This window comes from Paragemmobacter amnigenus (genome assembly GCF_009908265.2).
In the GTDB taxonomy this organism is placed as follows: Bacteria; Pseudomonadota; Alphaproteobacteria; order Rhodobacterales; family Rhodobacteraceae; genus Paragemmobacter; species Paragemmobacter amnigenus.
The window spans coordinates 166,314-281,656 of record NZ_JAAATX020000003.1; the positions used below are offsets into that span (position 1 = coordinate 166,314).

At 64.9% G+C, this 115,343-nt stretch carries 103 protein-coding genes and 1 tRNA gene (2 of these 104 cut by a window edge); 34 read left to right on the forward strand and 70 right to left on the reverse strand.

What is annotated here, in order from left to right; all coding sequences use genetic code 11:
• From smc to GU927_RS05175, 3 genes are all read left to right on the forward strand, one after another.
• Window positions 1–2,839, forward strand: partial view of a chromosome segregation protein SMC gene (gene smc, locus GU927_RS05165; RefSeq protein WP_161761281.1) — the 3' portion only. The gene continues 617 nt to the left of window position 1, outside the view; the window shows 2,839 of its 3,456 coding nt (coding positions 618–3,456); its start codon lies beyond the left edge, outside the window; it ends in the stop codon at window positions 2,837–2,839.
• A complete protein-coding gene (locus tag GU927_RS05170; RefSeq protein WP_161761282.1) occupies window positions 2,836–3,192 on the forward strand; it encodes a hypothetical protein in 357 nt (118 codons plus the stop codon). Before smc ends, GU927_RS05170 begins: the two co-directional genes overlap by 4 nt.
• Before the next feature lie 747 nt (window positions 3,193–3,939).
• Entirely contained in the window at window positions 3,940–4,524 is a 585-nt protein-coding gene (locus tag GU927_RS05175; RefSeq protein WP_161761283.1) for a dimethylsulfonioproprionate lyase family protein, read from the forward strand.
• Here GU927_RS05175 and GU927_RS05180 read toward each other — a convergent pair.
• The 3 genes from GU927_RS05180 to GU927_RS05190 form a co-directional block, all read right to left on the reverse strand.
• A complete protein-coding gene (locus GU927_RS05180; RefSeq protein WP_161761284.1) occupies window positions 4,521–5,684 on the reverse strand; it encodes a lytic murein transglycosylase in 1,164 nt (387 codons plus the stop codon). The two genes, GU927_RS05175 and GU927_RS05180, sit on opposite strands and share 4 nt — an antisense overlap.
• A 65-nt stretch (window positions 5,685–5,749) precedes the next feature.
• On the reverse strand, window positions 5,750–6,658 hold the full coding sequence (gene cbiB, locus GU927_RS05185) for an adenosylcobinamide-phosphate synthase CbiB (RefSeq protein ID WP_161761285.1): 909 nt from the start codon (window positions 6,656–6,658) through the stop codon (window positions 5,750–5,752).
• On the reverse strand, window positions 6,655–7,605 hold the full coding sequence (locus GU927_RS05190; protein WP_161761286.1) for a threonine-phosphate decarboxylase: 951 nt from the start codon (window positions 7,603–7,605) through the stop codon (window positions 6,655–6,657). The genes cbiB and GU927_RS05190 overlap by 4 nt, the downstream gene beginning before the upstream one ends.
• A gap of 190 nt (window positions 7,606–7,795) precedes the next feature.
• Between GU927_RS05190 and GU927_RS05195 the strand changes: the two genes are divergently transcribed.
• Complete coding sequence (locus GU927_RS05195) at window positions 7,796–8,146, forward strand: hypothetical protein (RefSeq protein ID WP_161761287.1); 351 nt, start codon at window positions 7,796–7,798, stop codon at window positions 8,144–8,146.
• On the opposite strand, the gene GU927_RS05200 is transcribed toward GU927_RS05195, so the two are convergent.
• The gene (locus tag GU927_RS05200) at window positions 8,128–9,183 is read right to left on the reverse strand and encodes an NAD(P)/FAD-dependent oxidoreductase (RefSeq protein WP_161761288.1); all 1,056 of its coding nucleotides are present in this window, start codon (window positions 9,181–9,183) and stop codon (window positions 8,128–8,130) included. The genes GU927_RS05195 and GU927_RS05200 overlap by 19 nt on opposite strands.
• Before the next feature lie 49 nt (window positions 9,184–9,232).
• On the opposite strand from GU927_RS05200, the gene mnmD reads away from it, so the two are divergent.
• Together mnmD and GU927_RS05210 are read left to right on the forward strand one after the other, a co-directional pair.
• On the forward strand, window positions 9,233–9,913 hold the full coding sequence (gene mnmD / locus GU927_RS05205; RefSeq protein ID WP_161761289.1) for a tRNA (5-methylaminomethyl-2-thiouridine)(34)-methyltransferase MnmD: 681 nt from the start codon (window positions 9,233–9,235) through the stop codon (window positions 9,911–9,913).
• Window positions 9,910–10,824 (forward strand): DMT family transporter, encoded by a 915-nt coding sequence (locus GU927_RS05210; RefSeq protein WP_161761290.1) that lies wholly within the window; start codon window positions 9,910–9,912, stop codon window positions 10,822–10,824. The genes mnmD and GU927_RS05210 overlap by 4 nt, the downstream gene beginning before the upstream one ends.
• On the opposite strand, the gene recO is transcribed toward GU927_RS05210, so the two are convergent.
• From recO to GU927_RS05245, 7 genes are all read right to left on the reverse strand, one after another.
• On the reverse strand, window positions 10,815–11,537 hold the full coding sequence (gene recO, locus GU927_RS05215) for a DNA repair protein RecO (protein WP_161761291.1): 723 nt from the start codon (window positions 11,535–11,537) through the stop codon (window positions 10,815–10,817). The genes GU927_RS05210 and recO overlap by 10 nt on opposite strands.
• Window positions 11,538–11,562: 25 nt before the next feature.
• Window positions 11,563–11,892, reverse strand: a complete 330-nt coding sequence (locus GU927_RS05220) for a DUF1491 family protein (protein ID WP_161761292.1) — start codon at window positions 11,890–11,892, stop codon at window positions 11,563–11,565.
• An 84-nt stretch (window positions 11,893–11,976) separates the two neighbouring features.
• Window positions 11,977–12,894 (reverse strand): GTPase Era, encoded by a 918-nt coding sequence (gene era, locus GU927_RS05225; RefSeq protein ID WP_161761293.1) that lies wholly within the window; start codon window positions 12,892–12,894, stop codon window positions 11,977–11,979.
• Window positions 12,887–13,579 (reverse strand): ribonuclease III, encoded by a 693-nt coding sequence (gene rnc, locus GU927_RS05230; RefSeq protein WP_161761456.1) that lies wholly within the window; start codon window positions 13,577–13,579, stop codon window positions 12,887–12,889. Before rnc ends, era begins: the two co-directional genes overlap by 8 nt.
• Before the next feature lie 11 nt (window positions 13,580–13,590).
• Window positions 13,591–14,382 carry a signal peptidase I gene (gene lepB / locus GU927_RS05235; protein WP_161761294.1) on the reverse strand — a complete coding sequence of 264 codons (792 nt, stop codon included), beginning with the start codon at window positions 14,380–14,382 and terminating at the stop codon, window positions 13,591–13,593.
• Between the two features lie 66 nt (window positions 14,383–14,448).
• Window positions 14,449–14,886, reverse strand: coding sequence for a holo-ACP synthase (gene acpS / locus GU927_RS05240; RefSeq protein WP_161761295.1), 438 nt, complete (start codon window positions 14,884–14,886; stop codon window positions 14,449–14,451).
• A gap of 226 nt (window positions 14,887–15,112) precedes the next feature.
• Entirely contained in the window at window positions 15,113–16,159 is a 1,047-nt protein-coding gene (locus GU927_RS05245) for an alginate lyase family protein (RefSeq protein ID WP_161761296.1), read from the reverse strand.
• Window positions 16,160–16,671: 512 nt separating this feature from the next.
• On the opposite strand from GU927_RS05245, the gene GU927_RS05250 reads away from it, so the two are divergent.
• The gene (locus GU927_RS05250; protein WP_161761297.1) at window positions 16,672–18,045 is read left to right on the forward strand and encodes a tyrosine-type recombinase/integrase; all 1,374 of its coding nucleotides are present in this window, start codon (window positions 16,672–16,674) and stop codon (window positions 18,043–18,045) included.
• Between the two features lie 17 nt (window positions 18,046–18,062).
• Here the strand turns inward: GU927_RS05250 and GU927_RS05255 are convergent, their stop codons facing one another.
• Entirely contained in the window at window positions 18,063–18,602 is a 540-nt protein-coding gene (locus GU927_RS05255; RefSeq protein WP_161761298.1) for a hypothetical protein, read from the reverse strand.
• Between the two features lie 282 nt (window positions 18,603–18,884).
• Between GU927_RS05255 and GU927_RS05260 the strand changes: the two genes are divergently transcribed.
• Window positions 18,885–20,210: an integrase arm-type DNA-binding domain-containing protein gene (locus GU927_RS05260; RefSeq protein WP_161761299.1), complete on the forward strand. Its 1,326-nt coding sequence runs from the start codon at window positions 18,885–18,887 to the stop codon at window positions 20,208–20,210.
• Between the two features lie 29 nt (window positions 20,211–20,239).
• Here GU927_RS05260 and GU927_RS05265 read toward each other — a convergent pair whose 3' ends face one another.
• On the reverse strand, window positions 20,240–20,944 hold the full coding sequence (locus GU927_RS05265; protein WP_161761300.1) for a hypothetical protein: 705 nt from the start codon (window positions 20,942–20,944) through the stop codon (window positions 20,240–20,242).
• 134 nt (window positions 20,945–21,078) lie between these two features.
• Between GU927_RS05265 and GU927_RS05270 the strand changes: the two genes are divergently transcribed.
• Window positions 21,079–22,035: a helix-turn-helix transcriptional regulator gene (locus GU927_RS05270; protein WP_217765530.1), complete on the forward strand. Its 957-nt coding sequence runs from the start codon at window positions 21,079–21,081 to the stop codon at window positions 22,033–22,035.
• Between the two features lie 4 nt (window positions 22,036–22,039).
• Here GU927_RS05270 and GU927_RS05275 read toward each other — a convergent pair whose 3' ends face one another.
• Window positions 22,040–24,085 (reverse strand): VIT and vWA domain-containing protein, encoded by a 2,046-nt coding sequence (locus GU927_RS05275; RefSeq protein ID WP_161761302.1) that lies wholly within the window; start codon window positions 24,083–24,085, stop codon window positions 22,040–22,042.
• Between the two features lie 3 nt (window positions 24,086–24,088).
• Complete coding sequence (locus tag GU927_RS05280; protein ID WP_161761303.1) at window positions 24,089–24,433, reverse strand: MerR family transcriptional regulator; 345 nt, start codon at window positions 24,431–24,433, stop codon at window positions 24,089–24,091.
• A 209-nt stretch (window positions 24,434–24,642) separates the two neighbouring features.
• Here GU927_RS05280 and GU927_RS05285 point away from each other — a divergent pair, with 209 nt between their 5' ends.
• Both GU927_RS05285 and GU927_RS05290 read left to right on the forward strand, forming a co-directional pair.
• Window positions 24,643–25,779, forward strand: coding sequence for a metallophosphoesterase family protein (locus tag GU927_RS05285; protein WP_161761304.1), 1,137 nt, complete (start codon window positions 24,643–24,645; stop codon window positions 25,777–25,779).
• On the forward strand, window positions 25,776–28,370 hold the full coding sequence (locus tag GU927_RS05290; RefSeq protein WP_161761305.1) for an AAA family ATPase: 2,595 nt from the start codon (window positions 25,776–25,778) through the stop codon (window positions 28,368–28,370). The genes GU927_RS05285 and GU927_RS05290 overlap by 4 nt, the downstream gene beginning before the upstream one ends.
• 303 nt (window positions 28,371–28,673) lie before the next feature.
• Here the strand turns inward: GU927_RS05290 and iolG are convergent, their stop codons facing one another.
• From iolG to GU927_RS05330, 8 genes are all read right to left on the reverse strand, one after another.
• Window positions 28,674–29,675: an inositol 2-dehydrogenase gene (gene iolG / locus GU927_RS05295; protein ID WP_161761306.1), complete on the reverse strand. Its 1,002-nt coding sequence runs from the start codon at window positions 29,673–29,675 to the stop codon at window positions 28,674–28,676.
• A 15-nt stretch (window positions 29,676–29,690) separates the two neighbouring features.
• On the reverse strand, window positions 29,691–30,500 hold the full coding sequence (locus GU927_RS05300; protein ID WP_161761307.1) for a 3-methyl-2-oxobutanoate hydroxymethyltransferase: 810 nt from the start codon (window positions 30,498–30,500) through the stop codon (window positions 29,691–29,693).
• A 2-nt stretch (window positions 30,501–30,502) separates the two neighbouring features.
• Window positions 30,503–31,276, reverse strand: coding sequence for a TIM barrel protein (locus GU927_RS05305; RefSeq protein WP_161761308.1), 774 nt, complete (start codon window positions 31,274–31,276; stop codon window positions 30,503–30,505).
• Between the two features lies 1 nt (window position 31,277).
• Window positions 31,278–31,589: a MocE family 2Fe-2S type ferredoxin gene (locus tag GU927_RS05310; RefSeq protein ID WP_023666974.1), complete on the reverse strand. Its 312-nt coding sequence runs from the start codon at window positions 31,587–31,589 to the stop codon at window positions 31,278–31,280.
• 109 nt (window positions 31,590–31,698) lie between these two features.
• A complete protein-coding gene (locus GU927_RS05315) occupies window positions 31,699–32,520 on the reverse strand; it encodes an ATP-binding cassette domain-containing protein (protein WP_161761309.1) in 822 nt (273 codons plus the stop codon).
• 1 nt (window position 32,521) lies between these two features.
• On the reverse strand, window positions 32,522–33,574 hold the full coding sequence (locus tag GU927_RS05320) for an ABC transporter permease (protein ID WP_217765531.1): 1,053 nt from the start codon (window positions 33,572–33,574) through the stop codon (window positions 32,522–32,524).
• 91 nt (window positions 33,575–33,665) lie between these two features.
• Window positions 33,666–34,637: a substrate-binding domain-containing protein gene (locus GU927_RS05325; protein ID WP_161761310.1), complete on the reverse strand. Its 972-nt coding sequence runs from the start codon at window positions 34,635–34,637 to the stop codon at window positions 33,666–33,668.
• Between the two features lie 102 nt (window positions 34,638–34,739).
• Entirely contained in the window at window positions 34,740–35,756 is a 1,017-nt protein-coding gene (locus GU927_RS05330; protein ID WP_023666970.1) for a sterol desaturase family protein, read from the reverse strand.
• A 279-nt stretch (window positions 35,757–36,035) separates the two neighbouring features.
• Between GU927_RS05330 and GU927_RS05335 the strand changes: the two genes are divergently transcribed.
• Window positions 36,036–37,058 (forward strand): LacI family DNA-binding transcriptional regulator, encoded by a 1,023-nt coding sequence (locus GU927_RS05335; RefSeq protein ID WP_023666969.1) that lies wholly within the window; start codon window positions 36,036–36,038, stop codon window positions 37,056–37,058.
• A 181-nt stretch (window positions 37,059–37,239) separates the two neighbouring features.
• Complete coding sequence (locus tag GU927_RS05340; RefSeq protein ID WP_161761311.1) at window positions 37,240–37,845, forward strand: hypothetical protein; 606 nt, start codon at window positions 37,240–37,242, stop codon at window positions 37,843–37,845.
• 140 nt (window positions 37,846–37,985) lie between these two features.
• Here the strand turns inward: GU927_RS05340 and GU927_RS05345 are convergent, their stop codons facing one another.
• From GU927_RS05345 to GU927_RS05395, 12 genes are all read right to left on the reverse strand, one after another.
• Window positions 37,986–38,702: a hypothetical protein gene (locus tag GU927_RS05345; protein WP_161761312.1), complete on the reverse strand. Its 717-nt coding sequence runs from the start codon at window positions 38,700–38,702 to the stop codon at window positions 37,986–37,988.
• 166 nt (window positions 38,703–38,868) lie between these two features.
• Window positions 38,869–39,384 carry a hypothetical protein gene (locus GU927_RS05350; RefSeq protein ID WP_161761313.1) on the reverse strand — a complete coding sequence of 172 codons (516 nt, stop codon included), beginning with the start codon at window positions 39,382–39,384 and terminating at the stop codon, window positions 38,869–38,871.
• Between the two features lie 86 nt (window positions 39,385–39,470).
• Window positions 39,471–39,887, reverse strand: coding sequence for a hypothetical protein (locus GU927_RS05355; RefSeq protein ID WP_161761314.1), 417 nt, complete (start codon window positions 39,885–39,887; stop codon window positions 39,471–39,473).
• A gap of 79 nt (window positions 39,888–39,966) precedes the next feature.
• Window positions 39,967–40,338: a hypothetical protein gene (locus GU927_RS05360; RefSeq protein WP_161761315.1), complete on the reverse strand. Its 372-nt coding sequence runs from the start codon at window positions 40,336–40,338 to the stop codon at window positions 39,967–39,969.
• Between the two features lie 195 nt (window positions 40,339–40,533).
• Window positions 40,534–41,919, reverse strand: a complete 1,386-nt coding sequence (locus GU927_RS05365) for a hypothetical protein (RefSeq protein ID WP_161761316.1) — start codon at window positions 41,917–41,919, stop codon at window positions 40,534–40,536.
• Window positions 41,916–43,757, reverse strand: a complete 1,842-nt coding sequence (locus GU927_RS05370; protein WP_161761317.1) for a site-specific integrase — start codon at window positions 43,755–43,757, stop codon at window positions 41,916–41,918. The genes GU927_RS05365 and GU927_RS05370 overlap by 4 nt, the downstream gene beginning before the upstream one ends.
• A gap of 143 nt (window positions 43,758–43,900) precedes the next feature.
• Entirely contained in the window at window positions 43,901–44,485 is a 585-nt protein-coding gene (locus tag GU927_RS05375; protein ID WP_217765532.1) for a hypothetical protein, read from the reverse strand.
• A gap of 57 nt (window positions 44,486–44,542) precedes the next feature.
• The gene (locus tag GU927_RS20445) at window positions 44,543–44,671 is read right to left on the reverse strand and encodes a hypothetical protein (protein ID WP_269770105.1); all 129 of its coding nucleotides are present in this window, start codon (window positions 44,669–44,671) and stop codon (window positions 44,543–44,545) included.
• Window positions 44,672–45,361: 690 nt separating this feature from the next.
• The gene (locus GU927_RS05380) at window positions 45,362–46,693 is read right to left on the reverse strand and encodes an McrC family protein (protein WP_161761319.1); all 1,332 of its coding nucleotides are present in this window, start codon (window positions 46,691–46,693) and stop codon (window positions 45,362–45,364) included.
• Window positions 46,693–49,893: an AAA family ATPase gene (locus tag GU927_RS05385; protein ID WP_161761320.1), complete on the reverse strand. Its 3,201-nt coding sequence runs from the start codon at window positions 49,891–49,893 to the stop codon at window positions 46,693–46,695. Before GU927_RS05385 ends, GU927_RS05380 begins: the two co-directional genes overlap by 1 nt.
• The gene (locus GU927_RS05390; protein ID WP_161761321.1) at window positions 49,894–53,169 is read right to left on the reverse strand and encodes a TM0106 family RecB-like putative nuclease; all 3,276 of its coding nucleotides are present in this window, start codon (window positions 53,167–53,169) and stop codon (window positions 49,894–49,896) included.
• A gap of 85 nt (window positions 53,170–53,254) precedes the next feature.
• Window positions 53,255–53,527 carry a hypothetical protein gene (locus tag GU927_RS05395; RefSeq protein WP_161761322.1) on the reverse strand — a complete coding sequence of 91 codons (273 nt, stop codon included), beginning with the start codon at window positions 53,525–53,527 and terminating at the stop codon, window positions 53,255–53,257.
• A 104-nt stretch (window positions 53,528–53,631) separates the two neighbouring features.
• Here GU927_RS05395 and GU927_RS05400 point away from each other — a divergent pair, with 104 nt between their 5' ends.
• The 7 genes from GU927_RS05400 (at window position 53,632) to GU927_RS05430 (ending at window position 64,364) form a co-directional block, all read left to right on the forward strand.
• The gene (locus GU927_RS05400; RefSeq protein ID WP_161761323.1) at window positions 53,632–54,615 is read left to right on the forward strand and encodes a helix-turn-helix transcriptional regulator; all 984 of its coding nucleotides are present in this window, start codon (window positions 53,632–53,634) and stop codon (window positions 54,613–54,615) included.
• Window positions 54,616–54,638: 23 nt separating this feature from the next.
• Window positions 54,639–55,304 (forward strand): HEPN domain-containing protein, encoded by a 666-nt coding sequence (locus tag GU927_RS05405; RefSeq protein WP_217765533.1) that lies wholly within the window; start codon window positions 54,639–54,641, stop codon window positions 55,302–55,304.
• A gap of 170 nt (window positions 55,305–55,474) precedes the next feature.
• The gene (locus GU927_RS05410; RefSeq protein WP_161761324.1) at window positions 55,475–57,028 is read left to right on the forward strand and encodes a DNA cytosine methyltransferase; all 1,554 of its coding nucleotides are present in this window, start codon (window positions 55,475–55,477) and stop codon (window positions 57,026–57,028) included.
• Window positions 57,029–57,102: 74 nt separating this feature from the next.
• Window positions 57,103–58,596: an ATP-binding protein gene (locus GU927_RS05415; protein ID WP_161761325.1), complete on the forward strand. Its 1,494-nt coding sequence runs from the start codon at window positions 57,103–57,105 to the stop codon at window positions 58,594–58,596.
• Complete coding sequence (locus GU927_RS20595) at window positions 58,593–61,337, forward strand: Z1 domain-containing protein (RefSeq protein WP_217765534.1); 2,745 nt, start codon at window positions 58,593–58,595, stop codon at window positions 61,335–61,337. The genes GU927_RS05415 and GU927_RS20595 overlap by 4 nt, the downstream gene beginning before the upstream one ends.
• A complete protein-coding gene (locus tag GU927_RS05425) occupies window positions 61,324–62,298 on the forward strand; it encodes a PD-(D/E)XK motif protein (protein WP_161761326.1) in 975 nt (324 codons plus the stop codon). Before GU927_RS20595 ends, GU927_RS05425 begins: the two co-directional genes overlap by 14 nt.
• On the forward strand, window positions 62,295–64,364 hold the full coding sequence (locus GU927_RS05430) for an AIPR family protein (protein WP_161761327.1): 2,070 nt from the start codon (window positions 62,295–62,297) through the stop codon (window positions 64,362–64,364). The genes GU927_RS05425 and GU927_RS05430 overlap by 4 nt, the downstream gene beginning before the upstream one ends.
• A gap of 80 nt (window positions 64,365–64,444) precedes the next feature.
• Here GU927_RS05430 and GU927_RS05435 read toward each other — a convergent pair whose 3' ends face one another.
• The 15 genes from GU927_RS05435 to hisD all read right to left on the reverse strand — a co-directional run bounded on the left by GU927_RS05435 (window position 64,445) and on the right by hisD (window position 80,039).
• Complete coding sequence (locus GU927_RS05435; RefSeq protein WP_161761328.1) at window positions 64,445–66,796, reverse strand: hypothetical protein; 2,352 nt, start codon at window positions 66,794–66,796, stop codon at window positions 64,445–64,447.
• Between the two features lie 177 nt (window positions 66,797–66,973).
• Window positions 66,974–71,659 carry a DUF3320 domain-containing protein gene (locus GU927_RS05440; RefSeq protein WP_161761329.1) on the reverse strand — a complete coding sequence of 1,562 codons (4,686 nt, stop codon included), beginning with the start codon at window positions 71,657–71,659 and terminating at the stop codon, window positions 66,974–66,976.
• Between the two features lie 424 nt (window positions 71,660–72,083).
• Window positions 72,084–72,159: transfer RNA gene (locus GU927_RS05445), tRNA-Phe, on the reverse strand.
• Between the two features lie 261 nt (window positions 72,160–72,420).
• Complete coding sequence (locus GU927_RS05450; protein ID WP_161761330.1) at window positions 72,421–72,606, reverse strand: DNA gyrase inhibitor YacG; 186 nt, start codon at window positions 72,604–72,606, stop codon at window positions 72,421–72,423.
• Window positions 72,603–73,646 (reverse strand): ribonuclease E/G, encoded by a 1,044-nt coding sequence (locus tag GU927_RS05455; protein WP_161761331.1) that lies wholly within the window; start codon window positions 73,644–73,646, stop codon window positions 72,603–72,605. Before GU927_RS05455 ends, GU927_RS05450 begins: the two co-directional genes overlap by 4 nt.
• Window positions 73,643–74,218: a Maf family protein gene (locus GU927_RS05460; RefSeq protein ID WP_161761332.1), complete on the reverse strand. Its 576-nt coding sequence runs from the start codon at window positions 74,216–74,218 to the stop codon at window positions 73,643–73,645. The genes GU927_RS05455 and GU927_RS05460 overlap by 4 nt, the downstream gene beginning before the upstream one ends.
• The gene (gene infA / locus GU927_RS05465) at window positions 74,215–74,433 is read right to left on the reverse strand and encodes a translation initiation factor IF-1 (RefSeq protein WP_023664579.1); all 219 of its coding nucleotides are present in this window, start codon (window positions 74,431–74,433) and stop codon (window positions 74,215–74,217) included. The genes GU927_RS05460 and infA overlap by 4 nt, the downstream gene beginning before the upstream one ends.
• 131 nt (window positions 74,434–74,564) lie before the next feature.
• Window positions 74,565–75,434, reverse strand: a complete 870-nt coding sequence (locus tag GU927_RS05470; protein ID WP_161761333.1) for a carbon-nitrogen hydrolase family protein — start codon at window positions 75,432–75,434, stop codon at window positions 74,565–74,567.
• 84 nt (window positions 75,435–75,518) lie between these two features.
• On the reverse strand, window positions 75,519–76,109 hold the full coding sequence (locus GU927_RS05475; RefSeq protein WP_161761334.1) for a hypothetical protein: 591 nt from the start codon (window positions 76,107–76,109) through the stop codon (window positions 75,519–75,521).
• Complete coding sequence (locus GU927_RS05480; protein ID WP_161761335.1) at window positions 76,093–76,293, reverse strand: hypothetical protein; 201 nt, start codon at window positions 76,291–76,293, stop codon at window positions 76,093–76,095. Before GU927_RS05480 ends, GU927_RS05475 begins: the two co-directional genes overlap by 17 nt.
• Before the next feature lie 153 nt (window positions 76,294–76,446).
• Window positions 76,447–77,082, reverse strand: coding sequence for a GNAT family N-acetyltransferase (locus GU927_RS05485; RefSeq protein WP_161761336.1), 636 nt, complete (start codon window positions 77,080–77,082; stop codon window positions 76,447–76,449).
• Window positions 77,079–77,489: a ketosteroid isomerase-related protein gene (locus tag GU927_RS05490; RefSeq protein WP_161761337.1), complete on the reverse strand. Its 411-nt coding sequence runs from the start codon at window positions 77,487–77,489 to the stop codon at window positions 77,079–77,081. Before GU927_RS05490 ends, GU927_RS05485 begins: the two co-directional genes overlap by 4 nt.
• Window positions 77,486–77,890: an arsenate-mycothiol transferase ArsC gene (locus tag GU927_RS05495; RefSeq protein ID WP_394357660.1), complete on the reverse strand. Its 405-nt coding sequence runs from the start codon at window positions 77,888–77,890 to the stop codon at window positions 77,486–77,488. The genes GU927_RS05490 and GU927_RS05495 overlap by 4 nt, the downstream gene beginning before the upstream one ends.
• A gap of 65 nt (window positions 77,891–77,955) precedes the next feature.
• Window positions 77,956–78,432: a UPF0262 family protein gene (locus tag GU927_RS05500; RefSeq protein ID WP_161761338.1), complete on the reverse strand. Its 477-nt coding sequence runs from the start codon at window positions 78,430–78,432 to the stop codon at window positions 77,956–77,958.
• A 305-nt stretch (window positions 78,433–78,737) separates the two neighbouring features.
• Entirely contained in the window at window positions 78,738–80,039 is a 1,302-nt protein-coding gene (hisD, locus tag GU927_RS05505; RefSeq protein ID WP_161761339.1) for a histidinol dehydrogenase, read from the reverse strand.
• Window positions 80,040–80,251: 212 nt separating this feature from the next.
• On the opposite strand from hisD, the gene GU927_RS05510 reads away from it, so the two are divergent.
• Window positions 80,252–80,791, forward strand: coding sequence for an NADPH-dependent FMN reductase (locus tag GU927_RS05510; protein ID WP_161761340.1), 540 nt, complete (start codon window positions 80,252–80,254; stop codon window positions 80,789–80,791).
• Here GU927_RS05510 and GU927_RS05515 read toward each other — a convergent pair whose 3' ends face one another.
• Window positions 80,792–83,314, reverse strand: a complete 2,523-nt coding sequence (locus GU927_RS05515; protein ID WP_161761341.1) for a hybrid sensor histidine kinase/response regulator — start codon at window positions 83,312–83,314, stop codon at window positions 80,792–80,794.
• A gap of 349 nt (window positions 83,315–83,663) precedes the next feature.
• On the opposite strand from GU927_RS05515, the gene GU927_RS05520 reads away from it, so the two are divergent.
• The 4 genes from GU927_RS05520 (at window position 83,664) to GU927_RS05535 (ending at window position 88,495) form a co-directional block, all read left to right on the forward strand.
• A complete protein-coding gene (locus GU927_RS05520) occupies window positions 83,664–85,286 on the forward strand; it encodes a glucan biosynthesis protein (RefSeq protein WP_161761342.1) in 1,623 nt (540 codons plus the stop codon).
• On the forward strand, window positions 85,283–85,462 hold the full coding sequence (locus tag GU927_RS05525) for a hypothetical protein (RefSeq protein ID WP_161761343.1): 180 nt from the start codon (window positions 85,283–85,285) through the stop codon (window positions 85,460–85,462). The genes GU927_RS05520 and GU927_RS05525 overlap by 4 nt, the downstream gene beginning before the upstream one ends.
• Before the next feature lie 33 nt (window positions 85,463–85,495).
• Entirely contained in the window at window positions 85,496–87,226 is a 1,731-nt protein-coding gene (gene mdoH, locus GU927_RS05530) for a glucans biosynthesis glucosyltransferase MdoH (RefSeq protein WP_232489129.1), read from the forward strand.
• A 102-nt stretch (window positions 87,227–87,328) separates the two neighbouring features.
• Window positions 87,329–88,495 carry an OpgC family protein gene (locus GU927_RS05535; protein WP_161761345.1) on the forward strand — a complete coding sequence of 389 codons (1,167 nt, stop codon included), beginning with the start codon at window positions 87,329–87,331 and terminating at the stop codon, window positions 88,493–88,495.
• On the opposite strand, the gene GU927_RS05540 is transcribed toward GU927_RS05535, so the two are convergent.
• Both GU927_RS05540 and GU927_RS05545 read right to left on the reverse strand, forming a co-directional pair.
• The gene (locus tag GU927_RS05540) at window positions 88,488–89,315 is read right to left on the reverse strand and encodes an aldo/keto reductase (RefSeq protein ID WP_161761346.1); all 828 of its coding nucleotides are present in this window, start codon (window positions 89,313–89,315) and stop codon (window positions 88,488–88,490) included. The two genes, GU927_RS05535 and GU927_RS05540, sit on opposite strands and share 8 nt — an antisense overlap.
• A gap of 67 nt (window positions 89,316–89,382) precedes the next feature.
• Window positions 89,383–89,643 (reverse strand): glutaredoxin family protein, encoded by a 261-nt coding sequence (locus tag GU927_RS05545; protein ID WP_161761347.1) that lies wholly within the window; start codon window positions 89,641–89,643, stop codon window positions 89,383–89,385.
• A 195-nt stretch (window positions 89,644–89,838) separates the two neighbouring features.
• Between GU927_RS05545 and GU927_RS05550 the strand changes: the two genes are divergently transcribed.
• Both GU927_RS05550 and GU927_RS05555 read left to right on the forward strand, forming a co-directional pair.
• The gene (locus tag GU927_RS05550; protein ID WP_161761348.1) at window positions 89,839–90,252 is read left to right on the forward strand and encodes a response regulator; all 414 of its coding nucleotides are present in this window, start codon (window positions 89,839–89,841) and stop codon (window positions 90,250–90,252) included.
• Between the two features lie 167 nt (window positions 90,253–90,419).
• Window positions 90,420–91,763 (forward strand): sensor histidine kinase, encoded by a 1,344-nt coding sequence (locus GU927_RS05555; protein WP_217765535.1) that lies wholly within the window; start codon window positions 90,420–90,422, stop codon window positions 91,761–91,763.
• On the opposite strand, the gene GU927_RS05560 is transcribed toward GU927_RS05555, so the two are convergent.
• From GU927_RS05560 to GU927_RS05585, 6 genes are all read right to left on the reverse strand, one after another.
• On the reverse strand, window positions 91,683–92,114 hold the full coding sequence (locus GU927_RS05560; protein WP_161761350.1) for a response regulator: 432 nt from the start codon (window positions 92,112–92,114) through the stop codon (window positions 91,683–91,685). The genes GU927_RS05555 and GU927_RS05560 overlap by 81 nt on opposite strands.
• Before the next feature lie 105 nt (window positions 92,115–92,219).
• A complete protein-coding gene (locus GU927_RS05565; RefSeq protein WP_161761351.1) occupies window positions 92,220–92,981 on the reverse strand; it encodes an ATP-binding cassette domain-containing protein in 762 nt (253 codons plus the stop codon).
• 11 nt (window positions 92,982–92,992) lie between these two features.
• Window positions 92,993–94,105 (reverse strand): ABC transporter permease, encoded by a 1,113-nt coding sequence (locus GU927_RS05570; protein ID WP_161761352.1) that lies wholly within the window; start codon window positions 94,103–94,105, stop codon window positions 92,993–92,995.
• A 119-nt stretch (window positions 94,106–94,224) separates the two neighbouring features.
• Window positions 94,225–95,166 (reverse strand): substrate-binding domain-containing protein, encoded by a 942-nt coding sequence (locus tag GU927_RS05575; RefSeq protein ID WP_161761353.1) that lies wholly within the window; start codon window positions 95,164–95,166, stop codon window positions 94,225–94,227.
• A gap of 80 nt (window positions 95,167–95,246) precedes the next feature.
• The gene (locus GU927_RS05580; RefSeq protein ID WP_232489130.1) at window positions 95,247–96,053 is read right to left on the reverse strand and encodes a TIM barrel protein; all 807 of its coding nucleotides are present in this window, start codon (window positions 96,051–96,053) and stop codon (window positions 95,247–95,249) included.
• 343 nt (window positions 96,054–96,396) lie between these two features.
• Complete coding sequence (locus GU927_RS05585; RefSeq protein WP_161761354.1) at window positions 96,397–97,428, reverse strand: substrate-binding domain-containing protein; 1,032 nt, start codon at window positions 97,426–97,428, stop codon at window positions 96,397–96,399.
• A gap of 138 nt (window positions 97,429–97,566) precedes the next feature.
• Here GU927_RS05585 and GU927_RS05590 point away from each other — a divergent pair, with 138 nt between their 5' ends.
• The 3 genes from GU927_RS05590 to GU927_RS05600 are packed head-to-tail and all read left to right on the forward strand — an operon-like array spanning window position 97,567 to window position 99,786.
• Window positions 97,567–98,661, forward strand: coding sequence for a fatty acid desaturase family protein (locus GU927_RS05590; protein WP_161761355.1), 1,095 nt, complete (start codon window positions 97,567–97,569; stop codon window positions 98,659–98,661).
• Window positions 98,662–98,671: 10 nt separating this feature from the next.
• Window positions 98,672–98,986, forward strand: a complete 315-nt coding sequence (locus tag GU927_RS05595) for a MocE family 2Fe-2S type ferredoxin (RefSeq protein WP_161761356.1) — start codon at window positions 98,672–98,674, stop codon at window positions 98,984–98,986.
• Window positions 98,986–99,786, forward strand: coding sequence for a 3-methyl-2-oxobutanoate hydroxymethyltransferase (locus GU927_RS05600; RefSeq protein ID WP_217765537.1), 801 nt, complete (start codon window positions 98,986–98,988; stop codon window positions 99,784–99,786). Before GU927_RS05595 ends, GU927_RS05600 begins: the two co-directional genes overlap by 1 nt.
• Before the next feature lie 86 nt (window positions 99,787–99,872).
• Here the strand turns inward: GU927_RS05600 and GU927_RS05605 are convergent, their stop codons facing one another.
• From GU927_RS05605 to GU927_RS05620, 4 genes are all read right to left on the reverse strand, one after another.
• Window positions 99,873–100,745 (reverse strand): PfkB family carbohydrate kinase, encoded by an 873-nt coding sequence (locus GU927_RS05605; RefSeq protein ID WP_161761358.1) that lies wholly within the window; start codon window positions 100,743–100,745, stop codon window positions 99,873–99,875.
• 102 nt (window positions 100,746–100,847) lie between these two features.
• The gene (locus GU927_RS05610) at window positions 100,848–101,321 is read right to left on the reverse strand and encodes a DUF411 domain-containing protein (RefSeq protein WP_232489131.1); all 474 of its coding nucleotides are present in this window, start codon (window positions 101,319–101,321) and stop codon (window positions 100,848–100,850) included.
• Window positions 101,322–101,393: 72 nt separating this feature from the next.
• Window positions 101,394–102,557, reverse strand: coding sequence for a M20 aminoacylase family protein (locus tag GU927_RS05615; protein WP_161761359.1), 1,164 nt, complete (start codon window positions 102,555–102,557; stop codon window positions 101,394–101,396).
• A gap of 71 nt (window positions 102,558–102,628) precedes the next feature.
• Window positions 102,629–103,921: an MFS transporter gene (locus GU927_RS05620; protein WP_161761360.1), complete on the reverse strand. Its 1,293-nt coding sequence runs from the start codon at window positions 103,919–103,921 to the stop codon at window positions 102,629–102,631.
• Window positions 103,922–104,072: 151 nt separating this feature from the next.
• Here GU927_RS05620 and GU927_RS05625 point away from each other — a divergent pair, with 151 nt between their 5' ends.
• Complete coding sequence (locus GU927_RS05625) at window positions 104,073–104,531, forward strand: MarR family winged helix-turn-helix transcriptional regulator (RefSeq protein WP_161761361.1); 459 nt, start codon at window positions 104,073–104,075, stop codon at window positions 104,529–104,531.
• A gap of 57 nt (window positions 104,532–104,588) precedes the next feature.
• Here the strand turns inward: GU927_RS05625 and GU927_RS05630 are convergent, their stop codons facing one another.
• The 7 genes from GU927_RS05630 to paaN all read right to left on the reverse strand — a co-directional run bounded on the left by GU927_RS05630 (window position 104,589) and on the right by paaN (window position 112,715).
• The gene (locus tag GU927_RS05630; RefSeq protein ID WP_161761362.1) at window positions 104,589–106,529 is read right to left on the reverse strand and encodes a 3-hydroxyacyl-CoA dehydrogenase NAD-binding domain-containing protein; all 1,941 of its coding nucleotides are present in this window, start codon (window positions 106,527–106,529) and stop codon (window positions 104,589–104,591) included.
• Between the two features lie 2 nt (window positions 106,530–106,531).
• Window positions 106,532–107,233, reverse strand: a complete 702-nt coding sequence (locus tag GU927_RS05635) for an ABC transporter ATP-binding protein (protein WP_161761363.1) — start codon at window positions 107,231–107,233, stop codon at window positions 106,532–106,534.
• Window positions 107,220–107,990, reverse strand: coding sequence for an ABC transporter ATP-binding protein (locus GU927_RS05640; protein ID WP_161761364.1), 771 nt, complete (start codon window positions 107,988–107,990; stop codon window positions 107,220–107,222). Before GU927_RS05640 ends, GU927_RS05635 begins: the two co-directional genes overlap by 14 nt.
• The gene (locus GU927_RS05645; protein WP_161761365.1) at window positions 107,987–108,943 is read right to left on the reverse strand and encodes a branched-chain amino acid ABC transporter permease; all 957 of its coding nucleotides are present in this window, start codon (window positions 108,941–108,943) and stop codon (window positions 107,987–107,989) included. The genes GU927_RS05640 and GU927_RS05645 overlap by 4 nt, the downstream gene beginning before the upstream one ends.
• A 2-nt stretch (window positions 108,944–108,945) precedes the next feature.
• A complete protein-coding gene (locus GU927_RS05650) occupies window positions 108,946–109,818 on the reverse strand; it encodes a branched-chain amino acid ABC transporter permease (protein WP_161761463.1) in 873 nt (290 codons plus the stop codon).
• Window positions 109,819–109,905: 87 nt separating this feature from the next.
• Window positions 109,906–111,042, reverse strand: a complete 1,137-nt coding sequence (locus tag GU927_RS05655) for an ABC transporter substrate-binding protein (protein WP_161761366.1) — start codon at window positions 111,040–111,042, stop codon at window positions 109,906–109,908.
• A 35-nt stretch (window positions 111,043–111,077) separates the two neighbouring features.
• Window positions 111,078–112,715: a phenylacetic acid degradation protein PaaN gene (gene paaN / locus GU927_RS05660; protein WP_161761367.1), complete on the reverse strand. Its 1,638-nt coding sequence runs from the start codon at window positions 112,713–112,715 to the stop codon at window positions 111,078–111,080.
• A 114-nt stretch (window positions 112,716–112,829) separates the two neighbouring features.
• Between paaN and paaG the strand changes: the two genes are divergently transcribed.
• The 3 genes in view from paaG to paaK are tightly spaced (at most 31 nt apart) and all read left to right on the forward strand, a layout consistent with a single transcriptional unit that may run on beyond the window.
• A complete protein-coding gene (paaG, locus tag GU927_RS05665; protein ID WP_161761368.1) occupies window positions 112,830–113,624 on the forward strand; it encodes a 2-(1,2-epoxy-1,2-dihydrophenyl)acetyl-CoA isomerase PaaG in 795 nt (264 codons plus the stop codon).
• Between the two features lie 14 nt (window positions 113,625–113,638).
• Window positions 113,639–114,070, forward strand: coding sequence for a hydroxyphenylacetyl-CoA thioesterase PaaI (gene paaI / locus GU927_RS05670; protein ID WP_217765545.1), 432 nt, complete (start codon window positions 113,639–113,641; stop codon window positions 114,068–114,070).
• A gap of 31 nt (window positions 114,071–114,101) precedes the next feature.
• Window positions 114,102–115,343, forward strand: the 5' portion of a protein-coding gene (gene paaK / locus GU927_RS05675) for a phenylacetate--CoA ligase PaaK (RefSeq protein WP_161761370.1). Its footprint extends 69 nt past the window's final position; the window shows 1,242 of its 1,311 coding nt (coding positions 1–1,242); it begins with the start codon at window positions 114,102–114,104; its stop codon lies beyond the right edge, outside the window.

The following is a 115,343-nucleotide window of genomic DNA, read 5'->3' on the forward strand; positions in this document are numbered from 1 at the left end:
CACGCTGAACCGGCAGGCCAAGCAGGCGGCGCGCTATCGCGAGATCGGCGAGGAGTTGCGGCGGTCCGAGGGGATGCTGCTCTATCGCCGCTGGCGCGAGGCCGAGATGGCGCGGCTGGAGGCCGAGGGCGTGCTGCGCGCGCGGCTGGTGGCGGCCAGCCAGGCGGAAGCCGCGGCGCGGGCGGCGGGCAAGGCGCGCGAGGGGCGCGAGGATGGGCTGCCCTCGCGGCGCGAGGAGGAGGCGATTGCGTCGGCCATCCTGCAAAGGCTGGTGGTGCAGCGCGACGGGCTGGCCGAACAGGAGGCGCGGGCGCGGGCGATGATCGAGACGCTGCGCGGGCGGATCGAGCAGCTGGTGCGCGACATGGAGCGCGAGGCGGGGCTGAACCGCGACGCGGGCGAGACGATTTCCCGGCTGGATTGGGAGATCGAGCAGTTGGCGCGTGCCCATGACGGGCATGAGGAGCGGCTGGCCGAGGCGGCAGAGGCCGCGCGCGAGGCGGGGGCCGTGCTGGGCGACCGCGAGGCGCTTTTGGCGCAGGCGACGGAGGATTCGGCGCGGCTGGCGGCGCGGCACCAGTCGGCGCAGCGGATGCTTTCCGATACGCGCGGGACGCTGGACAAGGCCGAGGCGCAGGCCTTGGCCGCGCGCGAGGCGGTGGAGGGCGCGGTCGAGGCGCTGGCTTTGGCGGCGGAGGCCTTCGAGGCGGCGGAAGAGGCGCAGGAGGTGGCGGTCGCGCAGGCCGAGGAAGCCGAGGCTCTGCTGGAGCAGGCGGAGGTGGCGCGGGCCGAGACGCAGGGGCGCGAGGCCGAGGCGCGGGCGGCGCGGTCTGCCGCCGAGGGCGAGGCCAATGCGCTGCGCGCCGAGGTGGCGGCGCTGGCGCGGCTGGTGGAGCGGGAGGCGTCGGCGGGGACGCAGCTCTTGGACCGGCTGGAGGTGGAGCCGGGGTATGAGAAGGCGCTGGGTGCCGCGCTGGCCGATGACCTGCGCGCGCCGGAGGTGGGGGCCGAGGGGCGGTCGGGCTGGGCCCTGCTGGCGGATTATGATGCGCCGCAGGGTTTGCCCGGCGGCGTGGCGCGGCTGTCGGCGCATGTGAAGGCGCCGGGGGTTCTGGCGCGGCGGTTGGGGCAGATCGGGCTGGTAGACCGCGCGCAGGGGGCGGCCTTGCAGGCGGCGCTGTTGCCCGGGCAGCGGCTGGTATCCCGCGAGGGCGATCTGTGGCGCTGGGACGGGTTCCGCGCGGGGGCGGAGGATGCGCCATCGGCCGCCGCGCTGCGGTTGCAGCAGTTGAACCGGCTGGTGCAGTTGAAGCGCGACCTGGAAGAGGTCGCGGCGCGGGCCGACGGGGCGCGGCAGGCGCATGAGGCCTTGCAGGCGCGGCTGGCGGATCTGGCGCGGGCGGACCAGTTGGCGCGCGATGCGCGGCGGGCGGCGGATCAGCGCGTGACCGAGGCGAACCGCGCGGCGGCGCGGGCCGAGGCGGACAAGTCCATCGCGGGCGGCAAGCTGGAGGCCGCGCGTCTTGCCGTGGCGCGGTTCGAGGACGAGGCGATGGGCGCGCGGGCGCGGCTGCGTGAGGCCGAGGCGGCGATGGGCGATCTGGGCGATCTGGAGGCCGCCCGCAATGCCGTGGAGGCGGCGAAGGTCGCGGTCGAGGCGGCGCGTCTGGCCATGCTGACCCGCCGGTCGGCGCATGACGAGTTGCGCCGCGAGGGCGAGGCGCGGGTCAGGCGGCGGCAGGAGGCGGTGAAGGAGCTGTCGGGCTGGCGTCACCGGCTGGAGACGGCGGAAAAGCGCATCGCCGAACTGGCGGAGCGGAAGGCCGAGACGGAGGAGGAACTGGCCGAGGCCAGCGCCGCGCCAGAAGAGATTGCCATCAAGCGCGAGGAATTGCTGGAGGCGATTTCCGCCGCCGAGGAACGGCGGCGCGTGGCGGCGGATGCGCTGGCCGAGGCGGAGGGCGCGCTGCGCGACGCGCAGATGGCCGAGCGTGAGGCCGAGCGGGCGGCGGGCGAGGCGCGCGAGGCGCGCGCAAGGGCCGAGGCGCGGATGGATGCCGCGCGCGAGACGGTCGCCTATGCCGCCGAGCGGATCATGGAGGAGACCGAGAGCACGCCGGATCAATTGCTGGATACGCTGAAGGCGGATCCGGAGAAGATGCCGGATGCCGAGGCGCTGGATGCCGATGTGAACCGCCTGAAGCGGCAGCGCGAGGCGCTAGGTGCGGTGAACCTGCGGGCGGAAGAGGATGCCAAGGCGGTGTCGGAGGAATACGACACGCTGGTCAAGGAAAAGGTCGATCTGGAAGAGGCGATCAAGAAGCTGCGCGCCGGCATTGCGGGGCTGAACCGCGAGGGGCGCGAGCGGCTGCTGACGGCCTTCGAGCAGGTGAATGCGAATTTCTCGACCCTCTTCACCCATCTGTTCGGCGGGGGCGAGGCGCGGCTGGTGCTGGTGGAATCGGACGATCCGCTGGAAGCGGGGCTGGAGATCATGTGCCAGCCGCCGGGCAAGAAGCTGGCCACGCTGTCGCTGCTGTCCGGGGGGGAGCAGACGCTGACGGCGCTGGCGCTGATCTTCGGGGTCTTCCTGGCGAACCCCGCGCCGATCTGCGTGCTGGACGAGGTGGACGCGCCGCTGGACGATGCCAACGTGACGCGCTTCTGCGATCTGCTGGACGAGATGACGCGGCGGACGGATACGCGGTTCCTGATCATCACGCACCATGCGGTGACGATGGCGCGGATGGACCGGCTGTTCGGCGTGACGATGCAGGAACAGGGGGTGAGCCAGCTTGTGTCGGTCGACCTGAAGAAGGCCGAGGCCTTGGTGGCGTGACGGTGGAAGAGGCATTGGTCGCCGCGGGCTTTGCGGGCGTGGAGCGCGAGGGGGCGGTGGTCTATGCCCGCGACGGGGCCGAGGCGCCGGAATTTACCGTGGAGGTCGCGGGGGGCTGGCGGTTCGCGCTGCGCTTTGCGGTGCGGGCGACCGAGGGGGAGCGGGCGGACTGGATGCGGGCCAATCCGGCGGGGCGGCTGGACATCGAGGCGGGCGAGACGCGGCTGGTGATGGTGCTGGCCGAAGGGGCCGATGTGGCGGCGGGGCTGGAGGTCTGGCGCGGGCTGGTGCGGGCGGCATCGCAGGCGGCGGTGGTCTGGCGGCGGCGGCAGAGGCCCGTGCACGGGATGTGATCCCCAAGATTTTATTCATTCGCCGTTCGTAGGGTTCCGGTGCCGCAAGCCCTTGCGGTGACTGGAGGTGATCGAACTGGACATGAGGGACTATAGAAGATGGATGGTCATCATCGCGGCGGGAACGCTGCTGGTTTCCATCCTGCGCCTTTGGATCGGGCAGTAACCCGTGAAAAAGGAAACCCGGCGCAGAGGCAACTGCGCCGGGTTCTTTTCAGGAGGTGACCCTGAACATTCGGACTATAGATGCCGAGAGGATGCCCTTTGATCGCGGCCATGTAAAGCGGGCGCAGGCGGTTTGGTTAACCGCGCCTTGCAGCGCTGGGGCGGGTTTACCTTGACCGGTTCTTAACGCTTCGACGGCTAGCGTGGCCCTGCCGCAAACCGTTGCGGTGGATGGAGGTGATCGGACTGGATTTGAGGAACTACAGGAAATGGATGGTCATCATCGCAGCGGGGACGCTGCTGGTTTCCATCCTTCGCCTTTGGATCGGGCAATAGGCCCGTGAAAAAGTAAGCCCGGCGCAGCAGCAACTGCGCCGGGCTGTTTTCAGGAGGTGATCCTGAAAGAAGAACTACAGTGCCAATACCATGCCCTGTGTCTTCTGGGCTGTAAAGCCTACCTGAATACCATGGTTAACCAGACGGAGCCGGGGCGGAGCGGGGTAGGCTAGCCCGTGTCGGAAACGGAATTGCGGGCGGGGCGTTGGCTGGCGCAAGGTTGGCGGGCGGACAAGGGGTGATGCAATGCGGGATGCGGGGCTTGGGCAGTTTCTGGAGGCGGCAGAGGCGGCGGTGACGGTGTCCGCGCCGGAGGGGTCGGTGGCGGGGATGGCGGCGGGACGGGTGTTCTCGCGCTGTCGCGAACGGGTTGGCGGGGCCAGCGGAACTGCTGCCGCGCGCTTGCCGGTCTGCGACTGGATCGCGCCCGCACTGGCGGGGGCCGCGCGGGGACCGCGGGCAAAGGTGGCGGATGCCTTCGGCGCGTTGGTGGACCGGTTGGAGTGGAAGCGGCGGCTTTCGGCGGATCCTGCGGATCGGGCGTTCTGGGACGGGCATGCCAATGCGATGATCTTCGGACCGGGCGGGCTGGAGGACCGGGCGGATCTGTGGATCGGCGCGACGGTGATGGCGCCACGGGTGACCTATGTCGACCATGACCACCCGCCGGAAGAGGTCTATCTGTCGCTTGCCCCCGGCGAATGGTGGAATGCAGCGATGGACTGGACCGATCCGGGGGAGGCGGGGCTGATCTACAACCCGCCCGGCATCCGCCATGCGATGCGGTCGGGGGATGGGCCCTTCCTCGCCCTGTGGTTCCTGCCGGTCTAGAGTTTGTCCAAGAGTTCGACCGTCGGCCATGCATCGGCGGGCAGGCCGAGGCGGGCCTGTTCCTTTTGCACGGCGATCCGCGTGGCCGCGCCGAGGATGCCGTCGATCGCCCCAACGTCATGGCCGAGGGCGGCTAGTTTTCCTTGGAGCGCCTTCATCTGGTCCACGGACAGGGCGGGGTCGGGATTGCCTGCCAGATAGGGCTCTGCCCCCGTCAGGCGGGTGGCGAAATAGGCGGCGGTGGTGACGTAGACGAAGCTCTTGTTCCACTCGAACAGCGTGCGGAAATTGGGGTAGATCAGGAAGGCGGGCCCCTTGCGCCCCTGCGGCAGCAGGATCGAGGCGGGGATGCCGTTCGACACGGTGCCCGCGCGGACCTGCACGCCCATGGCGGCCCATTGTTCAGCCGGCAACTCGGTTTCCAGCCCCGTCAGCGCCCAGTCGAAGGTGTCGGGCAGGATCACTTCCTGCATCCACGGCTGACCGGCCTGCCAGCCGTGGTGTTGCAGCATCTTCGCGCCCGACAGCAGCGCGTCGGGGACCGAGGTTTTCAGCGTGACCAGCCCGTCGCCGTCACCATCCACCCCGCGGGCAAGGATGTCGCCGGGCAGCATCTGGACCATGCCGATCTCGCCCGCCCATGCGCCGGTGGTGTCGAGGTCGAATTCGCCCAGACGGTGCATCTCGAGCGCGGCGAGCACCTGCGGGCGGAACAGGTCGGGGCGGCGGCAGTCATGGGCCAGCGTGACCAGCGCGCGGCGGGTTTCGAAATCGCCCTGCACCGCGCCGTAATCGGTTTCAAAGGCCCAGAAGGCCAGAAGAATGCCGCGCGGGACGCCGTATTCCGCCTCGGCACGGGCAAAGACGGCGTCCCACTGGTCGGCCAGCGCGCGGCCCCGCACCAGACGGTCGCGCGAGATCAGGCTTTGGGAAAAGTCCAGAAAGCTCTTGCGGAACACCCCTTGCGAACGGTCGGCCCTGAGCACGCGCGCATCGGGCGAGAGGCCCGCGAAGAAGGCATCGGCGGTGTCGGCGGGGATGCCATTGGCGGTGGCCTCGGCCTTGAGGGCGACAACCCATGCGCCGAAATCGCCGCCGCAGGGGGTGGCGGCCATGGCAGGGCCGGCGAGGACAAGGGCAAGCGGAAGGGCGAAACGCATGGGCTACTCCTGACTGTGGCGGCGGAGCCTAGGCGGGGCGGCGGCAGGCTGCAACCGCCGCGCGATCAGAAGACCGCGATCACGGCAGCAAGGGCGAACATCCCCGCCCATGCCCGCCAGAGCGCGGCACAGGCCGCATCCACCGTGTCGGGCGTGGGGGTGCGGTTGCCTTCGGGCCAGACCCATGGATAGGGGCGCATCTCGCCGTGATAGGCGCGCGGACCGGAGAGCGCGGTGTCGAGGATCACGGCCATGGCCGCCTCGGGCCAGCCTGCATTGGGCGAGCGGTGCAGCGGCGCGTCGCGCAGGATGGGGCGCGGATCGGCCCAGCCATGCGTCAGCGCGATCAGCAGCGCCGTCAGCCGCGCGGGGATCAGGTTCAGCAGATCGTCAAAGCGCGCCGCGGCCCAGCCGAATTCCTCGTGCCGCGGGGTGCGGTGGCCGATCATGCTGTCGGCGGTATTGGTGATCTTGTAGAGCATCAGCGCGGGCAGACCGCCGATCAGGAACCAGAAGGCGGGGGCGATGACGCCGTCCGACAGGTTCTCGGCCGCGCTTTCGATGGCGGCGCGGGCGACGGCGGGTTCGTCCAGATTTGCGGTGTCGCGGCCCACGATCATGGACACGGCACGGCGGCCGCCGGGCAGGGACAGGCGCAATTCGTCGGCCACGGCGCGGACATGCTGGACCAGCGATTTCTGCGCCAGAAGGATCGCGGCGGCGATGATTTCAAGCAGCCCGAAATCGGGAACGATGTGGATGAGCCAGCCGAGCGTCATGGCCGCCAGCCCGAGGGCCGCCATGGTGGCAGCCCCTCTGAGGCGCTTGTGGCCGCCGCGGTTGAAGCGCCGGTCGGCCCAGCCGATGGCGCGGCCCATCAGGACGGCGGGATGCGGATAGCGGTCCCAGAGCCATTTCGGCTCGCCCAGTGCGGCGTCCAGCAGCATGGCGGGAAGGAGAAGGGTCGCGCTCATGCCAGCGCCTCTTGCAGGCGGGTCCAGCCGTCGCCGTCGGGCAGGCCAAGACGGAGCCAGCGGCCGGAATAGGGAAAGATGCGCGACAGGATGCGGTGGCGGGCAAGGCGGTCCTGCCAGCGGGCGGCATCGTCGGTGTCATAAAGGCGGAAGAGCGTGGTACCGCCCAGCGAGGTGGTGCCGGCCGCCTGCATCATCGCGTCAAGCCGCGCGGCATCGGCGGCAAGGCGGCTGCGGGTGGCGTCGGCCCATGCATCGTCGGACAGGGCGGCGGTGGCGATGGCAAGGGTGGGGCCGGACACGGACCATGGCCCGATCATGGGGCGCAGGCGGTCGATCAGCACGGGATCGCCGATGGCAAAGCCCAGACGCGCACCGGCGAGGCCCCAGAACTTGCCGAAACTCTTGAGGATGACGGTCCCGCGGCGGGTGGCGCGGGCGATGTGGGACAGATCGGGCAGCACGTCGCAGAAGCTTTCGTCGATCACGGCAAGGGCCGTGTCCGGCGCGGGGTGCAGGCGGCCATCGGGGTTGTTGGGGTGGACGACCACGCGGGCTTCGGTCGCGTCATCGGCGACGGTCCAGCCGCAGGCGCGGAAGGCGCGGGCGTGTTCGTTATAGGTCGGGGCGGGGATCGCCACACGGGCGGGCGGCATCAGCGCCGGAATGCGCGCGATGAGCGCCGAGGCACCGGAGGCCGCGACGACGGCCGCCCCGTCGGGCACGGACCAGAAGCGGCGCGCGGCGGTTTCCAGCGCGGCAAAGGCGGCGCGGTCGGGCAGCGCGGTCCATGCGTCGGGCGGCAGCTCGGGCAGCGGATAGGGGCGCGGGTTGATGCCGGTGGACAGGTCCAGCCAGTCGGCCCGCGCACCGCCCCAGCGCAGGCAGGCGGCGTCGATGCCACCGCCATGGTCAGGGTCTGCGATTCGGGGTGTTCCTTGCGTCATGGGGGGCAGAAACCCCATCGCGGGCGCGCTGTCCACTGGCCAGAGGGCGGCAGGGCGCGCGCGGAACAAGCGGGACGCGGCGGAGTTGCGGCTTTTGCGCCACGGGGCGTTAACAAATCTGTCACAACTTTCCGTTTCCTTGAAAAGACCGGATGGCGGCGCACTCTTTAAGACAGGGACGGAGGGAAAGATGCTGGAATTCCTGCCGAAAGAGGTTCGCGAGGGGCTGGAAGCCGCCCGCAAGCGTGACCTGAAACGCAAGTCGCGCCTGCGGGTTCAGGTGGGCGAGGCGGTATTCCCCATCCTGCGCTTCTGGGACGAGGGCTTTGCGCTGGACGCCGCGATGGTGCCGCAGCTGCGCGGGCTGGTCGATGTCTATGACGGGGCGAACCACATCTTCCAATGCCTGATCGTCGCCTCGAGCACCGAAAATGGCGAGCTGGTCTGTGACTTCAAACGGTCCACGGCGGTACTGGATCGTCCGGCACTGGACTATTGGCGTGACGAGAATGCGCCGGTGGGCTACCTGCCGCGCGCCTGAAGGTTCGCCTCGACGCGGAAGGCCGCGGGGATGGTGTCGCGGCCGTCGAGGATGAGGTCGGCCATGGTCTGCGCGACCTTGGGTGCCATGCCGAAGCCGATCTTGAAACCGCCATTGGCGATGTAGTGACCGGCGCGGTCCGGCCATGCGCCCAGCATCGGCGCGCGGGTTCTGGCACGGGGGCGGATGCCGGCCCAGCGGTCGATCACGGGGGCCTCGCGCAGGACAGGCAGGGCGGCGCGGGCGCGGGTCAGGATGTCGTCAAGCTGCGCGTCGGTGGCGGCGGGGTCGGACCACGTGTTCTCGGAGGTGGAGCCGATCGCCGTGGTGCCGTCGGCATGGGGCACGATGTGCAGCGCATCGGCAAAGAGTTGCGGCAGGTCGCGGGCGTCGTGCTGCAGGAGCAGCGCCTGCCCCTTGACGCCGACGCCCACGGGTTGGCCGAAGCGGGCGTTGAGGTCCATCAGGCCCTGATGGCCCGTGGCCCAGAGGGTGGGTCCGTCGGGCGTGTGGTCGCCGATGTCGATGACGGCCCCCCTTGCGCGCAGGGCGGCGACCAGCGCCTCTGCCGCGCGGCGGGGGGACAGGCGGGCGGTGAGCGTGTCGTGGATCAGCCATCCGGTGGGGCTGTGCGGTTCCCATGCCGCGCCAGTGGCGGGGATGACGCGCCAGTCGGCGTGGTGCTGCCAGAGGGCGCGCGCCTCGTCCACGCGGGCGCGGGCATTGGCAAGGGCGCGGTCGTCGGGGACGGGTTGCAGGCGGCCTGACCGCAGGTAGCCCGCGTCGACGCCGCCGGTCGCGGCGATTTCGGCCCACCAGTCGGGTGCCATCAGCAGGCTCTCAAGCTGGAACTGCTTTTTCGCGTTCCAGTTTTCCGGCACATGCGGGGCCAGCGCGCCGACCAGCCCGCCGGAAGATCCCGCGCCGATGCCGTGGCGTTCGATCACGCGGATGCGCGCCCCGCGCCGAGTGGCTTCCCACGCGCAGGACAGGCCGAAGATGCCCCCGCCCATCACGGTCAGATCGACCCTTGCCATTCCTTGCGCCCTTGCCCATGGTCCGCCGCGATTTCTGGGTTTAGGGCATATGGCGGGCGACGAACAGGGTCCGGCGGGTTTGGACTGGCGCGACGGGATCGTGCCCGTCTCCACACGCTTTGACGATCCCTATTTCAGCCTTGCCGACGGTCTGGCCGAGACGCGGCATGTGTTTCTGGCGGGCAACGGCCTGCCGGACCGGCTCTGCGACGGGTTCCATGTGGCAGAACTGGGCTTTGGCACGGGGCTGAACCTGCTGGCGCTGTTGATCGCATGGCAGGGCACGGGGCGGGCGGGGGTGGTGCGCTTCACCTCGTTCGAGGCCTATCCCCTGACGGCAGAGGATATGGCCCGCGCGCTGGCGGCCTTTCCCGAGGCGCGCGCGGTGGCCGACCCGCTGCTGGAGCAATGGGCGGCAGGGGCGCGGCAGATCGACCTTGGCGGCATCAGGGCCGAGATCGTGACCGGCGATGCGCGCGACACCCTGCCCCGCTGGCAGGGGCGCGCGGATGCGTGGTTCCTTGACGGCTTCTCGCCCGCCAAGAACCCCGAACTCTGGTCCGACGCGCTCATGTCGGCGGTGGCGGCGCATACGGTTGCGGGGGGCAGCTTCGCCACCTATACGGCGGCAGGCCATGTGCGGCGCGCGCTGGCGGCGGCAGGGTTCGCCGTGGAACGGCGGGCGGGGCACGGGCGGAAACGGCATATGACGGCGGGGATACTGGCATGAGCGGGCGTTTGGGCGCGGACAGTCACGCCACGGTGCAGAACACGCGGCTGGGCATCTGGCTGATGATCGCGACCACGGTCGTCTTTGCCGTGCAGGACGGCATCTCGCGCCATCTGGCGTCGGAATACAATGTCTACATGGTGGTGATGATCCGCTTCTGGTTCTTTGCCGCCTTCGTCATGGCGCTGGCCGCACGGGCCGATGGCGGCATCCGCGCGGCGACGCGGACACGCTTTCCGCTGTTGCAGATCACCCGCGGCGTGCTGCTGGTGACCGAGGTCTGCGTCATGGTTCTGGCCTTCGTGAAACTGGGTCTGGTGGAAAGCCATGCGGTGTTCACCTGCTATCCGCTGCTGATCGCGGCCCTGTCCGGACCGATCCTTGGCGAAAAGGTCGGCTGGCGGCGCTGGGCGGCGATCCTGATCGGCTTTCTGGGCGTGCTGATCATCCTGCAACCGGGCTATGCGGTCTTTTCGCCATGGGCGCTTGTGCCGCTTCTGTCGGCGCTGCTCTTTGCCGTCTACGGCCTGCTCACGCGCTATGTCGCGCGGGGCGACAGCGCGTCGGTCTCTTTCTTCTGGACCGGCACGGCGGGCGCGGCGGCGATGACGCTGGTGGGGGTCTGGTTCTGGGAACCGATGTCGGGGCCGGACTGGGGCTGGATGGCCGCGCTCTGCTGCACGGCGATCGTGGGGCACTGGCTGCTGATCAAGGCCTTCGCGGTGGCCGAAGCCTCGGCCATCCAGCCCTTTGCCTATCTGCAACTGGTCTGGGCCTCGGGGATCGGGCTGTTCCTCTTTGGCGAGGAACTGCGGACCAACGTCGCCATCGGCGCGGGGCTGGTCGTGGCGGCGGGGATCTTCACCCTCTGGCGCCAGCGGGTGCGGGCGCAACAGGACGCTCACTCCTGACGCGACAAGAGCGCGACGAGCCGCGCCCGCGCCTCTGGCAGGGGGCGGCCGTTCAGCATCGGGCCAAGCTCGCGCGTGAGGAAATGTCCGGTGACGGCCAGCCCCTCGGCGATCTCGGCCGCCGTGCCGCCGCCCTGCCCCAGCAGGACCTGCGGCAAGGGCAAAAGGCGCGCGGCCCAGTCCCCCGCCCCCGCACGGCTGACCGCCCGACCGGTCCGCGGGCTGACAAAGGCCAGATCGTCGCGCGCGCCCGTCACGGCGCAGCGCGCAAGGTCCAGCCCGAAACCCATGTCCTCCAGCAGCAGCAATTCCCAGCGCAGGTAGTCGGGCACCCAGTCGGCCCCGCGGTCCAGCGCGTCGAGCAGCGGCATCGTCGCACGCCATAGCACCGGATGCGGGTCGCGCTCGGCCAGTGCCACCCGCAGCATGGCGCAGACCGAGGACAGCCCCGCCAGCGCCAGACGGTCCCCCAGCAACGCCGTGCGCGCCTTCAGCGGCTCGACGGTAAAGGCGCCGATATGCCCGTCCAGCCGTGCGCGCCACGCCACCTGCACCTGCGCGCCGGGTTGCAGGATGGGCGCGATACGGCGCGAGGTGCCGCCGCGCACCACGCCCGCGTGACGGCCATGCTCTGCCGTGAAAACCTCGATGATCGCGGCGCTTTCGCCATGCGGTCTGACCGACAGCAGCGCGCCTTCGTCCTGCCATTCCATGCGGGCGACTATCGGCGCGGGGGGATCAGTCGGCAAGCCCCGGCTGATCCAGAAGCGTGCGGCCCTGACGGTCCTCGACCTCGATCACCCACAGATCGGGATCGCGGTCGCGCTGGCGGCGGAGCGTGGCGTCGACCTCGGCCTCTGCCCCCTCGGCCAGCGTCACCCAGACGCGGGCACCCGTCATCAGGTCATAGCTGCGCTGCACCGCGCGGGCCTGCCCGTCGAGCGTGGCGCATTTGACGATGACCGCGCCCGCCGTCGCGTCGCCCTTGGCGGTGACATAGACGGGAATATCCGCCAGCCGCAGCCGCGTCAGATAGGCGGATACCCAGAGGTCGGTCGTCAGGCGCAAACCCTGCCTCCATTTTCCGTCCTGAAATATCCTCGGGAGGGTCCGGGAGGGCAGACAGCCCTCCCGGGGCCTGCCAAGGGCGGCTCAGTCGCCATCCTTGAAATCCAGCCCCATTTCCGAATAGCGCTCGGTCTCTTCCATCCAGTTGGGGCGGACCTTCACGGTCAGGAACAGATGCACGGGCCGGTCGAGGAAGGTCGCGATCTCGGCGCGGGCCTGCTGGCCGATGGCCTTGATCGTCTCGCCCTTGGCGCCAAGGACGATGCCCTTGTGGCCGTCGCGGGCGACATAGACCACCTGATCGATGCGGGTGGACCCGTCGGGGCGGTCCTCCCATTTCTCGGTTTCCACGGTGAGCTGGTAGGGCAGTTCCTCGTGCAGGCGCAGCGTCAGCTTCTCGCGCGTCATTTCGGCGGCGATCATCCGCATGGGCAGGTCGGCGATCTGGTCCTCGGGGTAGAACCACGGGCCTTGGGGCAGTTCGGCGGCCAGCCATTCGCGCAGGTCGTCCACGCCATAGCCACGCTCGGCGCTGATCATGAAGGTCTTGGCGAAGGGGAAGGCGGTGTTCAGCTTTTCGGTCAAGGCGAGGAGCGTCTCGGCCTTGACCTTGTCGATCTTGTTGATGGCAAGGGCCACGCGGGTGGTCTGGGGGATCTTGTCGCGCAGGTTGTCGATGATGGCCTGTGCCCCGTCGGTCAGGCCGCGATGCGCCTCGACCAGTAGGACGATGATGTCGGCATCGGCAGCACCCCCCCATGCGGCGGCGACCATCGCGCGGTCAAGGCGGCGGCGCGGGCGGAAGAGGCCGGGCGTGTCGACGAAGACGATCTGGGCGGCCCCTTCCATGCAGACGCCGCGGATGCGGGCGCGGGTGGTCTGGACCTTGTGCGTGACGATCGACACCTTGGCCCCGACCATGCGGTTCAGAAGGGTCGACTTGCCGGCATTGGGTTCGCCGATCAGGGCGACAAAGCCCGCGCGGGTGGATGTGTCAGTCATTCTTTTGCTCCATGCGCGCCAGCAGGGCGCGGGCGGCGGCCTGTTCGGCGGCGCGTTTGCCGGTGGCGGTGCCGCTGGCGGTCTCGCCCGTGGACAGGCGGGCCTCGACGGTGAAAAGGGGTTGGTGGTCGGGGCCCTCGCGGGCGGTTTCGACATAGGCAGGCGGCGGCAGGCCGCGGGCCTGTGCCCATTCCTGCAGGCTGGATTTCGCGTCGCGGGTTTCCGCCGTGGCGGCAGCGGCGATGCGCGGCCCCCAGTGGCGCAGCACCACATCGCGCGCCGCGTCGAAGCCCGCATCCAGATAGACGGCGGCAATCACCGCCTCCATCGCGTCGCCCAAGAGCGCCTCTTTCCGGCGCCCGCCCGACATCATCTCGGACCGGCCCAGCTTCAGCACCTCGCCCAGCCCCAGATCGCGCGCCACCTCGGCGCAGGTCTCCTGCCGCACCAGCGCGTTGAAGCGGGGGGCAAGCTGCCCTTCGGCCGCCCGCTCGTCCGCCCCGAAAAGCGCCGTCGCGATGGACAGGCCCAGCACGCGGTCGCCCAGGAATTCCAGCCGCTCGTTCGACGGGCGCGTGGCCGAGGAGATGGAGGAATGCGTAACGGCCCGTACCAGAAGGTCGGGCCGCCGGAAGTCGTGCCCGAGACGGGCCGAAAAGGCGACGAGGTCCGCCGCCAGCCTGATGCGCGTCCCGCTCACTCGATCCCCTTGAAGAAGCGGTCGGACCGCCACGTCCAGAAGAACAGCATCGAACGTCCGGCGGACGAGAACATGATCCTGTCCGCACGGCCGATCAGGAATTCGGCCGGAACGAAGCCCACGCCGCCCACGGCCTGTCCGAAACGGCTGTCCTGCGAATTGTCGCGGTTGTCGCCCATGAAGAAGTAATGCCCCGGCGGCACGGTGAAGACATCGGTGTTGTCGGCAAAGCCGTTGTCGTCGATGTTCAGGATCGCGTGCTGCCGCCCGCCCGGCAGGGTTTCGATGGAGCGCGACGAGGTGCAGATCCCGCCCTCGCCCACCGGACCGTTCTCGCAGCGGGGAAGCTGGCCCATCGGACCCTGTTTCTCGTAGATCTCCTCGAACACGCCCGCCGCTTCCTGCGGCACTTCCGCACCGTTGAGGAAAAGCACGCCATCGCGCATCTGCACCGTATCGCCGGGCAGGCCGATCAGGCGCTTGATGAAATCGGTGCCGTTGACCGGATGGCGGAACACGACCACATCGCCGCGTTCCGGCTCGCCCGCGAAGAGGCGGCCCGTGATGGGACAGGCCGAGAAGGGGCAGGAATAGCGCGAATAGCCATAGGCCATCTTGTTGACGAACAGGAAATCACCGATCAGCAGCGTGTCCTTCATCGACCCCGACGGGATCCAGAACGGCTGGAAGAACAGGGTGCGGAACACGCCCGCGATCACCAGTGCCCAGAGAACGGTCTTTATCGTCTCGACGATGCCGCCTTCTGACTTGGCCTTGCTGCGTGCCATCTTGTCCACTCTTTCTGACATCCCGTCCTGCGGGCGGAGGCTGTTTGCGCGCTGGGCGCGGGGGAGTCAAGTTCCGGTCGGGGCGACGGGGCCCAAGACGGGGCCCGTGGGACGGGCCTCGATCACGACGAAGGCCTGCGCCCATGGGTGGTCATCGGTCAAGGTCACATGGATCACGGCCTCGTGGCCCGCGGGCGTCATCTCGCGCAGGCGTTCGGCGGCCCAGCCGGTGACATGCATTACGGGCTGGCCCGAGCGCAGGTTGGACACCGCCATGTCCTTCCACGAAATCCCCATCCGCAAGCCGGTCCCCAATGCCTTGGAACAGGCCTCTTTCGCCGCCCAGCGTTTGGCATAGGTGGCAGCAACCGCGCGCGGCCGCCCCTCGGCCTTGCGCTGTTCGCGCTCGGTGAAGACGCGGTCCCGGAACCGGTCGCCGAACCGCGCGAGCGTCGCCTCGATCCGTTCGATATTGGCAAGGTCGCTGCCGATGCCCAGGATCATGCGCCCCCCCTGAAGGCACGGAATTCGCTCTGTCCGGCGGGCACGGAAGGCAGGCCCGGCACCGGTCCGGCGGATGCTGCGCGCCTGCGCGTCACCCTGCCGTGCTTAGCCCAACTCGACGCCCCGCGCCACAGGATTTCGGACCGGAACGGTCAGGCGCGAGCGTAGATCACCCCGTGGGCGCGCAAGCTTTGGCAGGCCGGATCCCCCCAAGGTGCCCGTACCCTCACCCCGCATAGCAGCGGGCATTGCCATAGGGGCCATCGGGCCGTCCGATCCTGCCCGACGCCAGAAAGGGGGACAGGGCGAAGAGACGCTCTGCAATCTCGTTTCTGCCGAAGGTCTTGAGATAGTAATGCCCCCAGCTTGCCATTTCGCCATCGGGCCAGGACCGGTCCTGATTGGTCGGCGATGTCCCCGGAAAGCTTGCATCCCGCGTCTCGGGGTCGTCCGCATAGCCTGCGATCAGCGCCGGAGTTTCCGTTGCATCGAGAAGGAAGGTGATGATGCTGTGGATCGACTTCTTACCCGACCGATACCCCCAGGCATCGACGCCGGCCGACTGCAGCACATCCGCCAGCGCGACCAGATTGCCCACCGCCTGATTGCTGTAGTGCAGGGCGCTCCCGCCGCGTCCGCTGTCGCGCGGCAATGACCCGTCCGCCCGCTGTCCCTTGATCGCCGTGGTATAGGTCTTGAAGGCCTTGTTCAGCATCTCCCTGTCACCGGACGCATGGCCATAGGCCGCCATCAGGACACCGAACAGGTACTGCTTGTTGTCCAGCTTGTACTTTCGCAGGGCGTAATCCTTCTGCAAGGACCGGATCACCTTGAGGAACCACGCCTCGACCACCGCGCGCTCTTCGGCGGAATAGCGGTCCCTGTCGCGGGCATAGGCCAGCGCCTGCGGCACGGTCACAAGCAGCACATGAAAGATGGGCGGCGTCTCGTCCGCGATGTTGTAGGTGATGGGTTCCCGACGCGCATTCGCGACGATCTCGGCCCGCAGTTTCTGCGCCGCGCCTTCAGACACCACCGCCTGCGATGACAGGGCGGTAAGATAGAGCGCATAGGAATGCATGTAATTGTCGAAATCGCTGAGGTAGTTTTCGCGGTAATTGCCCGAGATACCGATGCGATCAGGCAGCGGCCCCGGATAGGATGCCGACAGCGCCGCACAGAATTTGGGATTTCCCGAAGGCTCCAGGATCGACGCCTGTGCCATTGCCGCGCTTGCCAAGACGACGCAAAACGCCAGTGCCAGTCGCCTCATTCGATCCTCATGGGAAAAGCTGCCATCCTGTCGGGCCCAAAATGTCGACGACCGACACGGTAATCAAGAAGAATGAACCCACCCGACCCGCGCCCGTCCTGAGCTTGCAGCCGGTCACCCCGTCCTGCGGACAAGACGATCCTGCCGCCATGCCCTCCCGCCAAACCGGACAGCGAAACGCCCGACCACGGTGCAGTGATGGTCGGGCGGACCGGAGCGAGAACAGTGAAGACGTTCGGTGTGGTGAAGCGACACGCGGATTTTCAAGCGGGGCAGAAGACCTGACCCATCTAGGGAAAACCGTGCAAAACATTGGCATCAAGCCATTGTAAAAGCTGAGTAAAATTTAGCTCAGGGCAACTCGCCACAGTCGCCAGCCGGCTCCGAATCAACGGCCTGGTCTCCGCGATTTCAAGTCCTAAGCAAGTCCAGGCAGAGTGCTCTTCGTGCCCCTCAAGGCCACCCAACGAGGCCTGATCGCGTCTTCTCCTGCCCCAACCGAAGGGCAGAACATGAAGAAGGAACTGACCGAGAAACTCGTCGCCGGTACCACCTGCAAGGGGCCGCGCCTCATGATCCGCGACACGAAGGTGACGGACTTTGCGGTCCGCATCGGGAAGCGGACCAAGACATTCGTGGTGGCCTGTCGCGACCGCGAAGGAAAGATGCGGACGGTCGCCATCGGGCTTTACCCGGACATCTCCGTCAAGGAAGCGCGCGACGCTGCCGCCCGGATCCGATCCGAGCTCAGAGGGAGCGGCAAGATCCCTGCATCCGTCACGGTCGAAGAAGCACCAAAGATCGACCCCACCACGCTGCAAGAACTCCTGATCGAAGCCGAAGCCAAATTCAGCCGCACCCTGAAATCCTGGCGACTGATCAGCGAGACGAACCGGAGATCTTCTGCACGCCGGTCCATCGAGTCCGTCTTCAAACCCCTTCTCGACAAACCTGTCGAAAGCCTGACCGCCCACGACCTTGCCGAAGTCGTGGCAAACTACCGCCCTCAGGGACGCCAGACCGGGCAGACGGGATCGGGCCATGTGTCCGGCACGATGTCCTATCTTGCCACCGTCCTGAACTGGGCGGCCCACCGCAAACGGTTCCGCCCCATCGGCGCTGGCCGCCAGCCGAAACTCAACGCGCCTGACATCCGCGAGGTCTTCGACCCGAAGCTGGATGATCCGACCATCACCGGCCTTCGGACACGGGTGCTCACGATCCCCGAATTCACCGCGATCTACCCCCTGCTCACCTATCCGCGCCCCGCGTCACTCGAAAGGACACAGGTGCCGCCAGAGGTAGACTACGCCTACGTTGCCCTCCGCTTCGTCCTGTTGACAGCCGCGCGCCTGTCCGAGGTGACGACGATGAAGTGGGGCGATGTGGACTGGCTCAATGGTGTCTGGATGAAGCCGGATACGAAAGGGTTCGGCACGGCCCCACGGAAGCAGTCCCTCCCCCTGTCGGACAAAGCGCTGGAACTCCTGGGAAGCCTTCCGCGAGCAATGAAGGCTTTGCCGTCCGAACTTGTCTTCCCGAACGCAAACGGAGGGCTGCAAATGAACTGGGACCGCGCGGGCAAGGTCATCCAGGCCGCCACCGGAACCTCGGGATGGACGCGCCACGACCTGCGCCGGACCGCGGCGACCGTCATGCTCCAGGCGGGCATTCCGGTGCATATCATCGAGACGATCCTGAACCACGCCTCCCCGATCAAGTCGGCGGGCGGGGGCGGAGCGTCAGAGCATTACATGGTCGTGGCGCGGATGTGGACCAACGAAGTGGACCCTGTGAAGGATGCCCTCGACCGGCTCGCCGCGACCTATGACCGCCTCATCGCGATGATGGAGGCAAGGATGAAGGATCGGTTCCGCCATCAGTGATCGGAGACAGCCAGCGGTCAGCCTTTTGCCCAAGCGAAACATGCTTGGCGATGCTCCAGTATCATGGCGTCGGTATCGACGCCCTGATCAGCCAGGCCTTCCTCGACCATTCCGCGCTTGAATCCATATTCGAGCTCGCCCTCGCGGTCCGGTGCCACATATGGACCAGCCGCGACTTCCTCCTGACGCACAACAAGCGACGAAAACTGAGGAAGGTTGTTTGCCGCGCAATGAAGGATGATGGATTGCATCAGCCCCCCCTTGCCGCTCAGCTTCCGATAATAGGTCGACCAGTCGGCCTTCGGATCGTTGATGCAGGCCAAAGCCAAATCCTTGTAGCTGCAAAGGCGACCATCCTTGGCCACGGAGGTAAGAAACTTGATGGCGCGTGGCACATCAAAATAAGGAGCCACCTTCGCGGCACCTCGTTCAGCGAGGATGCGTTTCGCAGCGTCCAGGTTCTCTTGTTCCCGCGCGGTCAGTTTGCTTGCCGCCTCACTCCGCTTGATCAGGGTTTCCAGAGATTTGTCATCGCGGCGATTTAGGTAATCCGTCATTGATTTGCTGGCTCGGCTGAGTTTGGCGTCGGACCCAGTCTGAGGGATCTCTTGGGCGGAAGATAGACATGTAAGGCGGCCGCAAGGCTCACAGAACCACGATCTCTGCATCTTGTCCGGGAAACTGGCCTCCTGACGGGGTGCCACCCCATAAAGGCCTTCGGAAGACAATGCCGTAGCTCACAGACCCGCACCCTGTCTTTCGAGAAACCGGTATCAAACCCGCCTCTCACATTTTTTCGACGGACTCATGTCCCCGCCGCATCAACGACGGCGGCGAACATGTCCACACATATCTTCAGTGAATCCCAGACGGTCCGACTCACCAAGGCAATCGTCGAAAAGGCGACGACCGATGCCGGGAAACGTATCGAACTGCGCGACAGCGTGGTATCGGGCCTCGTCCTGCGCGTCTCGCCGACAGGGCTGCGCCGGTATGTCTGCAAGATCAGCACGGGCAAGAAGACCCCGACGATAGCGCTCGGCGCGCCCGATAAGGTCGACCTCGAAAAGGTCCGGATTCAGGCACGTGAGAAGATCCTGTCCGTCAAACGGCACACCCTCAAATACGGCCCCCGTTCCGCATGCCGCGTGACCCTGCGCCAACTGATCCTCGAAGCCACCCCCATTCTCGCCAAGCGCAATGTCGGAGGGAAGATCTGGTCGTCGCGGGAACACCGCAAGATCCCCGACGCCGTCGGAACGCTCGAAAACGTCTTCCATACTGTTTTGGACGAGCCGGTGCGCGAGCTTGACCTCGAAACGATCAATGACGTCGTGACCGGAGGGCACAACGTCGCGGCCCCCGGTTCGGCATCTCGCGGCCTTTCCTACCTCCGCACCCTTTACGACTGGGCGGCGAACCGCGGCAAATTCGCCAAGATTGGAAGCGGTCGGAAAGTGCCCATCGAACTCCCCGAAGTGCAGAACATCCACAAACCCGCTGAACCTCGCCGCCGCGAGCGCACCTTGAACACCAGAGAAGCCGGATTGGTCTGGCGGGAAGTGACCAAGCCTGATGCCGGGATCGGGCATTCTATTCACCGGTTCATCATGTGCACGGCCTCCCGTCGTGGGCCCGTCGCTACGATCCGTTGCGGCGATATCAACCCTGTCGACGGAACCTGGACCTTCGTCGCGAAGGGAGGCGCAACCAAGACCATCGGTTTGTCTCCGTCGATCATCGCCTGGGTGACCTCTCTGCCGAGCTACGACCGGAACAAGCTCGGCGCATATCTCTTCCCGAACAGCGAGGGCGGACCTTTCTGCGACTGGGATGCCGCGACGAAAGCTATCCAGGAGGCAACCGGCACCACGAACTGGACGCGCCACGACCTGCGCCGGACCGCAGCCTCTGCTCTGGAAAGCTACGTCGATGATGACTTCCCGCATCACGAACTGCTCTCCCATGCCAATCCGGGCGATGGGCACCTCAAAGCCAAAGCCGTGGTCGACCGCCTGATGACCAAGCCGCATCAGAGCGGCATTGGCTTGACCTATCGGCCCGAGACGGATCCGGGGATCGAAAAGAGCATGCGCAAGCGGACGCGCGCTGCGACGGCGCGGTTGGAGCGGTACTATGACGAATGCGCGATGATGGTTGAATAAACTGTCGGGGCCAGAAGTCGTGGCTTGCTCTACCGCTCCGATGCTTCCTGCTTCCACGAATACCAGACCGTGGGACGCATCTCATCCTCACTCAGAAAGGTTCGCGCAGAAAAAAGAGGAACTCCGGCAGCATCTTTGCAGACCAATCCCCAATCTTCGTCCAGGGCAGCTTGGTCCACGCCTCCTGCCCAGACCCCATTCGCGACTGCTGGAATGAAGTGATCACCGTTCTCGGTGAAATCCCTGCCCTGCGCCAAGCCCCGCAGGACACGCACCGCTTCCTGATCGGCAACCGGCAAAAGCGGGCGGTCCAGCGCAACCGCACTACGCTCCACCAATCTTTCGAGAGCATGCAGGCAGAAGCTGGCCCGAGACACATGATACCCAACACCCGTCCGCAGGCACCGGATCGCAAACCGGGTATAGACCAGCGCCGTTTCGGTGAAGAGGTCCTGCTGATCAATCTGGTTGCGGATCTGGCAGACATTGCGGACGAAGACGACAAGGCCTTCGTCGCCCTTCGCAACTTTCACCACGCCCTTCCGTGAAGCCAGTTGTTGCGCGAGCCTCTGTATGCCCTTCGCATTCGGCCGCATGTTCGTCGAGAGGCGGACAAGCGCTTCAACATCCGCTTCGGCCTGCGCCGCATGCGACATTGCCTGACGCGCGAGACCGCGTTTCAGGGCAGTGCGGAGGGAAGCGTTGGTCGCAAAATGGCTGTGCTGGATCTGCATCGAAACTTCCTTTCATCGGCAAATGGAAAAGCTCTCGTCCCAAATCTGACTTTACGTGCTATGGGTGGCAAAACCTGTCACGGGCATTAACCATGTCATTTACAAAAGCCGTCGACCTGCTTCGCCTCGCCGAAATGGCTACCTCGCGCCACTCAGGCGTTGGCCTCGGGGACATCGAAGAAGAATTCGGCGTCGACCGCCGCACCGCGCAGCGCATGACGCGGGTGCTGGAAGAGGTGTTCGACACCTGCACCACGCGCATCGACGACGAACGTCGCAAATACTGGCGGCTCGACGGCAACGCGGCCCGTCTGATGCTCGCCCAGGGCATCCGCGACAGTGAACTGGCCGCCCTCGAAATCGCCCTCCGCCGCGCCGAAAGGGATGGCGCGACGAACGAGGTGAAAGCCCTGAAATCCCTGCGAGACCGTCTGCTCGCCAGCATGGCCCGCCCCCACGCCCGCCGCGCCGAAAGCGATGCCGAGGCGGTGCTGGAGGCCTATGGCTTCGCCTCGCGCCCCGGGCCGCGGGTGCGGACCGCCACCCTCGTCCTCGAAACGGTTGCCGAGGCGCTGAAGGGGCCGAACCTTCTCACCATCACCTATGCGGGTGGCAGCAAGCCTGACGGGACCGAACGCACCGTAGAACCCTACGGAATGCTCCTTGGCACCCGCCGTTACCTTGTGGCCAAGGTCAAGGGCGGCAACGGACGCCTGCAGCACTTCCGCCTCGACCGGATCACCGCCGCGCGGCTGGAGGCCGCGTACTTCGCCCGCGACCCCGACTTCAACCTCGAAGCCCACGCCGCCCGCGCCTTTGGCAGCTATCATGCGGACGAGGAATTCGCCGAGGTGGTCTGGCGCTTCGCCCCGAAAGCTGCAGCCGTGGCAAGGGAGTTCATCTTCCATCCGCTGCAAGAGGTAACGGAGGAGCTGGACGGAAGCCTGACCGTCCGTTTCCACGCCTCGGGGCATCTGGAAATGGCCTGGCATCTCTACCTCTGGGGCGACGCGGTCGAGGTTCTGGCCCCCGACCGCTTGCGTTCGATGGTTGCAGGTTTCCAGCGCAGGGATTTCCCCGCGCTGCCTTGATCCGTTAGGCCCTCCAGCGTGCGAAGATCCCTCGGGGCTCAGGCTGATCCCAAAGCCGCAGATGCGCCCAATCGGCAACCGGCAGACCTTTGAACGCCTGCTTGACGAAGCGCCGCGCCAGCCGGTCGTCGATCAGATCGGCGATCAAGGCCAGCACCACCGTCACCGGAGGCAAGCCCACAACCGCTGCGAAGTGGGCAATCGGATCCGAAGCCGAGAGTTCGGCAACTGTGTCCTGCTGCGTCTTGTCCAAACTGCCGACATTTCCTTTCAGAAGTTCGTCACACAAGGCATCCCAGCGAAGGCCAGCGAACATCTGGCGCAGGTGGTCCGGCGGAATGGTCGGGTTCATGAAGGACCGAACATCCTCTCTGATGCTGGGCACCGCATCCCGGTCAGTCATGATCCGCATTCTGGAGATGGGAGGCGGTGCAGCAAATCTGCGCTTCGCAAATGACATGGAGGGCATCGCCGTATCGACAGACTGCGGGACGCCCGCAGCATACCGCGACGCGATCAACGGCACCTTGCGCTGCTGCGCCATGCCTTCGACCACTTCGCCCGCCTCGTCCACCAGAACCAGACTGGTGCGATGGGTGCAAAGCCCGTGGGCACGCGCAAAATCTTCCGCTGCCTCTGCACCGAGAAGCGGCAAAGTCAAGGCTGCCGCAAAACGCCCCACAGCATCCGCGCCGCGCAACTCCATCGCCTCGGACCATTCCGCCGTGATTTCCACTCCGCCGCGAAGCGCTACGACCCGCTCCGGCGCACCGGCAACAACCTGTCCGTCAGCCGCCTGACCACGCTGCCGCAAGGCCGAAAATGCCAGCGCAAGACTCGCGGCCACATCATCGCCCGGCGAATAGAACAGCTGCCCGCCCGTCATGGCACAGAGCTGCCCGATGTTCGCATCCAGACTGCCCGGACCGACAAGGATCGCCGAAATCCGCGCCTTCGACGCAGCCAGCGCATCCACCGTCGCAGCCCAGGTCTGCCCGTCCGTCAGCACCAGAATATCTTTCGCCCCAGAGGCCAGTGCAGCCTTTACCGCCCCGTCGAGTTCGGTCCCGCCCGCGGGTTTCCTCAGCTTCGACACCAGTCGCGCTACCGCCGGCCCTTCGGCCCCGCCAAGCGGTCGACAGTCGTCGTCAAACTCCCACAGCGCGATACGATCCGACCCGCGCAGCCGCCCCAGCTCCAGCCGCAGCCCGTCGCGCATCGCCTCCCACACCGTCAGCCCCCGCGGCCCTTCGGCCCTCGATCCGGTGGACCCCGAATGATCGACCAGAACCGCCAGATCCAGCGCGCCCGCGCCCGCCGCAACGGGCCGCAGACCGACGCGCACCTGCCGCCCGTCTGCCGCCACCCCCTGATGCGACCCGAACTGCCCACCCTGCACCACGATCTCGATCGCGGCATCCAGAGTGATCCGCTGCGGACCAGTGACCAAGCGTCCACCCAGCGACACCTGCCCCGCATCCACCGTCACGGAAAGATCGGCCTCGTGCCGCACATGCGCGCTCGTCACCAGATCATCGACCGGGGCCAGTGGGGACGCCCCGTACAATTGCCCCACCGTCACCGGTATCCGCAGGAACGGCCCGGATGCGCCCGCGGACAGCGGCACCACCGTCTCGATCTCGACCGTCACCTCCTTGCCCGCACCCAGGTTGCCGACCGACAGCGCATGCACCCCGCGCAGCACTTCCTCGTGCAGCACGGCCAGCTTGCCCTCGTCCAACGCAGCCTCATAGCTGTCCCGTGCCTCTGCCTTGGGCTTGGCTGCGGCCACCAGAACACGGCCATCCACCTCCGCACGCATCCCCGTCACCACGGCATCAAAGCCGACCGGCATGGTCAGGATCGCCTCGATGGGCCGATCTTCCGCATTCACGAACCGCCGCGAGGTGCGCACCGTCGCCAAGCCCGCCACGATCGCGACCGCGATATCGGTCGCCACCAGCGGCACGGGCGCTGGCCTGCCGCCAGCAAACACCGTCAACCCGTCATGTATCGTTTCCAGCGCATGCCCGAATGCCGTGACACTCATTCCCTATCCCTTTGCAACATAGGCCCGCAGCGCCGCCTCGACCGCGCCCACAACCGTTTCAATGTCGATCGCCTCCGGGGAAATTCCCGGATCCACCCGCAACTCGACGCCCCCCGCCTGAAGGATCGGCACGGCATCGTCGAAGGCCATCAGAACCTTGATCGAGCCGGGCTTCATCCCCATCCGGTGCAGCGCCAGATACCGCTGGCCTTTCAGAACATGCGTCTCGTCATAGCCATCCGCCGCGCGTCCGGTCTTGGCCGCCGGAGGAAGGATCCCCTCGGCAATCAGGAAGCGGATCTGTCGCGCCGGAACGCCAAGACGTTCGGCAAGGTCATTCAAGGTCATGTCGGGCTCCAACGAGACATAAATTGTGTCGCGTTTAACTCTCTGTCAAGCAGAACGTGACAAAATTTTTGTCTTGATCTCGCAGCCCGCGCAAGTCCTAACTAGCCGGGCAGGGCGACAGATTCTGACACGACCCAAGTCTATTCATTAACCAAGGGCAGATTCGCCCCTCGAATCCGTCCGGCGTCACAGTCATTCAGGAGGCGACCTTGCCCCCCTTCCGTTTCATCCACTCTGCCGATCTCCACCTCGGCCGCCGTTTCGGTGGCTATCCCGACGACCTGCGCGGCCGTCTGGTCGAGGCGCGGCATAACGCGATCAACCACCTGATCACCGCGGCAAAATTCCACGACGCCGAGCACATCCTCATCGCAGGCGACCTCTTCGACAGCGAAACCCCGACCGATCCCGTCTGGCGGCAGGCCTTGGCCGCGATGGGGGCGAACCCGGCCCTTCACTGGTGGATCATCCCCGGCAACCACGACAGCCTTGCCGCAGAGTCCCTCTGGTCCCGCTTCCGTGAACAGGCCCCCGCCAACGTCCACCTCCTCGACGATGTCGAACCCGTGGAAATCGCGCCCAACGTCTTCCTGCTGCCGGCCCCGCTGCCCCGCCGCTATCCGGGCCGCGACCTCACCTCCCATATGCCCGGATGCGAGACGGACCCCCGCGCCTTCCGCATCGGGCTGGCCCACGGGTCGATCCAGAACTTCTCGGAAGAAGGCGTACGCGCCGAGGATACCATCCCGCCCGACCGCGCCGCCACAGCACGCCTCGACTACCTCGCCCTTGGTGACTGGCACGGCCATGTCCGCGTCGGCGACCGGACATGGTATCCCGGCACGCCCGAACGCGACGCCTTCACCCATGACGGGCGCGGCACCTGCATCTGCGTCACACTCAACGCACCCGGCTCCCCGCCTCAGGTCGAAACCTTCCCGACCGGCCGCTTCGCATGGCATGACGAGGTGCTGCCCCTTCTTCCCGGCCAGAACGCGACTGATGCCCTCGCCGCCCTCCTGCCGCCGGACCGGGCCGACCGCCGCGACCATCTGATGCGCATCCGCGCCACGGGCCGCGCCACGCTGGCCGAACACGCCGCCCTGACCGAGGCCGCAGCCGCCGTCGCCCCGGACTTCGCATGGTTCACCCTCGACACCACCGCCCTCGAAACCGAGGTCGAAGCCACCGACCTCGACCAGATCGACCGCGCAGGTGCCCTGCGTCTTGCCGCCGACCGCTTGAAAGACCGCGCCGACGATGCGGCCCTCGACGGCGAAACACGCCGCACGGCTGCCGCCGCCCTCAACCGCCTGTATGGCTACCTGCGCGAGGATCGGGCATGAAACTCGTCTCCATCGAACTCTCCGACCTCCGCCGCTTCGTCGCCCCTGTCCGCATCGACGGCATCGGCCCCGGCCTGAACGTGCTCTGCGCGCCGAACGAATTCGGCAAATCCACCCTCTTCGACGCGCTGCAAGCCCTGTTCTTCCAACCCCACCGCTCGAAATCCAAGGAAATCAACGCCCTACGTCCGCATGTCGGCGGCTCGCCCTGCGTGACGGTCGAGGTGGAGCTGAGCGATGCCCGCTACACCCTGTCCAAACGCTGGCTAAGCAAGGCACAGGCCACGGTGCATCGCAACGGCAACCTCATCCATCAGGCCGACGATGCCGAAGCCTTCATCTCGGCCCTCGTCCAGTCCGAAGGGGATGGCGGGCCTGCGGGCCTTCTCTGGGTGCGTCAGGGACTGACACGGCTGGAAGGCGAAGGCGACAGCGCAAAGGAAAGGGACGCCGCCAAAGCCGCCCGCCGCAACCTGATGACCTCTGTAACAGGCGAGGTCGAGGCCTTGACCGGCGGTCGCCGCATGGACAAGGCACTGGCCCGGACCCGCGAGGAACTGGCGAAATACGTGACCGCAACCGGTCGACCGATGAAGGGAGGTCCACTTTCGGACGCCGAAACCCTCGTCGCGACCCTGACGGAAGAACAGGCGCGACTCGAGGCGACTGCCCGTCAACTGACCGCCGCACTCGCGCGCCGCCGTGACGTGGTGAAAGCCTTGACCAGCCTGACCGCGCCCGACGAAGTCGAGACGCGCCAGACCCGCCTCGAAGACGCCACTCGCGCCCTTGATGAGGCCAAGCGCCACGCCGACACGCTGGGCAACGCGACCGCCGCACTGCGGGCGGCGGAGATGTCTCAGGCCACCCTGTCCGACCGCCTCTCGGCCCTCCACCGCGCCCAATCCGCCTGCGCAAAGGCAAAGGCCGATCTGCAATCCGCCGAAGCCACAGCCCGCGCCGCTAAGGAAACCAGCGCACAGGCCGACGCCGCCCTTTCGCCCCTCGCCGACGCACTCGCCGCTGCGCGCCACGCGAAAACCACCGCCGACGCCGAACTGGCCGAGGCGAACCGCGCCGTCGCATCCCTTGCCGCCGCCGCCCGCCGCAAGGATCTTGCCGACCGCATCGGAAAGGCCCGCGCCTTGCTGGAAAAGCGCGCGCCTCTCGCACTGGCCGCGACCCGTGGCCCCGACGCCAAAGCGCTGGCCGAGCTGCAAAATCTTTCGCAAGCCGCAGCACTCGAACGCGCCCTGCGCGACCGCAGCGCAGCCCAGATCATCTTCCACCATACCGGATCCGCCCGCGTCACGACAGGCGGCACCTCGGTTCCCGAAATACCCCTCCCGGTTCTGGCCGAGACCCGCTTCGACATGCCCGGCCTCGGCCACTTCACGGTCAAGCCCGCCGCCGGAAACGACAGCGACGATCTCGCCCGCGCCGAGGCCGCATTCACGACTGCCCTCTCCCGCTCGGGCCTGCCCGATCTGGCCACCGCGCAAACCGAAGCCAACGTCCGCGCAGAGGCGATAGCGGCCCTGCGCGACCTCGACACGAGCCTCACATCTCTCGCCCCGCAGGGCCTGCCCGCGCTCGAGGCCGAACTGTCCGCCCTGCCCGAAGCGGTCACGCCCCGAGAAGGCCTGCCGACCGTGGCCGAGGCCCAGAGAGCCGCCGACCAGGCGGGCATCGCCCTGCAATCCGCCGAAACGGCCCATGAGGCCGCGCGCGCCGAAGCCGAACGCCTCCGCACCGCCGAAGTCCGCGCCAGCGTGCAGGCCACCAGCCTCGCCAACGAACTCGCCCGCGCAGAAGCGGTGCTCGTCACCTTCGGCGAAGACGCAGAGGCCACCCTACTCCCGCAACTGGCCAGCGCCACGACCGCGCTGGAAGAGGCCCGCGCCAAACACGTCGCACTCCTCGCCACCGCCCCAGACCTGATCGCCGCCCAGGCCGCTTTTGACCGCGCCAAGTCGATCGTCGAAAGCGCCCGCAGTGAAACGACGCGGCTGGAACTGGAACGTGCCCAACTCGACACGGAAATCAAGATCCAGTCCGGCGCAGGCGTCATGGAGGAACTGGCCGACATCACGACCCGCCTTGCCGCCGCCACGGAGTCCCTTGCCACAATCAGCTTCGAGGTCGCCGTCCTCAAGGAACTCGCCGCGACCCTGGAGACCGCCCGCAACGAAGCCCGCGACCGCTATTTCGAACCCGTCCTCGCCGAACTGCGGCCGCTTCTCCGCATGCTCTGGCCGGATGCCGAATTGCGCTTCGACGGCGAAAGCCTGCTTCCCACGGCCTTGGTCCGCGACGGGCGCGAAGAGCCGCTCTCGATCCTGTCAGGAGGCACGCAGGAACAGATCGCCCTCCTCGTCCGCCTCGCCTTCGCCCGCCTCCTCGCCGCCCGAGGCCACCACGCACCCATCATCTTCGACGACGCGCTGGTCTATACAGACGACGACCGCATCGAAAAGATGTTCAACGCCCTTCACGCGCAGGCCTCAGGCCAGCAGATCATCGTGCTCAGCTGTCGGCAAAGGGCGTTCCGGGATCTGGGCGGGATGGCACTGACGGTGCGTGAGGGATGACCCTGTCGCGCACCCCTGACTGCACGCACGCATTGGAGCCGTCACGGGTTTCGGAAACGAACTCTTGCATGTGAAGCTCATGCCGGAACTGATGTTCAGCAGCAGCGCTAGGTCGCGTGGCAGTCGCCACTCAGGGAGACCAGAGGAGACTGTCAGGCGTAGCGAAGGCAAAGACTGTTTCGCAGACACGGCATCGACACTTTGGGCGGAAAGCGGACGGTCGCGAACTTTTGATTGCAGATCGGAAAAGCAGACAGTCGCATGGAAGCCTGCCCCGGCCAGGACCGGAGCAGGCGCGACCGATCAGCCGAGGACGTTTGCCAGGGTCACGGGACTACCCGACTTGGCCGATTGCGTCGCAGCCTCGGCCATCGCGAGCGCGGCCACGCCGTCATCCAGGGTAACGGGCAGTGCGGAACCTGCATTCACTGCCGCCACGAATGCCGCCCATTCCGCCGCATAGGCAGGCATGTAACGTTCAAGGAAGAAGTAGGTGGGTTTCGCCCCCGTCACGCCTGCGGTGGTGGATTTCACCACCGTATTCTCCAGCATGTTCTGGGCTTGCAGCAGGCCTTCCGACCCCAGCAGTTCGACCCTCTGGTCGTAGCCATAGACCGCGCGGCGGCTATTTTTGATCACCGCGATCCGCCCGTCGGCATAGGTCAGCGTCACGACCGCCGTATCCACATCGCCCGCCGCGCCGATTGCCTGATCGACGATGCTGGTGCCGACCGCTGACACCGTTACAGGGGCCGCGCCCATGATGAAGTTCGCCATGTCGAAGTCATGGATCATCATGTCACGGAACAGGCCGCCCGAGACCTTGATGTAGGCAACTGGCGGCGGTGCGGGGTCGAAGGATGTAATCGAAAGGAGTTCGGTCTTGCCGATCTCGCCACGATCCGCCGCCGCCTTGAGCGCCGAGAAGTTCGGGTCGAAGCGGCGGTTGAAGCCGATCATCACCGGCTTGCCGTTCTTGGCCGCCACCTTTTGACAAGCCTGGGCCCGCGCCAGCGACAGATCGACCGGCTTTTCGCAGAGCACGGCCTTGCCCGCGCCCGTCGCCCGTTCGATCAGGTCCGAATGGGTGTCGGTCGAGGTGGCAATCAGCACGGCGTCGATGGCGGGATCGTTCAGGATCGCGTCCGTGGACCGCGCCTCGGTCCCGTATTGCGCGGCCAGCTTCGCGGCTGCATCCGCGTTGATGTCCGACACGGCAACAAGGGTGGAGCCGGGGTTGGTGGAAATGGCAGTCGCATGGACGCCCGCAATGCGCCCTGCGCCCAGAAGGCCTACTTTCAGCATTTGATGTTCCTTTGATTATTGGCCGAGAGCGGCCTTGAAGGCTTCGAACTCGGCGTCCTGCATGGCCACATTGTGCTGCGGCTGCGGGTAGGCACCGGTATTCACGTCCGCGATGAACTCCTTGAACGCGGCGATGCGTTCGGATTGCAGGCGGGCATATTCAGCCGCGAAGTTGCGGTAGGTCTTGGCGTGGCGCGGCTTGTGACCGTCCGTGCAGCCCAGAACATCCTCGGCGAACAGGTATTGCGCATCAGCCCCCGGCCCCGCGCCCATGCCCAGCATGATCATCGGCGTGTTCTTCGAGATGAACTCGCCCAGACGGTCCGGCACGACCTCCAGCTCCGCGCCGAAGCAACCGATGGCCTCCAGTTGCTTCACATGGTCCCAGACGGCCCGCGCCTCGGTCGCGGTCTTGCCCACGGCGCGCCAGCCTGTCCATGTGATGTAGGACGGGATCAGGCCCACATGCGCGACGATCGGCACATGGTTGTCGCAAAGCACCTTCTGAATATCCAGCGATGCGGCGCAATAGAAGCAGTCGCCCCCCATCGCGGTAAATCTGAAAGCCGCGCGCAGGTAATCCTCGGCCGTGGCAAGCTGGCCATAGGGACCAAAGGGCAGCCCCACCTGCACGAAGCAGCGCCCCGCCGCCTCGCGCATTTCGGGGCCGAAGAAGCGGCTTTCGATGGACAGCATGTCGATCCCCGCCGCATCCGCCGCCGCCGCCTCTTCCAGCGTGGTGACGTAAAGCATGGAGATCTTCTGCCCTCGCGCCTTCATTGCGCGGATGTCGTGGACGGTCGGACGGTTCGCCTTGTGGACCATGATTACACCGTGAACGCTGTGCGGAAGGCTTCGAGGGCAGCCTTCTCATCGCCCTTGGCAAAGGCTTCCATGCCGACCGGGCCGGCATAGCCCATCGCCTTCAGCGCAAGCGCAACGCCGCGATAGTTGATCTCGCCTGTGCCGGGTTCGCAGCGGCCAGGATTGTCGGCGACCTGCACTTCGCCGATCCACGGCAGGCAGGCCTCGCACCAGCGGATCAGGTCGCCCTCGCCGATCTGGGTGTGGTAGAGGTCGAGATTGATGCGAAGCTGCGGACGGTTCACCGCCGAAACCAGCGACAGCACCGCCTCGGTCGACCCGAAAGGGCAGCCAGGGTGGTCGATGGGGTTGAGGTTTTCGAGCGTGAAGACCACGCCCATCTCCTCGCCCAGGTCGCAAATCCGGTTCAACGTATCGCGGGCGCGCAGTTCCGCGCCGGGAGCATTCGAGCCGATACGCGGGATCGGAATGCCCATATCGCCCAAGCCGGTGCCGTGCAGGTTCAGCCGATGCACACCCAACCGCTTGCCCACCGCAGCCGTTTCGCGGGCCGAGGCCAGAAGCATATCCGCGCCTTCCTTGTCGGCCAGACGCCCCTCAAGATACCCGTTCATGATCGTGAACGTCGCCCCCGTCCGCTCCAGCGCGGCCAGATCATGTGCGGGCCAGTTCCACAGCCCCACGCCAAACCCCATCTCCTTCAGACGCGAAGCGCGCCAATCGATAGGACGGTCTCGCCACAGCATCTCGGCACAGGCGGCAAGTTGGAAGGTCATGTCAGATCTCGATATAGACTTGGCCGTCCTGAACCCGGACGGGGAAGGTTTTCAGGTTCACGCAGGCGGGCGCACGTTTCGCCTCGCCGGTGCGATAATCGAAGGTCGCGTTGTGCTTCGGGCATTCCACCGTGCCCTCCATCACGAGGCCGTCGCAGAGATGAACCTTCTCGTGGCTGCAGATCCCGTCCATCGCGTGGAAGGTGTCATCCTCGCTGCGGATGATCACGAAGGTCTGGCTGCCGTGGTCGAAGCGGATCAGGTCATCGAGTTCTATATCTTCGGTCGCGCAGGCGCGGGTCCATGTCGGCATGGGTCTGTCCTCGGGTCTTGATTTCGATCAGGGAGCGGCGGTCCGGAGGGAGACCGGACCGCCGTTGCAGCGCGACAGCGGGTGGAGGACCGCCGCCACGCCGAAAGGGTCAGGCCTGAACGGCCTGCGGCGGGTGGCCATCATGCGTGGCCATGTATCCTTCAATCTCGCCCTCCAGCGAAGCCATCGACGCCCCGCCTGCCATAAGATCGGTGATCTCTTCCCGCGTCTTCTCGCCCTTGCGGAAATCGGCGGCCACCGCACCACGGATCAGCACGGCGAAGTGGTCACCCACGGCCATGGCATGCATCACCTGATGGGTGATGAAGATCACGGCCAGACCCCGCCGCTTCGCCTCGTTTACGATGCGCAGGACGTGGGTCGCTTGCTTCACGCCAAGGGCTGCGGTGGGTTCGTCAAGGATCAGGACACGCGCGCCGAAATGCACGGCGCGGGCGATGGCCAGCGACTGGCGTTCCCCACCCGACAGGCCACCGACCAGACGGTCGCCGTCGGTGATGCGGGTGATCCCCATGTCCTGCACGGCCTTGACCGCGATGGCATTGGCGCGGGCGCGATCATAGATCTTGAACGGCCCCCAGCCCTTGGTGGGTTCGACGCCGACAAAGAAGCTGCGCCCGATCGACATCAGGGGGAAGGTTCCGCCGAATTGGTGGACGGTGGAAATCCCCGCCTCCTGCGCGACACGGGGCGCAGGGAATATCACCTCTTTCCCGTCAAGCTCGATTGTCCCCGTGGTGGGCTGGTGGACACCGGACAGGATCTTGATCAGCGTCGACTTGCCAGCACCGTTGTCGCCCAGAAGACAAAGCACCTCACCGGGCCGCACTTCCAGATTGATGTCATGCAGGACGTCGATGGGACCGAAGGACTTGTTGATGTTCTTCAGCGCAAGGATGGGAGCGGTCATGTCAGGCCCCTTTCTTCTTGGTCGTGGCCGAAAGGGCCATCTTGCGGAAGGTGTTGTTCATCAGCACAGCCAGCAGCAGCAGCACTCCGATGATCAGGGCCGACCAGTTCCGGTCGAAATCGGTGTAATAGATGCCCTGATTGACGATGGCGAAGGTGATCGTGCCGAAGAAGATCCCCACCACCGACCCGAAGCCCCCGGTCAGCAGCACGCCACCCACGACGACCGAGATGATCGAGTTGAAGATGAAGCTCTGCCCGCCCGCGACCTGCGCCGAGTTGTAGAGGATCGCCTGGCACATCCCCACGAAGGCGGCGGATGTGGACGAGAGAACGAAGAGAAGGATCGTCATACGGTCCGTCGGGATACCAGCATTCCGCGCTGAAACCTTGTCGCCCCCCATGGCGAAGATCCAGTTCCCCTTGGGCGAGAAGTGGATGAAGAACACATAGGCCGCCGTCAGCACCAGCCACCAGATCACCATGACCTGCAGCTGCCCGCCGAACAGGAAGTCGCCGAAGATCACCTTCGCCGGACCCTCGACCGTCAGAGCGACAGAGGTGGATTTGGTGATCAGCACGGTCAGGCCCAGCACGATGCCCTGCACCGCAAACAGGCTGCCCAGCGTCACGATCAGCGACGGCACGGCGGTGCGGATCACCATGTATCCGTTGATCAGACCCACCGTCACGCCGAAGGCCATCGTCACCGCAATGCCCAGCCAGATCGACATACCGTAGTGGCCGGAGATGACGGCCACCGTCATCGCCCCGAATGGCACCATCGCACCGACGGAGATATCGAGTTCCCCTGCGATCATCAGCAGCCCCACCGGAATGGCGATGATGCCAAGGTTCGCGGCCACGTTCAGCCAGCTCGACATGCCCGCAGGCTTCAGGAAGGTCAGCCCGCCGAAGGCTGCAAAGAAGATCAGGACGGCCAGAAGGCCCAGAAACGCCCCCGCCTCGGGGCGGCGCAGAAGGCTGCCGAGCGACAGGTTCGATCCGTGCGCTGGCATGGCCTCGACAGGCCGGCTTGCTGTGGTGGAGGTCATGGCGTTTCCCTTTCCGTCAGACCGTAGGTGACGCGCGCTGCGTCGGCAGGAATGTCCGGCCCACCCTCTGGTGGGCCGGATGGTCAACGTATCAGCGTGCGCCCTTGGCGACACCGGCCAGCGTCGCGTCGATGTTCGACGCATCCACGATCCCCGGTCCGGTCAGCACCGGGAAGATCGGCAGATCGGTGCCGAAGTCGATATGCGAGGCCAGCAAGCTGACGGCGAGGTAGGATTGCAGGTAGGGCTGCTGGTCGATCGAGAAGAGCTGCGTGCCACCCTTGATCCGGTCCAGACCCGCCTGGTTCATGTCGAAGGAACCCAGCAGCGTGGTGCCGGTCTTGCCTGCCTGCTCGACCGCGATCGCCGCGCTATCCGCGTCGCCAGCCGAGATGGTGATGACCCCGTCAATGGTTTCGTCTTTCAGCAGTTCGGCCTTGATCGCCTCGGCAACCGCCGTCGCGTCCCCAAAGCTGGTGGACGGAAGCGGAAGCTGCGCGCCCTTGCCACCCTTGCCGGTGATCCCGTCGATCACGCCCTTGCAGCGGGCTTCGATATTCGCGGTGCCGGGAAGCGTATTGATGCACAGGACGTTCTTCTGCCCATTGTCACCGAAGTATTCGCCGCCCGCGACGCCAGCCACATATTCATCCGACCCGACATAGTTGATCGCGCCCAGTTCGCGGGCCTTCTCGGCCCCGCCCGCGTTCATCAGGATGACCTTGATGCCCGCCGCGATGGCATCCTTGATCGCCGGATCTTCGGCTTCCGGCACCCAGTTCGGGATCACGAGTCCATCCACTTCCATGCTGATCGCGGTGCGGATCAGTTGCACGACGTCGGGGGCGAAGTTGTCGTAATTCACGAGGCGCAGGTAGTTCACCGAACCGCCATTCGCTTCCACCATCGGGGTCGCGTCGTCGATGCCCTTCTTGATGATGTTCCAGAAGGCATCATCGTTCGATCCGCCCACGACAGCGATATCCGCCGCCATCGAGGCGCTGCCCGCGAAGGCGACAAGCGCGGTCGTGGCAAGGACCTTCGTCAGGTTTGCAAGTCTCATGGTCTGTCCTCCCTTTGGTGCCCCCGGTTCTCCGACGGGCGTTGGTGTTGGTGGGATTGACCGGCGCGCCCCCTCCTCCGGGACACGCGCCGGATCTCGGGGTCAGGTGCGGGCCGCCTTGGCGTTCATCCGCGCTTTCTTCTTCTCGAACCGGGCCTGCATGATCGCATCGCCCTCTTTCGAACCGTCGTGCCAATAGCCGAACCACTTATCCAAGGGGATCAGCCCATCGCCGCCGTAATTCACCTCGAAGTATTTGTGGTGCAGGTAATGGGCATAGGCGTGGCTATCGAGCGTCTTGTCTTCGGTGATCTCAAGCTTGTCGAAGCCGATATGCCCGTTCACCGCGCCGAAGCCTGCGATATGCAGCTGGAACATGGCGATGATAGGGTTCGACGGGATGATCAGGTGCCAGAAGGCCACCGCGTGATAGAGGAACCCTTCGACAGGGTGCATCGACAGCGACGACCACGGGCTCGGGTTTACCGAATTGTGGTGGACCGAATGCACCCATTTATACAGCAGCGGCGTATGGATCAGCCGGTGGATCGCGAAGAAATGCACCTCATGGATCGCCGGGGCCAGCAGCACGATCGCGGCAAGATACCAAGGATTGTCCGACCAGCTCAGCCACGGCACATAGCCCGCGGCGAAGGCATGCAGGAAGATCACCTCGACCAGCGTCCAGAGCGGGATGGAGATGAAGAAGGACCGCAGGAAGTTGTCGATATTCTGCGACTTGAACCAGAACACGTCCGAAGGCTGCTCTGACGGGAACTTCGCATTGTATTTGAACCGCGTGCCCTGCTTGCGGCGGACATACCAGAACAGCTCGACCGAACCATACATGACAAATATCGCCGCCGCATTCACGGCATAGAGCCAGAGCGCCCAGCCCCAGGACAGGGTCTTCATCACCTCGACATCCGGCACGACGTAGAACCAGTAAAGCAGCGCCGTCGCCATGTGGAACGCGTTCCACGGGAACAGGTATTCCGGCACCCAGCGCAGCACCTTCACGATGCTGAACGGGCGGAGCCAGAACGGGGCCACCTCCAGATGAGCGTTCGGGGCCCAGTCGCCACGCTTGTTGCGGGTGCCGAATTGCAGATCGTCCATCTTCGTCCTTCCTCTTCCTTTCGGTCGGGGGTCCGGACGAAACACGACATCGTCCCGCGGGCCCACACCACGCGGCACCGGGGCAAGGCCCCGCCGTCATTCCTGTCCGAAATCACCCTCCCTACGGCTGCGAAGACTCAGGGAGCCGCCACGCCGCGATGGCGGGAAATAAGCGCCTTGACGCATATCAAATCAACCCGCCATGATAGCGGAAACATGAAATCGTATCATTCACATCATCAATCAAGCAAAATGATACGAACCAGATCAGGACCGCAAATGCGCCGCCCCACGATCCCCGACCTTGCCGAAGCTGCCGGTGTCTCGGTCGCCACGGTGAACCGCGTCCTGTCAGGCGCGGAAAATGTCCGCCTCGCCACCCGCGAGCGCGTCCAGCAGGCGGCGGCTGAGATCGGCTTCTACGGCCTCGGCTCGATCCAGGCCCGCGTCTCCGCCGCCCGCCCGAGGCTGCGCTTCGGCATCCTGCTCTTGCAACCCCACCGCCCCTTCTATCGCAACATCGCCACCGCGATGGAAGAAGCCGCCGCTGCCGCGACTGGCGCAGAGGTGGACCTGCGGATCGAGTTTCTGGAAGACCTCTCGCCCCAGAACGTCGCCGACCGCGCCCTCGCCCTTGCCAGCGATTGCAACGCCATATGCCTGACCGCCGCCGTTCATCCGGTCGTGAGCGAGGCGCTAGAACGTATCCAGTCGCAGGGCATCCCCGTCTTCGCCTTCGTCTCGCAGATCAGCGTCACGGGCCAGATGTCCTATATCGGGCTCGACAACTGGAAGGTCGGCCGCACCTCCGCATGGACCTTTGCCAACATCTGCAAGGCACCGGGCAAGATCGGCATCCTGATGGGCAACCCGCGCTACCGGAACCAGGAGATGAACGAGACGGGCTTCCGCTCCTACTTCCGCGAACACGCCCCCGACTTCACCCTTCTAGAACCCATCTCCACCTTCGAATCCGCCGCAGTGGCGCAGGAGATGACCGAAAAGCTGCTGTCCGATCACCCCGACCTCGCCGGCCTCTACATCTCTGGCGGCGGCATCAGCGGCGCACTCGCCGCCCTTCGATCCAGCGGCAAGGCCGGAAAGATGGTCGTCGTCGGCTACGACCTGACCGAAGTCACCCGCGCTGCCCTACTCGACGGCACCATGACCCTCGTCATCTCCCACCCCCTCGCCCGCCTTGCGCGCGACGCCATCGACGGCATGATCCGCGCCTGCGCCAACCCCGGCAGCAATCAGACCAGCATCGCGCCCTTCGATATATTCACGCGGGAGAACATCTGAGGCGACGGTCTGCTTTCCAATGTGACGTAGGGCAGCTATGGGCCGATCGCTGCCGAAACCGAGCAACGCAAACGGTGGGACAGAGAAAGATTGGAACACGGCCGGATGAGACCGGGCCTCAACACCCAAAAGCACATCCCGACGATCGTCCCGCTACCTTTCAATTAATGAGATTCTTGGGATGAACGAAGAAACCCAGTCCATCGTGCAGTTGATCCGCTCCGACATGATTGGCTTTGCCGTGTCGGGGAAGGTCGGAAAAAGCAAACTGCAACCCCGCATTGCCCAAGTGCTGTCCTCATCGGGCTATGACGTGGACCGTGAAGACATGAGTGGCTTCTTTCCGGCCGGACTTCCGGCTTGGCGTGACAAAACGACCGGTGCAATCGTTGCAACCACGGCCAGACGCCGCATCGATCTAGTCATTCGCAAGCACGGTTCAGTCGTGTGTTTGATCGAGACCGAGTCCGACTTGAACGACCTTCGCGAACACGGTGTTTCAGGCCGATCCGATCATTATGACGTCTTCAGCATGGCCAGAAGCGCCGCAGGGGCCTGGTTCGACTCCTACAAATCTTTGGAGCGGATGGCAGCGGCAGCATGGTATGCAACCGGTCGCAGGGAGGACGCGCTGGCTGATCTGAGATCAGAGCTACCCGAAGATCACAATCCTGCAGGTTTCGGACTGATACTCGTCACTGGCTCTAGCCGCGCCTTGGACCGCCGCATTCTTTCTCCGCGCTTGAAGTCTCTCGGGGCGAACCTTGTCAGTGTAACCGCGAGGTAATACTGCCTTGTGCAGGCCATCTCGGCACCTTTCGTCCCACAGGCGCGACCGTGCCGCAGCATTCTGCCCCGCTCTGCGTCAAAGCGGGGCAGCATCAAGAGGCAACTTGTAGCAAGTGAGCACGACGAATGGCGTCGCGGTCAGTTCATCACTTCAAAATTGATGGGCCAATGAATCGATGACCAATCCTCCTGCAATTCAGCCAGATCAGCAGTAGCCAGCGCTTTCAGAGCATAGCACTTGACACCCAGACCTTGCAGTCGTTCGTGAAGATCTCCAGCAATTTTACGTGCGGGTTCAAAGACCATGCTCATCTGCTCGATGGGCTTGCCAACGCACCTACCCATCACCTGCTGAAGGGCATAAATCCGCCATTCAAGCCCACCAGCCGAGATCGTGCAGTCCAACTCACGCCGGAGAGAATCCACCTTGTTTTGCGCATCTTGTGCAGCCCATTCCTTCAGAGAAAGTTTCTCCTCAAGCACTGCAATCTTGTTTTTGATGGACATAAAATCGGCGAAAACATCAGAAGCCATGTCCACTGCCTCACAGTAGTCGACATACTTCGATCGGATAGCCGCAACATCTACGGCGACCGCATGTTCCTTCTCGTGGCGACACTTCGCTTTTGCATCTTCGGCAATATATGCCAGCAGCCCAGTGTTCTCGATGTTGACCGCCCATTCACGCACCGCGGCCAACAGACGCTCGTTCACATACCAAGAGCCACGGCTGTCATCCCACATGGCCGTAGGAAACTGCCCTACGAAAAGAGCAGTCGCTGCGCTGTCGAACCGCACCCACGCTCCCGGTGCTTTTTCCTTCAAAGAAATTTCCTCAATGATGATGGCTGCCACGTGGTTTCTCCCGGTTTTGCTTCACTGCGACCGGGAGATGGGTTGCGCTGGCTGACGCGGAAGAAAGTTTTCTGGACTTCCCCGAAGATATCTGGTGACAGCATCGAAACATGACCGCGGCGCATGCAATGATCCAAGAGGCGTCATGACTATTCGCCCGCCATCGTTACGTCATCAAGCTTCGGCACGTGTCTTCGATGGCGTGATCGTCCGGAATACTAACCAAGTCCCAAACATCCAGGACAGGCGGCGCGTCTTTCTCGCGGCCAAGGGCGTCCAGAAGCTCAAGGCGCGCGTGCTGAGAAGGAAGTTCTTCCGCAAGGCGGGCAAAGACGGCGCGGATGGTATCATTCTGCTCATGGCGTCCATATCGCGGACCGGACGACCCCCAACCCATGTCGTGATCTAGGATAATGGTCTTCGCCAGATCGAGGTCCGAAAAGAAAGACAGACAGCCTGGTATGGGAAATCCGATACGCACAATCACCCTAATGCCATGAAAGACAGAGACAATTGTCTGCGTCGGCAGACCCGTCCGTTCAAGCGCAAAGCTCAGGAACGGATCCGTCTCGGCCAAAACCCGAAGGATGGCATCATGAACCACCTGCTTGTCGACTTCTGCGCCAAGCCTGGCAAAGCATGAACTGATCATTTCGGAGAATGATTGCTCTGTTGGATGCACCGCGCCCCCCTTCTTATCCCACGTCCAAGCCAACTGCCGGCCGGACGCGAACGCATCCGGCCCGGGCGACCCCGGGCCGGATTATTTCAGCGCATCGCGCGGCGGAGCCTGCCGATGATCTGCTCCGCCCGGATCTCGTCCAGAACCAGCTGGCGAAGCCGCCGGTAGTCTTGCAGCCGCGACCAGAAGACCCGCATCGCGTCCAGATCGGGATCATCCAGCGGATAATCGTCGGTCGACCCGCGCCGCGCGATCTCGACATAACCCGGCAGGTGCCGTCCGAAATGCGCGAGGATATGCGTGGCGAGGGTGACGAGCGGAGCCTCCTGCTCCGCCGCGAAGACCTCACCGGCCGCGAGTTCGGCCATCAGGTTGCGGATGGCACGCAGATCCGATCCCACATCGAGGTCGACGCTGTCCCAGAGATCGGGAAGCAGACGCGCAGCCTGGATCGTCGCCACGACCTTGTCGTGGAGATCGGCAGTCTTCGGAAGAATGACCATGATCATGGCCCCCTGTTTTCGACGGCGTTATGTGCCGCCCAAGACCGCGCCACCAAAACGAGGGTGACGCGGGTGCCGCTCATGCCGCGCGCTCCGGCATGATGGACGGCGAAAGATCGGCAGGCAGGCCTCCGATGCGGTCGGCGAGGCCGTCGGACAGCATGCAGATCTCGTAAACGACGGGATCCGCAGGATCGATCGCCGCGAAATGGACGCTCTCGTCACAGTCTGGATCACCTACATGTTCGAGCGACAGCAGTCCGTGCAGAACCTTCAGTTCGCGGACATGTCGACGGGTCAGCTGACCATCAGACATCAGGTCAGCCACCAGCCTTGCTGTGCGGCGACGGGCAGGCAGACCGCCGAGAAGGAGCGACGCGTTGATCAGCGCGTCGCCGTTCTCGTAGACCCAGGCGAGCAGAAGGGCGATGGCAGGGTGAAAGTGAAGCATGCGGGATCTCCCGTTGTCCCGACCGCGGACCGGCCGGGTTCAAGCTCGCTCCCTCCTTCCGAGCGAAAGACAGAAAGACAGGACGAAAGCGCCCTGTGCGTGATCTTCCTCCGGGGTGTCCCGGCGTCCTTTGCCCGCGCCCCTCGCCTGCGGGGGTGCGGACAAAGGAAGACGGACACAAGCCTGTGTCTCTCCCTACTGCGTCTGATCCAGCAGAGCGTGCGCGGTGACCACGGCCGTCCTCGTCCGACGCGCCGCAACATAGCGCATAAGGTGCTGCGTCTGCCGATGTCCGATCAGTTCCCGGGCCGCGACTTCGCCGCCAGGCATGAGTTCGGTGGCCGCCGTCGCAACGATGGCACGCATGCCATGCGCCCCAGTGCCGATTTGCGGCTTCATGGCGCGCGAGTACCATTGATAAACTGCCCGGGTTCCATCGTACTGCGTGATCAGAGGCTTGCGGTCCCGCAGCGCCTTCGCTCTGAGTGCTACAAGCATGTCGGCAGGCGCATCTTGAAGGATGACCGCGTCGAAGAACGGATTCAGCCAGGCCGGCAGCATGGCATCAATCTCTACAGGGGCCGGAGAAGACGCTGATTTCTGCGTGAAATAGTGCAGGCGGTACTCTCCTGCATCTTCCTCCCAGAAGACCGTCTCGCCGAACGTGTGCAGGCTGAAATCGAGGGGGCGCGCAGGGTCATAGCAGGACAATGCCATCGCCAAAGCCCGGTTGCGTGCCGCGTGCCGGTGATGCGGCGCGGCAATCCCATCCGCCCTCCGAAGCTCTTCCAAAGCCGCATCCCGGATGTCGTTCCGCGACGGCGCTTGATCCAGTGCCACCCATTTCTTCGGCCGCTGAGGGGCCTCCTTCCGGGCGAGTTCCGACATGGTCACATGCAGGGTCTTGATCAGCTCCTTCGGCATCCCGCAGTACCTGGCGAAGCGATGAAGCTCTTCGAAAGCCGAACGGATGTAAGCGTAGCGAGGCGTGCCGTCATTCTTGGCCGCGGACCGGGCGACGAGGTCCGCATAGAACGCCTGACGGGCGGCCAGATCATTCAGATCGATCTCGGCCCCCGCATTCCGCGCGCTGAAGGCAAACATGCACAGACGGTTCTCCAGCCGCGTGTAGATGCTGGGCGCGGGTGCCGGAATGTGGCGTTCCATGCCCATCCTCATCTCTTCCAACGCATCGCGCCATGCCGCGGGCAACTCGGCCACAGGAAGGGAAACCGCACGCTTGTAGTCGCGGTTCGGCCCCTTCGTGATACCGCGGAAGTTCTCCGCATGGGCAACCGCCTCCGCCGCCGCCCGCGCCATCCGGCTGAGCGAGGCCGAAGGGTTGAAAAGCTCCAGAGCCTCGGCAACCAGCGCAAGCTTTCCCGAAGTGTAGCCGTGCAGACGGGCGAAGCCGATGCAATGGCCCATGTCCACCTCTTCCGGCCCTTCCGTGTCCAGCCAGCGGACGAAGGGCTCCAGCGCGACGATCTGTTCCTCCGACAGGTCGTGAGACCGGGGATCGACGGCGATGCAGGCCATATGCGGCTCGCGCAGCAGGTGCTGTGCCTTGGCCGAGATCATTTCGACATCTCCTTCTCGCGCGCGTCGAGGACCTCGTAGGTATTGCGACGCAGCTTCTGCTTGTTGATGAAGGCGTAGAACCGCCCGCAGACCGCCGGAGTGTTCCCGAGGAGTTCCGCCGCGATCGGCAGGTTCTCCCAAGAGATGTCCAGAAGACGGGTCGCCTGACCGGCGCGGAAGCGATGCGCGGTCATGGTCAGCCCGCAGGCGGTCGAAGCCTCGAGCATGTAGGTATCGAAGCGCTGGCCGCTCATGCGGTCGGCGGCCTCAGGTGCAGGGAAAAGCCAGGGCAGGTTACGGCCACCGTCCAGAAGCGGACGAACGACCTTGATGTACCACTCGATAACTTCCGAACCATTGCCGGTGATCGGCATGAGCGGGCGTTCCTTCTTCGTCTTGGTGTTCTCGGCCGGGATCCAAAAACGCCACTCCTTGAAGTTCCTGTCCGGGGCCAAGAGATGCGGCTCGGTCCCCAAAAGCTTCAGCTGGAGGATTGCGCCCTTGCGATCGGGTGACCCGCGAAGCGCAATGGCCGCGAACCCCGCAATTGTTCCGAAGGCAAGGAAAGTCGCCCGCTTGCGCCCTTTCAGTTCTGCAGGATTGCCACCGCATTCAGCCAGAATCGCCTCGGCCTTTTCACGGCAAAGAACATGGAGGTTTGCGAAGATCTTTTCCCGCCGCTTGTCCGCCAGAAGGCGCATGCAAAACTCACGGGTCGCGGACCCCATCTCCTGACCCTTCACCCGCGCGCGCTTCAGCATCTCGTTCCCCCGCGAAACCTTCGCGGCATCCGAAACATCCACGCCATTGCGGGAGGCGACGGTGATGATGTCGGTCACATAGCGCAGCACGCTGCCGGGATTGATCGCATCCACCGCCCCGAGGCTGGCCTCGGCGGCAGACAGATAGGCGAACATGGCCTTACCGGTAACCAAAGAGGACAGGTCGTTGACCGCCCCAACCGGATACCCCGCCTTGCCGAGCGTCGTCAGATAATGCCGGAACGAGGCACGATAGCGGTTCGTCGTGCTGACGCTCCGCGGCTCGATCGGCTCCCCCGAATTCTCGTCGATCCCCTTGTTCGATGCCTGCGCGATCCAGGCCGCAACCTGCGCTTCGAGATACTCCGGGACCGAGGCGCGGATGCGACGCGCCTCGACAAAGGTCCCCAGTGGTTCCGGCGGCAGCACCCGGTTCAGTTCGGGCAGCACGGCGCGATACCGCTCAATCGCGGCCAGTCCCCGCGACCACGAGGCACGCTGGTTATAGTGCAGAGAGGTCGCATCCAGACGATCCAGCGCATCCCGATCAGACAGGTGCCACGGCTCGAGGTCGAGCGTGCGCGACGCGGCCGCAAGGCGGTTGATCGCAACAAGGGAAACCCGCGCGACAGCTCCGCCCTGCTCGACGTTCTCCTTCAGGCAGGAGAGCAATTCGTACCAACCGTCGCGCCGCGCATTCAGCACCGCCCGACGATCCGCATCGCCCGAGGCCAACCGCAGCGCCGCCTGCACGCGCCGACGGAAATCCTTGTAGGCCGCAGGGGTCGCGATGTGGCCCGGGAAGGGGTTCGGGTGGCGCTTGCTGGACTTCGGAACGATCCGCGCCAGCGCCTCCTCCGTCGCCGGGATCGTATTCAGCGGCTCGCTCGGGATCAGGACGGTCAGCCGATTGACGGCGGCCGCGTATTCCGCCTTGCCCTTGGCCGCGCAGACATCGCGGACATCCTGCATGGTGAGCACGGCAGCGGCATCGCCGACGTTGGTGAAGGTCGAGTGGTTGATCTGCATGACTGCTCTTTCCTTTTGTTGACCTGCTTCTTTCGCCGCGCCCGTCACCTTGGGCGGGCGCGGCGAAAGAAGCAGGATGCCTGGTTTGGGTTACTGGGTTGGATTTGCTTGTTTTGTTGGGGTTTTGCGGGCGGCTACACAAAGACCACGTGGTTTTTCCGACCCAAAAACAACGTGGTGTTTGTGTATTGTCAGGACGGTGCAGACGCTGTTCCGGCGCTGCCGCGGCTGACGGCCTGAAGGGCATCGCCCGACCGAAGGCCACCCAGCCCCAGCGCATTCGCAGCACGCCGTCCGGCGGTCTTTGCAGGCTCGATCAGCTCCGGCTTTACCGACGTTTCGACAACCTCTCCGTCACGACGATAGGCCGTCACAGCCTCACCCATCTGCCACGCCCGCACATCCCGCGGACGCCAGAGCCGGGTCATCTCGTTGATCGTCAGGGCCGGGGCCGGAAGCACGACACGCCCCCGCTTCTCCCGCCGCTTCAGCGCCTCAGACGTAATGTTCAGCGACGCCGCAAGGCTCTGGATCGTCACCAGCGGTTCCTTCAGTTCCGTCAGGATATCCCCGTGATGCGCCGGCTCGATCCCGTGCAGACAGCGGAAGACGTCCGCCCAGGCGATGTAGACAGGCGCTTTCTCCGACACGCGCATCAAGGGAAGGCGGTTCTTCTCGGCGAAAGCCCGCGCCGTCCGCGGATCGATCGCGCCCAGATGTTCGGCAAGCTGCCGAAGGTTCAAAGTGCCAAGGTCGTAGAGCATGTGGTTCTCCATTTCGTGGGAGATTGGTCGTTTCTGGTTGGGCAGAAATTCTGCGGCCTTGTCCGGGCCTCAGAATTCGAAGTCGTCCCAATCCAGCGGCTTCGCGACGCAGCCGATCATCCGACGATCGAGCAGCGACAGCTCATCGAAGTCGTGCTCGACGCCGCCGATGCCGGGGGTGAAGCTCATGTTCTTCATTTCTCAGTCTCCGTTTTCGCCGCCCTCGGGGCGGCATTTGGGTGCAAGTTTCCTGTCCCGGCGAAGCATGCCCGTCGGGGTGGTTCGATGGTCTGGATGGGGAATTTGCGCTTAGCGCGGGGTCGTTACGGGGTCGGCTTGGCCTCGGTCGGCATCGGTGTTCTCCTGCTCGTCATGACGGAAACATCGCATGCCGAAACCCGCCGCGCAGCTTGTTTTCGGGGTGGGATCAAACCTCGGGCGGGACGCATGCCGGCGGGCCGCCGGTCATTTGAGTCGCAAAGAGTCACGGAAAATCTCAATTATTTTCAAATACTTATGAAGAACTACGCCCCATCCCGACCATCTTGGAAACAACGGTCCGTCTAAATAACGATCAGCCGGACCAGAGAGAATTTGTGCTTTCTTGAAAAAATCTCTTGCGCCGAATTTCTAGCTGTCAACGCGATTCGAATCACTCTGAGAGCATGCCGGCGGTCAGGTTGAAGAGGAGTTTGGCGGTCATCACGTCATTCGCATCAGCCTGCCGTCGCCGCATGCGGACGAACCACAGTTAGGTGCGAGAAAGAGCCAGCCAAAAGCATCCGGCCCCCTCTGCAACCAGGGGGGGCCGGATGGCGACATGCTTACTTTTCGGCAGCTTCCTGCGTGGAAGCAGATCAACCCGATGTGGTCAGCAAAGGGAGTCGTCTATCTTGATGCGCCAAGGCGCGGCATCATCCTGTCCGGTTGACGAGCATCGACCCGGAACAGCTCATCCAACTCAGCCATCAACACCGCAACGCTGCCGATCCCCACGCAAGCAGTCTCCAGAACCGTGTCCCGCCCCGTGATCCGGTTCCGCGCCAACACAACGGGCGATCCGTCCAGCCCCTGATGCCGGGGATACAGCAGCGTCAGGCGGGCCGTCCCATAAAGATGACCATAGGCCATCATCTGGTACACGTCGCTTTGGGAAACCCCGTGTTTCCTGTCGTCCACCCGTGCCGCGATCCGCTTCCACTTCGTATCGATGATGTGGACCACCTCACGACCGCGCCGGATGATGATGTCGGGTTTCGTCTGGAACAGACCGCGCCCGTCAGGCTCCGACGTCAGGCAGAACAACCGGCCGCCCTGCAGATGGACGGAAAACTCCGTCCCCCGCAGGCGGCGCGCGATCAACCGGCCCACATATTCCTCGAACAGGGCGTTCATTTCGAACAGCAGCGCAGTGCCTTGTCCTGCGCCCGCACTGGTCGTCTGGTATCTTCCGAACAGGAACAGCCGCGCCATGTCCAGCAACTCGGCCCATGACCGGTTCGTCCGGTCGAGAATTACCTCGTCCCACCGCAGTGCAGCCGGCGGCACATCCGTGATATCGGCATATACGAAGCCCAGCTCCCGCAGCTTCTGGACGTTCGCCGCACTTCTCGAGACACGGGAAAGATGCCCGATCGTCGCCTTCAGGATCCGGTTCAAGGCGATGTCTCCGGACAGCTCATCGAACCGGCAGGCGAGGCGGGACGGATTGACCGCATGCCGCGTGAACTGCCGCGTCACGTCGAGTGCCCCGCGAAGGGCAGGCAGATCATCCTCGTCCCGCCGATACTGACGCGGCATGCCCCGCCTGACCGCCTCGGTCAGCTTTTCGACAAAGACCCGGATCAGGATCTCCAGTAGCGTGTCACGCTGCCAGTCGAGCTCGGTCATCCGCCCAAGGTCAATCCGCAAGTCCAAGGCTACGGCCAGCATATGGATCAGACGCTTCCGGATCACCGCGTCGCGGGCCGTCGGGTCGGCTTCGTCCACATCGATCTTCGGCAGGATTTCCAGTGCCCCCTGCGGCGCAGCGATAACGCCCACCACACCCCGCGCCCGGATGTGCTTGCGGTGTTCCTCCAGCACGCCCTGCCCACCGCTTCCGGCAAGGGGCGATGACCGCGCGACTTCCGCCAGCCGTGCGGCCAGCGGCTCCGGTATCTGCCCCTCGCCCTCCCCGTAGGGCAGGCTTTCCCATTCCCGGATCGTGTAGGTCCGCATCAGGCCGCGAACTCGGACAGATCGAAACGGTCGTTCAGCGTCCACCGCATCCGCGGCTCTCGGGTGTCGTCATCCCCAAGGCCATCCGGCACTGGGAGAACGCGCGCGGTCAGGAAACGTGACCGCCCCTGCGCCGCGTCGCCCAGCACGGCGGCGACGCGGGACCAGTCCTCGTAGAAATACTCCGCCAGCAGCGGGATCACCTTGTATCGCAGCACATCCTCGATATCCGCGCGGCTCTGGCAGGCCGAGAAATAGGCGTGTCCGATCTGATGCTCGCGGTCGAAGAGATACTCGATGCGCTCGTTCAGTGTCTGCAAGAGCCTACGAAGCGCGATCCCGTCCACGACCTCGGGCAGGACTGACGGATCCGGCATCAATTCGCGGAAGGTAAAGCGGCGGCGCAGCGCGGTGTCGAGCAGCGCGATGGAGCGATCGGCCGTGTTCATCGTGCCAATGATGTGCAGGTTCGCAGGCACCCCGAAGAGCGTCTTTGAATAGGGCAATTGCAGCCTGATCTCGTTTTCCATTCCCAGTCTCTTGTCCGGTTCCAGCAGGGTGATGAGTTCACCAAAGACCTTCGAGATATTGGCCCGGTTGATCTCGTCGATGATCAGGACATGGGGACGGGCAGACTGTGTCGGGCGGGCAGCGGACTCGCCGAACACGGTTTCTTCCAGAAGGTCCCAACCGATCAGTTCAGGCTCCAGCGAATAGATCGGATGGAATGATGTGAAGGGATTGGGATAGATCCCCTCGCGGTCCACGCCTTGAGGATCCGACCAAATCCAGTCCACAGCCCGGGAATGCCGGGGGGGTTCTGTCGCCGACGGCGGCTCAAAGACATACGGTCCCGCGATACGCCCCAAAGCCACGATGTTTCCCGTGCGCGCGGTCAACATGATCATGTCGCCGACTTCCGCATCCGAACGGACAACCCAAGTCCCGTAGACTTCGGGCGAGTTCCCCTTGATCTGCGGATCCTCGACCTGCCGCACGGCCTTGATCGCTTCCCATTCCTCGAATTCCGGCGCAGACCAATCCCTATCGCCGCCATGTAGCCAATCGATCCGCCCCAAGGCCAATGCGCGATCCAACTTGGACTTCCATCCGCTGCTTGTCAGACCCAGTCGGTAGATCTTCTTCTTCCGATCCAGACGTGAAGACCCCTCAGACGCAGCCCCGGTATCAAGCCGCGCCCGCTCGCTGATCCGCTTGAAGAGCCCGTCCTTCACTTTCAGCGTAAAGCCGCCACCCTGCGCGCTGCCGTCCGAAAGTTCGGCCCCACCGGAAGAACCCGTCTCTGGCCGCAGTCCTTCGACAAATTCCTCATAGGACATGGATTGATGGAAGGTGACGAACTCCACCCGACCTTCGGAAACCAGCGTCCGATAAGCCTCCATCACTGCCTTCCGGTCATTCCGCATCGCGTCGGCCGCCTGATCGCCCAGACACAGCCGGACCGCCTCGAACGCTGTGTGGTAGGTCTTTCCGGTCCCAGGCGGGCCGTAAAGGATCAGGTTCGTCGGCAGGGCAATCTCGGTGCTCGTCATGGGTTCTGTCTTCCCTGTCTGCTCGAAAGCAAAGGTGAATGTCTCGTCTTCGGACTGCGCCGCGCCGCTGCGTCCGATGAGGGTGATGCCTGCCGTATCCGCGAACACCGGATCAGAGATCGAGTCGCTCACATCCGCCACCGTGAAGGACGGCCCGAGCAGGCGGTGCAGATCGCCCACCCTGACCTCCACCTGCGACCGCTGATCCTCCCGCGCCGGTTCGACGAAGTAGTTGACCGCACAAAGGCGCACCCGCTCAGGTCCACGGTCGAGGTGGGTGTATTGTTCGGGCAGCGGCACAGCCTCGCCGTTCTCGCCGACGATAACGAAACCGGCGGCATGGAGAAGCGAGGCGGCATCATGCTTCAGTCCCCAGCCGCCACTGAACTCCGTCTTCTTACGAATGACCCCGATGATCGGCTTCGTCGGATAGACCCTGTTCGGTCGGTCGCGCGTTGACAGGACCCAGTAGTCCTTGGGTTCGCCGAACCGATCCAAGATCTCTGTCCGCTCCACGCCGTCCCGATGCCGATCGATGGCATCCATCGCGCCTTCCACCGACAATCGGTCGATCCCCGTGCTCTCGTCGCGGTACCGCGACACAACCCACAGGGCGCTCTGCACGTCGATCATGTCCCGCGGGGCGAGACCGCGCTCGGCAAAGGCCGCCCGCACCGCCCGCATGAACCGCAACTCATCGGCATAAGTGGCCGAAACCTGCGGATGACGCGGAAACGGACGCCCCGTCCCCTCGCGCCAGAGATCCTGCCGGACGGTATTGCGGATGTAACTCGCCGTGTCCGGCCACAGGTGAAAGAACAGGAACTCCGCAATCTGCCGGGGCGGATCGTCCGAAGGGTTCGGCACCGCCGCGCGCCAGACCGCAACGAATTCATCCATCGCGGCACCGTGTGCTTCCGGCGGGCCCAAGGCCGCACGCGCCAGCCGGACAAGGGCCGGTTGGAGCCGTTCCTTGTCACCGTCCCCGTTGGACATGAGCGGCAGGCTCGTCCGCCAATCCAGCAGGTTGCTGCTCTTCTGGCTGATCGACGTCAGCACGGCCTCCAGAACTTCGCTGTCCGTAGAGGCCGCTTCCAACCCGGCCCGCAGATTGCGCGCCGTTTCGAGCTTGTAGTCCCTCTCCCGCTGGTCGAACTCCCCATCCGGTGGATCGAATTGGCGGAAATCCGGGAACATCGTCCGGACCACATCGATCCATCGAGTAATGGCAGCAGGATCGATCACCAGATCGCCCGAGTCGCCGATCAGCACAGACAAGAGAGCCTTGAGCTGATCCACACTGTCCACCCGCACCCGGATACAATCGAGCCCACGGAACGATCCCTTGGCATTCAGTGCAGAGTGGCGACCTGTTCCATCTTGTCCGAACGGCTCGGGTTCTGGGTCCAAGCCGATCGACGTCACCTTCTCCGACCATTTGCGGAGCATGTGAAAACTCGTTGCTTGGCTAGACAATTCCCACAGAAGCTGTTCGCCCGCCGCGGTTTCGAACCCGACCATCTTCTTCGTCACGGTCGACCCCGGGCGCAAATCGGCCTTAGCTATCTCTTCCCAAAAGGCACGCCGCAGCGGAACGGCACCATCACGGTCGTTCTCCGCAATCCGCGCCTCGACATTTTCCCACATTCACCCGTCTCCCAATTCCGCCAGCGCGCAGAGCGTGTTGACCAGCCGCATCTGCTCCACCGTCTCGCATTTCGCCTCGCGCAGACGCGGCGCGCCGAAGACCAGCGCCAGCGCCTTTGCCCGCGACACCGCCACGTTGATCCGGTTGAGCGAGAACAGGAAATCCATCCCCCGCGGAGTCTCCTCGGCAGAGGACGCGGTCATCGACACGATGCAGACCGGCGCTTCCTGCCCCTGGAACTTGTCCACCGTGCCGACGCGGATGCCCGCAGGCAGCGCCTCGCGCAGCGCGTTGACCTGCGCATTGTAGGGCGCGACCACGATGATGTCGTGCTCCCGAAAGGGCCGCGTGGCCCCGTCCTTGCCCGTCCAACGTCCCCCCACCAATTCCGCGCAGGCAGCACGGATCGCCTCGACTTCCTCCGGCGCAATCTGGGCGTTGCCCTCATGCGGAACAGGCACCCAGAACGCCCCCGCATTCGGGAAGCGGGTTCCCGTCACAAACTGGGCGGCAGTGTCGGGATGGCTTTCCAACCGCCCCTCATAGACCTGCTCCGAAATGAACCCGTTCACGCCGGGATGCATCCGCCGCGTGACGCCAAGGAAGATGCCGCGATCAGGCGGCACGGTCGCATGATCCCCCAACATCCAGTCGAGGCACGACAGGTTCGCCGGTTCCGGATGCGACCCCTGGATCACCTGCGGCAACTGGCGCGGGTCGCCCACCAGCACGATGTTCCGCGCGGCACGCCCCATCGCGGCCATGTTGGCAAGCCCGACCTGACCGGCCTCGTCCACGAACAGCCAGTCGAACGCCTGCGCGTTCTCCTCGCGCGCAAAGAAATAGGCCGTTCCGCCCACCACCTGACGCCCCGCAGCGGCCTCGGCATTGTCGGTCGTGCGCCGGATGGCGACCCCGTCCGGATAGCCGTCCTCCTCGCCGGAAACCTTGTGGACCATGTCCAGCGTCAGCGGCAGGTCCGCATCCTCCATCGCGTTCAGGCATCCCATCAGCACGTTGCGGATCGCCTCGTGGCTGTTCGATGTCACCCCCACCCGGAACCCCTCGCGCACCAGCGAAAGGATCGCCCGCGCCGTCACATGGGTCTTGCCCGTCCCCGGCGGCCCCTGCACGGGCAGCACCGTTCCCTCCATCCGGCGGACGGCAGCAACCATGCCGACCACGGGGTCATCCCCCTGCATGATCGGCCCGTCGCCACCCAGACGAGGTGCCGCGCGCGACAGAAGATCATCCACTGCCTGATAGCGAACCGCTCCGCACTGGTCGGCGATCACATCGCGCATCGCTTCGGCCAGGACATCCGTACCGATGGGCTTCTCCGGATGCAGCGTCAGCCGGTCAGCCAGCAACTCCGCCCGCGCCTTGCCGACCTTCAGAACCACCTCGCGCCGCGCCCGGTCAAGATCGGTGATCGTGACCACCGCCAGACCCTCCGGCGCGGGAACCGTAGGCTTCTTCCCGACCCGCAGCTTCGTCTCCTGCGCCGGGTAACGATAGCGGCGCTGGACCGACTGCTTGACCGGCTCAATCGCCCCCACCGCGACCAGACCGCCCATCGCATCCAGATCTTCGATCAGCTCGTCATCCTCGCGCCCGAGGCTGTCAAAGATCGCCCACCATGCAGGCTTCGCCTCGCGCTTGTGGAACATGCCAAGGTCGAACAGCATCGCCTGCCGATCCTGCGGCAACCCCGAAGACGCAAGGCTCGCCCGCAGCGCCGCAGCCTCCGCATCTTCGCCCGCTTCCTTCTCACCCGCGCTCTCGCCAAGCACAGGCCAAGGCACCGCAGGACGGATACCCGCCAGCCAATCCCGCAGCTTCTCGGTCGAGATGCAATCGACGCGGTTGTAATCCTCGATCTCGTCGAGGATCGCCTGCTCCTGCGTCTCCCGCCACCGCTCATAGGCGACGACCGACCCACCCGCCGTCTTCACCTCGCCACTCCGCTCAAGCCCATAGAACGCCTCAAGCGATTTGATCGAATAGTTCGGCTCGGACGCGACGATCCCGCCCCGCACCACAGCATAAAGATCGACGAACCGCCGCTCGCGCAGCAGCCGGTCAAGGAACGCCTCCCCGATCCCGTATTTCGCGGTCAACCGGCGCAGCGCCGTGATCTCGTAAGGCGCATAATGATAGATGTGGGCGTCGGGATAGGCCGCCAACCGCGCCCGGAAGAAATCGAGCAACTCGGCCAGAGACCGCGCCTCTGCCACATGGTCATGCGCCCAGAATGCGCGGAATGTCCCGTCGAACCAGACACCATGCAGATATTCCAGCCCGCCCTCGTAATGCGGATCGCCCTCGATATCGTAGAACAGATCGCCAGCCTTCGGCTCCGGCAGCAGATCGAAGCCCCGCCCCGGCTGGGCGGGACGCAACTCGAAATGCGGCGCGCCCGTCTTCCGCGCCTGCTGCAACCGCGCCTGTGCCTGCAGCCGCTCGAACGTTTCGACCGCCATGCCGCGCACCGGATCGTTCCGCCCCGCCAGCGCCGCCAGCGTCGAAACCCCCTGCGCCTCCAGCTTCTTCACCTGCCCGCGCGCGATGTTCGCCACGTTGAACAGACTGTCCTCTGCAGCCCAGACGCCGTCGCAATGGTCCTTCCACCGGCACAGCCCGCAATCCGCGCAGGGCATCGGCCGCGTCGGCACGGGCTCATTGACGAAAGCCTCCAGCCGCCGCCGCGCCGCACGCGCGTAGTCGCGGTAATCCGACAGCCGCAGCGTCGCCCGCTGACCACTGCCCAACTCGACATGGGCAAACTCCGGCGCGACACCCTGAAGCTCCGTCAGCAGGTCAGAATAGAGCACGAGTTGCAGCACATGCTTCGGATGCGGCTTCCGCTTCAGCTTGGTATCCGCCACCTCGTAACTGAACGCGCCAAGGTCCGATGGCCGCTCCACCCGCACTAGGAAATCCGACCAGCCACCCCACCGGCCCGACAGGAACGCCCCCTGAAACACGACATCCACGCCTGACCGCAACGCCGCGACCGTCTCCTCTGCATTGGATCGCAGATCGCCCCGAGCCACCTCCCGCACCGACCGCCCCGCAGCCTTCAGCCGAGCCAGATGCGCCGCCTCATGCGCATCCCCCTGCTTCTGCAATAGCGCCGCGTCCTCGCTGTCCTCACGGGGCTCCGGCCCTTCGCCACGCAGACGCATCAGGTCCAGCCGGGTCGCATGGGCGCACCCCATGAACCGCATCAGGTCTGTCGCCGAAAACAGGATGGTTCCGCCAATATCGCGCATCGAATGCCTTGAGTATCAAAAGCTTGGAACGATTAGCCCGAGCCGCCGCCCCGCTGTCAACAGCGCAGCGACGCGGGCCTTGCCTTCACGCCACTACGCCTTCGCGGATGATCCGCAGCATCCCGGGCGACACCAGTGACTCCCGCTTGCCGGGTGCCTTCATCCGCAGCGAAAAGCCCTGCCCGACTAGAACCGCCACCTCATCCAGCGTCCGCACGAAGACGGCATTCTTCGCGTGATGCTTCTCCTTGCCAAAGCGCGGATCGCCGAGGACATAGCCCTTCGCCGTAAGCGCCGGCTCCTCCGCCACACCATCCCGCGGGGCGATGCGTTCGATCCTGACAACCTTCTTTTCCATCTTTGTCTTTCTTTCCTTGGACTCGCCCGCAGCGGGAATCGCTCGACAGGCCTGCAAGAAAACTTCTACCCTCGCAGGGTGTCAGAAACTGGCAGGCTCGCTGAATGTCCTTTTCCAAAGCGCAGGATCTCGTCCGCCTGGCCCGCCTCGCAGCAACTCGCAGACGGGGCATCAGCCTTGCTGAAATCTGCGAAGAATTCGGCGTCTCCCACCGCACCGCCCAGCGGATGACCGAGGCGCTCGAGGCCACATTCCCGCTTGCCGACCACAACGACGGCGAAGACCGCAAGCGACGCTGGACCCTCGCCGACCCCGACCTCGACAAGCTCCAGCTCCGCAACGAAACGGGACTGGAGGCGCTCGAGATTGCCGCCCGCCACGCCGAAACCGAAGGCCGCCTGCGCCACGCAAAAGCCCTGACCGATCTGCGCGACGGCCTGCTCCACCGGCTTCCCCGCGACAAGGCAAGGCGACTGGAATACGATGCCGACTTCGTCCTGTCGTCGCTGGGTCAAGTCACACGCCCTGGACCAAAGGTCCGCCTGAACCCGGACCTGCTCGACGCTATCATCGAGTCCCTCCGCGGCCTCTTCCGCCTGCGCGTCCGCTACGGCAACCCCGATGCGCCCCATCGTATTCTGGAACCCCACGGCGTGCTCCTCGGCCACCGCATCTACCTTGCCGCCCGCGATCCTGCCAAATCCGCCGAAATCCGCAACTTCCGCATGGACCTGATCTTCGAAGCCGAAACGCTCGAGGATGGGTTCAACCTTGAAAACGACTTCAACCTCTCCGATTACGCCGCCCGATCCTTTGGCGTCTGGCAGGACCCCGACCAGTTCGGCGAGGTCATCTGGCGCTTCGCTCCCGAAGCCGCCGACCGCGCCGCAGGCTTCCAGTTCCACCCGCACCAGATCCTCGAACCCCAGGAAGACGGCAGCCTTATCGTCCGCTTCTTTGCCGCCGGCTGGCTCGAGATGGTCTGGCACCTCTACCAATGGGGCGACAAGGTCGAGGTTCTAGCCCCGGAACCATTACGCCGGATGGTCCAAGACCACCGACGCCCGGATTTCGCCTCAATGCCCTGACACCTTTTCAACCGAGCATTTCCATGACCCAGACCCTGACCTTCGCCGCCCTCAAGGAAAAACAGCGCGCCATCCGTAAAGGCTTTCCCGAAAACATGGGTCTCCGAGTCCACCGCGCCATAAGCTGGATCGGCCGCGCCGAAGCATGCGACGGCGATGCTGACGCCCGCTTCATCTTCCTCTGGATCGCCTTTAACGCCGCCTATGCAGATGAACGTGAATTCCAGACCGTGCCTCAGGGCGAACGCGCGGCTTTCCTCGAATTCTTCCGCAAACTCGTCGCCCTCGACCGTGAAGGTCGCATCTACAACGCCGTCTGGCAACGCTTCTCGGGCCCGTTCCGCCTGCTGATGGACAACCGCTACGTCTTCAACCCGTTCTGGCAACACCACAACGGGATCGAGGGATATGCCGAATGGCAGGAAACCTTCCGCAACTCAACCAGCGCCTTCAACAACGCCTTCCAGTCGGGCGATACCGCCCGGGTGCTCAGCTTTGTCTTCGACCGCCTCTACGTCTTACGAAACCAGATCGTCCACGGCGGAGCGACATGGAACGGCACTGTCAACCGCGCGCAGGTGGCAGACGGCGCGGCCATCCTCAACGTCCTAATGCCTGTTTTCGTCGACCTCATGATGGACAATCCAGGGGCCGACTGGGGCCGACCGTTCTATCCCGTGGTAGAGTGACTGGATATCTGAGGGTCGGCTTCAAACCGGGTCACTGAAGTTACGGTCGCATAAGCTTTCCGCTTCACTTTTGAAGTTTGTGCTGCCGTCAGTGTCCCTAAATTGCCTCCTGGCCTTAATCGATGAACCTGGTATACAGCCCATAACCCTATGCAAGAGAGAACTGCGACTTGTCCGCCACCTTCGGTATCGTAGATCTGTTTGCCGGTCCTGGCGGTCTTGGCGAAGGGTTCGCCTCGCTAGAAGCAGGCGGTCGACATCCGTTCCGTATTGCGGTTTCGGTCGAGAAGGAAGCATCCGCACACCAGACCCTACGTCTGCGTGCTTTTCTTCGAGCCCATCTGTCACGGCACAGCAAGCTGCCAGATCCCTTTTTGGCGTTCCAAGCAGGAGTTTCGAAAGAACCATACTGGCCTGAAGTGGATGCGGATGCGTGGGTTGAAGCTGAAGCTGAGGCGCGGTGCCTTGAATTGGGCGGCAACGAGGCTGCAGAAGCCATCGACGAAACCATCAGCCAAGTGAAACGCAACTTTGAAGAAACCATCCTGATAGGTGGTCCACCATGCCAAGCTTATTCGTTGGTCGGACGGGCGCGTTCGCGCAGCATGCTTGGGTATGTCCCCGAAAAAGACCAGCGTCACTATCTTTTCAGGGAATACATAAGAGTCTTGGACCGGTTGAGACCGGCCGTATTCATCATGGAGAACGTAAAGGGCATGCTTTCTTCGACTGTGGAAAGCCGCCTCGTCTTCGAGATGCTTATGGAAGATCTCGCGTCCCTCGGCACGGGTCACGGCCACCATTACGAATTACGGGCGATCCATATCGCCGACGAACGAGCAACCCTACGCGAGGCTACTAAGCCATCCGATTTCATCGTGCGCGCAGAGGCGTTCGGGGTCCCTCAGCGCCGCCACCGGGTCATCATCGTGGGTCTGCGATCTGACTTGGCTGCTTGCGCTAGTGGCGCAAGCATTGCAGTGCCGGGTACCAGTCGATCGGTGGAGGAAACCATCGGAAACATGCCAGCCCTGCGTAGCGGCATCAGCCGCGCAACAGACACTCCTGCCGCTTGGAAAGGAAAAATTGCGGGTTTCGCCAAGCAGTTGGCAAAACTGTCTAAGGGCGATGACTTGGGCGACCTTCACTCGGAATTTCGCGCAATTGCAGAACACATGAAACATGGGGCCGAAACTCGGCGATCGTCTACACAACTGCCTGCCGACTATGGGACATCGAGCGATAGCCTTATGCGCTGGCTAGAGCGTCCCAGTTTGCGCGCGCTTGCCCAACACGAGACGAGGGGACACATGGCGTCCGATCTTGGACGGTACCTCTTTGCCTCAGCATACGGCAGGGTACGCCGGAGCAGCCCAAAGGCAGCTGATTTCCCCGTCGCCCTCACACCTGACCACCGCAATTGGCAAAGTGGCATATTCAACGACCGCTTCCGCGTCCAGCTTGCACATGAGCCTTCAACAACTGTGACCAGCCATATCTCGAAGGATGGTCACTATTTCATCCACCCTGACCCGCTGCAGTGCCGTAGTCTGACAGTGCGGGAGGCGGCCAGGTTGCAGACCTTTCCAGACGACTACCTTTTCCTTGGCAATCGGACCCAACAATACGTCCAAGTGGGAAATGCAGTGCCACCATTCTTGGCGCGGCAAATCGCTGAACTCATTCTTGCATGCCTGACAAAAGCTGACACCCCCATCTCGTGAGGTGCGGCCAGAGCCTTGTAACGACGATACGTTCACGCCAAAGTAGAACCTAGTCGTTCTTCCATAGGGCAGGCATGACGGAAATCATCGTTTCAAGACGTGCAGATGCCACTCCTCACGCAGCGGCACTGATTGAAGGGCTAAGGGATATCGGTTACTCTCTAGAGACAGCTATATCAGATATTATTGACAACTCCATTACGGCTGGCGCGCATCGGATCGAGATCGTCACTGAGACGTATTCAGATGAGCCATACATCGCGGTCATCGACGATGGTGCGGGTATGACCGAAGATCAGCTGGTCGCAGCGATGCGCCCAGGCAGCAGGAACCCGCTGGCGACGCGTGACGAACCGGACCTTGGACGGTTTGGACTCGGCCTCAAAAGTGCAAGTTTCTCCCAGTGCCGTAGACTTACAGTGGTAACTCGGCGGGCTGGACAAACCAGCGCAGCGATATGGGACCTCGATGATGTCGCAGAACGGAACGAATGGGCTGTTCAGCTGCCTGATCAATTCCATCTGATCCCAGGCACCGAAAAGTTGCGAGATCAAGGCACCTTGGTTCTTTGGCAAAAACTCGATCGCTTGACGGGTGGCTATTCTCATAGCGCTGCCAAACGGGCAGAAGTAATCAACCAAAGGATTGCGGAAACCGAGCGCCACCTACGCCTCGTGTTCCATCGGTTCATGGAAGATCCAAAGCCGCTGCGTATAGTCCTGAACGAGCGCCTACTGCGTCCACTCGATCCGTTCGCTGGGAAGAACCCTGCGACCATCTCCGACCCTGAAGAAAAGCTGTCGCTGATAAGGGGCGACGTGGAAATCCAGAGCTTTACGCTGCCGCATCACAAGCAAATGTCAAAGGTGGAATGGGAGGACATCGGGGGACCAGAGGGCCATCTGAAGTCCCAAGGCTTCTACCTTTATCGTGGCAGGCGTCTGATCCTATATGGCACTTGGTTTGGCCTCTGCCGCCAATCTGAATTGACCAAGCTGTCTCGGGTCCGGATCGACATTCCAAACAGCATGGATGCGGATTGGAAAATCGACGTAAAGAAGTCTTCGGCACAACTGCCGCCTATAGTACGCGAGCGACTTAAAAAGGTAATTGAGCGGATCATCGCGGGTTCGAAGCGCACCTACAGCAAGCGCGGCCAGAAGCTTGTCGACCAAGAACGGCTTCCAATGTGGCACCGGATCCAAGCTGAAGGGCAGATACGCTACCGCCCGAACATCGAACACCCGGCGTTTGCCGATTTCGCCGAAAGCCTTCCCCCGGACCTCCGGCGCGGCTTCTTCAACTGCATTGCTCTGGTCGGGGCGTCATTGCCCATCGAAACATTACACGCAGACATGGCAGGCACGGCCGAACAGATCGTCCCGGATCGGGTGGACGAAGATACGCTTGCCCAAGCCGTGCAGGCAACCCTCTCCGTCCTTCTGGGCGCTCGCAAGGACATCAAGGAAATCAAGTCGCTGATGAAGGACGTCGATCCGTTCAGATCGGCTTGGGAAGATACGGAACGCATCATCGCGGCGACGATCGAGACGAAGGAAGACACGTGAAGCAGATCCTAAGCAGCCTCGAAGGTATGGCGTCTATGTATATGGCGTCTCAGCCCGGCCCCCATACGGCCCAGTCGATCCGAGAGATCATCGCCCAGCTGCGTGCCATGCCGATGTTCGCGGGACAGGTTGAAAATGATGATGCAGAGGAACTCGCTCGCCTGATCGAAGAGAAATACGGTATCAGCATGGGCTTCGGTGCCATCGTAGATGCTGAGGACTTCCGTCCTTGGCTACATGACGCCCGGATCAACGGCGAGATCGGTGAATTCTACTGGGGCAGATATCGCAAGCTCTTGAACCTGAAAGGACTGCCGAAATCGGTTATCGACGCCACAGACGAAGTCACGGATCGTGTGCTAGACCGTCTGGGCGATCCGCGCAATCTTAGCCCTTGGAGCCGCCGAGGCATGGTCGTAGGCCATGTCCAAAGCGGCAAGACCGCCAATTACACAGGGTTAATCTGCAAGGCGGCGGATGCGGGCTATCGCCTAATCGTCGTAATTGCGGGCATCCACAATAACCTGCGCAATCAGACCCAGGCGAGGATTGACGAGGGATTTATCGGCCGGGATACCGGACGACTGGCCCATGCAAACAAGGCGCAGCGTCAGAAGATCATCGGCGTCGGTCAGTTCGATCAGCGCGAGTTTCCGGTCTCTCTCACCAACACGCTGCGCGACTTCAACAAGGCGACGGCAACCACGAATACCAGTCAGATCGGCCAATACAACGTCCCCGTCGTCTTGGTGATCAAGAAAAACTCTAGCACGCTGAAGAACCTGCTGGAATGGCTGGAGGAACACTCTGCAACCGGGGCAACCAAGATGGTCAGCCAGCCTATGCTGCTGATCGATGACGAGGCCGACAACGCCTCGATCAACACCGCCTATGCGCGCGACGAGGTAACACGGATCAACGGGCAGCTCCGGCAACTGCTGTCGATGTTCCACCGCAGCTGCTATGTGGGTTACACGGCGACGCCCTTTGCAAACATTTTTATCGACCCGGATACCGATGATGATGCGCTGAAGCAGGACCTATTCCCGAGGCACTTCATCATCGGCCTTGACGCGCCGTCGAACTATTTCGGGGCACAGAAGGTGTTCCTTGACGCCCGTGAACGGCACGTCCGGCTGATCGACGACAACGAAGACATCTTTCCGATGAAGCACAAAATCGACCATCCGGTCGATGTTCTGCCGGACAGCCTCATCCGTGCCGTGCGCGCATTCATCGTCGCCAGGGCGATCCGAAATGCCCGGGGCCAACAGGGCGCACATGCCTCGATGCTGATCAACGCGTCGCGCTTCACCGATGTGCAGGGGCGTTTGAGATTCCGGGTGGCCGATGTGGTCGACCGAATCCGAGCCGCTGTTGCGGTCGAAGGTGCCAAGGGCAAAGCAGCACTGCGCAATCCAGAGATTGCCGCCCTGCATTCGGTGTGGGAAGCCGAATTTGCCGAGGCAGAGGGCGCGGACTGGCCAGCCGTCCAAGCTCGTCTGCACGAGGTTCTGGTTGCCGCCCGTGTTGTCGAGGTCAACGCATCAAAGCGGTCGCAGCCGCTCGACTATGATCAGGGCGGGGAACATGGCGTGACGGTGATCGCCGTTGGCGGTTTCTCCCTTTCGCGCGGGCTGACCTTGGAAGGGCTGACCATCAGCTACTTCCTGAGGAACTCTATGATGTATGACACGCTCATGCAGATGGGCCGCTGGTTCGGCTATCGGCCGGGCTACGAGGATCTGTGCCGGATCTGGATTCCCGCCGATGGCGTCGGCTGGTATGCCCATATCCACGAAGCGATGGACGACCTGCAGACCCAGTTGAAGCGCATGGAACTGGCAAAGGCTACGCCAGAGCAGTTCGGCCTCGCGGTGCGCAGCCATCCGGAATCGCTGATCGTGACGGCGAGGAACAAGATGGGCACCGGGAAGGAATTCCCGATGAAAGTCAGCCTCGAAAAGAAACTGGTCGAAACGACACGCATCGTTGCCGAAGAGAGTTTGATGCTACGCAACTTCGCGGCAGGCGAGGCGCTACTTCAGGACATGGTTTCAGATGGCCACATGTTCGAGGAGCGAAGCCGCGGTCACTTGGTGAAGGGGGTGGCAGTTAGCCGGATCGACGCTTTCCTGCGGACCTTCCGGACGGATCCGGCAAATGTGCCTGCTGACCTTCTGACAGATCCAAAGCTAATCCGTGACTACATCGCCGCTCGCGCAGACAGCGAACTGCAGCTGTGGGATGTATTCATTGCGAGTTCGACCGGAAAGGAGTTCGAGCCGATCGGCCTTGGGCATTTGGCCCTCGTCCCATACGGACGGTCAGTCGACCCTCGCGATTTCGCAAAGGGCGTCCTTACGATCAGCGGCACGAGCCGCAGAGTCGGTTCGGCGGAGGATGAACGAGAAGGGCTTACCGACGAACAGATCGCGGCGGCAGAGGAAGCCTTTAGACGCGAGCATCCCGAAGCAAAACCGAAAACCACCATAAATCCCAGCTACTACAGGGCGGTAGAGGGGCGGCGACCGTTGTTGATCCTGCGGCTCGTGCGGCCGAAGATCGAAAATGCGGATGGCGAGACCGTCTACGGAAAGGAAGTCCTCGCGTGGGGCCTTTCCTTCCCGTCAAGCAAGATCGCGGGTGGCACGGTGGAGTACATCGTCAACACCATCCGAATGCGCGAGATGTTTGGCGAAGAAGAGGTCGAGGAGGAGGCGCTCGGTGATCCCGACTAACACGCCATGGTCCGGCCTCGAGGCCGGAAAGGTGGACACGCGCCGAGTTTCGGCATCCGCTCGGTGGAATTGGTTCTGGGCGGTGATGCCGCGTGCCGATGTGGCACTTGTCCTTCAGTTATCCGACTTGCCAAATCCAGCTCCTGAGCTGCCAAAGCTGCGAAACTTGGAAATCCGTTTCCAAACACTACCCGGTGGCCCGATCCTTTACGTCCGCCTGAAGGACAGCGCCCAGCTTGAACTGTTCGAGACCCTTTGCCGTGATGTCATGGCAGCCGGCGAGCTGGCCGAGACCGAAGCGGAGGCTCTTGAACGCGCCATTGGCCGGACTTTTCGTTGGCACTATCTACTTCGCGGTGGGAAATCCGAAGCGTTGTCGGAGGAGTCTCAGAAGGGCCTAATAGGCGAAATCGAAGTTCTTAAGCTTCTGATGTCCGTCCTCGGCCCCAAGCCGGCATTGACGGCTTGGACGGGCCCAAGCGGCGCTCCCAAGGACTTCGAATTGAAAGGCGATTGCATTGAGGTGAAAGCGCGGCGCGGGGCCTCGCAGCCTTTCATAAAGATTACCAATGAATTTCAATTGGCAGAAGTGCCGGGCCGACGACTGTGGCTGGGTGTTTTGGCGGTCGACAAGGTGCAGCCGCCGCATGGCCGTACGCTGACCGAGCAAATCAAAGAAGTCACTGACATGCTGGAGCAGTCCGAACCTTCTGCAATCCTAGAATGGGATCTTCATCTTGCTGACGCTGGTTTCGACATTTTGCACGACTACTCAGCCTGGCGCTGGATCGTGTCGCCACCGGATTTCCATATCGTAACCGACGATTTTCCGCGAATTGCCGCACCCATACCACTCGGTCTGTCGTCGGTTTCATATTCCCTCGCCCTTTCCGCCTGCGCTCCATTTCGGGCGGACTGGTGCGCATTGCAAACAAATTTGATTGAAGCAGAGAAGCTATGAGTGAACTCGAAGAATACCACCAAAATTTAATGGCCGATATCCGACGCGAAGCGGATGCCAGTGGCGTGTTCCCAGTGGAGGCCTTCTTCGATAGGATGACTGAGCGTTTGACTGAGGCAGGCGAATTGGAAGTCGCAGATCGCGCCTACTTCCAAAGCGGCGAAGGTGGTCAGAAGTTGCGGATTGACGGTTATGCCGGAGACCCGCGAGACAGCGAAGGCGTGCTTGGACTTATCATCTGCGACTTCGCTGAAGGCGATACCGTCCAGACATTTGACAGTTCCAAACTGCCAAGCCTGCTTAATCCACTTATCCGTTTCTTCCGAAAAGCGAGGGATGAGCAGTTTCGGGACTCTCTGAATGAAGCAAATCCTGCCTTTCAGATTTCCGACATGATCATCGCGACTTGGTCGCAAATCACCAAGATCAAACTCATCTTGATTTCAAACCGCACGTTTGTCGGCAAAGGTGACGGCGTACCGTTGCAGGATAGCGGCGGAGTGCCCGTCAGCTATTCTGTCTGGGACTTGGCACGTTTTGAGCGGTTCGATCGTTCAGGTCAAGCGAGAGAAGACATTGTCATTGATTTCGCACGCGATTTCGGGGCTCCCCTTCCCGCGCTTAAAGCGTCCCAGACCGAAGCGGCGCTCGAAAGTTACCTCCTGATTGTGCCTGGAGAGCAACTGGCAGCGATCTACGATAAATGGGGTGCTCGCCTTCTCGAAGCCAACGTCCGGTCGTTCCTGCAAGCGCGGGCAAAGACAAACAAAGGTATTCAGACCACGATTAAGGATGCGCCCGAGCTCTTCTTCCCTTATAATAATGGGCTGTCTGCCACTGCCGATGCCGTTAGCTGCATAAGGACAGAAGAAGGGCTGGCTGTCGCGTCGATCAGCAACCTTCAAATAGTTAACGGTGCCCAAACAACCGGATCCATCCATGCTGCTTTGAAGTCCGCGAAAGAGCAGCTACCGCAAGTTTTTGTTCAGATGAAACTGACAGTCGTCCCTTCGGACAGGTCAGAGGAGATTGTGCCAAGAATCTCGGAATTCGCTAACACTCAGAACAAGGTAAACGCTGCAGACTTTTTCTCGAACCATCCATTCCATATTCGTATGGAGCAGTTCTCGCGGGACGTGATTTTCACTGCGCGAGAAGGAGAGCGTCACGACACCAAGTGGTTTTACGAAAGATCCCGCGGGCAGTTCATAAATGCTCGCGCCCGACTAACTTCAGCCCAACAGAAAAAATTCGACATTGAGTTCCCAAAATCACAGTTCTTTAGCAAAACCGATCTCGCGAAATTCGAGTTCTCCGCTACGGGCCAGCCGCACATCGTTTCCCGCGGTGCCCAGAAAAACTTTGCCGCATTCGCAAAGGATATTGGCGAAGCATGGTCAAAGGGCGACGCCTCGTATGATGAAATTTGGTTCAAACGGCTGATCTCGAAGGCAATCATTTTCCGCTGGCTTGAAACCGAGGTGCCCAAGCAAAACTGGTATGAAGGCGGCTATCGTGCGAACATAGTCACCTATGCGATGGCGAAGGTATTTCATGACGCCAACGGCGAAAAGCAGGTCCTCGACCTCGATGCTATCTGGCGGAAGCAATCTGTCCCTGAACCCCTTCAACGTGCGCTGCTGCGAGCCGCTGCGGAAGCGCACGATGTGATCGTGCACCCACCGGCGGGTATCAGAAACATGTCGGAATGGGCCAAGCAGCAAGCATGCTGGAACGGCATGAAGGGGCGGAAGCTGACCTATGACGCTGATTTCGAGACTTGCCTAACCTTGGTTGAAATCGCCAAGACAGCGAAGCGCGACGAAAAGGCTAAGAAAGCCATGACTGACGGCATCAACGCGCAGTCCGAAGCTGTGAACTTAGGCGCTGATTTTTGGAGGGATGTCTTAGCGTGGGGTCGCGATCGAAAACGTCTCACGCCAAAGGATATGCAGATTTTAGAAGTATGCGCGTCTATTCCCCGCCGAATTCCAACCGATCAGCAATCTCGCTATGCCCTTGAAGTGCTCGGGCGCATGAAAGATCAAGGTTATGGCGACGCTTGAGTACCACGCCTTTTCGAAGATCGTGGAGCGTTCGCAAGTGCCTCATGCCCCCGACTGAGCCAGCCAGAAAACCAGCCGAGTCAATTGCCCCGCCTGACATCACGGGCATCTTGGGCCGCAACGGCCTTCGCCCTGTCGAGAAGGCTCTTCGCCTGCCCCCGAAGCGTAGGCTTCCGCGCCAGAACGTTTTCGACACGCCGCCTCGCCCGTGCCGTCGCCATGTCCGGCACATTCAACCGACCCAGCGCCAGCAAGAGTTCCGGCAGGTCAGTCACGTCCTTCGGCACGATGAGATCTTCCGCGCATTCCACGGCAAAAATGGCGTCATCCACGGCCCGCCCGTAAAGCAAGGTCGCCAGATCAGGGCCAATGCCAACCCGCGCCGCGTCGAATGCCAAGGCCCGGTGGAAAAGGGCATCAGTCCTACGGTCCAATGCCTCCCGCATCGCCGCAGACAGCCCTTGCGCCTCCTGCATGACCTCTGCATGCCACTCGCGAAACAAGAGCTTCTCTGCGGCTGTCTTCGCCTTCCCTGTCAGCAACAAGGCAACCACCCCCAAGACTGGCGCGGCAATCACAGCTCCCGCAGGACCAATAGCCAGCAGTCCGATGAAGCCGCCGGCAACCTTGCCGCCCGCCGCCAGCGCGCCGCGCACGGAAAGTTCGATAACCAGCCACTCCGGCAAACTCTCGACCGGGATCTCGCCCTTCCAGACCCGATAAGCGCCTTTGCCCGCCCCGACCAACACCGCGAAAAGAGGTACGTCAGCATCTGCGAGGCCCTCCGCCCTCTGCAAACTCCGATTGAGAATCTCCTTCACCGAAGAAAGATCAAAGCCGTCAAACGTGCTGACGAGGTCGCGGAATTCCGGCTTCAGACTCTCTACCTGCTCTGCCAGATCGCTGTTCGCAACGACCGGGATATCCGGATATTTGTCGAAGTGATCTGCCAGCAAACCACTCTCGACCCCACACTTCACCTGAACCGGGCTCCCGTCGATCAACAGGTCGTAGCCGGGCATGTTGCTGGTCGCGGGGATTTCGACCGAACAACCCGCTTCTATGTAATGCGCCGCAACGATCTGCTCCGCCGTATAGCCGCGCAAGTTCGTCCGCGCGCCTTCGGACAGGAAAGCACCGATACTGCCCGCGAAGTCGACCGGGTTTTCGATATCCATCGACCGCGAAAAATCCGCCGCCGCCAGAACCTTCGGGTCGATCTCCGCCGCGTGATAGATCAGGTCGGCAAGCGTCACAGCTCCTACCAAAGGCACCTCCCAATCCCCACTGCTGCGCGCGAGCGCCAAAGGCTCAGTCCACCGCGAAGACTCCGGCCGAACCGCCGGTGGCAGCCCCCTGAGCAATCGCGAATTCAGACGTGCAACCTTTCTTCGGACTGCCAAGGCATCCTTTTTCGGCAGATGTCCAAGATCATCGGGGCCCATATTGGCCAGCCGACGGAACGCGGAAACCAGCGCAGTAGTCCCCTCTGACTCCCGCCCCATCCCCGCAAGGGCGAGGATTGCCGCAACCTGTGCCGCTGCAATCCGCCGCACACCTTCGCCCTGCTTCGCGACCCCCCAATACCCCAGCGCTGCCAAACCGGCGATCAGGGTGAAGGGGTTCACCAGCACCGCGAGGAATGACACGGCCACAGGCCCACTCACAAAGGGAATGAAGGCCGACGCCTGCGCTGCAAGGATGTAAGGCGCAAATCCCGCCCCCTGCACCAGCGCTGCGAAAGCGGCCCACGCCCCGCCTACCACTGCCACATTGCCAGCAACGGCCTTCCCGGCAGCCACAGCCTTCGCCACTTCGGGATCAAGACGCCCGCTCCTTTCCGCAGCGTTCAACCCCTCCATGAGGCGAAACGCTTCCTCCGCAACGACATCGGGAAAAGACAGGACAGGCTTCGCCTCGAAGAACTGACGCGGGTCCTTCACCAGCCCCCCGAACAGCCTTCCCGCCTTCTCCAATGCAGATATTCCATCTGCAGTAGCGGCCGCCCTCTTTGCATGAATCATCGGCGACAACACATCCGCCGCGCGGACCGCAATCGCAGCGGAAGCCTCAGTCACCTTGCGCGTCGACAGCGGAAGGACTGACGGCACATCGAGCGCCGTAACCAGCGCCAGCCAAAGCCTGTGCCGAAGAACATCCTCGGACATACCCTCCGCAGACAGCGCCTCGGCCCGGCGATTGAGCCGCTCGGACAAGCCTGACACCTGCCGGCCAAGCTTCTCTTGGACGACATCCACTGCACCGCGGGCAAGCTCGATTGAACCGAGCGTCTCAAGCAGTGCCAGAAGACCGCATAACCCGTGACGGTCGACCAAGCCGAGGCCGGCTATTATGGCGTCAGGACGTGGGGGGGTGCTCAGGGACGGGGCTGCGGAATCTTGCAAGGATGAAGGCACTTTCAATAAAGTCATTTCGATACTTTACGGCCATCAAAAGGCCTGCGAAACCCCTCTCAGTACTGCACTTCAATATCTGCATTAATGAGAAGATTGGCCAAATCCTCGGAGGGGCGGGCAGACGCCCCGCCCCCTCAAAACTACACAATTGATTTCCATTGCAGCTCTAGCTTTCGCAGAATGACCAACCCATTACGCAAGTTCCAGTGCGTTTTGGATCACCTCTGACAGATCGCTCCCTACCCGCTGGAAACCCAGCAGTCGTGCCACGGCCCGCACCAGCTCTTCCGCCTCCATGTCGCCGCTCTCGGCCCGGATCATCTCGGCGGCAGCAGCAATCTCCATCGGCGGCAGGTAGATCGCTTTCAAGAGCGTACCGGTCTCAGATGCGCGGTTGCGAACAGGGACTTTCTCCAACTGTGCTGCCGTCAGGAGGAACTGGCCCTGCTTCCGCAGATCGGAGTTCTGGCGCAGAGCACCCTTAATTGCTCGCAAGGTAGCCTCAAGAATACGGCTCCCCGCCCGGGCAAGACCAAAAGCCGAAGTCACGCGGCGCGCAATCTCTTCCTCATGAATCGGCCCCTCTAGCTCGACGATGCGCGCCACAAGGTTCGCCAATTCGCTGACGGCCACTTCATGCGGCTGAAGCGTGCTGCGCACGGTAACGTTCGCACGTTGGTAGTCAGGCGCTGTCAGGGCAAGGTGGGTCAAATCCAAGGAATCCGTCTCGACGGCTTCGGTCGGCTCAGGCAGAGCCGCTATCCCGGCATGGTTCGTGCCCCTGACGCGAATTCCGTGCTCCATCGTCGCATGGGCCTTCTCGAGCGCATCACGCAGTCGCGCGATCTCCCGCTCCCTATGGTGGAACCAATCCGTGCTCCAAATACGGTGAAACCGCCAACCGAGGTTTTCAAGGATGTCTTGGCGCAACCTGTCCCGTTCCCGCGCCCAGAGAGCAGAATGGTAGGCAGCCCCATCACATTCGACAGCAACGAGGTATTGCCCGGGCCGATCCGGATGGCGAACCCCTATGTCGATACGGAACCCAGCAGATCCGACCTGCGTATCTGCCAGATAGCCAAGCGAACGGATGACCGCGGCAACATCTTCTTCAAAGGGGCTGTCCGCCTCCAACCCGGTCTGCGTGCGGACATCCATGACCCCGGTCTTGGCGAAGTCGAGGAAACGCTTAAGCACACGCGGCCCATCGCGGCTGACCCGACTTGGGTCAATGTCGCCCGGATCGAATGAGGCGAAGACCTCGCAACGCACCCTTGCGCGTGAGAACAGGACATTCAGGCGGCGCTCTCCGCCTTCGCCGTTGATCGGCCCGAAGCTCATCGCTGCCAACCGTCCATTCGCCTCGGTCGGCCCGTACCCTACTGAAATAAGGATGACGTCCCTCTCGTCCCCTTGGACATTCTCGATGTTCTTGACGAAAACATCCTCCGCCTTGCCCTCACGCAGGAATGCGTCAAGAACCGGATCGCGCCGACGCTGCAGTTCCAGCACCTCGGTCAGCATCTCTGCCTGCACTTTCGAGAAAGAAACGACGCCAAGCGACAGGTCCGGCCATTTGCGGGCATGCTCCGCCATCGCCTTGACCACAGCCTCGGCCTCAATCCGGTTGGTGCCTTGCCGTCCCGTCCCGCTGCCACCGCGCGCATAGACGCCGGGAACGCGCCGGAATTTCAGCCCGTAATCGGGGTCAAGTTGCAAAGGCGACGGCGGCAGGACCAGACCATCCCCATAGAATTCCGCGTTCGATACCTGGATCAGGGACGGGTCGCGCGACCTGTAATGCCATTCCAGCATAAGCGGCCGCAGCCCCCGCGCTTCGCAGAGAGATAGGATGCTCTCCATGTCAGCGGCTGTTGCCCCGACGGGTGCCTCTTCGTCCTCTTCGTCGTTGTTGTCCTGATCGTCCACCAGCCTGTCGAAGAACGACGTCGGTGGCAGCTGCTTCTGGTCGCCGACGACCACGATTTGCCGCGCCCGCGCAATCACTCCCAGCGCGTCTTCGGGTCGGATCTGCGACGCCTCGTCGATCACCAGAAGGTCGAAGGTTATGCTGCCTGCCGGAAGGAACTGTGCCACCGAAATGGGACTCATCAGCATCACGGGCTTGATCCGCTGCACCATGCTGCCTGCGTTCCGCATGACCCAGCGGATCGGCTTGTGGCCGCGCTTGCGCGCGATCTCGCCCCGGATCACACCCATTTCACCCACTACGCCTTTGGGGATTTGGTCGAAGTGCCGCGACAGGATCAGCGTCTTTGTCGCTTCGATCCGATCCTTTTCAAGCTTTCGGAACAGGTGCACCAGATCGTGCCGATCAAGTTGTGGCAGACGGTTCAGCTCCGGGCGCGCCGCACGCGCGGCATTCCATCGGGCTTCGGCACAGGCGTAGAGATACTCCTCAACAGCTCGCTCCTTGTCGATACGGCCATCGATGACACCGTCGACAACCGCAGCCGCCCCACGCTCTATGGCCGTCCGAATGGCAGCGGCCAGTTGCGACCATTCGCTGTAGCGCGCCGTATTCGCAGCCATGTCGGCGAACATCGCGCGCAGCTCCATCAGGCGCGCCTGTGAAAGGTCAGAGGGAAGCTGCGCCTGCGCAAGATCCAATCCCAACCGATCGATCGGGGCGGACACGGCACCCCGACACGCTTCGATCTGGTCCGCAAGCATCCCCGCCACAGCCTTTGGATCAGAGTAAGCCTTCAGTGCCGTTGCAAGCTCCTCCGCATTGCGGAATGCCCCTGTCCTTTGCTGATCCGCCAACCAGCGCGCAACGTCCTTGAGGGCAGAAAACGGCGTCCTTTCCCCTCGCCATTCCACACCCAGCGTTGCCTGCAACCAAACCTCTTCCTCGGCCAACTTCTTGCGTTTCAGTTGAACGGAAATGAGTTCATCGATCAATGAGAGCCGCTCGACAGGCGATTTCGGCAATGGACCGCTAAGTAGTCCCGCAAGGTCTGCGGACGCGCGGCGATAGGGCCCAAAGAGCCGAGCAAAGAAAGAGCCTTGGCCCCTCACGATCGCAGCACGCACGCCGTCGGCGCTCGATGACCATGCCACCTCTGTAAACCGGCCAGAGGCATCCTGCCGAGCGGACGCCCATTCCTCACCAGTACCCAACGCTTCCGCAAGGCGGGGCTGACCGGCAACAGAGAAGAGCAGGCCGGCCCACACTCCCGTATTTTCGGGCGCATCAGAAAGTCTCGCAAGTCCTCCGACCATCGCCTGAAGATCGGCAAAGGTCTCTGGAACATGCCGCCGAAGGTTCTCCGCCACCGTAGCGCCAGCTTCGATGAGACGGTCAATTGCGGATATCGCGGCGGCGAGTTCCGCTTCGAGACGCGCCAGATCGGTCGGTTGCAGGTCCAGATGGGTCACACCACGGAAGGGATGTCGCTCCGTTTCACCGGCACGACCCAGCGCCGCGACAAACGCAGAAATTGCGCTTGCCGCTTCTGATCTGTCAGCCCGGGCGATGCGTTCTAGGCCGGTAAGCGAAATACACGGCGGCGGGGCATTCTTCCCGATATAGCCGATGATCTCCGACAAGGCCCGGAACGGAGTGTCACCCGTCGGCGGGACAGGCGAATGCAATAGATCGGAAATGCGGTTGAGCTCGTCCCTCGTCTGGCGCAGGACCGAAGGGTCCGAAGTACCGGGAAGTGCCTTGGCACTGGCTGACAACGTCCGACCCAGTTCTTGGGACAGCGCCTTCTTGTTCGCCGAACGCGAGTGCAGCTCAAGGCAGATATCCTGCAGGCCGGAACGGACCAACCGGTCATGCACAACGGAAAGCGCGGCCATCTTCTCTGCAACGAACAGGACCGACTTTCCGTCATGCGCCGCCGCTGCGATGATATTCGTAATGGTCTGCGACTTGCCCGTGCCTGGCGGGCCCTGCACGACAAGGCTCGCTCCCTTTCGCACCTCTTCGATGACCTTGGTCTGCGAGGCGTCGGCATCAATCACCTGAATGATCTGCGCAGGATCGAGCTTGTCGTCCAACCGGTCATCTGCGCGGAAAAGAGGCTCGTCCTCCTCGAACCCATCAGAGAGCAGCCCCTTCAGCAGACCGCTGTTCTCCAATGCCCCGTTCGGCCAGTTCGCCGGATCAAGGTCACGATGCATGAGCAGCTTCGAAAACGAGAAGAAGCCAAGCTGCATGCCATCCGCATCGATCGACCATCCGGGTCGGGCCGAGACAGCCGCAGTGACAGCGTCAAAATAAGCTCCGGGGGTCCAAGCTTCGGTTTCGTCGATCTCCGGCAGGACGATACCAAAATCCTGGCGCAACCGCTCCTGCAAGGGCAGGTTGGTCGTGATGTCGTCATCGCGACAGGAAATATCATAGCTAGACGTGCGTTCGTTGCGGTGGAGTTGGACCGGCACCAGAACCAGCGGGGCCTCGCGCACCACTTCCGAAGAAGCCGCTTCCCGCCAACGTAGGAAACCTACGGCGAGGTACAGAATGTTGACGCCCTGCTCTTCTTCGGCAGTCTTGGCATCCATTGCCAACTTCAACAGCCGACGCGCCTGTGCCTCTGGGCCGAGCGGGGTTTCAAGGAAAAGATCCGCGTGCCGCTCGCTATCACCCCCGTCGGGTGCGGGCAACGCGAGCAGCAGGTCGGCCGTCTCGCCCTTATCCTTCCCGGTCGCCTTGAAGCGCATTCGCCTCGATTGGACCCGCAAGAGCCGGAAGACATCATCCGCCCGCTCATTGATGATGTTCAGACAATTCGCCCGCGCATTGGCACGATTGACGTGGATGAGGCGATTTCGCGTCCCGGTTTCCAAAAGTTTGCGGCGGGCCGCTTCAAGAACGCGGTCGATCTGCTTGCTATTTCTTTCAATCATCTCAAACACCTGAATTCGGTCGAGAAAAGATCACAAGCAGGGATTGTGTCAAGACGGGCTCGGTTAAACCTTACCCCTCACTGAGGGGCCGCCGTTCAGATGCGGCAATTCGACTGCGTCAGCGTGGCATTCACATCCGGTTCGGCCGGGTGCTCGATACCCTCAATTGCTGTTCCGCCACGACTTGCTGAATGCGAATGACCCAAAGTTCGTCCGCTTCCAACGCGTCCGAAAATGACCTCGCCAAGCTCGATTCTTTTCCCGCTCCACCGCTCCCCAAAACCCGCACAACACTCTTCCCCCGCGCCCTCCCGTCATGCATTCTCCCGCATAAATGAAGTCCAATTGAAGTCCAGAACCCCAAACCGCAGGAGAACCGCGCCAGGCCAGGCAGAGCAACTATCTGATTTTATTGGGATTTAAGTGGTGCCCAGAGCCGGAATCGAACCAGCGACACGCGGATTTTCAATCCGCTGCTCTACCAACTGAGCTATCTGGGCACCGTTATTCCCGAGGGCGCTGCCTTCGGGTGGCGGGGTGATACGTCAGGGCGCGGGGGCTGGCAAGGGGGATTGCGCAGAAATTTCAGGGGGGCGGGGATGGTCGCCTGCCGGAGATCCTGGCGCAGGGCCGTGGCCACGGTGTCCCTTGCCCGCGCGGAAGGGACGGCCGCGCCGGGGCGGCGGGCGATGTCGGCCGTCGGGCGGTCCGGCTTGCCTTGGGCGGGGCCTCCGCACCAGGAGCGCGCAGCGCAGCGGGGATCACTGGGGGCGGGGGGGCCGCCCGTCCGGGTCCGCGGGGGCGGCGGCCTCGTCCTCGTCGCCGACTTCGGCCGGGATCGCGTAGCTTCCCTTCAGCCAGCGCCCCAGATCGACATCCGCACAGCGGCGCGAACAGAAGGGGCGGTACTTCGCCTCGGGCTCCTTGCCGCAGATCGGGCAGGTCATGCCTGATCTCCCAGCAGGGTGGCCAGCGGCAGGCGGTCACGCTTGCGCGTCAGTTCATAAAGTCCCAGCGTGGTCCAGCCCGCCAGATTGGCCTCGCCCTCCCCCCGGAAGGCTGCCTTCATCACCTGGTCCAGCGTGCCCCGGTCCTTCTTCGGGATCGGCGCGAAATCCACCACCACCTGCCCCCCCAGCCCGCGCAGCCGCAACTGCCGCGGCAGGTCGCGCGCGGCGGCCACGTTGGCCTTCAACCCCGCGGCGGGCGATGTGTCGCCGCCCGTGTTCACATCCACCGCCACCAGCGCGCGGGTGGGTTCGATCACCATATGACCGCCACCCGCCAGATCAACCCGCGCGTCGCGCAGCGCGTCCAGCATCTCCCACACGCCATGCGCGGCGAAACCGCCCTCGACCACCTCGTCGGGTGCCGGATCGGCCCAGTCGCGCCAGGCTGCCTCATGCGCGCTTGGCGCATCGACCAGAAGCTCCGGCCCGCCCGACAGGTCCGCCACGACGGCCGCCGCCAGATCCTTCATGGCCAGGATGTCCTCGGCCACGGCCGCCTCGTCCTCGTCCTCGCAGGCCGACCGCAGGATCAGGCCGTGATCCGCCGCCGCCCCCGCCATCGCCTCGTCGGCCAGCCGTTGCAGAACCGCCCGCACATCCTCGTCCCGGATCCGGCGCGAGATGTTCAGACCCGGCGCACCCGGCGTCACGATGGCCCAGCGCGACTTGAACAGCAGCCGCACCGTCACCGGCACGGCCTTGCCGCCCTCGGCCGGTCCCGTGACCTGCACGATGATCCGCTGCCCCGGCGCGATGCCAGACACCTGCCGCAGAAAGCCCGACAGCCCCCCCGGCAGTTTCACGAACATCCCGCCCTGCCCCTTCATGGGCCGGTCAGCCACCGCGCGATAGATCGCGCCGGGCAGGGGATCGTCCCCCTCGGGATCGACCAGCAGATCCTCCAGCCGCCCGTCCACGATCAGCGCCGCCGCCTCGCGCCCGTCGATATGATCCAGACAGACCACACGCCCCTTCATTCCTGCCTCCAGACCGGCCAGCCCGCCGCCTGCAACAGCGCCGCCGTCTCTGCCAGCGGCAGGCCCACGATGCCCGTGAAACTGCCGGAAATCCACGGGATGAAGGCCCCCGCCGCGCCCTGTATGGCGTAACCGCCCGCCTTGCCCTGCCACTCGCCGCCCGCCAGATAGGCGTTCAGCTCGGCATCCGACAGACGCTTCATCTTCACCGCGCTGACGCTTTCGCGCGCCCAGACCCGCGCGCCGCGCCGCACCGCGACCGCCGTGATCACCTGATGCCGCCGCCCGCCCAGCGCGGTCAGGAAGTCCGCAGCCTCGCCCGCATCGCGCGGCTTGCCAAGGATGCGACGGCCCAGCGCCACGGTCGTATCGGCACAGAGCACCACGTCATCCTCGCCCGCCGCCACCGCCGCCGCCTTCTCGCGCGCCAGCCGTGCCGCATAGGGGCGGGGCAATTCCCCCTTGCGGGGGTCCTCGTCGATGTCGGGGGGCAGGATGGCATCGGGCACGATACCCAGTTGCGCCAGAAGCTCCTTCCGGCGCGGGCTGCCCGATCCGAGGATCAGCTTCACTTGAAGCGATAGTTGATGCGGCCTTTCGACAGGTCGTAAGGCGTCATTTCCACCTGCACCTTGTCGCCTGCCAGAACACGGATGCGGTTCTTGCGCATCTTGCCTGCCATCGTCGCGATCAGTTCATGGCCGTTGTCCAGCTCGACCCTGAATGTCGCGTTCGGCAGGAGTTCCTTCACGACGCCCGGGAATTCGAGGATGTCTTCCTTGGCCATGTTCACTCCGAATAGGGTTACAGCCCAAGGGTGCAACCCTCGGGCTTCGGGCCTGCCTAATGCGCCTGTCGGGGCGGATTTTCAAGGAAAAAAGTAACGACCGTCACCGCAACCGCCCGCGGCGCGCCCCCCTAGCCCCGCGCCAGACGCGCGGCCTGCTCGTCCCAGTGCAGATGGTTCAGCACCGCGCCTGCACGCCGCACCTCGCGCACCGCCGCCAGATCGACCTCTGCCAGCGCCCAGCCGGGCACGTTCAGCCCCGTCTCGGCCAGAATTCCCGTCTCGGGGAAACCGCGGTCCGGCGGGCCATAGACCGCCGCGCGCCCCACATTCTCGTCCACCGCAGGGCACCAGTCCGCCATCCCCACGGTCGGGGCCTGCACCGTGATGCACTGGTTCTCCAGCGCCCGCGCCATGGCCCCCACCCGCACCCGCGTGAACCCCGCCACGCTGTCGGTGCAGGACGGCACCAGCAGGATCTCGGCCCCCGCCTCCGCCATCCGCCGCGCCAGCAGGGGAAATTCGCTGTCATAGCAGATCAGCACCCCGATCCGGCCCAGCGGCGTGTCCAGAACGCGCAGCCCCTCGCCTGCCTCGACGAACCAGATTTCCCGCTCGAACCGCGTCATCATCTGCTTGTCCTGATGCCCGACGATCCCGTCCGGCCCGTACAGCGTCGCGCGGTTCACCGGCCGCCCGCCCGCCTGCGGAAAGACCGGCCCCGACGCGCCAAGGATATGCACCCCATGCGCCGCCGCCAGCCGCAGATGCACCGCGTCCACCGCCCCGCGCCAGCCCGCCACCTCGGCCAGCGCGCGCTCCAGATCACCCGCGACCTCGGCCCCGCCCAGCGAGGCCAGCTCCATCGCGCCATATTCCGGAAAGACCAGAAGATCGGCCCCCTGCCCCGCGGCATCGGCCACCCATGCCGAAAGCTTCGCCTCGAAGGCAGCGAAATCCGGCAGGAAATCGAGCGGATAGGCAGCAGCGGCGATCTTCACATCAGGCTCCATCGGGCAGCGACGCGCCGACTAAACCCGCCCCCGCCACCAAGGGCAAGACCGAAGCGGCCAGCACCGCCGCCGCTAGATATGCCCCTTCAACAGCCGCAGGGTCGCCCAGACCACCAGCATCGACAGCGCAAGCCCCGTCACATCCCCGACAAGGATGACCGCCCCTTCGGCGGGGGCCAGACCATAGGCAATCTGCAACCCTGTCAGGTTCAGAACCGATGCCGCCGCCCCCACCAGCAGCACCGTCTGCAATCGCGTCTCGCCCGGGGCCGTGGCGATGCGTCCCCCCCTGCGCCCCCAGAACCGCCGCACGGCAGCAAAGGCCAGCGGGGCCGACACAAGACTTGCCAGCGTGCCCGACAGGATGACCGGATCGAAGGCGCGATCCCCTGCGAAATGCAGGTTGCACAGCATGGCCCCCGGCAGCAGATAGCCGACCGACCGCCAGCCATACATCCATGCCGCCAGAACCCGCACCCCGTGCGGCAGGAAGACCACGCTCATGGCCGTCGCGGGCAGGACCATGGACTGGACCGGCGCCACGACAGAGACGGTCAGGAAATAGGACCAGACATAGATGACCGAAACCACGGCCATCAGCCGTGCATGGAACAGCCAGCGCAGTGGCGCATCGACGCCCCGCCGCTCACATTTTCCTGTCATTCAGAACCCGTCCGGACTCGGTCGAAACCCTGCCCCTGCTTTCCAGCTCGCGCTCGAACAGGGATTTCAGCGCCCGCAAGGCCGTCTCGGCCTCGTGGTAATCTTCTTCAGCAGACAGTCCCCTCGGGTCATCCGCCGACTGGAAGCACTCGCCCAACAGCGCACGGATCTTTGAAATATCCATTGGAATCCCCGAAATTGGTAAAGATCACATACCACGCTCAACCTAAAGGAGCGAATATCCATAGGGATGGGTATGCCGACAAATCGTCAGGATGGGGGAACTTTTGGAAAAAACTTTCAAGAGGGATGATCCGCCCCCGCGCCAGCCCGCGTTTCACCCCGCCGCAGGGCCGGTTGCCGCCTCGCGGATGTCGCGCATCCAGAACTGCAAGGGCTTCACCGTCTCGCCCTCCTCGCCCACATCCTTCCACGAGAATTCCGCCACCACCCCCGGCAGCGGCGCATAACCCCGCCCCTGCCAGAAGGCATCATTGGTGCGATAGGCCGCCGGTCGCAGCGGATGGTCCGCAGGCCGCATCACCGAACAGAAGGCCACATGGCTCCGCCCCAGCGCGCGGGCATGTTCCTCGCGCAGGTCAAAGAAGCGATGGCCGATCCCCTTGCCGCGATATTCGGGCAGCAGCACGGATTCCGCCCCGTAAAGGATATTCTCCAGCGCCACCCCGCGCCCCGCGAAGGGCGCGGCAAACTCGCCCGCGTGATCCTCCATCGGGGTAGATGTCGACGCGCCGACCAGCACATCACCAAAGAACGCCCCGACCAGCAACGCGCCGGGACTGTCGCGATAGGTCGCCAGATATTCCCGCTCGTAGTCCAGCGACCCGTCGTAAAGATAGGGCCAGTCGCGAAACACCGCGATCCGCAGCCGCGCCACATCGTCCAGCGCCGCCTCCAGCGCCGCACCGCGCAGCGCGCGGACGCTGATCCCCTCGGGCAGGGCGCGCGTCATGCCGATACCTGCGCGATCCAGTCGTTCAGGTTGTAGAAGGTCGTCACCCGCGCGATCTTGCCGCCCCTGATCTCGAAGAACCCGCCCGCCGGCAGCACGTACCGCTGCCCCCGCGCTTCCGGCAGACCCGGATCGGTCTTCAGGTATTCGCCATGCACCACAAATTCCGCCGCCCCCCGCGTGCCGTCGTCATTGGCGAAGATGACCAAGTCCTTCAGCTCCTCGCGATAGCTCACGCCCATATGCGAACAGAACTCCGCGAACTTGTCCCGCCCGCGCCGGATGCCGCCCTCGTTCACGCGATGCTCCACATCCTCGGCCACGCAATCCAGCATCCCCGCCGCATTCCCTGCGTTGAAGGCCGCGTAATAGCGCCCGATCAGGGCGATGGCATCCGTCCGGCTCATGTCGTCTCCTCTTCCACTGGCGGCCCGAACCGCGCGATCATCCGGTCCCTGATCTGGTCCCGCGCCTGCCGGTAGGCCGCCAGCTTCGCCTCGCGGCTTTCGCCAAGGCCGGTGGGATCAAGGATCGGCCAGTATTCTACGTCCAGATGGTAATAGCGGGTGAGTTCAAGCGCCGTTCTCTGGCTCGCGGGCGACAGGGCGACGATCAGGTCGAACTGCGACAGGTCATCGCCCCATTCCTGCATCTCCTCGAAGGACCGGCTGCGATGCCGGCTCAGCTCGATCCCCAGTTCCTTGCAGACGGCGATGGAAAAGCCGTCCACCTCCATGTCGTTCTTCACGCCCGCCGACTGCACATAGGCGCGCTGGCCGTACATCTTTTTCATCAGGCCCTCGGCCATGGGCGAGCGGACCGCGTTATGGTCACAGCAGAACAGGATGGATGTCGGAAACTCCTGCCCCAAGATCAGCCCCAATGCAGGACGCAGATCAGCGTGAACAGCCGCCGCGCCGTGTCGGTATCCACCTCGGCCTTGCCCTCCAGCCGCTCTTGCAAGACCCGCGCACCCTCGTTGTGGATGCCGCGGCGGGCCATGTCGATCGCCTCGATCTGGCTGGGGGGCAGGCGCTTCACTGCCTCGAAATAGCTTTCGCAGATCTGGAAGTAATCCTTCACCACCTGCCGGAAGGGCCCCAGCGACAGGTGGAATTCCCCCACCTTCTCGCCCGCCTCCGACCCGATGTCGAACACCAGCCGCCCCTCGCGGATCGCAAGGCCCAGCCTGTATGGCCCCGGCGGCACCTCGCGCCCCTCGCGCACGGGCAGGGCAAAGGAGTTTTCCTCCAAGAGGTCGAAGATGGCGACGCGCCGCTCCTGCTCGATCTCCGGCGTCGGGCGGGCCAGACCCCGCTCGTCAATCTCGATATGGCAGATGCGGCTCATGGCGCGGCCCCCTTTTCACCCGAAGGGTGATGCCCGACCGCAACCCGCAGCGCAAGGGCGATGGGAAGGCTAACGCGCCCGCCTTGCTGAGCAAGGGCCTGCGAAAGGCTCCAGTGGAGCGTTTCGCGTGACCGCCGGTAGGGCCGCGCATGACCCGCCGGGGCGGGCGCCCATGGCGCACGACCCGAGGGGGCGGGTCGTGCGCGGACCGTGGCTTTGGGCCACGGTCCAGAACCAACGGTTGCGCTCCCGCGCCCAATCCGTAGGGCGGGGTTCACCCCGCCTCGCTCCGGCTCACGCCACCCCTAACCGTTCAACCGGTCCAACCGCGCCCGCACGCTCAGCCCGTGCGCCTGCAGGCTCTCGCTCACCGCTAGCCGTTCTGCACTCGGCCCGATGGCGCGCAGCGCCTCGGGCGTCATCCGCGCCATCGTCGTCCGCTTCATGAAATCCAGCACATTGAGCCCCGACGAAAACCGCGCCGACCGCGCCGTGGGCAGCACATGGTTCGGCCCGCCCACATAGTCGCCAATCGCCTCGGGCGTCCACGCGCCAAGGAAGATCGCCCCGGCATGGGGGATCTTCGCGGCCAGCGCCTCGGGGTCGGCCACCATGATCTCCAGATGCTCCGCCGCGATCCGGTTGGCCAGCGCCGCCGCCTCGTCCAGATCGCGCACCACGATCACCGCGCCATTGTCGCGCCACGACGCCCCCGCAATCGCCCGCCGCTCCAGCGTCTCCAGCCGCGCCTCCACCGCCGCCGCCACGGCCATGCCGAATTCAGCATCCGTGGTGATCAGGATGGCCTGCGCGCTCTCGTCATGCTCGGCCTGTGACAACAGGTCCAGCGCGATCCAGTCCGCGTCATTCTCCCCGTCCGCAATCACCAGAACCTCGGACGGCCCCGCGATCATGTCGATCCCCACACGGCCAAAGACCCGCCGCTTTGCCGCAGCCACATAGGCGTTCCCCGGCCCCGTGATCTTGTCCACCGGCGCAATCGTCGCCGTCCCATAGGCCAGCGCCGCCACCGCCTGCGCGCCGCCCACACGGTAAACCGCATCCACCCCCGCGATCTTCGCGGCCAGCAGCACCAGCGGGTTCACTACCCCCCCCGGCGTCGGGCACGTCACGACCAGCCGCGAAACCCCCGCCACCTTCGCCGGAATCGCATTCATCAGAACCGACGACGGATAGGACGCCAGCCCCCCCGGCACATACAGCCCCGCCGCCGAAACCGGCGTCCAGCGCCAGCCCAGCGTCGCCCCGCTTGCATCGGTCCAGCTCGCATCCTCCGGCACCTGCCGCGCGTGATAGGCGCGGATGCGCTCGGCCGCCAGTTCCAGCGCCGCCCGATCCTCGGCCGACACCTTGGCGATCTCCGCCGCGATCTCGTCCTCGGTAAAGGCCAGCCGCTCCGCCGTCAGCTCCATCCGGTCGAACCGCGCCGTCAGCTCGATCAGCGCCGCATCCCCCCGCGCCCGCACATCCGCGATGATGGCGGCAACGGCCTGATCGACATCCTCGGCCTCCTCGCGCTTCATCGACAGAAGCTGCGCGAACTCCGCCTCGAAACCGGCATCGCGTGTGGACAGGAAAAAGGTCATGGGCCAAGCCTCCGCAGGGTGCGCCCCATCTAGCGCGCCCGCCCCCCGCGCTCAAGGCAGGACCGCCCCGCCCGTTGCGTCAGGCACCGCCCCGCCGTGCGCCGCGTATGTACAGCCTGCGGCACAGTCTGCGGCACAACCGCCGGTACAGGTCTTGCCCTCGCCACGCCGCCGGATACCTTCCCCCCGTCATCCCGCGAAAGGCACCGCCCATGCTCACCCTGCTCGGCATCCCCGGCGCGCTCCGCGCCGCCTCGACCAACCGCCTCCTGCTGGCCGAAGCCCGCCGCGCCTTTGGCGAGGCCGGGTATGAGGAAGCCGACCTGCGCCTGCCGCTCTTCGACGAAGACCTTGAAATCGCGCAAGGTTTTCCGGAACCCGTCCTGCACCTGCATGCGCAGGTCAAGGCGGCGGATGCCATCGTCATCGCCACACCCGAATATAACAAGGCCCTGCCGGGGGTGCTGAAGAACGCGCTCGACTGGGTCTCGCGCGTGCCGGGGGCCGCATGGCGCGACAAACCGGTCGCCATCCTCTCCGCCGCCGATGGCCGCGCCGGTGGCGAACGCGCGCAATTCTCCCTCCGCCTCTGCCTAACCCCTTTCAGGCCAAGGCTTATTTCCGGCCCCGAGGTGCTGGTGGCACATTCCCGCAGCGCCTTTGACGAAAACGGCCGCCTGATCGACGACCGCACCCGCAAGTCCTTGACGGAACTGATGAATATCCTCAGGGCCGAGGCAACGCGCCCCTGATCACGCCGCCCCCTCCCGCCGCCCGTCCAGCGCCGCCAGAAGCTGCGCCGTCGACACCGGCTTGGTCAGCACGCAATCCGTCCCCGCCGCCTCGAACCGCTCGCGCTCGTCCCCGATGGCGGCGGCGGTCATGCCGATGATCGGGCAACGCGCGCCCTTGGCCCGCAAGGCCGCGGTCAGGTCATCACCCCCCATCTGGGGCATGAACAGGTCGGTCAACACGATATCCGGTGTCTCGCGCGCGAAAAGCTCCAGCGCCTCGATCCCGTCGCGGGCCCAGACCACCGCCCCGAAAACCCGCTTCAGCCGCGCCACCATCAACTCGCCCATCAGGTCGCTGTCCTCGACGATCAGCACCTTCTGCGCGGCCCGCAGGGGGGCTTCGGCGCGCGCTGCATCCTCGGCCGGTGCCGCAGCGACCGGAACGCGCCCCATCGGAACCCGCAACAGGAACACCGACCCGCCCGCCCCCCGCGGCGCATGGCTGACGCTGCCGCCCAGCAGTTCGATCGAGGATTTGGTGACATACAGACCCAGCCCCGACCCGTCCGTCCGCGCGGTGGCCGTGCCGCCGCCGCGACGGAACGCGTCGAAAAGGGTCGGTCGCGCCTCGTCCGGAATGCCGCGCCCGTCATCGGTGACACGCCAAAGGCCGACGATCCCGTCACCGGAAATTTCCTCGGTGTATCCGATGGTTATCCTGCGGCAGCCGGAATGCAGGATGGCATTCTTGACCAGATTGGACAACGCCTGCATCAGCCGAACACGGTCGCTCTGGCGCGGCTCCCACGCTTCGGGCGCAAGGTCCAGATCGATGTCGATACCCTTGGCCTCGGCCATCAGCAGGAAGGTATGGCGCACCGTCGCGGCCAGATCCTGCGGCACCAGAACCTCCATCCGGACGGGCAGGTTCTGCTCGGGCCGCACCGCCTGCCGCATGTCACCCAGCACCGACAGAAGCTGGTCGCTCACCGCCCGCAGGCGCGACCCCATCGCATCCCATGTCGCGCCGTTGTCCAGTTCCTCGACCAGCATCGAGATGACCGAGGCAGGCGTCCGCAACTCGTGCGAGACGATCGAGAACATCTGCGTCTGCCGGTCCTGCTGTTCCGACAGCGTGGCAAGCGCGGACCCCAGCGCCACCTCCCGCCGGTGGTCTGCCGTCAGGTCGATCAACGCGCCATAGGCCAGCATCGCCCCGCCGGACTGCGCCTCGTACCACGCATGGACGACGATATAGCGCGCCTCGCCCTCGTCCGACCACGCGGCGTGGGGGGACAGAAGGAAGGACAGGGTGCGCGACGACTGCGTCCGGTCGGCCAGTGCCGCAAGGATCGCCGCGGCATCGGCGGGACGGACCCGCCGTAGGAAGGCCGCGATGCCGAACCCCTTGTCCGTGCCCAGTATCGTCGCGGCGACCGGATCGACCCGCACCTCGCCACGGTCCAGATCGACGACGAAATATCCGATCGTCGCCAGAGCCTGCACCCGTGCCAGCCGGTCGATGGTCGCCCGCTGCCGCGCCCGTTCGGCCATGCCGGCATGGCGCTGCAACAGCAGCAGATAGATCAGCACAAGCAGCACCAGCGACACGATCTCCAGCCGCAGCACATCGACCGATGTCACGCTGATCTGCACAAGGAATTCGCCCGTCACCACAACATAGGCACAGACCCCCGCGATCAGCGCCGGAATGGCCACCGCCGTCGGGGCAAGCAGCGCGACCGCCAGCGCCAGCAGTTCCACATCCAGCGTCGGATGCACCGAAAAGCCCCAGGCCCGCAGCAGGCCAAGCCCCACGAACAGCGGCAAGACCGCCATCGCCGCCATCCCCTGCCGCCGGTCCGGCCGGTTCAGCATGTAAAGCAGCAGCACCGCCCCGCAGACCCCGATCCTGACCGCACGGATCAGTCCGGCCTGCACCACCGACAGGTCGCCGAAATCGGCCATCGGCCAGTCGGGCCGGTAGACCCCGTGGACAACAACCGTGACCCCCGCTCCGGCCAGCAGCACATAGGCCAGCGTCGTCGACAGCGACAGCACGACATCCCGCCGCACCGGCGCCGCATGGAAGCGGCCCGCCAGCGCCCGCCCCGCGAGCGCCGCACCCAGTGCGGGCAGCGCGTTCAGCACCATCGCCCAGAGATAGACCTTTACCGGCGCGACGGCGGCGGGCAGATAGCCCGGCTCGACATGTGCGCGCAGCAGGAAGCACAGCGTGAAGCAGAGGGCGTAGATCAGGACGGGAACCGCCAGCATCCGCAACGGAAAGACGGCCGTCCCGACCAGCAGCGCAAAGACCGCCTCGCTGGGCAGAAGATCGACAAGGGCGCCATTGTCCCGCGCCTCGAGCTGGCCAAGCGTCAGCAGAAGCGAGAAAAGGATGGCAACCAGCGCGAAGATTGCCGATCCTGCAAGGGGACGCTGGGCAAGATGCAGCGGGACATAGGGATGGCGCGGCCCGGAAATGGCCGAAAACAGACCCTCCGGCCCCGAAGCCGGAGGCCTCACATCCGTCAGCATGTGCTCACTCGTATCCCTCTGCCGGGGAACATTCCTTAAGACACCACCTAGGCCGTCGGATCATGGCGGTAAATGTCGCCAAAAGGATGCCTTGCATACCGTGGTTTGGCAGCCGCCTGCGCGCCGTCCGGCCGGGCGGGAAAAGACACGCCGCGCCCTCTTTTTGCAGTTGCAGCATGGGGCGTGATGAAAAAACAGGCACCCGCTGCGTCTGGCTGCGGCAGAATTGCGCCGCCGCGTTCACGGCCGGTTGAACCCACCTTGCAGTCCGCTTCACCTCTCACCTATATGCCGCGCTGAGTCGCGCACGTATCAGGCGCGGGTAAAAACCGTTGGGTTATAGACCTCTATGACGATGCAAGCCCCCCTGTCCTCGCGGCTGTCCCGCCGGGCGCTCCTGTCGGTTGCGGGCGCCACCCTTCCGCTCGGCCTCGTCGCGCTGCCGGTGCGTCTGGCTGCACAGGAAACGGACACGGCCGCCACTCCCGCCGAAGCCCCCGTTGCGGCAGCGCAGCAATTCAGCTTCGACCTTCTGGCCGAAGAGATGCGCGCGCTTTCCGCCCAGCCGCACACCACCGCCCCCGCGCCCGAGGGGTTTCTGGGCGATCTGACCTATGACGATTACCGCCTGATCCGCTTCCGCGACGACCGCTCGCGCTGGGCCGGTGAAGAGACGCGCTTCCGCCTTGCCGCCTTCCACATGGGCTGGCTCTTTCCCGAACCCGTGCGCCTGTTCGACGTGCAGGACGGCATGGCGACCGAGATGCTGTTTTCCACCGACGATTTCGAATATCTCAACGAACTCGTCGAACGCGTACCCGAACATGCCGAACTGCCGGGTGTGGCGGGCTTCCGCCTGAACCACCCGCTGAACCGCCCCGACAAGTGGGACGAACTGGTGGCCTTTGTCGGCGCGTCCTACTTCCGCGCCCTTGGCCGCAACTCCGCCTATGGCCTGTCGGCGCGCGGCCTTGCGCTGAATACGGCAACGGCGCAGGGCGAGGAGTTCCCCCGCTTCTCGCGCTTCTACATGGAGCGCGACACCACGGGCGGCCCGTCGATCACCGTCTATGCCACGCTGGAAAGTCCCTCTGTCACCGGCGCATACCGCTTCGTCATCACGCCCGGCACGGAAACCGTGATGGACGTGACCTGCCGTCTCTTCTTCCGTCAGGACGTGGCCGAACTGGGCATTGCGCCGCTGACGTCGATGTTCCTCTTCTCGGAAAAGAACCGCGCGGAATTCGACGACTACCGCCCCAACGTGCATGACAGCGACGGCCTGCGCATCGTCCGCGCCGATGGCGACGTGATCTGGCGCCCGCTGAACAACCCGCCGCAACTGACCGGCAGCTACTTTGCCGAGGTTGCCCCCCGCCGCTTCGGCCTGCACCAGCGCGACCGCGACTTCGACAGCTATCAGGACACCGGCGCGCGCTATGAACGCCGCCCCTCGCTGGACGTGGAACCGCTGGGCGACTGGGGCAAGGGGAACGTGCGTCTGGTCGAGATCCCCTCGGATCTGGAAGCCAACGACAACATCGTCGCCTACTGGGTGCCCGAAGTGCCCGCCAAGGCCGGCGACGCGCGCGAATTCGCCTACCGCCTGCACTGGGGCGACCTGCCCCATGACGCGGGCGAACCCTTGGCCTATGTGCACGAGACGCGCTCGGGCCACGGCGGCTTTGCCGGGGTCGAGGCGAAGCAGGGCACCCGCAAGTTCGTCGTGGACTACAAGGGCGGCCTGATCGGCAGCATGGAACCCGATACGGAACTGCAACCTGTCGTGACGATTGCGAATGGTGAAATCACGGGGACGGTGCTGGAAAAGATCGCCGGAACCGATATCTGGCGGCTCGTCATCGACATCTCCGCAGCCGAAGGCGCGGTGGTGGAAATGGCGGCCCATCTGGCGGGCTTCGACCGCCGTCTGACCGAAAACTGGCTCTATCAGTGGATCAACGCGAAATGATGGATCTCGCGAAGCCGGAACAATTCGATCTCGACCGTCTGGCCGAGGAACTGGGCGCCCTTCCCGACGCCCCGCTGGCCATGCCGGTGCAGCAACTGGAATCCCGCCCCGTCACGGGCGGGCTCCTGTCCCTCCTGCGTCCCCGCTTCGGACGCATGGGCAAGGCCGGGCACTAGGGCGTGGGGGCCGCTGACGCCCCTCAGACCCGGGTGTATGTCACACGCACCCTGACCCTGACGGCCTCGCTCCTTGCCGCCGGGCTGGGTTTCATCGTCTTTCTGCAATTCGGCGCGTCCGACGGCTTTGACGCCTTCGACGTGCTGCGCGCCGTGCTCATCTTCGCCTCGACCTTCTGGCTGGCATGGGGGGCCTTCACCGCGCTGGCGGGCCTGACCACGCGCCCCCCCGCCGTTCCCCGCGACGCAGGCCCGATCCGCGCCATGACCGCCGTTCTGGTGCCGGTCTACAACGAAGACCCCGTCGCCACCTTCGCCCGCATCGCGGCGATGGACGCCTCGCTCCGCGCCACCGGCTTTGGCGAGCGGTTCCACTTCGCCATCCTCTCGGACACCCGCAACGACGAGGTGGCGGCGCGCGAGCGCATCTGGTTCCTGCGGCTTCTGGCCGACACCCATGGCGAGGGGCGGATGTTCTACCGCCGCCGCACCAGCAACAAGGGCCGCAAGGCCGGCAATATCGAGGATTTCATCAAGCGCGCAGGTGCGGCCTACAAATACGCCATCATCCTTGACGCCGACAGCCTGATGGAAGGCGCGACCATGGTGGAAATGGTCCGCCGGATGGAGGCCGCGCCCGACCTCGGCCTGCTGCAGACCCTGCCGACGATCATCCGCGCCAAGTCCCGCTTCGGCCGCACGATGCAATTCGCGGGCTCGTTCTATTCCCCCATCTTCGCGCGTGGCCTTGCCATGATGCAGGGCCGCACCGGCCCCTTCTGGGGCCACAACGCCATCGTCCGGATGCATGCCTTCGCCGAAAGCTGCGCCCTGCCGGAACTGTCGGGCAAGCCCCCCTTCGGTGGCCACATCCTGTCGCATGACTATGTCGAGGCGGCGCTGCTGGCCCGCGCGGGCTGGACCGTCCGCGTCGATGACGACCTGACCGGCAGCTACGAGGAAGCGCCCGAAAACATCATCGACCACGCCAAACGCGACCGCCGCTGGTGTCAGGGCAACCTGCAGCATTCCCGCCTCCTCCTCGCCCCCGGCCTGAAGGCATGGAGCCGCTTCGTCTTTCTGCAGGGCATCCTCGCCTATATCGCGCCGGGCTTCTGGCTGGCCTTCCTTGCCGCCTCGATCGCGGCCCCGCTCTTTGCCCCGCCGATCGACTATTTCCCCATCGAATACTGGCCCTTCCCCGTGATCCCCGTCAGTCAGGTGTCCAAGGCGCTGGGTCTGGCCGTGGGCATCGGCGGGCTTCTGTTCCTGCCGAAGATGCTGATCCTGCTCGACGCCGCCCTGCGCGGGCGCACCCGCCGCTTCGGCGGCACCATCCGCGCGCTGCAATCGACACTGACCGAGCTTCTCTTCTCCTCCATCACCGCGCCCATCTTCCTGATGTTCCAGACCCGCTCGGTGCTTCAGGTGCTGCGCGGGGCCGATGGCGGTTGGCCCGCCCAGACGCGCGGCGACGGCACGCTGTCCTTCGGCGATGCTTGGGCGGCCTCGCACTGGATCGTGACGACGGGCGGGGTGGTGCTGGTGATGGCGCAATGGCTCTCGCCCCAGCTCGTGCCGTGGCTTCTGCCGGTGGCCCTGCCCATGGCGCTGGCCCCCGTCATCATCGCGTGGTCCTCGCGTGCCTCGACCTCGGCGCTGTTCACCGTGGAAACCGAACTTGCCGCCGCGCCCGTGATGCTGCTTGCCGACCGCACCCTGACCCGCTGGCAGGACTTCGAGGCCGACGCCACCGCCGCCTGACCCCCGCGCGGCATTCTGCCAGCCGCCGCGGCGCACCCTTGCGAAACCGCAACAGAGCGGGCATTAGCCCCGCCGTGCCGAACCCCGGCCCTGCGGTGACCCATGCCTGACGCGACCACGCCCGCCCCCACCCTTGTCGCAAGGGCAACCTCGACGCGCGACCCGCGCCTCGATGTCTTCCGCGGGCTCTGCCTCGTGATGATCTTCATCAACCACGTCCCGGGGAACGTCTACGAAAACCTCACCAGCCGGAATTTCGGCTTTTCCGACGCGGCCGAGGGATTCGTCCTGATGTCCGGCATCGCCGCCGGTCTGGCCTATTCCGCCGATTTCCGCGACCGCTCCCTGCGGCTCTGGACTGGCCTTGCCCGCGTCTGGCGCAGGGTCTGGACGCTCTATCTCGTGCATATCACGACGACGCTGGCGGCACTGGCCGCGGCCTCCGCCGTGGCGCTCTGGCTGAACGATTCCGAGATCCTGTTCGAGAACCAGATGAAATGGGTCTGGATGGACCCGCTCCGCACCTTCGTCGGGCTGACCCTGCTGACCCACCAGTTCGGCTATATCAACATCCTGCCGCTCTACCTCGTGCTGCTGGCCGCCTCGCCGCTCCTGCTCTTTGCGGCATGGCGCAGGCCGCTTCTGCTCATGGGCGCATCGGTCCTGCTCTGGCTCTGTGCGGGGATCTTCCACCTCAGCCTGCCCAACTTTCCGTCAAAGGGCGGCTGGTTCTTCAACCCGCTCACATGGCAGGTGATTTTCGTCACGGGCCTGCTGACGGGTGTCGCCCTGCGCGACGGGCGCCGCTTTGTGCCGGTCCGCCGCTGGCTCCAGATCGCGACGGGCCTCTTCCTGCTCTATGCCGCCGTGTCGGTGCAGGTTCCGGCCGTGTCCAAGATGACAGGCTACACCCTCTGGCTCGCAAAAGAGACGTTCCACCTGCCGTGGAACCTCACCGCCTTCGACAAGACCTTCGTCACCGCCCCGCGCCTGCTGCACATCCTTGCGCTGGCCTATTTCCTGTCCACCTTCCCTGCCATCCGCCGCGCCTGCGCCCACCGCCTCGCCGCCCCTTTCGAACTGCTGGGCCGTCAGGCGCTGCCCGTCTTCGCGCTGGGATCGGTGCTCTGCATCGGGCTTCAGGGGATCAAGCATGTCACCGGTCAGGACCTTCTGACCGACACGGCCCTGATCGGCGGCGGGCTAGCGGCGCAATTCGCCCTCGCCGCCGCGCGCCAATACTGGCCCAAACCGCCCAAGGTCAGCTGAACACCGCCGGATCGGGCCCCGTCCGCTCGCCCGCCTCCAGCGTCGCGATGGCGGCCATCTCGGCATCGGTCAGCGCGAAATCGAAGACCGCCGCATTCTCGGCCAGCCCCGCCGCGCGGGTGGATCGCGGGATCACCGAACAGCCAAGCTGCACATGCCAGCGCAGGATCACCTGCGCCGCCGTCCGCCCCGTCCGCTCTGCCGCCGCCAGAACCGGCGCCGCCCCGAAGGACCGCCCCTGCCCCAGCGGCGTCCAGCTCTGCGTGACGATCCCGTGCGCGGCATGGAAGGCGCGCAACTCCGCCTGCTGCAGGCGCGGGTGCAGCTCGATCTGGTTCAGCACCGGCACCACCCCCGTCTCTCCGATGATCCGCTCAAGATCCGCCACGCGGAAATTCGACACCCCGATCGACGTGACAATCCCCTCCTCCCGCAGCGCGATCAGCTCCTTCCACGTCTCGACGAACAATCCCTGCGCGGGGCAGGGCCAGTGGATCAGCATCAGGTCCACCCGCTCGGTCGCGATGCGCCGCAGGCTTTCCTGCACCGCCGCCCGCGTTTCCGCCCGCCCCTGACGGTCGTTCCAGACCTTGGTCGTGACAAAGACCTGATCGCGCGGCACCTCCATGTCGCGCAGCCCCTCGCCCAGCCCGATCTCGTTGCCATAGATCGCCGCCCCGTCGATCAGCCGGTATCCCGCCGCCACCCCCTCGCGCACCACCCGCGCGGTCTGGTCGGCGGGCACCTGCCACAGGCCGAAGCCAAGCTGCGGCATCGTCTTTCCGTCATTCAGCGCAAGGCGCGGCTGCTCTGCGGTCATGTCACTCTCCCCCTTGGCATCGCTGTGCCGCCAATTGACAGCACCCGCCCGCCATTTGCCACCCCGTTCAGCCGATCCCCAGCCGCTTCAGCCGCCGGATCTGCTCTTCCGCCGTGCCCCAGACGGCGCGGCCATCCACCAGCACGACCGGACTGATCCCGATCCGTACCCTCTGGCGCAGCGCCGCCGACACCTCAGGGTCCGACAGGTCGCGGTCGCCATGCGCCACCCCCTGCTGCCACAGCCATTGCGCCACCCGCTGCCCGTCGGTGCAGCTCCGCGTCCGGTACAGTTCCACCCGCATGGCATCCTCCACCTTTGCCTGCACAGGGAACGTCCTTGGCCCTTGCGGGTTTCCTTGGGACGAAAAACCGCAGGGGGACCTTGGTCCATGTCAATTTTCGGGAATTTCATCCGTATGATCATGCCAGAGGGGATTCCGCCGCACCCCGTGGTGCAGGGGCAGGATCACGAGACGTAGAGCGCGGCCCCCGCCGCCGAACCCGGGAACGAAGCGCAGACCATGACACAGACCGACCTGACCGGCCTTCGCGCCCTTGTGGCCGATGACAACCCGATCAACCTGCAGATCATCGACTCCTTCCTGCGCCGCCTCGGCCTGCAGACCACCCTCGTCGAGAACGGGCGTCAGGCGGTCGAGGCATGGGCACCGGGACGCTTCGACATCCTCTGCCTCGACATCGCCATGCCGGAAATGGATGGCACGACCGCGCTCCAGACCATCCGCAACCGCGCCCGCGCCAGCGGCACGCAGATGACGCCGGCGGTGGCGATCACGGCCAATGCCCTGCCGCAGCAGATGTCGGAATATCTGGCCGCAGGCTTTGACGGCTGCATCGCCAAACCCGTCCGCCGCACCCAGATCGGCGAGGAATTCACCCGCATCCTGCACCGCAGCGACTGCATCCCCGTCTGACAGGCGCGGCGCAGGGAACCGTGACGCGCCCCCGCGCGTTTCCCGCCAGACCGGACCGCAGACACCGGATCGCAGACAGGGGGGCGTGCGTGACGTCGCACAGCAGCACGGGCAGGCCGCAGGGGCCCGCGTCCGGAACCGCAGACCGGCCTGCGGCAGATACCGCATTGCCTTGGGCCATCCTCGAAACCGTTCCGGCGATGATCTGGCTGGGCGACCCGCAGGGGCGCTGCGTCCTTCTGAACCGCGCGCTGCGCGATCATTGGGGCGTCGCGGATGCCGACAGTTTCGAATGGTCCGACACCCTGCATCCCGACGACGCCCCGCGCATCGCAGGCCCCTACAGCCAGGCGATGGAGCACCGCCAGCCCTTCCGGATCGAGGCCCGCTATCGCCGCGCCGACGGCGAATGGCGCATCCTGCAAACCGACGCCTGCCCCCATTTCGACAGTTCGGGGCAGTTTCTGGGTATGGTGGGCGTCAACACCGACATCACCGAACAGCGCCGGACCGAACGTGACCTGCGCCTGTCCAAGGAAAACCTCGAATTCGCCATCGAGGCCGCGGGCGAGGTCGGCACATGGATCTGGGATGTGCAGAACGACGTCCTGACCGGCGACAGCCGGACATGGTGCGGGATCGGGGACGGCGACGGGCGCCATTCCACCGGACGTTTCGCGGATTTCCTTGCCCTCGTGCATGAAGAGGACCGCGCCCGCGTCTGCGCCGCCATCACCCGAACGCTGGAAGAGGGCAGGGATTTCCGGCTGGAATACCGGCTCTGGCAGGGCGGACATCTGCGCTGGGTCTTTGCCCTTGGCCGCTGCGAGAGGGATGCGCTGGACAGGCCCGTCATCTTTGCCGGCGTCACCGTCGACGTGACCGACCGCCGCACGCGCGAGGATGCGGCACGGATGCTGGCGCATGAACTGTCGCACCGGCTGAAGAATGTCTTTGGCGTGATGCAGGTTTTGACGGCCCAGACCGCGCGCTGCCATCCCGACGCCACCCCCGCGCTGGACCAGCTCGCCCGTCGCATACAGGCGCTCGGCGTGGCGCAGATGCTGTCCTTTCCGGCCACCGACGCGCCCCGCGGGGAATCCGGCCTGCGCCATCTGGCCGAACGCGTCCTTGCCCCCTATGCGGTCCGCGGCGACCGTCTGGACTGGGACGGTCCCGACCTGCCCCTCTCGCCCGAAAGGGCAACGGCCCTTGCGCTGATCCTGCATGAACTGGCAACCAATTCGGCGAAATACGGCAGCCTGTCGACGAATGGCAAGGTCCGCATCACCCTGTCCACGACACCGGAGGGGGTCAGGATCGAATGGTCCGAAACCGGTGGCCCGCCCGTTAGCACGCCCCAGACCAGCGGTTTCGGCAGCCGCCTGATCCGGCAAAGCGCGGCCAGCCTTGGCGCGCAGGACCGGTGGTTATGGCTTCCCGAAGGTCTGCTCTGGACAGTCGTCCTGCCTGCCGCAGGGCATGACGGCGGGGCCGAGACGGTCGATTAGCCGCGCCAGATCGCGCGGCATATAGGGCTTTGGCACCCAGCCCAGCGGTTCCGCCGCCTCAGCCCTGCGGACATTGGCCAGATGGTCGCTGCCGGTCGCCAGAACCGACGGAATGTCCAATTCGCGGCGCAAGGTCAGCGCGACGTCGATCCCGTCCCGCACCGATGCCAGCCGCACATCGACAATCGCCAGATCGGGCCTCTCGGCACGGGCCATGGCGACCGCCGTCTCGTATCGCGCGGCGATCCCCACAACCTCGTGTCCGGCTTCCCTGAGCTCGTCCTCAATGCACATCGCAATCAGGAACTCGTCCTCGACGATCAATATGCGCGCCATATCCTCTCCGATCATCAGGCCGATCCGGCCACGATGCCCCGTGCACCCCGTATTCAACGCATGAGGAGGCGGACGGTTCCGGCGGACGGGAATTTCCTGTCCGGCCCGCCGCAAGGGGGATCAGGCCGCGTCCTGCCCGCCCTTCACGCCGGTGATATAGGACACGATGTCATTGCCATCCGTCTCGTCCCGCCGCAGCGACGCCACGATCCGCCCGCGCCGGAACACCACGATCCGGTCCACCAGATCGAAGACCTGCCGCAGGTTGTGGGAAATCAGGATCAGCGGCACGCCGCGGTCCTTCAGCCCGCGGATGATGTTCTCCACCTGCGCCGTCTCCTGCACGCCCAGCGCGGCGGTGGGTTCGTCCATGATCACCAGCTTCGATGCAAAGGCCGCCGTCCGCGCGATCGACACGCATTGCCGCTGCCCACCCGACATGTTGCGGATCGGGTTGTCCACGTTCGGGATCTTCACCGCCGTGGTCTTCAGCGCCTCCAGCGTCCGCTCGCGCATCGCCTTGCGGTCCAGCCACGAAAACGGCCCCAGCCGGAACTTGAACAGCTCGCGCCCCAGAAACAGGTTCGACGGCACGTCCAGATCGTCGGCCAGCGCCAGCGTCTGGAAGACGGTCTCGATCCCCGCCTCGCGCGCCTCCAGAGGGCCTGCGAAATTCACCGGCTGCCCGTCGAACAGGATTTCCCCCGCCGTCCGCTGCTCTACCGCCGTGACCTGCCGGACGAAGGTGGACTTGCCCGCCCCGTTATCGCCCACGACGGCCACATGCTCGCCCTCGTGCAGCACGAAATCCGCATCCTCCAGCGCATGCACGCCGCCATAGCGCTTGGTCAGGCCACGGGTTTCCAGAATGATCTTCGACATGGTGTCCCCCCTCAGCCTCGTACCCGCCGGCGTTGCCGCCACTGGTCCAGAACGACAGCCCCCACGATGATCGCGCCCTTCACCATCTCCTGGTAATAGGCATCCAGCCGGATCGAGGTGAAGCCCGAGATGATGACGGAAAAGATCGCAGCCCCCAGCACGGTACCGATGATCGACCCGCGCCCGCCCGCCAGCGACACGCCCCCGATCACCGCCATGGCGATGGCGTCGAGTTCGTACATCACCCCCATCCCCGCTTGCGCGGTCAGGTTCTTCGACGTCAGCAGCACCGCCGCCACGGCGGCCAGCATCCCCGCGATGGCATAGACCAGCACCTTGTGCCGGTCGACATTGATCCCCGACATCCGCGCCGCCGCCTCGTTCGATCCGATGGCATAGCTGCGCTTGCCGTAAAGCGTATAGGTCATGATCAGGTGGAACAGCACCGCAAGGATCACGAAGACCACCGCCGGATTCTGCCCCTGCCATGACAGAAGGCCAAAGGTCATGCCCCCCAAGAGATCGCCATTGGCAAGAGAGCCATAGCTTTCGGTCGGAAAGCTCACCGGTTGTCCGTTCGACCACCACCGCGCCGCGCCGCGCGCCGACACCATCATCCCCAGCGTCGCGATGAAGGGCGGGATGCGCGTATAGGCCACCAGCAGCCCGTTCACCAACCCCGCAAACAGCCCGCAGGCCAGCCCCACGGCAATCGGCACGATCACCGGCAAATCCATCGCCCAGTCGCCAAAGATCGCCTTGGGGTTCGGGTTGCCGTTCACCGTCGCCGTCTGGGCAAAGCTCATCACGATCATGGCGGTGGCCCCGACGACCGATCCCGACGACAGGTCGATCCCCCCGATGATGATGACCTGCGTCACACCCAGCGCGATGATCCCGATGATCGCCACCTGAAGGATCATGATATCCAGCCGCTGCTGGTTGAAGATCGCGTCGACATTGTCGCGCGTGTTGAACAGGAAGGAGCCCCCGTTCAACCGGTTCAGGATCTCGAAGATCAGGACGATCAGCACCAGGGCGCCAAAGACGTTCCACTCCGGTGCGCGCGTCCTTTTCGCCGGATCGTATTTCAGGCCCCCAAGGCCATGGGTCGCATCGGCCACGGCGTGCTCCTCCCCGCTTGCTTGTACTTTGCTGCTGTCCTGCCGATGGTGACACATCCGGCGCAGGAATAAAGCGGGGCGGCGGTTGGCCCGCCGCCCCTGTCATCCCCGCGGGGGGATCAGTTCTTCGCCAGATAGTTTTCGATATTGGCGGGCGTCACCAGTTCGAAGGGCACATAGACCTTCTGTTCCACCGCCTCGCCCGCCGACAGCTTGACCGCCGCGTCCAGCGCGCCGCCGCCCTGTGCCGCTGCGTTCTGGAACACCGTGATGTCCAGTTCGCCCGCCTGCATCGACGCCAGCGCGTCCTGCGTCGCGTCCACGCCCGACACGATCACCGACCCCATGTCGATGCCCGCAGCCTTCATCGCCTGGATCGCGCCCAGCGCCATCTCGTCATTGTTGGCCAGCACGCCGTCAAAGGCCGCGCCGGTCGACAGCCAGTTGGTCATCAGCGTCTGCGCCTGATCGCGCGACCAGTTGGCGGTCTGCTGGTCGATCACATTGACCTTCACCGCGCACTCGCCCGCTTCCATCACATCGTAATAGTTCTGCGTGCGCTGCACGGCGGCCTGATTGGACAGCTCGCCCTGCATGACATAGACGCTCACCTCGGTCTTGCCGGCGGCGGCCCACTGGTTGCACTGCTCGATGAAACCCTGACGCGAGGATTCCGACTCGTTCGACGCCACGAAGGCCTGATTGTCAGGCAGCGTGTCCACGTTGATCGGCTGGCGGTTCACATAGACCAGCGGCACGCCCGCGGCAGCGGCGGCATCCGTCATCGCCTGCGTGGCCGACGTGTCGACGGGGTTCACGATGATCGCATCCACGCCCGACGCGATGAAGTTGTTGATCTGGTCGAGCTGCTTGGCCACGTCGTTCTGCGCGTCCTCGATCTGCACCGACAGGCCCGCGGCATCTGCCTGCGCCTGAATCCCGTTGCGCAGCACGGTCAGGAAGTTGTCGTCGAACAGCGCCATCGACACGCCGATCCCGTCGGCCATCGCGGTGCTGCCCATCAGCGAGACGAAGCCCGCGGCGATAAGGGTCTTTTTCATTTGTTTTCTCCTCCACTGTCGGTGTCCGGCACACCGTTCTCCCTGCCGGACCGCCCATATGCGGGCGGTAGTCCCTCCGCTCAGGCCTCCACGCCCTTGCGGATGAATTCCATCGAAGCTGCCAGCGCCGCCTTCGGATCGGCCATGTCATGGACCGACGGCGCGAAGGGCTCATAGCTGATCGGGCCTTCATATCCTGCACGGCGCAGCGCGCGGATCTGGGCCACGTTGCCCAGCACGTCATCGCCATCCACCAGCACGCGATGCGGATCCCGCATGTCATCCAGCGCGATCATGTCCTTGACGCCCGAGACATGGACGATCCCCGTCAACTCCGGATAGATCGGCCCGAACCCCGCCAGCGCGTGGTGGAAGGTGTCATGCACCATGAAATAGGTACCCACCCCACCGACCGCGTCGATCGCATCCGCCAGCACTTCCTTGTAACGCAGCGAACAGACGGCAAAGCCAAGGGGTTCCACCATCGCGCGCAGCCCGTGCGCCTTAAGCATCGGCAGGATTTCCCGCAGCGCGGTTTCGGTCACCTTCCGGCTCTCGCCCCGCTCCGTCGCCACGCCATCGTTGCGCGGGATCAGGCTGACCGCCTCGGCCCCCGCCGCCGCCGCGACCTGCATCAACGCCTCGGCCTCCGCCGCCTTGGCATCGGACCAGTCGTTGAACATCTTGACCTCGGCCAAGGCCAGAAAGCGCAGGCCCCGCGCCCTCACCGCCGCCCCCACCGCCGCCGGATCGGCCCCGCCGAACAGCGGCCCCGTCAGGTCGTTGCGGTATTCCACCCCGACGCAGCCCAGACCGGCTGCCAGATCGGCAAACCCCTCCCAGCCCATCTTCGGTGCAGTCATGTGGTTCAGGGCAAAGGGCAGCATCTGTCGGTCTTCCTTGGCAGGTATATGGTAGACGACGTTCTGTTTCTGATTGGTATTGGAACGTTCATTCCAAGTCAACCGCAACGACCGCCGCCACACTTGAATAATGGAATATTCATTCCACAAAAGGGCCATGGCCGGACCGCCCGCCCCTGCGACGAAGATTCATCGCGGCGCTGATCGTTTTTGATGAATTATCATCAGACAGCCCACCCGACAGGGTTGGCCAAAGCCTACCCCACCGCCCGCTGCGTGCTGACAGTTTGCGGCACAGCCTTCGGCACAGGCGGCGGCACAGGCGGCGGTCGTGTCGAATCCGGCGCGGGCGGGACCTGAACGGCGATCAGACCGACTCGGCCACGTGCAACTGGATCGGCAGAAACACCTGCCCCGCCCCGCCCGCGCCGCCGTCCCGCACCGCGCGGACCATCAACCCCAGCACCTCGCGGCACAGATCGGGCAGCGGCGTCGCATCGACCAGCGTCACCCATCCCTGCGCCAGTCCTGCCCGCGATTCCGTCGTCAACTCGTTGACCACCAAGGCCACCTCGCCCGGCTTGCGCGCCTGTTGCAGCGCGGCGATGGCGCCCTCCATCCCGCCGCCCGCGACATAGATGCCCCGCAGATCGGGATGGCGGTTCAGAAGACCCCGCGTGGTTTCCAAGGTCAGTTGACGCGTCTCGAGGTTGACGATCGTGTCCAGAACATCCAGATCGGGCCGCTCCTCGCGCAGAAAGGTGCGGAACCCCGTCTCGCGCAGGTCATGCCCATGCCAGCGCGCCCCGCCGACGATCAGTGCGACCTTGCCCGCTCCCTTGGCCGACAGGGAAATCATCCATCCCGCCGTCCGCCCGACCTTCAGATTGTTCAGCCCGACATAACCCGCGCGCACGCCTTGGGCGAAATCGGACAGCAGGGAAAAGACGGGCACGCCCCGCGCGCGCAACTCCTCGACCGTCGCGGTGATCTCGGGGTGGTTGACCGCCGTCGCGGCAATGACGTCACAACGCCCCGCCATGGCGCGCAGCAGACCTGCCACCTCGCTGGGCGACTGGCTGGCCGCAAAGTCGAGCTCCATCTGCCCCTTCACCCCCGGCAACAGCGACATGGCCGCGCGGAACTCGGCCGCCATGTTCTGGTAGAATTCCTGCCCCTGCTTGTGCAGCAGAACCCCGAAGCGGATCGTCGGAACCGAAACCCCGCCCCCCGCCATCAACCGCGCCGCCGCCGGATGCCCGATCCGCAGCGCGGCCTCCAGCACCAGCGTCCGGGTCGCGGCCGACACCTGCTCGCGCCCGTTTAGTAGCCGGTCCACCGTCGCCACCGACACACCCGCCGCCGCCGCCAGCGCGGCCATTCCCGGACGTCTTGCCATCCCGCACCTGATGTTTTTTCGTCAAACCTGCCCACCACTATGACGAAAACGTCCCTGCCGTCCAGCAATCCTCCTACCGGACGGCGGAACGACTGTTCTAATCTTCCCCGAAAGCGCCCCCCAGAGGAGAGCACAGAGATGTCCAAGAGAGATTATAGCCTTCTCGGCCCCGATGGTGCCCGCGCCGTCGAGACCGGACTTGCCGCGGCGGAGTGGTATCACACAGATGTCCCCCGCAAGGTGATGAAAGAGTTGATGCAGCGCTCGGACCAGCCCGCGATCCGCGACACGATGATCCTTTACGGCTGCATGATCGCCTTTGCCGCCGGTGGCATCGCGTTCTGGGGGACGTGGTGGTGCGTTCCCTTCTGGGCTGCCTATGGCGTCCTCTACGGGTCTGCCTCCGATTCGCGCTGGCACGAATGCGGCCACGGCACCGCCTTCCGGACTGCGTGGATGAACAACGCCGTCTATGAAATTGCCTCCTTCATGATCATGCGCAATTCGGCGACATGGCGGTGGAGCCATGCCCGCCACCACACCGACACCTACATCGTCGGCCGCGACCCCGAAATCGCCATCATGCGCCCCCCCGCCTTCGTCAGGCTGATCGGCGCCTTCTTCGGCATCCCGGACGTGATCGACTTCTTCCCCCGCATGATCCGCAACGCCCTGTCCGGCCCCACGGCGGAAGAACGCACCTTCGTCCCGCAATCCGAATGGGCCAAGGTGCAGCGTGTGGCGATCGTCTACACCGCGATCTACGCGGCCACCGCCGCCACCGCGGTTGCGACCGGCTCCATCCTGCCGCTGATGGTGATCGGCCTGCCCCGCATGTATGGCGCATGGCACCACATCATGACGGGCCTGCTGCAGCACGGCGGGCTGGCCGACAACGTCATCGACCACCGGCTGAATTCCCGCACCGTCTACATGAACCCGATCAGCCGCTTCATCTACTGGAACATGAACTACCACGTGGAACACCACATGTTCCCGATGGTCCCCTATCACGCTCTCCCGCGCCTGCACGAGGTCATCAAGCACGACCTGCCCGCGCCCAACCGCTCCATCGCGTCGGCCTTCGCCGAGATGTGGCCCGCCCTGCGCCGCCAGTTGGCTTACGAGGATTACTTCCTCAAACGCGACCTGCCCCCCACCGCGAAACCCTATCGCGAGGATTTCCACCGCGCCGCCTTGGGCGACCTGCCCGACGCCCTTCCCGCCGAATGAGGACCACCCAATGCCCCAATGGATCCGCGCCTGCGCCACCGATGACATCGACGAAGAGGATCTGATCCGCTTCGACCATGGCGGTGCGACCTATGCCATCTACCATTCCCCCGAAGGCGACTTCTTCGCCACCGCCGGGCTTTGCACGCACGAGAACATCCACCTCTGCGACGGCCTCGTGATGGGCCACCTGATCGAATGCCCAAAACATAACGGCCAGTTCGACTATCGCACGGGCGAAGCCAAACGCGCCCCCGTCTGCGTCAACCTGCGGACCTATCCGGTCAGGGTCGACGGCACCGACGTCTATATCGAGGTGCCGTGATGCCCGCCCGCCTGACCGTCCGCGACCTCTTGGACCAGCGCGGCAAGCACCAGTTCGCCATGCTCCGCGTCGAAACGCTGGAAGAGGCAGAGGCCGCCGAAAAGGCCGGCGTCGAACTCCTGTCGGTGCCACCGTCGATGATCCTCGACCGCCGCTTCCGCGAGGTGGCCCCCACCGCCTTCGCCTTTCCGGGCGAAAACTTCTACGAAATCGGGGATACTGCCGATTTCCTGAAATGGGCCTTCCCGCTTTATAAACACGGGGCAGACGGCTTTTACTGCTCGGGCTCGCTGCAAACCGTGCGCGCCATGGCCGATCACGGCCTTCCCGTCTGCGGCCATGTCGGGCTGATCCCGTCGAAACGCACTTGGACCGGCGGGTTCAAGGCGGTGGGCAAGACGCTGGAAACCGCGCAACTTGTCTGGAACCAGTGCAAGGCTCTGGAAGAGGCGGGCGCCTTCGCGGTCGAGATCGAGGTCGTCCCCCATTCCATCACGCAGGCCATCGCGGAACGGACGGGCCTTTTCCTCATCTCGATGGGCGCGGGCGCGGGCGGGCACGCGCAATACCTGTTCACCGATGACGTGCTGGGCCAGAACACCGGCCACATCCCGCGCCACGCCAAGGTCTATGCCGATTTCGCGGGCGAATACGCACGGCTTCAGGACAAGCGCATCGCGGCCATGCGCGCCTTTGCCGACGACGTGCATGGCGGCGACTATCCCGCCCCCCAGCATCTTGTCGACAGCGATGCCGATGTCGTCGCAGCCTTCCGCGACTGGCTGGACCGCGTCGCCTGACGGTTCCTCCCTGCCGGTGTGCGGGCAGCCCTGCCCGTGCACCGGCCCCTTTTCCGCAACCGGACAGGCACCAGTGCCCGACCCGTTCAGGGTGCCGCGCGCGAGACGTGCCGCGCCGCGGCCTCGGCCGCGCGGTCACAGGCGGGACGCAGCCCCGCCCCGCCCGCCAAGGCAGCGGCAAGCGTGCCGATGAAGCAATCCCCCGCCCCGTGGCTGCTGACCACGTCGACCTTGCGCGCGGGCAGGTCGAAGGCCTCTCCGCCGACCATCACCGCGGCCAGCCCCTGCCCGCCTGCCGTCACGATCACATCCCCCCCCGCCGCCGCCAGCACCCGTGCCGCCGCCAGCGCGCCCGCGCGGTCCGACACCGCCCCGCCGCCCATCATCTCGGCCTCGACGGCATTCACGACCAGCACATCCACCAGCCGCCGCAGCGGAATGGACAGGCTCCGCGCGGGGGCAGCGTTCAGGATCACCCGCACACCCCGCCCCCGCGCCGCCTGCGCCGCGGCAAGGTTGATCGCCTCGGGCACCTCGTTCTGCAGGACCAGAACCGCCACGCCCTCCCAGAGCGCGGGGTCTTCCAGACCCGCCACGTCCAGATGCAGGTTTGCGCCCGACACGATCGTCGCGGCATAGTCCCCGCCGGCTTCGACCACCGCGACGCTCATCCCCGACCCGACGCCCGCGACCGTCTGTACAAAGCGGCGGTCCACCCCGCCGGTATCCAGCGCGGCCAGAAGATAGTCCCCGAACCCGTCGCGCCCCACCGCCCCGAACATCCGCCCGCGCGCGCCTGCCGCAACCGCAGCCACGGCCTGATTGCCGCCCTTTCCGCCGAATTTCGGATACCACCGCCGCCCCACCGCCGTTTCGTCGACACGCGGCAGGCGGTCCGCCTCGATCATGATGTCATGGTGCAGCGATCCCGCGACCAGAACGACAGCGCCTGTGGACATGCTTCCCTCCGGACCCCGCCCGTCGCGGGGCGGATACGCGCAGGATCATGCCCGCGCGCGCGCACAAAGAACAGGCCCGCGCGGCGGGTTTCGACACCCGCCTCAGGCGGCCGCGTAGCTGGCAAAGACCTCGGACGACCCGTCCGCGCGGATCAGGAACACGTCATAGGCCTCGCGCTGGTCCTCGGGCCCCATCCCCGGTGATCCGAAGGGCATGCCCGGCACGGCCAGACCGACAGCCTCCGGACGCTCGTCCAGCAGGCGCAGGATGTCGCGGACGGGCACATGCCCCTCGACCGCATACCCCTCGATCAGGCCCGTATGGCAGGACCGCATCGCCTCCGGTATCCCCGCGGCGGCCTTGCGGTCCTGCAGCGCGGCGGGATCCATCTCCTCCACCGACACGGCAAAGCCCGCCTCTTGCAGTATCGCGACCCAGTCGGCGCAACAGCCGCAGTCGGGGTCTTTGGCCACCTGCATCGCAAGGGCCCCCGCCCGCACCGGCAAGGCCGGTGCAATGGCCAGCGCAAGACCGGTCAGGATCACAGAGCGGCGGTTCGGTCGGATCGGGTTCATGGCATACCTCGCATCGGGCCATCAGGCTAACCCATGCCCGCGCCAAGCGCGATACACAGCCGCTTTACCGGCTCAGCCCGCCGGTGCCGTCCTCGCCTCGGCAATCCGCGCCAGCAGCGTCGCCCCGACGGGGATCACCGCATCGTTGAAATCATAGGCCGGATTGTGCAGCGGCGGCCCCTCCCCCTGCCCCAGCAGCAGATAGGCCCCCGGTACGACCTGCAGCATGTCGGCGAAATCCTCGCTGCCGGTCTTGGGCTCGTCATCATAAAGGGCCAGCCCCTCGCCCACGATGGCGCGCGCCACGTCCATCGCCGCCTCTGCCTGTGGTTCGGAATTCACCAGCGCGGAAAAGCGGCTTGTCACCTCCACCTCGGCCCGCGCGCCAAAGCCCCGCGCGATGCCTTCCGCCAGCTCGGCCAGTCGCCCCACGACAAGCGCGCGCGTTGCGGCGTCAAAGGTGCGGATCGTGCCACCGACATGTGCCGTTTCGGGGATCACGTTATAGGCCGATCCCGCCAGCAGCCGCGTGACCGACAGGATCGCCGTCCGCAACGGATCGACATTCCGGCTGACGATGGTCTGCAGGGCCTGCGTCACGGCTGTCGCCACCATGACAGGATCGACCGCGTTCTGCGGCTGGGCACCATGCGCGCCCCGCCCTCGGATCGTGATGTCGAAGGAATCCGCCGCCGCCATGGCCACGCCGCGCTTCAGGGTGATCTGCCCCAGCGGCGCACTGGGCCAGTTGTGCAGGCCATAGATCTCGTCACAGGGAAAGCGCGCGAAAAGCCCGTCCGCGATCATGCGCGCCGCGCCGCCCAGCCCTTCCTCGGCGGGTTGGAAGATCACCACCACCTCGCCCGCAAAGCGCCGCGTCTGCGCCAGATAGCGCGCCGCGCCCAGCAGCATGACCGTATGCCCGTCATGCCCGCAGCCATGGAACCGCCCCGCAATGCGAGAGGCATGGGCAACCCCCGTCGCCTCCTCCATCGGCAGCGCGTCCATGTCGGCACGCAGCCCGACCCGACGCCCCGCGCCTGCGCCGCGGATCACGCCGACGACGCCCGTCCCGCCGATGCCGCGATGGACCTCGACCCCCCAGCCCTCCAGCGCCGCGGCGACAAGACCCGCCGTGCGGACCTCTTCGAAGCCGATCTCCGGATGGGCGTGCAGGTCACAGCGCAGCGCCGTCAGGTCTTCTGCAAAGCCCGCGATTTCCGGGATGATGTTCATGGGACCGCGCCTCCGGTGCAAAGTCCGCCTGCGGGGTCGCCCCCGCAGGCAGGGTTCAGGATGCGACCCTCTCAGGTCAGCTTGATGCGCGAGGTTTCGGGCAGTGCCCGCAGCGCCACGAGCGAGCAGATGCAGCAGGCCGTCACATACCACGCAGGGGCGAGCGGGCTGCCCGTCGCTGCGATCAGCCAGGTCACGATGAACTGGCCAAAGCCGCCGAACACCGCCACACCCAGCGCATAGACCAGCGACATGCCCGTGGCGCGCACCTCGACGGGGAAGATTTCCGCCGTCGTCAGGATGACCGGCGCTGCCCCCGCCGCGTTCAGCGCGCCCAGCACGATCACGACCGCCAGCAGCGTCTCGACCGTCGGAAAGGCGTTCAGGACGAGGAAGGCCGGATAGATCAGCAGCGCGATAAGCGCATAGGCCGTCGCGATCACCACCTTGCGACCGATCCGGTCGGTCAGGGCACCGGCAAGGGGGGCCACCGCAAAGGTGACGAAGCCAGCCGTGATCCCCGCCAGAAGCGCGGTCGTGGGTGCCATGCCAAGCTGGCGGATGGCATAGGTGGACATGTAAAGCACGATCACCGCATTGGCCGCCGTGCCCCCGATGATGACGGCCACGCCGACCGTGATCTTCGACAGATGTGCCTTCAGGGCCACCGAAACCGCGCTGACCTTCTTGGTCTGCTCGTTCGCTTCGTTGGCATGGGTTTCCTTCAGCGCGCGGCGCAGCCACAGGCCGACCGGAACGATCATCACGCCCAGAAGGAACGGCACGCGCCAGCCCCAGTCCTGCACCTGCTCGGGCGTCAGCAGCGTGTTGATCGACAGCGCCAGACCCGCCGCCACCATCACCGCGATCCCCTGGCTTGCCAGTTGCCAGCTTCCGAAGAACCCGCGCTCGGCCGGTGGCGCGCATTCGGCCAGAAGCGTGGTCGAGGCCCCGATTTCGCCGCCCGCCGAAAAGCCCTGGATCAGGCGGCCCAGCACCACCAGCATCGGCCCGTAGACGCCGATATCGGCATAGGTCGGCGCAAGCCCGATCATGCCGGTGCCCAGCGCCATCAGGAACAGCGTCAGGATCGTCGCGGCCTTGCGACCCTTGCGGTCGGCATAAGAGCCAAGGATCATCCCGCCCAGCGGACGCAGGAAGAAGCCCACGCCATAGGTGGCAAAGGACAGCAACAGCTGCACCGTCGGGTTCTCCGACGGAAAGAACAGCGCGCCGATCGTGGCGGCGAAGAAGCTGTAGATCACGAAGTCGTAGAATTCGAGTGCATTGCCGATGGTGCAGGCCGCGATCAGGCGCGTCTTGCCCACGGTCGGGGCCGCCTTGGCCCCCATCATGGCTGTCATATCATGTCCTCCCAAGACCGCACGCTCCTCAAGACGTGCGAATGGGGTCAGTTGCTACCCGATATTGTTGGTTTTTGCAATTATCTCGTTTGGCAAATATATCTTCCAGAGATCATTTTCGCAGGCTACTGTGCCGAAAAGGAGAAATCCCATGCTGCGGGAAAGCGTCACCTACCAGTTGGCTTCCATTTCCGAAGACGCGGTCGGCGCTGCGGCCCGTCTGTTCAAGGACCGATTCGGTCTGAACGTCCACGAATTGCGCGTCCTGCGCCTGATTGACGACCAGCCGGGCGTGACCTTCACAAGCCTTGCGCGGCAGACGAAATTCGAACGTTCCGCCACCTCGCGCATCCTGTCGCGGCTGATCAAGCAGGGCCTTGTCCGGCGCGAGATCGACGAGGCCGACGCCCGCCATTTCCTGCTCCACGTGACACCCGCCGGAAAATCCCTGCGCGAGGCGGCAGACCCCCTCAGCCGCGAGATGGAAAACCTTGTCCTCTCGGCGCTCAGCGATGCCGAACGGACCGAATTCCGCCAGATGCTGGACAAGCTCAGCGGCTGGCTGGCCACAGGTTTCCCCAAGGAAGTCAAACGCCGCTATACGAAGTGACCGCGAACCCCGTGGCGGGGTTCCGCTCCGGCTGCGCTGCGCCCTTGGGGCGGCCGTTTACCGGCCCAACTCCGCCTTGAACATCGGCCCGCCCTGCCAGCGCGGAAAGCCGTAGCCGTGAACCTCGACAAGATCGATGTCCGACGCCTTCAGCGCGATCCCTTCGGCAAGAATGGCCTTGCCCTCTTCCGCCATCGCGGCCGTCAGATGCGCGGCAATCGCCCCGCCATCCATCTCGCTGCGTCCCGTGATCCGCTCGGCCAGCAGGGCCGCGACGCGGTCCGACACCACGGGCTTGCGGTCACCCGGCGCATAGTCGTACCAGCCGCCCCCCGTCTTTTGCCCCTTGCGTCCCGCACGGACCAGCACGTCGCCCAGCGTTTCCGGCACATGCTGCCCCGCCGCCCGCGCGCCCTCGCGCTGCAGAAAGGCGATGTCCAGCCCGCCCAGATCCTGCGCCTCGAAGGGCCCCATGGCAAAACCATCGGCCCGCATCGCCGCATCGATGGCCGCAATCGCCACCCCCTGCCGCACCAGAGCCTCGGCCTCGGCGCGATAGCGCTTCAGGATACGGTTGCCGATGAACCCCTCGCAGATGCCGGCCTGCACGGGGATTTTGCCCAGACTGCGCGCAAGGGCAAAGCCCGTCGCCAGCGTGTCAATCGACGTCTCGGGCGTGGGCACGATCTCCAGCAGCTTCATCACATTGGCGGGGCTGAAGAAATGCAGCCCGATGAAGCGCGCAGCGTTCGGCAGGCCCTCGGCGATCAGGCGCGGGTCGAGATAGGACGTATTCGTCGCCAGCACCGCATCCGCGCGGCACACCTGCCCCAACCGGTCAAAGACCGCGCGCTTCACCGACAACTCCTCGAACACCGCCTCGATCACCAGATCGGTATCGGCCAGCGCCGCGTAATCGCTGCCTGCCGTGACACCGGCCATCCGCTCTGCCGCCTGCGCCTCGGTCAGCTTGCCGCGCTTCACCCCGCCCTCGAAGATGCCGCGCAGGTTCGCAAGGCCCCGCGCCACCGCCTCGTCATCACGTTCGATCAGCACGACAGGAATCCCCGCATCGCGCAGCGCGGCGGCGATCCCCGCCCCCATCGTGCCCCCGCCGATCACAGCGGCGGACCGGATCGGATGTGCCGTGGCACCGGCCAGATGGGCAGGACGCGGCGCGGCTCGTTCGGCAAAGAAGATATGGCGCAGGGCCGCCGCCTGATCCGATCCGCGCAGGTCAAGGAAGGTCGCCCGCTCATGCGCCATCGCCTCGGCAAAGGGCCGCTCCGCCGCGACACGCAGACAGTCCAGCGCGCGCAGCGGCGCCACCTCGCCCTTCGCCCGCTTGGCAACGGCAGCGCGCTGCGCCTCCCACCACGCCGCATCGGGCGAGGCCACGGGACGCGCGGAAACCGCGGGTGGCAACGGCTTTGCCAGCGCGGCGCGGGCAAACCCAACCGCGCCCCCGCGCAGATCGCCCGCAACCACCGCATCGACCAGCCCCAGCGCCAGCGCCTTCGCCGCCTTCACCGGCCGCCCCGTGGTGACCAGATCCACCGCGGCCTCGCTCCCCGCCAGACGCGGCGTCCTGACCGTCCCCGACGCACCCGGCACGATGCCCAGCGTCACTTCGGGCAGCCCGACCGAGGCGCCCTCGACAGCCACGCGGAACCGGCAGCCCATCGCCACCTCGAACCCGCCGCCCAGTGCCGATCCGTGGATCGCCGCCACCCACGGCTTCGCCGCGCCCTCGATCCGGTCCACCACATCGGGCAGATGCGGCGGCACGGGGGGCTTGCCGAATTCGGTCACATCCGCCCCCGCGATGAAGGTGCGCCCCGCGCAGACCAGCACGACCGCCCGCACCGCCGGATCGGCGTCCAGCGCGCCCACCGCATCCCACAGCCCCTGCCGCAGCGCCTGACCCAGCGCGTTAACCGGCGGGTTGTCCACGGTGACGACGGCGATATCGCCCTCGCGCTCGATGCTGACGACCATCTTCAAATCCCCAGATAGGCTTCGCGGATGCGCGGGTCGGCGATCAGTTCCGCCGCCGGCCCTTCCATCGTGATCCGCCCCGTTTCCATCACATAGCCCCGATCCGCGATCTTCAGCGCACCATAGGCATTCTGTTCCACCAGCAGCACGGTCACGTCCAGCGCCTTCAGACCCTTCACCACGTCGAAGATCTGCGCCACGATGATCGGCGCAAGTCCCATGGACGGTTCGTCCAGCAACAGGCACGACGGCCGCCCCATCAGCGCCCGCGCCATGGCCAGCATCTGCTGCTGCCCGCCCGACAGGCCGCCCGCCGCCAGATTGCGCTTTTCCTTCAGGATGGGGAACATCTGGAAGGCGTCCTCCATGTCCTTCTCCACGCGCCCGTCTGCGAAAAGATAGGCGCCCAGACGCAGGTTTTCCTCAACCGTTAGGTTGGTGAAGATCTGCCGCCCCTCGGGCGACTGCGCCAGCCCGCGCCCCACACGCCGCCATGCGGGCACGCCCGCCATCCCCTCGCCGCGAAAGGTCACCGATCCGCCCGCCACCGGATGCACCCCCGACAGACAGCGCAGAAGCGTCGTCTTGCCGGCGCCATTCGCCCCGATCACCGTGACGATCTCGCCCGAATTCACCGCAAGGTCGATCCCGTGCAGCACCTCGATCCGCCCGTAGCGGGCGCGCAGACCTTCAACCAGCAGCATCTTCGGCCCCCAGATAGGCGGCAATCACCGCCGGATTGCGGCTGACCGAGGCAGGGTCGCCCTCGGCAATCTTCTCGCCATGGTCCAGCACGACGATATGGTTGGAAATCCGCATCACCATCTTCATGTCATGCTCCACCAGCAGGATCGCCACGCCCGAGGCCGCGATCTCTGCGATCAGGTGGTCGATTTCCTCGGTCTCCACGGCATTGCAGCCCGCCGCCGGTTCGTCCAGCAGCAGCACCTTGGGCTTCAGAGCCATCGCCCGCGCGATCTCCAGCCGCTTGAGCGACCCGTAGGACAGGCTTCCCGCCTCGCGCTCTGCCGCCCGCTCAAGCCCGACACGCCCGAGCAGCGCGCGCGCCCCCTCCTCTGCCGCCCGCGCGCGGCGGCGCGAGGCAGGCAGGTTCAGAAGATCTGCCAGCACCGACCCGCTTTCCTGCAGGTGATAGCCCGAAATCACGTTCTCCAGCACCGTCATCGTCTGGAAGACCTGCAGGTTCTGGAAGGTCCGGCACATACCCCGCCGCGCCAGCAGATGCGGCGACATGGCGGTGACGTCCTCGCCCTCCAGCACGACCTTGCCCGCGCCGGGCTGATAGACGCCCGAGATCATGTTGAACAGCGTGGTCTTGCCCGCGCCGTTCGGCCCGATCACCGACACGATCTCTCCCGGCCTGACGCCAAAGGACACGTCATGCACGGCCCGCACCCCGCCAAAGCTGATGCCCAGCCCCTCGATCGACAGCAGCGTCATTCCCCACCCCCCCGGATTTTCCGCAGGATCGACGGCACGACTCCCTCGCGCAGGAAGATCATCACCAGCACCATCACGGCGCCCAGAACCAGTTGCTCGTATTCGGCAAAGACCGTCAGCACCTGCGGCAACAGCGTCAGCACCGCCGCCCCGAAGATCGCCCCGAACACCGACCCGACCCCGCCCAGCACGGCCATGGTCACCATCTCGACCGAATGCATGAACCCCGCGACATCCGGCGTGATGAACTTGTTCTGCAAGGCCAGCAGCGACCCCGACACCGACGCATAGACCGCCGAGATGACAAAGGCCTGCAGCTTCAGCCGCGCCACATCCATTCCCACCGTCCGCGCCGCGACCTCGGACCCGTGCAGCGCCCGCAGCGCCCGCCCCGTCGGGCTGTCATGCAGGTTCAGCGCCAGCCACGCCCCCGCCAGCAGGACGAGGCCACACAGGAAATACCAGAACTGCCCGTTCGACAGCTCCAGCCCCGCATCCTTCAGCACGGCCCGCAACCCCAGCTCGGCCACCTCGATCCCGTCCGGCCCCCGCGTCAGCGCGCGTTCGTTGTTCAGGACCATGGAAATCAGGATGCCCATCCCCAGCGAGGCGACGGCCAGATAATAGCCCTTCAGCCGCAGGATGGGCCGCCCCACCAGCCATGCCAGAACCGCCGACACCCCCGCGCCCAGCACGACGGCCAGCGCCGGATGCAGGCCCCAATGCACCGGCGCCAGCGCGCAGGCATAGGCCCCGATCCCCGCAAATCCCGCATGGCCAAGGCTGATCTGCCCCGCCCATCCGGTCAGGATCACGATCCCCGTCACGGCCAGCCCGTTGACAAAGATCAGCGCCCCCACGCGATAGTAAAAGCCCGAAGGAAAGAACAGCGGTGCCAGCGCGATCAGCGCGACAAGGCCCAGCAATGTAGCCGATTTCACGGTCAGTCGCATGGTCACACCCGATCCGTCGATTTGCGTCCGAACAGGCCCTGCGGCAGGAAGAACAGCACGGCCAGAATGACGATGAAGGCCGCCGCATCCTTGTACTGGGACGAGATGTATCCCGCCGTCAGCCCCTCCAGCAGGCCAAGGCAAAGCCCCCCCACCAGCGCGCCCTTGGGATTGCCCATGCCGCCCAGCATCGCCGCGGCAAAGCCCTTCAGCGCCAGCGCAAGCCCGACGTCATACGAGGTCATGGTGATGGGCGTCACCAGCACCCCCGCCAGCGCCCCGATCCCCGCCGACAGCGCGAAGGACAGCGTCATGACGAAGGGCGTGTTGATCCCCACAAGCTGCGCCGCAAGCCGGTTGTTCGACGTGGCCAGCACCGCGCGCCCCAGCAGCGTGCGGGTGAAGAACAGCCACAGCCCGATGAACACCGCCACCGCCCCGCCGATCACCCACAGGCTCTGGGGCAGGATCGTCGCGCCAAGGATGCGGAACGGATCATCGCCCGAAAAGGCCGGAAAGCTGTGGATCTGCTTGTCAAAGACCAGTTGCGCCGCGCCGCGGATGAAGATCGACGCCCCGATGGTGATGATGACCAGCGACACGACCGGCGCGCCCCGCGCAGGCTCGATCGCCAGCTTGTTCATCGCCACGCCAAGGCCCGCCGTCGCCACCACCGCCGCCAGCGCGGCCAGCGGCAGCGGCGCCCCCGCGGCATGGGCAAAGACCGTGATCATCCCGCCCAGCATGACAAATTCGCCCTGCGCGAAATTCACCACGTCCGACGCATTGTAGATGATCGTGAACCCGAGGGCCACCAGCGCATAGACCGCGCCGACCGTCACCCCCGAAAGAAGGAATTGCAGCAGTTCCGACATCGTCGCTCCCCAGCCTCTCGCCGCGATGGCCCCCGAACGGGTTGCCATATGGGTTGCCGCGCCCCCGTCAGGGGCGCGGCGGATGGATCACTCCACCAGCGTCCACTGGCCGCCCTTGATCTCCAGCATCCGGAAGGCCGACAGATCCAGCCCGAGGTGGTCTTCCGCCGTGAAGCTGTAGACGCCCGTGGTGCCCGCAAGGCCGGTCGTCGCCTCGATCGCGTCGCGGATCGCCGCCGGTTCGGCCTCGCCCGCCCGCGCGATGGCATCGGTCAGGATCAGGAAGGCGTCATGGGCATAGCCGCCGAAGGTGCCGACCGGCGTGCCCGTCTTTTCCTCGAAGGCCGCCTTGTAGGCATCGACCACCGGCTTTTGCGGATCGTCCGCCGCCAGCAGCCCCGCCACCAGCAGCGCCGTCCCCGGCAGGCGCACGCCTTCCGCCGCCTCGGCCCCGGCCAGTTCGATGAACCCGTCCGATGCCACACCATGCGACTGGTAGAAGGGCAGGCCCACATCCAGCTGCTTGTAGTTGCGCGTCACGATGGACGGCCCCTGCCCGAAACCGGGGTTCAGCACGGCCTGCACGCCCTCGGTGCCCTTGATCTTGGTCAGCTGCGCCGTCATGTCGGCGTCCTTCGGATCATAGGTCTCGTCCGCGACGATCTCGATCCCGTAATCCGGCGCCACCGCCTTGCACTGCGCCTGCATCGACGCACCGAACCCGTCGGTGCCCGAGATCATGCCGATCTTCGTGATCGCGTTCTTCTGCATGTCCTCAAAGATCTTCTGGCAGGCCATGCGGTCGGTATGCGGCGTCTTGAAGGTGAAGGGCTTGACGGGGTCGATGATGTCGATGGCCCCGGCCAGCGAGATGAAGGGGATTTCCGCATCTTCCGCCACGGCAAGGATCGACATCGTGGTGCCCGTGGTGGTGCCCCCGATGATCGCCACGACCTCGTCATCCTCGACCAGACGGGTGGCGAAGGTGCGCGCCTTGTTCGGATCGCCATTGTCGTCATAGGCGACCAGAACGATCTCCTCGCCATTGATGCCGCCCTTGGCGTTCAGCTCCTCGACCAGCATCTCCAGCGTCTTCAGTTCCGGATCGCCAAGGAACGCCGCCGGACCGGTGGCCGAGATCGACGCCCCGATCCGGATTTCGGCCAGCGCCGGTGCGGCAAGGCCAAGCGCGACAAGGGCGGTTGTGGTCAGAAAGGTCTTCATGATCTCCTCCCAGAGATGTTGGAAAAAAGGGGATGTCAGGCCGCCACCGGCCGCCGCGACATCACGCGGCGGAAACGGGTGGCGACAAAGGCGGTGTCGGTCAGGCTGGCATTGCCCGCGGGATTGGCTCCCGTGACGTGAAAATCGCTGAAAGCGGCCGACTGGTTGACGAAGATGTTGCCCGTCAGGTTGACCGACAGGTTCACCCCCGCCGCCGCAAAGGCCGCCTCGGCCCGCGAAATGCGCGCGGCATCGGTGTCGTAAAGCGCCGCCGTGATGGCACCCTTCTCGGCGGCCAGATCGGCCGCGCTCCGGATGCCTGCATCGGCATCGGCACAGGCGATGACAAAGGCCACGGGGCCGAAACATTCCTCGCGTGCGACCGGATCATCGGCCTCGACCGCAAGGACCAGCGGCCCCGCCCCGCCCGTCGCGGCACCCGCGCGCAGGACGCGGCCCGCAGCGACCGCCTCCACCCGCGCCCGCGTGGCCGGATTGGCGATCGCCCCGCAGATGCCCGCCGCCCGCACCGGATCGGCCAGCAGCCCGTCGATGGCCGCGACCAGCGCCGCCGCCACAGCGTCAAAGCCCAGATGCCCCTTGTCCGTGTCGATCCCGCCCGCCGGCACATAGATGTTCTGCGGCGAGGTGCACATCTGCCCCGAATAGAGCGACAGCGCGAAGGCCAGATTGGCGCACATCCCGTCCAGATCATCCGTCGCGGCGATCACCACGGAATTGACACCCGTCTCCTCGGTGAACAGCTGCGCCTGCCGCGCATGCCCGCGCAGCCAGTCGCCAAAGGCCTGCGATCCCGTGTAGTCGATCAGCTTCACCTCGACCCGCACCGCCAGCGCCTTGGTCACCTCGGCGCCCGGCTCGTCCACGGCCAGCAGCACTGCATCGGCAGGCAGGCCCGCCTCGGCCAGCACCTCACGCAGCACCCGCACCGTCAGCGCCAGCGGCAGGATCGCCCGCGGATGGGGCTTCACGATCACCGGATTGCCCGTCGCAAGGCTTGCAAACAGCCCCGGATAGGAATTCCACGTCGGAAAGGTGTTGCAGCCGATGGTCAGCGCGATCCCCGCAGGGCGCAGGGTCCAGCGCTTTTCCATCACCAAGGGCGCGGCCTTGCCCTGCGGCTTTTCCCAGCGCGCATGATCGGCAAAGCGCGTCATCTCGGCATAGGCGGCGGCGACAGCCTCCAGCCCGCGGTCCTGTGCATGCGGCCCGCCCGCCTGAAAGGCCATGGCAAAGGCCTGCCCCGTGGTGTGCATCGTCGCATTTGCGATGGTGAAACTCATCCGGTTCAGCCGCGCCAGCGCCTCCAGACAGACGCCCACCCGCGCCTCGACCGTCGCCCCCGCCAGAGCGGGCGCCGCCGCCACCGCCGCCGCGATCAGCGCGTCGGGCGCAGCCACAGGATATCGGATGCCCAGCACGGAACCGAAGGGCGATACCTCCGCCCCCGCCTGCCCTTCCGCCGGATGGCCCGACAGGTCGAAGACCCCGCCGCACAGCGCGGCGAAATCCGCCTCGCCTTCGGCCTTGGCCGTCTCGCCATAGATCCTGCCGCTGGGCACCTCGGGATAAGGCGTCCAGTATTCACGGCAAAACAGGGCCTTGACGGCCGACTCGAGCGTCGGCCGATGCAGGTCAAAGAAACCCGACATGATAATCCTCCCGCCAGACCACTCCGGCTCGGCAGGTTTATCATTGACCGGCCGGTCGGTTTATGCAAGAGTTTTTTCAAGGCGTCCGCAGCAAGGCGGGCGGGGGAGAAGACCATGACCACATCCGAAACCGTGCTTGCCAGCCTCGAGTCTGGCGTCCTGCGCCTGACGCTGAACCGTCCGGAAAAGCTCAATTCCTTTAACGAGGAAATGCATCTCGCCCTGCGCGCCCAACTCACCCGCGCGCATGAGGAGGACGCGATCCGCGCCGTCCTGCTGACCGGTGCGGGACGTGGTTTCTGCGCCGGACAGGACCTTGGCGACCGCGACCCCCGCAAGGGCGGCCCTGCCCCCGATCTCGGCGCGACGCTGGAGCGATTCTATAACCCGACGCTGCGCCTGATTCGCACTTTGGAAAAGCCGGTGATCTGCGCCGTGAACGGCGTGGCGGCAGGCGCGGGCGCGAATATCGCACTGGCCTGCGACATCGTCCTTGCCGCGAAATCCGCGAAATTCATCCAGGCCTTCGCGAAGATCGGCCTCATCCCCGACGCGGGCGGCAGCTGGTCGCTTACCCGCATCCTCGGCGAACCCCGCGCCAAGGCGCTGGCCATGACCGCAGAACCGCTGCCCGCCGAGCGCGCCGCCGACTGGGGCCTGATCTGGAAAGCCGTCGACGACGCCGACCTGTTGGCTGAGGCGACGGCCCTTGCCACCTCGCTCGCCGCCGGTCCCACGCTGGGCCTCGGGCTGACCAAGCGGCTGATCCAGTCCGCCGCAGGCAACAGCCTCGACGAACAGCTCGACATGGAACGCGACCTGCAACGCCTCGCCGGCCGCAGCGCCGACTATGCCGAAGGCGTCACCGCCTTCCTCGAAAAGCGCCCCGCAAGGTTCACCGGCAAATGAAACCCGTCTCCGACATGACCCCGCAGGAACTGGCCGAAGCCTCGGCCCGCGCGCTCTGGGATGGCGATTCCACCAGCCAGCGCCTCGGCATGACCCTCGACCACATCGCCCCGGGCGCGGCGACGCTGACCATGACCGTGACGCCCGCCATGTCGAACGGCCACGGCACCTGCCACGGCGGCTATATCTTCACGCTCGCCGACAGCGCCTTCGCCTTCGCCTGCAACGGCTACAACCAGCGCACCGTGGGCCAGCACGCCTCGATCACCTATCTCGCGCCGGGCCGCATCGGCGACCGGCTGACCGCCACCGCCACCGAATGCGCGCGGCAGGGCCGGTCGGGCGTCTACGACGTCCGCGTCACCAATCAGGACGGCACGCATATCGCCGAATTCCGCGGCCATTCGCGCACCGTCAAGGGCACCCATCTTCCGGTCGAAGGCTGACCGGTCTACCGTATTCTCAGGGAGGAACACCGTGGAAGACCTTACCCCCCGCAAGCAGGATCTCGACCCGATCGAGATCGCCTCGCGCGACGAGATCGAGGCGCTGCAATTCCACCGCATGAAGCGGTCGCTGAAGCACGCCTACGAAAACTCGCCCTTCTACCGCAACCGCTTCATCGAGGCGGACGTCCACCCCGAAGAGCTGAAATCGCTCAAGGACATCGCCAAATTCCCCTTCACCACGAAGCAGGACCTGCGCGACACCTATCCCTTCGGCATGTTCGCCGTCCCGCGCAACAAACTGGTGCGCGTGCACGGTTCCTCGGGCACCACGGGCAAGCCGACCGTGGTGGGATATACGGCGGGTGACATCGACGTCTGGGCCAACCTGATCGCGCGCTCCATCCGCGCGGCGGGCGGCCGTCCGGGCGACATGCTGCACAACGCCTACGGCTACGGCCTCTTCACCGGCGGGCTTGGCGCGCATTACGGCGCGGAACGTCTGGGCTGCACGGTCGTGCCGATCTCGGGCGGCCAGACCGAACGTCAGGTGACGCTCATCAGCGACTTCCAGCCGCAGATCATCATGGTCACCCCCTCCTACATGCTGTCGATCCTCGACGAATTCCGCCGTCAGGGGCTGGACCCGCGGCAATCCTCGCTGAAGGTAGGCATCTTCGGGGCCGAACCCTGGACCAACGCCATGCGGCAGGAAATCGAAGAGGCCTTCGACATGCACGCCGTCGACATCTATGGCCTGTCCGAGATCATGGGCCCCGGCGTCGCGCAGGAATGCGTGGAGACCAAGGACGGGCTGCACATCTGGGAAGACCACTTCTACCCCGAAATCATCGACCCCGTGACGGGCGAGCCGCTGCCGGATGGCGAGATGGGCGAACTCGTCTTCACCACGCTGACCAAGGAAGGTCTGCCGATGGTGCGCTACCGCACCCGCGACCTGACCCGCCTCCTGCCCGGCACGGCACGCTCCATGCGCCGGATCGAAAAGATCACGGGGCGCAGCGATGACATGATGATCCTGCGCGGCGTCAACGTCTTCCCGACCCAGATCGAGGAGCAGATCCTGAAATGCCGCGGCCTTGCCCCGCATTTCCAGATCGAACTCACGCGCGAGGGGCGGATGGACAACATGACCGTCCATGTCGAAGCCGCCCCCGACAGGGTCGATGCCGATGCCCGCGCGAAATCGGCCAAGGAACTCGCCCATCACATCAAGGCCATCGTGGGCGTCTCGACGCGCATCAACGTGACC

Bases quoted from the DNA above. Each gene is read 5' to 3' on its own strand.
- GU927_RS05175 (WP_161761283.1), top strand. From the start codon at position 3,940: ATGCGGGATGCGGGGCTTGGGCAGTTTCTGGAGGCGGCAGAGGCGGCG.
- GU927_RS05180 (WP_161761284.1), bottom strand. From the start codon at position 5,684: ATGCGTTTCGCCCTTCCGCTTGCCCTTGTCCTCGCCGGCCCTGCCATG.
- cbiB (WP_161761285.1), bottom strand. From the start codon at position 6,658: ATGAGCGCGACCCTTCTCCTTCCCGCCATGCTGCTGGACGCCGCACTG.
- GU927_RS05190 (WP_161761286.1), bottom strand. From the start codon at position 7,605: ATGACGCAAGGAACACCCCGAATCGCAGACCCTGACCATGGCGGTGGC.
- GU927_RS05195 (WP_161761287.1), top strand. From the start codon at position 7,796: ATGCTGGAATTCCTGCCGAAAGAGGTTCGCGAGGGGCTGGAAGCCGCC.
- GU927_RS05200 (WP_161761288.1), bottom strand. From the start codon at position 9,183: ATGGCAAGGGTCGATCTGACCGTGATGGGCGGGGGCATCTTCGGCCTG.
- mnmD (WP_161761289.1), top strand. From the start codon at position 9,233: ATGGCGGGCGACGAACAGGGTCCGGCGGGTTTGGACTGGCGCGACGGG.
- GU927_RS05210 (WP_161761290.1), top strand. From the start codon at position 9,910: ATGAGCGGGCGTTTGGGCGCGGACAGTCACGCCACGGTGCAGAACACG.
- recO (WP_161761291.1), bottom strand. From the start codon at position 11,537: ATGGAATGGCAGGACGAAGGCGCGCTGCTGTCGGTCAGACCGCATGGC.
- era (WP_161761293.1), bottom strand. From the start codon at position 12,894: ATGACTGACACATCCACCCGCGCGGGCTTTGTCGCCCTGATCGGCGAA.
- lepB (WP_161761294.1), bottom strand. From the start codon at position 14,382: ATGGCACGCAGCAAGGCCAAGTCAGAAGGCGGCATCGTCGAGACGATA.
- acpS (WP_161761295.1), bottom strand. From the start codon at position 14,886: ATGATCCTGGGCATCGGCAGCGACCTTGCCAATATCGAACGGATCGAG.
- GU927_RS05245 (WP_161761296.1), bottom strand. From the start codon at position 16,159: ATGAGGCGACTGGCACTGGCGTTTTGCGTCGTCTTGGCAAGCGCGGCA.
- GU927_RS05250 (WP_161761297.1), top strand. From the start codon at position 16,672: ATGAAGAAGGAACTGACCGAGAAACTCGTCGCCGGTACCACCTGCAAG.
- GU927_RS05255 (WP_161761298.1), bottom strand. From the start codon at position 18,602: ATGACGGATTACCTAAATCGCCGCGATGACAAATCTCTGGAAACCCTG.
- GU927_RS05260 (WP_161761299.1), top strand. From the start codon at position 18,885: ATGTCCACACATATCTTCAGTGAATCCCAGACGGTCCGACTCACCAAG.
- GU927_RS05265 (WP_161761300.1), bottom strand. From the start codon at position 20,944: ATGCAGATCCAGCACAGCCATTTTGCGACCAACGCTTCCCTCCGCACT.
- GU927_RS05270 (WP_217765530.1), top strand. From the start codon at position 21,079: ATGGCTACCTCGCGCCACTCAGGCGTTGGCCTCGGGGACATCGAAGAA.
- GU927_RS05275 (WP_161761302.1), bottom strand. From the start codon at position 24,085: ATGAGTGTCACGGCATTCGGGCATGCGCTGGAAACGATACATGACGGG.
- GU927_RS05280 (WP_161761303.1), bottom strand. From the start codon at position 24,433: ATGACCTTGAATGACCTTGCCGAACGTCTTGGCGTTCCGGCGCGACAG.
- GU927_RS05290 (WP_161761305.1), top strand. From the start codon at position 25,776: ATGAAACTCGTCTCCATCGAACTCTCCGACCTCCGCCGCTTCGTCGCC.
- iolG (WP_161761306.1), bottom strand. From the start codon at position 29,675: ATGCTGAAAGTAGGCCTTCTGGGCGCAGGGCGCATTGCGGGCGTCCAT.
- GU927_RS05300 (WP_161761307.1), bottom strand. From the start codon at position 30,500: ATGGTCCACAAGGCGAACCGTCCGACCGTCCACGACATCCGCGCAATG.
- GU927_RS05305 (WP_161761308.1), bottom strand. From the start codon at position 31,276: ATGACCTTCCAACTTGCCGCCTGTGCCGAGATGCTGTGGCGAGACCGT.
- GU927_RS05310 (WP_023666974.1), bottom strand. From the start codon at position 31,589: ATGCCGACATGGACCCGCGCCTGCGCGACCGAAGATATAGAACTCGAT.
- GU927_RS05315 (WP_161761309.1), bottom strand. From the start codon at position 32,520: ATGACCGCTCCCATCCTTGCGCTGAAGAACATCAACAAGTCCTTCGGT.
- GU927_RS05320 (WP_217765531.1), bottom strand. From the start codon at position 33,574: ATGACCTCCACCACAGCAAGCCGGCCTGTCGAGGCCATGCCAGCGCAC.
- GU927_RS05325 (WP_161761310.1), bottom strand. From the start codon at position 34,637: ATGAGACTTGCAAACCTGACGAAGGTCCTTGCCACGACCGCGCTTGTC.
- GU927_RS05330 (WP_023666970.1), bottom strand. From the start codon at position 35,756: ATGGACGATCTGCAATTCGGCACCCGCAACAAGCGTGGCGACTGGGCC.
- GU927_RS05335 (WP_023666969.1), top strand. From the start codon at position 36,036: ATGCGCCGCCCCACGATCCCCGACCTTGCCGAAGCTGCCGGTGTCTCG.
- GU927_RS05340 (WP_161761311.1), top strand. From the start codon at position 37,240: ATGAACGAAGAAACCCAGTCCATCGTGCAGTTGATCCGCTCCGACATG.
- GU927_RS05355 (WP_161761314.1), bottom strand. From the start codon at position 39,887: ATGGTCATTCTTCCGAAGACTGCCGATCTCCACGACAAGGTCGTGGCG.
- GU927_RS05360 (WP_161761315.1), bottom strand. From the start codon at position 40,338: ATGCTTCACTTTCACCCTGCCATCGCCCTTCTGCTCGCCTGGGTCTAC.
- GU927_RS05365 (WP_161761316.1), bottom strand. From the start codon at position 41,919: ATGATCTCGGCCAAGGCACAGCACCTGCTGCGCGAGCCGCATATGGCC.
- GU927_RS05375 (WP_217765532.1), bottom strand. From the start codon at position 44,485: ATGGAGAACCACATGCTCTACGACCTTGGCACTTTGAACCTTCGGCAG.
- GU927_RS20445 (WP_269770105.1), bottom strand. From the start codon at position 44,671: ATGAAGAACATGAGCTTCACCCCCGGCATCGGCGGCGTCGAGCACGAC.
- GU927_RS05380 (WP_161761319.1), bottom strand. From the start codon at position 46,693: ATGCGGACCTACACGATCCGGGAATGGGAAAGCCTGCCCTACGGGGAG.
- GU927_RS05385 (WP_161761320.1), bottom strand. From the start codon at position 49,893: ATGTGGGAAAATGTCGAGGCGCGGATTGCGGAGAACGACCGTGATGGT.
- GU927_RS05390 (WP_161761321.1), bottom strand. From the start codon at position 53,169: ATGCGCGATATTGGCGGAACCATCCTGTTTTCGGCGACAGACCTGATG.
- GU927_RS05395 (WP_161761322.1), bottom strand. From the start codon at position 53,527: ATGGAAAAGAAGGTTGTCAGGATCGAACGCATCGCCCCGCGGGATGGT.
- GU927_RS05400 (WP_161761323.1), top strand. From the start codon at position 53,632: ATGTCCTTTTCCAAAGCGCAGGATCTCGTCCGCCTGGCCCGCCTCGCA.
- GU927_RS05405 (WP_217765533.1), top strand. From the start codon at position 54,639: ATGACCCAGACCCTGACCTTCGCCGCCCTCAAGGAAAAACAGCGCGCC.
- GU927_RS05415 (WP_161761325.1), top strand. From the start codon at position 57,103: ATGACGGAAATCATCGTTTCAAGACGTGCAGATGCCACTCCTCACGCA.
- GU927_RS05430 (WP_161761327.1), top strand. From the start codon at position 62,295: ATGAGTGAACTCGAAGAATACCACCAAAATTTAATGGCCGATATCCGA.
- GU927_RS05435 (WP_161761328.1), bottom strand. From the start codon at position 66,796: ATGACTTTATTGAAAGTGCCTTCATCCTTGCAAGATTCCGCAGCCCCG.
- GU927_RS05440 (WP_161761329.1), bottom strand. From the start codon at position 71,659: ATGATTGAAAGAAATAGCAAGCAGATCGACCGCGTTCTTGAAGCGGCC.
- GU927_RS05450 (WP_161761330.1), bottom strand. From the start codon at position 72,606: ATGACCTGCCCGATCTGCGGCAAGGAGCCCGAGGCGAAGTACCGCCCC.
- GU927_RS05455 (WP_161761331.1), bottom strand. From the start codon at position 73,646: ATGAAGGGGCGTGTGGTCTGTCTGGATCATATCGACGGGCGCGAGGCG.
- infA (WP_023664579.1), bottom strand. From the start codon at position 74,433: ATGGCCAAGGAAGACATCCTCGAATTCCCGGGCGTCGTGAAGGAACTC.
- GU927_RS05475 (WP_161761334.1), bottom strand. From the start codon at position 76,109: ATGACAGGAAAATGTGAGCGGCGGGGCGTCGATGCGCCACTGCGCTGG.
- GU927_RS05480 (WP_161761335.1), bottom strand. From the start codon at position 76,293: ATGGATATTTCAAAGATCCGTGCGCTGTTGGGCGAGTGCTTCCAGTCG.
- GU927_RS05485 (WP_161761336.1), bottom strand. From the start codon at position 77,082: ATGACGCGCGCCCTGCCCGAGGGGATCAGCGTCCGCGCGCTGCGCGGT.
- GU927_RS05490 (WP_161761337.1), bottom strand. From the start codon at position 77,489: ATGAGCCGGACGGATGCCATCGCCCTGATCGGGCGCTATTACGCGGCC.
- GU927_RS05495 (WP_394357660.1), bottom strand. From the start codon at position 77,890: ATGGCCGAGGGCCTGATGAAAAAGATGTACGGCCAGCGCGCCTATGTG.
- GU927_RS05500 (WP_161761338.1), bottom strand. From the start codon at position 78,432: ATGAGCCGCATCTGCCATATCGAGATTGACGAGCGGGGTCTGGCCCGC.
- hisD (WP_161761339.1), bottom strand. From the start codon at position 80,039: ATGACCTTTTTCCTGTCCACACGCGATGCCGGTTTCGAGGCGGAGTTC.
- GU927_RS05510 (WP_161761340.1), top strand. From the start codon at position 80,252: ATGCTCACCCTGCTCGGCATCCCCGGCGCGCTCCGCGCCGCCTCGACC.
- GU927_RS05515 (WP_161761341.1), bottom strand. From the start codon at position 83,314: ATGCTGACGGATGTGAGGCCTCCGGCTTCGGGGCCGGAGGGTCTGTTT.
- GU927_RS05520 (WP_161761342.1), top strand. From the start codon at position 83,664: ATGACGATGCAAGCCCCCCTGTCCTCGCGGCTGTCCCGCCGGGCGCTC.
- GU927_RS05525 (WP_161761343.1), top strand. From the start codon at position 85,283: ATGATGGATCTCGCGAAGCCGGAACAATTCGATCTCGACCGTCTGGCC.
- GU927_RS05535 (WP_161761345.1), top strand. From the start codon at position 87,329: ATGCCTGACGCGACCACGCCCGCCCCCACCCTTGTCGCAAGGGCAACC.
- GU927_RS05540 (WP_161761346.1), bottom strand. From the start codon at position 89,315: ATGACCGCAGAGCAGCCGCGCCTTGCGCTGAATGACGGAAAGACGATG.
- GU927_RS05550 (WP_161761348.1), top strand. From the start codon at position 89,839: ATGACACAGACCGACCTGACCGGCCTTCGCGCCCTTGTGGCCGATGAC.
- GU927_RS05560 (WP_161761350.1), bottom strand. From the start codon at position 92,114: ATGATCGGAGAGGATATGGCGCGCATATTGATCGTCGAGGACGAGTTC.
- GU927_RS05565 (WP_161761351.1), bottom strand. From the start codon at position 92,981: ATGTCGAAGATCATTCTGGAAACCCGTGGCCTGACCAAGCGCTATGGC.
- GU927_RS05575 (WP_161761353.1), bottom strand. From the start codon at position 95,166: ATGAAAAAGACCCTTATCGCCGCGGGCTTCGTCTCGCTGATGGGCAGC.
- GU927_RS05580 (WP_232489130.1), bottom strand. From the start codon at position 96,053: ATGCTGCCCTTTGCCCTGAACCACATGACTGCACCGAAGATGGGCTGG.
- GU927_RS05585 (WP_161761354.1), bottom strand. From the start codon at position 97,428: ATGGCAAGACGTCCGGGAATGGCCGCGCTGGCGGCGGCGGCGGGTGTG.
- GU927_RS05590 (WP_161761355.1), top strand. From the start codon at position 97,567: ATGTCCAAGAGAGATTATAGCCTTCTCGGCCCCGATGGTGCCCGCGCC.
- GU927_RS05595 (WP_161761356.1), top strand. From the start codon at position 98,672: ATGCCCCAATGGATCCGCGCCTGCGCCACCGATGACATCGACGAAGAG.
- GU927_RS05600 (WP_217765537.1), top strand. From the start codon at position 98,986: ATGCCCGCCCGCCTGACCGTCCGCGACCTCTTGGACCAGCGCGGCAAG.
- GU927_RS05605 (WP_161761358.1), bottom strand. From the start codon at position 100,745: ATGTCCACAGGCGCTGTCGTTCTGGTCGCGGGATCGCTGCACCATGAC.
- GU927_RS05610 (WP_232489131.1), bottom strand. From the start codon at position 101,321: ATGAACCCGATCCGACCGAACCGCCGCTCTGTGATCCTGACCGGTCTT.
- GU927_RS05615 (WP_161761359.1), bottom strand. From the start codon at position 102,557: ATGAACATCATCCCGGAAATCGCGGGCTTTGCAGAAGACCTGACGGCG.
- GU927_RS05620 (WP_161761360.1), bottom strand. From the start codon at position 103,921: ATGACAGCCATGATGGGGGCCAAGGCGGCCCCGACCGTGGGCAAGACG.
- GU927_RS05625 (WP_161761361.1), top strand. From the start codon at position 104,073: ATGCTGCGGGAAAGCGTCACCTACCAGTTGGCTTCCATTTCCGAAGAC.
- GU927_RS05630 (WP_161761362.1), bottom strand. From the start codon at position 106,529: ATGGTCGTCAGCATCGAGCGCGAGGGCGATATCGCCGTCGTCACCGTG.
- GU927_RS05635 (WP_161761363.1), bottom strand. From the start codon at position 107,233: ATGCTGCTGGTTGAAGGTCTGCGCGCCCGCTACGGGCGGATCGAGGTG.
- GU927_RS05640 (WP_161761364.1), bottom strand. From the start codon at position 107,990: ATGACGCTGCTGTCGATCGAGGGGCTGGGCATCAGCTTTGGCGGGGTG.
- GU927_RS05645 (WP_161761365.1), bottom strand. From the start codon at position 108,943: ATGCGACTGACCGTGAAATCGGCTACATTGCTGGGCCTTGTCGCGCTG.
- GU927_RS05650 (WP_161761463.1), bottom strand. From the start codon at position 109,818: ATGTCGGAACTGCTGCAATTCCTTCTTTCGGGGGTGACGGTCGGCGCG.
- GU927_RS05655 (WP_161761366.1), bottom strand. From the start codon at position 111,042: ATGAAGACCTTTCTGACCACAACCGCCCTTGTCGCGCTTGGCCTTGCC.
- paaN (WP_161761367.1), bottom strand. From the start codon at position 112,715: ATGTCGGGTTTCTTTGACCTGCATCGGCCGACGCTCGAGTCGGCCGTC.
- paaG (WP_161761368.1), top strand. From the start codon at position 112,830: ATGACCACATCCGAAACCGTGCTTGCCAGCCTCGAGTCTGGCGTCCTG.
- paaI (WP_217765545.1), top strand. From the start codon at position 113,639: ATGACCCCGCAGGAACTGGCCGAAGCCTCGGCCCGCGCGCTCTGGGAT.